At 35.0% G+C, this 115,343-nt stretch carries 132 protein-coding genes and 1 other RNA gene (1 of these 133 running past the window's edge); 14 read left to right on the plus strand and 119 right to left on the minus strand.

The features are described from left to right. Nucleotides 1-445: 445 nt before the first annotated feature. Both BMY57_RS01230 and BMY57_RS01235 read left to right on the plus strand, forming a co-directional pair. Nucleotides 446-1,363 carry a superoxide dismutase gene (locus tag BMY57_RS01230; protein ID WP_256205214.1) on the plus strand — a complete coding sequence of 306 codons (918 nt, stop codon included), beginning with the start codon at nucleotides 446-448 and terminating at the stop codon, nucleotides 1,361-1,363. Nucleotides 1,364-1,496: 133 nt separating this feature from the next. Further along, nucleotides 1,497-2,423 (plus strand): glycerophosphodiester phosphodiesterase family protein, encoded by a 927-nt coding sequence (locus BMY57_RS01235; protein ID WP_256205215.1) that lies wholly within the window; start codon nucleotides 1,497-1,499, stop codon nucleotides 2,421-2,423. Between the two features lie 76 nt (nucleotides 2,424-2,499). On the opposite strand, the gene BMY57_RS01240 is transcribed toward BMY57_RS01235, so the two are convergent. The 5 genes from BMY57_RS01240 to BMY57_RS01255 form a co-directional block, all read right to left on the minus strand. Continuing rightward, nucleotides 2,500-3,459, minus strand: a complete 960-nt coding sequence (locus tag BMY57_RS01240; RefSeq protein WP_091772201.1) for a M23 family metallopeptidase — start codon at nucleotides 3,457-3,459, stop codon at nucleotides 2,500-2,502. 67 nt (nucleotides 3,460-3,526) lie between these two features. Then, nucleotides 3,527-4,315 carry a hypothetical protein gene (locus tag BMY57_RS16225; RefSeq protein ID WP_256205216.1) on the minus strand — a complete coding sequence of 263 codons (789 nt, stop codon included), beginning with the start codon at nucleotides 4,313-4,315 and terminating at the stop codon, nucleotides 3,527-3,529. 60 nt (nucleotides 4,316-4,375) lie between these two features. Further along, a complete protein-coding gene (locus BMY57_RS16230; RefSeq protein ID WP_256205217.1) occupies nucleotides 4,376-4,972 on the minus strand; it encodes an alkaline phosphatase family protein in 597 nt (198 codons plus the stop codon). Nucleotides 4,973-5,096: 124 nt separating this feature from the next. Further along, a complete protein-coding gene (locus BMY57_RS01250) occupies nucleotides 5,097-7,139 on the minus strand; it encodes a penicillin-binding transpeptidase domain-containing protein (RefSeq protein ID WP_177176305.1) in 2,043 nt (680 codons plus the stop codon). Between the two features lie 33 nt (nucleotides 7,140-7,172). Beyond that, complete coding sequence (locus BMY57_RS01255; RefSeq protein ID WP_143063771.1) at nucleotides 7,173-7,499, minus strand: SCP2 sterol-binding domain-containing protein; 327 nt, start codon at nucleotides 7,497-7,499, stop codon at nucleotides 7,173-7,175. Nucleotides 7,500-7,605: 106 nt separating this feature from the next. On the opposite strand from BMY57_RS01255, the gene BMY57_RS15820 reads away from it, so the two are divergent. Then, on the plus strand, nucleotides 7,606-7,752 hold the full coding sequence (locus BMY57_RS15820; RefSeq protein ID WP_143063772.1) for a lmo0937 family membrane protein: 147 nt from the start codon (nucleotides 7,606-7,608) through the stop codon (nucleotides 7,750-7,752). A gap of 98 nt (nucleotides 7,753-7,850) precedes the next feature. Continuing rightward, nucleotides 7,851-8,378, plus strand: coding sequence for a peptide-methionine (S)-S-oxide reductase MsrA (gene msrA / locus BMY57_RS01260; RefSeq protein WP_091772203.1), 528 nt, complete (start codon nucleotides 7,851-7,853; stop codon nucleotides 8,376-8,378). Between the two features lie 196 nt (nucleotides 8,379-8,574). Here msrA (BMY57_RS01260) and BMY57_RS01265 read toward each other — a convergent pair whose 3' ends face one another. The 4 genes from BMY57_RS01265 to BMY57_RS01280 form a co-directional block, all read right to left on the minus strand. After that, nucleotides 8,575-10,548, minus strand: a complete 1,974-nt coding sequence (locus tag BMY57_RS01265) for a S9 family peptidase (RefSeq protein WP_091772204.1) — start codon at nucleotides 10,546-10,548, stop codon at nucleotides 8,575-8,577. A gap of 78 nt (nucleotides 10,549-10,626) precedes the next feature. Then, the gene (locus BMY57_RS01270) at nucleotides 10,627-14,175 is read right to left on the minus strand and encodes a dynamin family protein (protein WP_091772205.1); all 3,549 of its coding nucleotides are present in this window, start codon (nucleotides 14,173-14,175) and stop codon (nucleotides 10,627-10,629) included. Next, complete coding sequence (locus BMY57_RS01275) at nucleotides 14,172-15,242, minus strand: GGDEF domain-containing protein (protein WP_177176306.1); 1,071 nt, start codon at nucleotides 15,240-15,242, stop codon at nucleotides 14,172-14,174. Before BMY57_RS01275 ends, BMY57_RS01270 begins: the two co-directional genes overlap by 4 nt. 149 nt (nucleotides 15,243-15,391) lie before the next feature. After that, nucleotides 15,392-15,628, minus strand: a complete 237-nt coding sequence (locus tag BMY57_RS01280; protein WP_054754620.1) for a ferredoxin family protein — start codon at nucleotides 15,626-15,628, stop codon at nucleotides 15,392-15,394. A gap of 159 nt (nucleotides 15,629-15,787) precedes the next feature. Between BMY57_RS01280 and BMY57_RS01285 the strand changes: the two genes are divergently transcribed. Continuing rightward, nucleotides 15,788-16,975, plus strand: coding sequence for a M14 family metallopeptidase (locus BMY57_RS01285; RefSeq protein WP_091772207.1), 1,188 nt, complete (start codon nucleotides 15,788-15,790; stop codon nucleotides 16,973-16,975). A 38-nt stretch (nucleotides 16,976-17,013) separates the two neighbouring features. Here BMY57_RS01285 and BMY57_RS01290 read toward each other — a convergent pair whose 3' ends face one another. The 6 genes from BMY57_RS01290 to BMY57_RS01315 form a co-directional block, all read right to left on the minus strand. Beyond that, entirely contained in the window at nucleotides 17,014-17,610 is a 597-nt protein-coding gene (locus BMY57_RS01290) for an alpha/beta hydrolase (protein ID WP_091772208.1), read from the minus strand. Between the two features lie 117 nt (nucleotides 17,611-17,727). Next, nucleotides 17,728-17,931 carry a DUF6501 family protein gene (locus tag BMY57_RS01295; protein WP_091772209.1) on the minus strand — a complete coding sequence of 68 codons (204 nt, stop codon included), beginning with the start codon at nucleotides 17,929-17,931 and terminating at the stop codon, nucleotides 17,728-17,730. Between the two features lie 11 nt (nucleotides 17,932-17,942). Next, nucleotides 17,943-18,896 carry a peptide-methionine (S)-S-oxide reductase MsrA gene (gene msrA / locus BMY57_RS01300; RefSeq protein WP_091772210.1) on the minus strand — a complete coding sequence of 318 codons (954 nt, stop codon included), beginning with the start codon at nucleotides 18,894-18,896 and terminating at the stop codon, nucleotides 17,943-17,945. Nucleotides 18,897-18,907: 11 nt separating this feature from the next. After that, complete coding sequence (gene vrrA / locus BMY57_RS01305; RefSeq protein ID WP_091772211.1) at nucleotides 18,908-19,444, minus strand: VrrA/YqfQ family protein; 537 nt, start codon at nucleotides 19,442-19,444, stop codon at nucleotides 18,908-18,910. A 75-nt stretch (nucleotides 19,445-19,519) separates the two neighbouring features. After that, the gene (ung, locus tag BMY57_RS01310; RefSeq protein WP_091772212.1) at nucleotides 19,520-20,182 is read right to left on the minus strand and encodes a uracil-DNA glycosylase; all 663 of its coding nucleotides are present in this window, start codon (nucleotides 20,180-20,182) and stop codon (nucleotides 19,520-19,522) included. 67 nt (nucleotides 20,183-20,249) lie between these two features. Further along, entirely contained in the window at nucleotides 20,250-20,498 is a 249-nt protein-coding gene (locus BMY57_RS01315; protein WP_091772213.1) for a DUF2584 family protein, read from the minus strand. A gap of 175 nt (nucleotides 20,499-20,673) precedes the next feature. Here BMY57_RS01315 and BMY57_RS01320 point away from each other — a divergent pair, with 175 nt between their 5' ends. Next, entirely contained in the window at nucleotides 20,674-20,754 is an 81-nt protein-coding gene (locus BMY57_RS01320) for a YjcZ family sporulation protein (protein ID WP_091772214.1), read from the plus strand. Between the two features lie 91 nt (nucleotides 20,755-20,845). On the opposite strand, the gene BMY57_RS01325 is transcribed toward BMY57_RS01320, so the two are convergent. From BMY57_RS01325 to BMY57_RS01350, 6 genes are all read right to left on the minus strand, one after another. Continuing rightward, nucleotides 20,846-21,064, minus strand: a complete 219-nt coding sequence (locus BMY57_RS01325) for a YozE family protein (protein WP_091772215.1) — start codon at nucleotides 21,062-21,064, stop codon at nucleotides 20,846-20,848. A gap of 13 nt (nucleotides 21,065-21,077) precedes the next feature. After that, nucleotides 21,078-21,833, minus strand: a complete 756-nt coding sequence (gene tatC, locus BMY57_RS01330) for a twin-arginine translocase subunit TatC (protein WP_091772216.1) — start codon at nucleotides 21,831-21,833, stop codon at nucleotides 21,078-21,080. Between the two features lie 51 nt (nucleotides 21,834-21,884). Next, nucleotides 21,885-22,106, minus strand: a complete 222-nt coding sequence (gene tatA / locus BMY57_RS01335) for a twin-arginine translocase TatA/TatE family subunit (RefSeq protein ID WP_091772217.1) — start codon at nucleotides 22,104-22,106, stop codon at nucleotides 21,885-21,887. A gap of 21 nt (nucleotides 22,107-22,127) precedes the next feature. After that, nucleotides 22,128-22,307, minus strand: coding sequence for a twin-arginine translocase TatA/TatE family subunit (gene tatA, locus BMY57_RS01340; protein WP_091772218.1), 180 nt, complete (start codon nucleotides 22,305-22,307; stop codon nucleotides 22,128-22,130). Between the two features lie 104 nt (nucleotides 22,308-22,411). Continuing rightward, complete coding sequence (locus BMY57_RS01345) at nucleotides 22,412-22,894, minus strand: dihydrofolate reductase (RefSeq protein WP_091772219.1); 483 nt, start codon at nucleotides 22,892-22,894, stop codon at nucleotides 22,412-22,414. Between the two features lie 11 nt (nucleotides 22,895-22,905). Then, nucleotides 22,906-23,865 carry a thymidylate synthase gene (locus BMY57_RS01350; RefSeq protein ID WP_091772220.1) on the minus strand — a complete coding sequence of 320 codons (960 nt, stop codon included), beginning with the start codon at nucleotides 23,863-23,865 and terminating at the stop codon, nucleotides 22,906-22,908. 112 nt (nucleotides 23,866-23,977) lie between these two features. Here BMY57_RS01350 and BMY57_RS01355 point away from each other — a divergent pair, with 112 nt between their 5' ends. Beyond that, nucleotides 23,978-24,970, plus strand: coding sequence for a C40 family peptidase (locus BMY57_RS01355; protein WP_091772221.1), 993 nt, complete (start codon nucleotides 23,978-23,980; stop codon nucleotides 24,968-24,970). Here the strand turns inward: BMY57_RS01355 and BMY57_RS01360 are convergent. After that, nucleotides 24,967-25,812: a DUF72 domain-containing protein gene (locus BMY57_RS01360; RefSeq protein WP_091772222.1), complete on the minus strand. Its 846-nt coding sequence runs from the start codon at nucleotides 25,810-25,812 to the stop codon at nucleotides 24,967-24,969. The two genes, BMY57_RS01355 and BMY57_RS01360, sit on opposite strands and share 4 nt — an antisense overlap. A gap of 249 nt (nucleotides 25,813-26,061) precedes the next feature. On the opposite strand from BMY57_RS01360, the gene BMY57_RS01365 reads away from it, so the two are divergent. Together BMY57_RS01365 and BMY57_RS01370 are read left to right on the plus strand one after the other, a co-directional pair. Beyond that, nucleotides 26,062-26,262 (plus strand): cold-shock protein, encoded by a 201-nt coding sequence (locus BMY57_RS01365; protein ID WP_091772223.1) that lies wholly within the window; start codon nucleotides 26,062-26,064, stop codon nucleotides 26,260-26,262. Nucleotides 26,263-26,417: 155 nt separating this feature from the next. After that, a complete protein-coding gene (locus BMY57_RS01370) occupies nucleotides 26,418-27,095 on the plus strand; it encodes a queuosine precursor transporter (protein ID WP_091772224.1) in 678 nt (225 codons plus the stop codon). 44 nt (nucleotides 27,096-27,139) lie between these two features. Here the strand turns inward: BMY57_RS01370 and BMY57_RS01375 are convergent, their stop codons facing one another. The 13 genes from BMY57_RS01375 to BMY57_RS01430 form a co-directional block, all read right to left on the minus strand. Beyond that, nucleotides 27,140-27,964, minus strand: a complete 825-nt coding sequence (locus BMY57_RS01375; RefSeq protein ID WP_091772225.1) for a sulfurtransferase — start codon at nucleotides 27,962-27,964, stop codon at nucleotides 27,140-27,142. Nucleotides 27,965-27,976: 12 nt separating this feature from the next. Next, nucleotides 27,977-28,486, minus strand: coding sequence for an isoprenylcysteine carboxyl methyltransferase family protein (locus tag BMY57_RS01380; RefSeq protein WP_091772226.1), 510 nt, complete (start codon nucleotides 28,484-28,486; stop codon nucleotides 27,977-27,979). Nucleotide 28,487: 1 nt separating this feature from the next. Further along, the gene (locus BMY57_RS01385) at nucleotides 28,488-29,549 is read right to left on the minus strand and encodes a type III polyketide synthase (protein WP_091772227.1); all 1,062 of its coding nucleotides are present in this window, start codon (nucleotides 29,547-29,549) and stop codon (nucleotides 28,488-28,490) included. A gap of 76 nt (nucleotides 29,550-29,625) precedes the next feature. Beyond that, nucleotides 29,626-30,405 carry an SDR family oxidoreductase gene (locus BMY57_RS01390; RefSeq protein WP_091772228.1) on the minus strand — a complete coding sequence of 260 codons (780 nt, stop codon included), beginning with the start codon at nucleotides 30,403-30,405 and terminating at the stop codon, nucleotides 29,626-29,628. 59 nt (nucleotides 30,406-30,464) lie between these two features. Continuing rightward, nucleotides 30,465-31,967 carry a carboxypeptidase M32 gene (locus BMY57_RS01395; protein ID WP_091772229.1) on the minus strand — a complete coding sequence of 501 codons (1,503 nt, stop codon included), beginning with the start codon at nucleotides 31,965-31,967 and terminating at the stop codon, nucleotides 30,465-30,467. A gap of 20 nt (nucleotides 31,968-31,987) precedes the next feature. Continuing rightward, nucleotides 31,988-33,118, minus strand: coding sequence for a THUMP domain-containing class I SAM-dependent RNA methyltransferase (locus tag BMY57_RS01400; protein ID WP_256205218.1), 1,131 nt, complete (start codon nucleotides 33,116-33,118; stop codon nucleotides 31,988-31,990). Nucleotides 33,119-33,194: 76 nt separating this feature from the next. Further along, nucleotides 33,195-33,576: RNase P RNA component class B (gene rnpB, locus BMY57_RS01405), an RNA gene on the minus strand. A 79-nt stretch (nucleotides 33,577-33,655) separates the two neighbouring features. After that, nucleotides 33,656-33,955, minus strand: a complete 300-nt coding sequence (gpsB, locus tag BMY57_RS01410; protein WP_091772230.1) for a cell division regulator GpsB — start codon at nucleotides 33,953-33,955, stop codon at nucleotides 33,656-33,658. Between the two features lie 21 nt (nucleotides 33,956-33,976). Beyond that, the gene (locus tag BMY57_RS01415) at nucleotides 33,977-34,540 is read right to left on the minus strand and encodes an SLOG family protein (protein WP_091772231.1); all 564 of its coding nucleotides are present in this window, start codon (nucleotides 34,538-34,540) and stop codon (nucleotides 33,977-33,979) included. 58 nt (nucleotides 34,541-34,598) lie between these two features. Continuing rightward, nucleotides 34,599-35,009 (minus strand): cytidine deaminase, encoded by a 411-nt coding sequence (cdd, locus tag BMY57_RS01420; RefSeq protein ID WP_091772232.1) that lies wholly within the window; start codon nucleotides 35,007-35,009, stop codon nucleotides 34,599-34,601. 21 nt (nucleotides 35,010-35,030) lie between these two features. Beyond that, entirely contained in the window at nucleotides 35,031-35,360 is a 330-nt protein-coding gene (locus BMY57_RS01425) for a DUF1798 family protein (protein WP_091772233.1), read from the minus strand. Between the two features lie 35 nt (nucleotides 35,361-35,395). Further along, the gene (locus tag BMY57_RS15990) at nucleotides 35,396-35,542 is read right to left on the minus strand and encodes a hypothetical protein (protein ID WP_175614728.1); all 147 of its coding nucleotides are present in this window, start codon (nucleotides 35,540-35,542) and stop codon (nucleotides 35,396-35,398) included. 96 nt (nucleotides 35,543-35,638) lie between these two features. Further along, nucleotides 35,639-36,601, minus strand: a complete 963-nt coding sequence (locus BMY57_RS01430; RefSeq protein ID WP_091772234.1) for a DUF2515 family protein — start codon at nucleotides 36,599-36,601, stop codon at nucleotides 35,639-35,641. A 92-nt stretch (nucleotides 36,602-36,693) separates the two neighbouring features. On the opposite strand from BMY57_RS01430, the gene recU reads away from it, so the two are divergent. Then, a complete protein-coding gene (gene recU, locus BMY57_RS01435) occupies nucleotides 36,694-37,326 on the plus strand; it encodes a Holliday junction resolvase RecU (protein ID WP_091772235.1) in 633 nt (210 codons plus the stop codon). Next, nucleotides 37,301-39,907 (plus strand): penicillin-binding protein 1A, encoded by a 2,607-nt coding sequence (locus BMY57_RS01440; protein ID WP_091772236.1) that lies wholly within the window; start codon nucleotides 37,301-37,303, stop codon nucleotides 39,905-39,907. Before recU ends, BMY57_RS01440 begins: the two co-directional genes overlap by 26 nt. 25 nt (nucleotides 39,908-39,932) lie before the next feature. On the opposite strand, the gene nth is transcribed toward BMY57_RS01440, so the two are convergent. From nth to BMY57_RS01520, 16 genes are all read right to left on the minus strand, one after another. Next, the gene (gene nth / locus BMY57_RS01445) at nucleotides 39,933-40,583 is read right to left on the minus strand and encodes an endonuclease III (protein ID WP_091772237.1); all 651 of its coding nucleotides are present in this window, start codon (nucleotides 40,581-40,583) and stop codon (nucleotides 39,933-39,935) included. Nucleotides 40,584-40,593: 10 nt separating this feature from the next. After that, nucleotides 40,594-41,268 (minus strand): DnaD domain-containing protein, encoded by a 675-nt coding sequence (locus BMY57_RS01450; RefSeq protein WP_256205219.1) that lies wholly within the window; start codon nucleotides 41,266-41,268, stop codon nucleotides 40,594-40,596. A 67-nt stretch (nucleotides 41,269-41,335) separates the two neighbouring features. Further along, nucleotides 41,336-42,628 (minus strand): asparagine--tRNA ligase, encoded by a 1,293-nt coding sequence (gene asnS / locus BMY57_RS01455; RefSeq protein ID WP_091772239.1) that lies wholly within the window; start codon nucleotides 42,626-42,628, stop codon nucleotides 41,336-41,338. A gap of 18 nt (nucleotides 42,629-42,646) precedes the next feature. Next, on the minus strand, nucleotides 42,647-43,831 hold the full coding sequence (locus BMY57_RS01460; RefSeq protein ID WP_091772240.1) for a pyridoxal phosphate-dependent aminotransferase: 1,185 nt from the start codon (nucleotides 43,829-43,831) through the stop codon (nucleotides 42,647-42,649). A 30-nt stretch (nucleotides 43,832-43,861) separates the two neighbouring features. Beyond that, nucleotides 43,862-44,359, minus strand: a complete 498-nt coding sequence (locus tag BMY57_RS01465; protein ID WP_246247206.1) for a cell wall elongation regulator TseB-like domain-containing protein — start codon at nucleotides 44,357-44,359, stop codon at nucleotides 43,862-43,864. Between the two features lie 90 nt (nucleotides 44,360-44,449). Then, complete coding sequence (locus tag BMY57_RS01470) at nucleotides 44,450-45,199, minus strand: hypothetical protein (protein WP_091772242.1); 750 nt, start codon at nucleotides 45,197-45,199, stop codon at nucleotides 44,450-44,452. A 34-nt stretch (nucleotides 45,200-45,233) separates the two neighbouring features. Beyond that, a complete protein-coding gene (locus BMY57_RS01475; protein ID WP_175614733.1) occupies nucleotides 45,234-47,921 on the minus strand; it encodes a helicase C-terminal domain-containing protein in 2,688 nt (895 codons plus the stop codon). 49 nt (nucleotides 47,922-47,970) lie between these two features. Continuing rightward, nucleotides 47,971-48,354 (minus strand): aspartate 1-decarboxylase, encoded by a 384-nt coding sequence (gene panD, locus BMY57_RS01480; protein WP_091772244.1) that lies wholly within the window; start codon nucleotides 48,352-48,354, stop codon nucleotides 47,971-47,973. Between the two features lies 1 nt (nucleotide 48,355). Beyond that, complete coding sequence (panC, locus tag BMY57_RS01485) at nucleotides 48,356-49,231, minus strand: pantoate--beta-alanine ligase (protein ID WP_091772245.1); 876 nt, start codon at nucleotides 49,229-49,231, stop codon at nucleotides 48,356-48,358. Next, entirely contained in the window at nucleotides 49,228-50,064 is an 837-nt protein-coding gene (gene panB / locus BMY57_RS01490; RefSeq protein ID WP_091772246.1) for a 3-methyl-2-oxobutanoate hydroxymethyltransferase, read from the minus strand. Before panB ends, panC begins: the two co-directional genes overlap by 4 nt. 10 nt (nucleotides 50,065-50,074) lie before the next feature. Next, nucleotides 50,075-51,046: a biotin--[acetyl-CoA-carboxylase] ligase gene (locus BMY57_RS01495; protein ID WP_091772247.1), complete on the minus strand. Its 972-nt coding sequence runs from the start codon at nucleotides 51,044-51,046 to the stop codon at nucleotides 50,075-50,077. Further along, nucleotides 51,022-52,227: a CCA tRNA nucleotidyltransferase gene (locus BMY57_RS01500; protein ID WP_091772248.1), complete on the minus strand. Its 1,206-nt coding sequence runs from the start codon at nucleotides 52,225-52,227 to the stop codon at nucleotides 51,022-51,024. The genes BMY57_RS01495 and BMY57_RS01500 overlap by 25 nt, the downstream gene beginning before the upstream one ends. Nucleotides 52,228-52,248: 21 nt before the next feature. Next, nucleotides 52,249-53,379: an N-acetyl-alpha-D-glucosaminyl L-malate synthase BshA gene (gene bshA, locus BMY57_RS01505; protein ID WP_091772403.1), complete on the minus strand. Its 1,131-nt coding sequence runs from the start codon at nucleotides 53,377-53,379 to the stop codon at nucleotides 52,249-52,251. Further along, nucleotides 53,372-53,788 (minus strand): methylglyoxal synthase, encoded by a 417-nt coding sequence (gene mgsA, locus BMY57_RS01510; protein ID WP_091772249.1) that lies wholly within the window; start codon nucleotides 53,786-53,788, stop codon nucleotides 53,372-53,374. The genes bshA and mgsA overlap by 8 nt, the downstream gene beginning before the upstream one ends. A gap of 12 nt (nucleotides 53,789-53,800) precedes the next feature. Then, on the minus strand, nucleotides 53,801-54,604 hold the full coding sequence (gene dapB, locus BMY57_RS01515) for a 4-hydroxy-tetrahydrodipicolinate reductase (protein ID WP_091772250.1): 804 nt from the start codon (nucleotides 54,602-54,604) through the stop codon (nucleotides 53,801-53,803). Beyond that, the gene (locus BMY57_RS01520) at nucleotides 54,601-54,942 is read right to left on the minus strand and encodes a nucleotide pyrophosphohydrolase (RefSeq protein ID WP_091772251.1); all 342 of its coding nucleotides are present in this window, start codon (nucleotides 54,940-54,942) and stop codon (nucleotides 54,601-54,603) included. The genes dapB and BMY57_RS01520 overlap by 4 nt, the downstream gene beginning before the upstream one ends. Before the next feature lie 137 nt (nucleotides 54,943-55,079). Here BMY57_RS01520 and BMY57_RS01525 point away from each other — a divergent pair, with 137 nt between their 5' ends. After that, complete coding sequence (locus tag BMY57_RS01525) at nucleotides 55,080-55,949, plus strand: YitT family protein (protein WP_091772252.1); 870 nt, start codon at nucleotides 55,080-55,082, stop codon at nucleotides 55,947-55,949. 91 nt (nucleotides 55,950-56,040) lie between these two features. On the opposite strand, the gene BMY57_RS01530 is transcribed toward BMY57_RS01525, so the two are convergent. The 38 genes from BMY57_RS01530 to BMY57_RS01720 all read right to left on the minus strand — a co-directional run bounded on the left by BMY57_RS01530 (nucleotide 56,041) and on the right by BMY57_RS01720 (nucleotide 90,129). Beyond that, the gene (locus tag BMY57_RS01530) at nucleotides 56,041-56,721 is read right to left on the minus strand and encodes a zinc metallopeptidase (RefSeq protein WP_439895778.1); all 681 of its coding nucleotides are present in this window, start codon (nucleotides 56,719-56,721) and stop codon (nucleotides 56,041-56,043) included. Between the two features lie 39 nt (nucleotides 56,722-56,760). Further along, the gene (locus BMY57_RS01535) at nucleotides 56,761-56,940 is read right to left on the minus strand and encodes a hypothetical protein (RefSeq protein ID WP_091772253.1); all 180 of its coding nucleotides are present in this window, start codon (nucleotides 56,938-56,940) and stop codon (nucleotides 56,761-56,763) included. 28 nt (nucleotides 56,941-56,968) lie between these two features. Next, nucleotides 56,969-57,562, minus strand: coding sequence for a lipoprotein heptaprenylglyceryl N-acetyltransferase LhaT (lhaT, locus tag BMY57_RS01540; protein WP_091772254.1), 594 nt, complete (start codon nucleotides 57,560-57,562; stop codon nucleotides 56,969-56,971). A gap of 65 nt (nucleotides 57,563-57,627) precedes the next feature. Then, complete coding sequence (locus BMY57_RS01545; RefSeq protein ID WP_091772255.1) at nucleotides 57,628-58,440, minus strand: menaquinol-cytochrome c reductase cytochrome b/c subunit; 813 nt, start codon at nucleotides 58,438-58,440, stop codon at nucleotides 57,628-57,630. Nucleotides 58,441-58,475: 35 nt separating this feature from the next. Continuing rightward, entirely contained in the window at nucleotides 58,476-59,150 is a 675-nt protein-coding gene (gene qcrB, locus BMY57_RS01550) for a menaquinol-cytochrome c reductase cytochrome b subunit (RefSeq protein WP_091772256.1), read from the minus strand. Nucleotides 59,151-59,153: 3 nt separating this feature from the next. Further along, nucleotides 59,154-59,663 carry a QcrA and Rieske domain-containing protein gene (locus BMY57_RS01555; RefSeq protein ID WP_091772257.1) on the minus strand — a complete coding sequence of 170 codons (510 nt, stop codon included), beginning with the start codon at nucleotides 59,661-59,663 and terminating at the stop codon, nucleotides 59,154-59,156. 136 nt (nucleotides 59,664-59,799) lie between these two features. Then, nucleotides 59,800-60,267: a DUF2487 family protein gene (locus tag BMY57_RS01560; protein ID WP_091772258.1), complete on the minus strand. Its 468-nt coding sequence runs from the start codon at nucleotides 60,265-60,267 to the stop codon at nucleotides 59,800-59,802. A gap of 10 nt (nucleotides 60,268-60,277) precedes the next feature. Next, the gene (locus BMY57_RS01565; protein WP_091772259.1) at nucleotides 60,278-60,832 is read right to left on the minus strand and encodes a ReoY family proteolytic degradation factor; all 555 of its coding nucleotides are present in this window, start codon (nucleotides 60,830-60,832) and stop codon (nucleotides 60,278-60,280) included. A 14-nt stretch (nucleotides 60,833-60,846) separates the two neighbouring features. Beyond that, nucleotides 60,847-62,103, minus strand: a complete 1,257-nt coding sequence (locus BMY57_RS01570) for a tetratricopeptide repeat protein (protein ID WP_091772260.1) — start codon at nucleotides 62,101-62,103, stop codon at nucleotides 60,847-60,849. Between the two features lie 52 nt (nucleotides 62,104-62,155). Further along, entirely contained in the window at nucleotides 62,156-63,436 is a 1,281-nt protein-coding gene (gene aroA, locus BMY57_RS01575) for a 3-phosphoshikimate 1-carboxyvinyltransferase (RefSeq protein ID WP_256205220.1), read from the minus strand. Between the two features lies 1 nt (nucleotide 63,437). After that, on the minus strand, nucleotides 63,438-64,532 hold the full coding sequence (aroB, locus tag BMY57_RS01580; RefSeq protein ID WP_091772262.1) for a 3-dehydroquinate synthase: 1,095 nt from the start codon (nucleotides 64,530-64,532) through the stop codon (nucleotides 63,438-63,440). Next, complete coding sequence (aroC, locus tag BMY57_RS01585; RefSeq protein ID WP_091772263.1) at nucleotides 64,532-65,698, minus strand: chorismate synthase; 1,167 nt, start codon at nucleotides 65,696-65,698, stop codon at nucleotides 64,532-64,534. Before aroC ends, aroB begins: the two co-directional genes overlap by 1 nt. A gap of 10 nt (nucleotides 65,699-65,708) precedes the next feature. Then, nucleotides 65,709-66,485, minus strand: a complete 777-nt coding sequence (locus tag BMY57_RS01590) for a CheR family methyltransferase (RefSeq protein WP_091772264.1) — start codon at nucleotides 66,483-66,485, stop codon at nucleotides 65,709-65,711. 181 nt (nucleotides 66,486-66,666) lie between these two features. Continuing rightward, complete coding sequence (gene ndk, locus BMY57_RS01595) at nucleotides 66,667-67,113, minus strand: nucleoside-diphosphate kinase (RefSeq protein WP_091772265.1); 447 nt, start codon at nucleotides 67,111-67,113, stop codon at nucleotides 66,667-66,669. Between the two features lie 81 nt (nucleotides 67,114-67,194). Further along, a complete protein-coding gene (locus BMY57_RS01600; RefSeq protein WP_091772266.1) occupies nucleotides 67,195-68,163 on the minus strand; it encodes a polyprenyl synthetase family protein in 969 nt (322 codons plus the stop codon). A gap of 21 nt (nucleotides 68,164-68,184) precedes the next feature. Continuing rightward, the gene (locus BMY57_RS01605) at nucleotides 68,185-68,895 is read right to left on the minus strand and encodes a demethylmenaquinone methyltransferase (protein ID WP_091772405.1); all 711 of its coding nucleotides are present in this window, start codon (nucleotides 68,893-68,895) and stop codon (nucleotides 68,185-68,187) included. Between the two features lie 6 nt (nucleotides 68,896-68,901). Then, a complete protein-coding gene (locus BMY57_RS01610) occupies nucleotides 68,902-69,561 on the minus strand; it encodes a heptaprenyl diphosphate synthase component 1 (protein WP_175615084.1) in 660 nt (219 codons plus the stop codon). A 170-nt stretch (nucleotides 69,562-69,731) separates the two neighbouring features. After that, a complete protein-coding gene (gene hbs, locus BMY57_RS01615) occupies nucleotides 69,732-70,004 on the minus strand; it encodes a non-specific DNA-binding protein Hbs (protein WP_091772268.1) in 273 nt (90 codons plus the stop codon). Between the two features lie 316 nt (nucleotides 70,005-70,320). Then, nucleotides 70,321-71,799, minus strand: a complete 1,479-nt coding sequence (gene spoIVA / locus BMY57_RS01620) for a stage IV sporulation protein A (protein WP_091772269.1) — start codon at nucleotides 71,797-71,799, stop codon at nucleotides 70,321-70,323. A gap of 142 nt (nucleotides 71,800-71,941) precedes the next feature. After that, nucleotides 71,942-72,670 (minus strand): YphF family lipoprotein, encoded by a 729-nt coding sequence (locus BMY57_RS01625; protein WP_091772270.1) that lies wholly within the window; start codon nucleotides 72,668-72,670, stop codon nucleotides 71,942-71,944. A gap of 12 nt (nucleotides 72,671-72,682) precedes the next feature. Continuing rightward, the gene (locus BMY57_RS01630; protein WP_091772406.1) at nucleotides 72,683-72,880 is read right to left on the minus strand and encodes a DUF2768 domain-containing protein; all 198 of its coding nucleotides are present in this window, start codon (nucleotides 72,878-72,880) and stop codon (nucleotides 72,683-72,685) included. Between the two features lie 256 nt (nucleotides 72,881-73,136). Beyond that, nucleotides 73,137-73,400 carry a stage VI sporulation protein F gene (locus BMY57_RS01635; protein ID WP_091772271.1) on the minus strand — a complete coding sequence of 88 codons (264 nt, stop codon included), beginning with the start codon at nucleotides 73,398-73,400 and terminating at the stop codon, nucleotides 73,137-73,139. 80 nt (nucleotides 73,401-73,480) lie between these two features. After that, on the minus strand, nucleotides 73,481-74,503 hold the full coding sequence (locus BMY57_RS01640) for an NAD(P)H-dependent glycerol-3-phosphate dehydrogenase (RefSeq protein ID WP_091772272.1): 1,023 nt from the start codon (nucleotides 74,501-74,503) through the stop codon (nucleotides 73,481-73,483). 16 nt (nucleotides 74,504-74,519) lie between these two features. Continuing rightward, a complete protein-coding gene (gene der, locus BMY57_RS01645) occupies nucleotides 74,520-75,830 on the minus strand; it encodes a ribosome biogenesis GTPase Der (RefSeq protein ID WP_091772273.1) in 1,311 nt (436 codons plus the stop codon). Nucleotides 75,831-76,037: 207 nt separating this feature from the next. Beyond that, a complete protein-coding gene (rpsA, locus tag BMY57_RS01650) occupies nucleotides 76,038-77,177 on the minus strand; it encodes a 30S ribosomal protein S1 (protein ID WP_091772274.1) in 1,140 nt (379 codons plus the stop codon). 85 nt (nucleotides 77,178-77,262) lie between these two features. After that, the gene (locus BMY57_RS01655) at nucleotides 77,263-77,841 is read right to left on the minus strand and encodes a lysophospholipid acyltransferase family protein (protein ID WP_091772275.1); all 579 of its coding nucleotides are present in this window, start codon (nucleotides 77,839-77,841) and stop codon (nucleotides 77,263-77,265) included. Nucleotides 77,842-77,853: 12 nt separating this feature from the next. Continuing rightward, the gene (gene cmk, locus BMY57_RS01660; RefSeq protein WP_091772276.1) at nucleotides 77,854-78,513 is read right to left on the minus strand and encodes a (d)CMP kinase; all 660 of its coding nucleotides are present in this window, start codon (nucleotides 78,511-78,513) and stop codon (nucleotides 77,854-77,856) included. 27 nt (nucleotides 78,514-78,540) lie between these two features. Continuing rightward, nucleotides 78,541-79,200, minus strand: coding sequence for a flagellar brake protein (locus tag BMY57_RS01665; protein ID WP_091772277.1), 660 nt, complete (start codon nucleotides 79,198-79,200; stop codon nucleotides 78,541-78,543). An 88-nt stretch (nucleotides 79,201-79,288) separates the two neighbouring features. Next, nucleotides 79,289-80,629, minus strand: coding sequence for a germination protein YpeB (gene ypeB / locus BMY57_RS01670; RefSeq protein ID WP_338157640.1), 1,341 nt, complete (start codon nucleotides 80,627-80,629; stop codon nucleotides 79,289-79,291). An 18-nt stretch (nucleotides 80,630-80,647) separates the two neighbouring features. Continuing rightward, nucleotides 80,648-81,490 carry a spore cortex-lytic enzyme gene (gene sleB, locus BMY57_RS01675; RefSeq protein WP_256205225.1) on the minus strand — a complete coding sequence of 281 codons (843 nt, stop codon included), beginning with the start codon at nucleotides 81,488-81,490 and terminating at the stop codon, nucleotides 80,648-80,650. Nucleotides 81,491-81,632: 142 nt separating this feature from the next. Further along, a complete protein-coding gene (locus BMY57_RS01680; protein ID WP_091772280.1) occupies nucleotides 81,633-82,595 on the minus strand; it encodes an asparaginase in 963 nt (320 codons plus the stop codon). Then, nucleotides 82,595-83,581 (minus strand): YpdA family putative bacillithiol disulfide reductase, encoded by a 987-nt coding sequence (locus BMY57_RS01685; protein WP_091772281.1) that lies wholly within the window; start codon nucleotides 83,579-83,581, stop codon nucleotides 82,595-82,597. The genes BMY57_RS01680 and BMY57_RS01685 overlap by 1 nt, the downstream gene beginning before the upstream one ends. Before the next feature lie 81 nt (nucleotides 83,582-83,662). Then, the gene (locus BMY57_RS01690; protein WP_091772282.1) at nucleotides 83,663-84,931 is read right to left on the minus strand and encodes a Glu/Leu/Phe/Val family dehydrogenase; all 1,269 of its coding nucleotides are present in this window, start codon (nucleotides 84,929-84,931) and stop codon (nucleotides 83,663-83,665) included. A gap of 162 nt (nucleotides 84,932-85,093) precedes the next feature. Next, nucleotides 85,094-86,023, minus strand: a complete 930-nt coding sequence (locus BMY57_RS01695) for a D-alanine--D-alanine ligase (protein WP_091772283.1) — start codon at nucleotides 86,021-86,023, stop codon at nucleotides 85,094-85,096. A gap of 16 nt (nucleotides 86,024-86,039) precedes the next feature. Next, complete coding sequence (locus BMY57_RS01700) at nucleotides 86,040-86,618, minus strand: genetic competence negative regulator (protein ID WP_091772284.1); 579 nt, start codon at nucleotides 86,616-86,618, stop codon at nucleotides 86,040-86,042. Between the two features lie 426 nt (nucleotides 86,619-87,044). Further along, nucleotides 87,045-87,617 (minus strand): CPBP family intramembrane glutamic endopeptidase, encoded by a 573-nt coding sequence (locus BMY57_RS01710; protein WP_091772286.1) that lies wholly within the window; start codon nucleotides 87,615-87,617, stop codon nucleotides 87,045-87,047. A 9-nt stretch (nucleotides 87,618-87,626) separates the two neighbouring features. Beyond that, entirely contained in the window at nucleotides 87,627-89,078 is a 1,452-nt protein-coding gene (locus BMY57_RS01715) for a RecQ family ATP-dependent DNA helicase (RefSeq protein ID WP_091772287.1), read from the minus strand. Beyond that, on the minus strand, nucleotides 89,047-90,129 hold the full coding sequence (locus BMY57_RS01720; RefSeq protein WP_091772288.1) for a YpbB family protein: 1,083 nt from the start codon (nucleotides 90,127-90,129) through the stop codon (nucleotides 89,047-89,049). Before BMY57_RS01720 ends, BMY57_RS01715 begins: the two co-directional genes overlap by 32 nt. Before the next feature lie 36 nt (nucleotides 90,130-90,165). On the opposite strand from BMY57_RS01720, the gene BMY57_RS01725 reads away from it, so the two are divergent. Further along, nucleotides 90,166-90,420: a ferredoxin gene (locus tag BMY57_RS01725; RefSeq protein WP_246247334.1), complete on the plus strand. Its 255-nt coding sequence runs from the start codon at nucleotides 90,166-90,168 to the stop codon at nucleotides 90,418-90,420. On the opposite strand, the gene BMY57_RS01730 is transcribed toward BMY57_RS01725, so the two are convergent. Continuing rightward, nucleotides 90,421-90,888 (minus strand): helix-turn-helix transcriptional regulator, encoded by a 468-nt coding sequence (locus BMY57_RS01730; protein ID WP_091772289.1) that lies wholly within the window; start codon nucleotides 90,886-90,888, stop codon nucleotides 90,421-90,423. Nucleotides 90,889-90,998: 110 nt separating this feature from the next. Between BMY57_RS01730 and BMY57_RS01735 the strand changes: the two genes are divergently transcribed. Further along, nucleotides 90,999-91,496, plus strand: a complete 498-nt coding sequence (locus tag BMY57_RS01735) for an inorganic diphosphatase (protein WP_091772290.1) — start codon at nucleotides 90,999-91,001, stop codon at nucleotides 91,494-91,496. Between the two features lie 144 nt (nucleotides 91,497-91,640). On the opposite strand, the gene BMY57_RS01740 is transcribed toward BMY57_RS01735, so the two are convergent. From BMY57_RS01740 to BMY57_RS01880, 29 genes are all read right to left on the minus strand, one after another. Beyond that, on the minus strand, nucleotides 91,641-92,882 hold the full coding sequence (locus tag BMY57_RS01740; RefSeq protein ID WP_091772291.1) for a hypothetical protein: 1,242 nt from the start codon (nucleotides 92,880-92,882) through the stop codon (nucleotides 91,641-91,643). Beyond that, a complete protein-coding gene (locus tag BMY57_RS01745; RefSeq protein ID WP_091772292.1) occupies nucleotides 92,879-93,409 on the minus strand; it encodes an RNA polymerase sigma factor SigX in 531 nt (176 codons plus the stop codon). Before BMY57_RS01745 ends, BMY57_RS01740 begins: the two co-directional genes overlap by 4 nt. Nucleotides 93,410-93,566: 157 nt before the next feature. Further along, on the minus strand, nucleotides 93,567-95,315 hold the full coding sequence (locus tag BMY57_RS01750; protein ID WP_281356882.1) for an ATP-binding protein: 1,749 nt from the start codon (nucleotides 95,313-95,315) through the stop codon (nucleotides 93,567-93,569). After that, on the minus strand, nucleotides 95,315-96,031 hold the full coding sequence (locus tag BMY57_RS01755) for a response regulator transcription factor (RefSeq protein WP_091772294.1): 717 nt from the start codon (nucleotides 96,029-96,031) through the stop codon (nucleotides 95,315-95,317). Before BMY57_RS01755 ends, BMY57_RS01750 begins: the two co-directional genes overlap by 1 nt. Before the next feature lie 24 nt (nucleotides 96,032-96,055). After that, entirely contained in the window at nucleotides 96,056-97,240 is a 1,185-nt protein-coding gene (gene ccsB, locus BMY57_RS01760; RefSeq protein ID WP_091772295.1) for a c-type cytochrome biogenesis protein CcsB, read from the minus strand. 17 nt (nucleotides 97,241-97,257) lie between these two features. Next, on the minus strand, nucleotides 97,258-98,877 hold the full coding sequence (gene resB, locus BMY57_RS01765) for a cytochrome c biogenesis protein ResB (protein ID WP_091772296.1): 1,620 nt from the start codon (nucleotides 98,875-98,877) through the stop codon (nucleotides 97,258-97,260). Between the two features lie 23 nt (nucleotides 98,878-98,900). Then, nucleotides 98,901-99,449, minus strand: coding sequence for a thiol-disulfide oxidoreductase ResA (resA, locus tag BMY57_RS01770; protein WP_246247329.1), 549 nt, complete (start codon nucleotides 99,447-99,449; stop codon nucleotides 98,901-98,903). A 65-nt stretch (nucleotides 99,450-99,514) separates the two neighbouring features. After that, on the minus strand, nucleotides 99,515-100,255 hold the full coding sequence (locus BMY57_RS01775) for a pseudouridine synthase (RefSeq protein ID WP_091772297.1): 741 nt from the start codon (nucleotides 100,253-100,255) through the stop codon (nucleotides 99,515-99,517). Between the two features lie 68 nt (nucleotides 100,256-100,323). Next, a complete protein-coding gene (locus BMY57_RS01780; protein ID WP_091772298.1) occupies nucleotides 100,324-100,854 on the minus strand; it encodes a spore maturation protein in 531 nt (176 codons plus the stop codon). After that, a complete protein-coding gene (locus BMY57_RS01785) occupies nucleotides 100,829-101,437 on the minus strand; it encodes a nucleoside recognition domain-containing protein (RefSeq protein WP_091772299.1) in 609 nt (202 codons plus the stop codon). The genes BMY57_RS01780 and BMY57_RS01785 overlap by 26 nt, the downstream gene beginning before the upstream one ends. Then, nucleotides 101,425-102,333, minus strand: a complete 909-nt coding sequence (locus tag BMY57_RS01790; protein WP_256205221.1) for a D-alanyl-D-alanine carboxypeptidase family protein — start codon at nucleotides 102,331-102,333, stop codon at nucleotides 101,425-101,427. The genes BMY57_RS01785 and BMY57_RS01790 overlap by 13 nt, the downstream gene beginning before the upstream one ends. A 102-nt stretch (nucleotides 102,334-102,435) precedes the next feature. Further along, the gene (locus BMY57_RS01795) at nucleotides 102,436-102,894 is read right to left on the minus strand and encodes a DUF3907 family protein (RefSeq protein WP_091772300.1); all 459 of its coding nucleotides are present in this window, start codon (nucleotides 102,892-102,894) and stop codon (nucleotides 102,436-102,438) included. A gap of 34 nt (nucleotides 102,895-102,928) precedes the next feature. Further along, nucleotides 102,929-103,507: an SMC-Scp complex subunit ScpB gene (gene scpB / locus BMY57_RS01800; protein ID WP_091772301.1), complete on the minus strand. Its 579-nt coding sequence runs from the start codon at nucleotides 103,505-103,507 to the stop codon at nucleotides 102,929-102,931. 1 nt (nucleotide 103,508) lies between these two features. Then, nucleotides 103,509-104,249, minus strand: a complete 741-nt coding sequence (locus tag BMY57_RS01805; protein ID WP_091772302.1) for a segregation/condensation protein A — start codon at nucleotides 104,247-104,249, stop codon at nucleotides 103,509-103,511. Between the two features lie 300 nt (nucleotides 104,250-104,549). Next, nucleotides 104,550-104,909, minus strand: a complete 360-nt coding sequence (locus tag BMY57_RS01810) for a YybH family protein (protein ID WP_091772303.1) — start codon at nucleotides 104,907-104,909, stop codon at nucleotides 104,550-104,552. Nucleotides 104,910-105,061: 152 nt separating this feature from the next. After that, entirely contained in the window at nucleotides 105,062-105,409 is a 348-nt protein-coding gene (locus tag BMY57_RS01815) for a GNAT family N-acetyltransferase (protein WP_091772304.1), read from the minus strand. Nucleotides 105,410-105,556: 147 nt separating this feature from the next. Further along, nucleotides 105,557-105,991: a peptidylprolyl isomerase gene (locus tag BMY57_RS01820; protein ID WP_217703277.1), complete on the minus strand. Its 435-nt coding sequence runs from the start codon at nucleotides 105,989-105,991 to the stop codon at nucleotides 105,557-105,559. 19 nt (nucleotides 105,992-106,010) lie between these two features. Then, complete coding sequence (lysA, locus tag BMY57_RS01825; RefSeq protein WP_091772306.1) at nucleotides 106,011-107,288, minus strand: diaminopimelate decarboxylase; 1,278 nt, start codon at nucleotides 107,286-107,288, stop codon at nucleotides 106,011-106,013. Nucleotides 107,289-107,429: 141 nt separating this feature from the next. Next, a complete protein-coding gene (locus BMY57_RS01830; protein WP_175615462.1) occupies nucleotides 107,430-108,893 on the minus strand; it encodes a spore germination protein in 1,464 nt (487 codons plus the stop codon). A gap of 5 nt (nucleotides 108,894-108,898) precedes the next feature. Next, entirely contained in the window at nucleotides 108,899-109,249 is a 351-nt protein-coding gene (gene spoVAE, locus BMY57_RS01835; RefSeq protein WP_091772410.1) for a stage V sporulation protein AE, read from the minus strand. 7 nt (nucleotides 109,250-109,256) lie between these two features. After that, the gene (gene spoVAD / locus BMY57_RS01840) at nucleotides 109,257-110,264 is read right to left on the minus strand and encodes a stage V sporulation protein AD (protein ID WP_091772308.1); all 1,008 of its coding nucleotides are present in this window, start codon (nucleotides 110,262-110,264) and stop codon (nucleotides 109,257-109,259) included. Between the two features lie 11 nt (nucleotides 110,265-110,275). Continuing rightward, the gene (spoVAC, locus tag BMY57_RS01845) at nucleotides 110,276-110,722 is read right to left on the minus strand and encodes a stage V sporulation protein AC (RefSeq protein ID WP_091772309.1); all 447 of its coding nucleotides are present in this window, start codon (nucleotides 110,720-110,722) and stop codon (nucleotides 110,276-110,278) included. A 13-nt stretch (nucleotides 110,723-110,735) separates the two neighbouring features. Beyond that, entirely contained in the window at nucleotides 110,736-111,155 is a 420-nt protein-coding gene (locus BMY57_RS01850) for a stage V sporulation protein AB (protein WP_175615463.1), read from the minus strand. After that, complete coding sequence (locus BMY57_RS01855; RefSeq protein ID WP_091772310.1) at nucleotides 111,145-111,765, minus strand: stage V sporulation protein AA; 621 nt, start codon at nucleotides 111,763-111,765, stop codon at nucleotides 111,145-111,147. The genes BMY57_RS01850 and BMY57_RS01855 overlap by 11 nt, the downstream gene beginning before the upstream one ends. Nucleotides 111,766-111,893: 128 nt before the next feature. Further along, the gene (gene sigF / locus BMY57_RS01860; RefSeq protein WP_091772311.1) at nucleotides 111,894-112,649 is read right to left on the minus strand and encodes an RNA polymerase sporulation sigma factor SigF; all 756 of its coding nucleotides are present in this window, start codon (nucleotides 112,647-112,649) and stop codon (nucleotides 111,894-111,896) included. Nucleotides 112,650-112,653: 4 nt separating this feature from the next. After that, nucleotides 112,654-113,097, minus strand: coding sequence for an anti-sigma F factor (spoIIAB, locus tag BMY57_RS01865; RefSeq protein WP_091772312.1), 444 nt, complete (start codon nucleotides 113,095-113,097; stop codon nucleotides 112,654-112,656). After that, nucleotides 113,094-113,447, minus strand: coding sequence for an anti-sigma F factor antagonist (gene spoIIAA, locus BMY57_RS01870; protein ID WP_091772313.1), 354 nt, complete (start codon nucleotides 113,445-113,447; stop codon nucleotides 113,094-113,096). Before spoIIAA ends, spoIIAB begins: the two co-directional genes overlap by 4 nt. A gap of 98 nt (nucleotides 113,448-113,545) precedes the next feature. Further along, nucleotides 113,546-114,703, minus strand: coding sequence for a D-alanyl-D-alanine carboxypeptidase family protein (locus BMY57_RS01875; protein WP_091772314.1), 1,158 nt, complete (start codon nucleotides 114,701-114,703; stop codon nucleotides 113,546-113,548). Nucleotides 114,704-114,856: 153 nt separating this feature from the next. Beyond that, nucleotides 114,857-115,343, minus strand: the 3' portion of a protein-coding gene (locus BMY57_RS01880; RefSeq protein WP_091772315.1) for a pyrimidine-nucleoside phosphorylase. Its footprint extends 818 nt past the window's final position; 487 of the gene's 1,305 nt are visible here — the last part of the coding sequence; the start codon falls outside the window, past its right edge; its stop codon occupies nucleotides 114,857-114,859.

The raw sequence follows: 115,343 nt of genomic DNA on the forward strand, positions 1-115,343 counted from the left end.
AAATTATTTGGAAGCGATGGAAAAAGGTTAAAACAAGATATAAAAGTCTTGTTCAGCTTAAAATACCAAAACAAAAAGCTTGGGAATGGGCTAATACAAGGAAGGGATATTGGTGCATAGCATGTAGCCATATACTTCACAGAGCTATTAACAATAAAATTCTCGAGAAAGCTGGTCTAAAAGACTTGAACCAACTTCTCGAGAAAGCACACTCAAACTATTGAACCGCCGTATACGGAACCGTACGTACGGTGGTGTGAGAGGTCGGAGGTTAATCACCTCCTCCTACTCGATTATTGCTATTTTAATGACGGAGCTGCTATGGCTCAAGGGGTTACATTAACTCTCGATTCTTATAATCATTATTCAAATATGAAACCTTAAATTCCCAATTTACTGTGACATTCATACAATGACTATGACAAATGTTATAGGAGGTATTTGTATGAGTAAAGGTTCATTAGATACATTTTTGAATGAGATTCATCATTGGACGACTCGCTTTAAAGAACATTGGAACCAATCAACACATATAAAAGAGAATTTAGAAAATCTCGAAGTTGAACAATTTGAGAATAACTTGAATCATCATATGGAAAGAATCTCTTATTTTCTAGATCATAAGGATGAATTCAATAAAGATGTCGCAAACGAATTAAAATTACAAGCACATAATCTAGCGGATCAGTGGCAACAACTAGATACTAACAATCCACAACGCCAGGTCAATGACAATGTTGTTGGTATCGGTCAGCACCAACTCCCTCCCCTTCCCTACGCGTACAATGCTCTAGAACCATATATTGATGAAAGAATTATGCGACTACATCATGATAAACATCATAGAAGCTATGTTAATGGGCTTAATAAAGCAGAACGTGAATTGGAAAAAGCTCGTCGACAAAATAACTTTGATCTTGTTAAACATTGGGAACGGGAATTAGCTTTTAATGGTGCAGGTCATTATTTGCATACGATTTTCTGGTACATTATGAGTCCAGAGGGTGGTGGAAAGCCACGAGGGAATATATTAAGAGCGATTAATCAATCCTTTGGTAGCTTTGATCAATTTAAAAAGCAATTTTCTGAAGCTGCGAAAAATGTAGAAGGTGTTGGTTGGGCTATTCTTGTTTATTCTCCTCGTTCTCATCGATTAGAAATTTTACAAGCCGAAAAGCATCAAAATTTAAGCCAATGGGATGTCATTCCATTACTTGTTCTTGACGTTTGGGAACATGCGTATTATTTGCAGTATGAGAATGATCGAGATCAATATGTGGATCAATGGTGGAATATCGTCGATTGGGATGAAGTTGGCAGACGTTATAATGAGGCTAGAAAGGTGAAATGGAAAGCTTATTAGAAGGCGGTGTTAGCTTTTATAAGCTAACACCTTAATTTAATTTACATAAGATATTTACAGTAAACTTTTAGTTATAGGTTGTTCAATCTCTCTCTGTTATAATAGTTTAAGAGATATTTGGGGGGATATAAATTTGGGAAAGAAGAAAAAATTAACTAGAGAACAGTTGATTAAACGAGGTTCAATGACATTAGGAATAATAGGCGCTATTTATGTCATTTTAAACTTAATACCACTTCATTCAATTGAGGTGCAACCATTTTATGACCAGGACAAGCCATTAGTCATCGCACACCAAGGCGGAGAACATCTTGCTCCATCTAGTACGATGCCTGCATTTCAAAATGCAGTCGATTTAGGGGTTGATGTATTAGAGACTGATATTCACATCTCTAAAGATGGACATTTAATTGCCATTCATGATCCTACAGTCGATCGAACAACAGATGGAACTGGGGCAGTCAATGACTTAGAATTGATTGACTTAAAAGCTTTGGATGCAGGTTACTACTGGGAAGATGAAGATGGTGAACATCCATACAGGGGAAAAAGAATTGAACTTATAACGGTGGAAGAATTGTTTAAAACCTTTCCGGATCAACGTTTTATGATAGAAATTAAAGATACGAACCCCTATGAAAGAATGGATGAGATCTCAGAAAGGTTATCTGGTCTAATAAATGAGTATGGATTAGAGGATCAAGTGTCTGTGGCTTCATTTGATCATGAAATCATTGAGACTTTTCAAAAACATGATGATCATGTTGCAGTATCAGCCGGAGAACAAGAAGTTAGAAAGTTTGTTATAACGCATAAATTTTATATAAAAAACCTTTATAAACCTTCTGTCAATTCTATGCAATTACCTTTGGAAGCAAGCGGTTATGATTTAACCACCCCTGATATACTAGACAGTGCTGAAAACATGGGATTACACATACACTACTGGACAATAAATGATCAAGATACAATGAGATTATTAATTGAACGGGGCGCCGATGGCATTATAACAGATCGGCCTGATTTATTATTAGAGGTCCTAGATGAACTCGAGTATTAATTTTACATAAATTCTAATATAACAAGTAGTAATTTTGCCAATAAAAAAAGGACTTGATTTTCCAAGTCCTTTTCCTTTATTCAAAACCATTCACCGTTTCCCCGCGTATCGGATCTTTTCCATTTTCTAGCTTTATTCTAATCGATGTAGCTTCCTCCCATTCTGGACCATCAACGACATGAAAATGAATATGAGGTTCTGAAGAATTTCCAGAGTTTCCGACAAACCCTAATAAATCACCAGCACGTACTTGATCACCTTCATTCACTTTTAAAGAACCTTGTTGTAAATGAGCAATCACACTATATTCATGATGATCATGTTCCAAAATAACGTGATTTCCTAGTGGTTCTTTGGCGTTTGTTTCTACGGTAGGTGTATTATCCTTTATATCATTTTCAACTGAGACGACAGTTCCATCAGCTGGTGCTAAGACATCCTCTCCAAAAGCATAGTAGCTTTCATTATTTTTATGGTCGCCTTCAAACGTTGAACCATCTTTTTCAATGACTAAATCATACGCATATCTCTGATTTTCTGTTGCGTAATGGTAATTAACCAATTCATTTGTTCCACCCCAAAAGGTGAACCATTCACCTTTCATGGGCATCTGATAAGTTACTTCAGTATAAATATTATCGCTTTCTAGATTAGAAATAACTGGAGTAAGCCTCAATCCTTCTATTGTAAAGTCATCTGCAAAATGACCTTGTATTCCCTTATCTCCTTCTACACTGATCCATTGATACTCTGTTACATTTTGAAAAGGCATTGTTGAAGCAAGAACAAATTCATTCAGACCTTGATTAAAATCTTTACCAAGTTCTTCAAACTCTTCAAACGATACCATATCCTGAAATGACTCACTAGTTTGGTTATAAATCGTTTCAAAATTACCTTCTAAAAACTCATTAGGTAACTCCTCAGGAGAAAATTTTTCATCAGGCATAGAATCATCCTTTTCTGGTTTCGAACCACCGCATGCTACTAATATGAAGCATAATAAAATAGCCAAAATAGTAATATAAAATTTCATCGTGACCTCTCCTTCGATCATTCATATTATTAAGACGGTCATGAACAGGTAAAGTTTCATATTGAGATCAACTATTTAATAATGTGAAAATATACCCTTTCATATCAACTAATCGATTGAATTTAGGGAGTTCCTTAGTCCCTGCCACGATCAATGGGGTAATCGAATCTTCCTTATGCAACGACCCATGACATGCTCCCCCAATATGTACGGGGGTCTTTTTAGCTAAAAATTCACACCCTGGCTTTGCATTTACGACCAAAAAGCGTCCTTGATGAGAATTTAAAGCTCCATATAACCTTGCTAGAGCATCAGGAAAATCTCTATATTCTATAATGTCTTGTTTGATCTTTAAGTCTAATATTTCAGGATTTCCACTAATTGTCCAATATTGATAATATTCATCTCGTACCTCTCCGCCTCTAGAAAATTTAAGTTCATCCGAATGGAGACCAGAGACAACTTTTATGTGTTCATCCTCTTTCCATGCCATTACGTCAATTCTAGAATCTTGTCTTAGGGTGTAAGCCAATCTATCTATACTTAATCGATCATTTAATAAATAAATATAAGCCATTCGTTGATTGACTGCTATTACAAGCTCATCATCATCTTGCACAGGCTTATTAATTGAATGAATTTTGTAATCAGATAATAAATGATTTAAGTTTATTTCTACATCTTTAAAGCTCCAAGTAGTAATCGATTGACCATTATCCCCCATGACAATCCAAATATTCTTCTTAACTGCTTCTTCCCAACTATTATACAAATTTAATGTTTTTTGAATTTCCTTATCAATCTGTTTAATCCCTCGTACATCATAAGGTCCAAGATTATGTACACGTAGGTCCATATCTTGGAAAATGCAAAACGTAAAATCAGGTAGTAATTCATTCTTAATGAGATATCTTAATTAACGACCAGCATATTTGCGGTTTCCGCCAATCAATACAGGAGCAAAACTTCTTTTTCTTATACTTTTAAAAGCTCCAAGGGATAAATAATTAGGTGCATTCGTTGTGATGGGAGAACCAATATTAGTTAACCAACGTAACAATAATGGAACCCTTAAAATCTTCTTGCTATGTCCACGATAAATAAAAGAATTAATCGCGGCACTCTTCTTCCCTTCACTATTTAAATCTTCGAATAACGTTGTCAAATTTGGATTTAAATCTATATTGTTTAAACGATTAAACATGTTTAAAACAGATCGACTAAATCCCACACTTATTGTCTCTCTTAAACCAGTACCATAATTAACGATTTGTTTATTTTTGACATCATACCAATTCAATGCTGGTATATGATGCTGATCTGGATAGGTACCTGTTAATAGTGTACTATCAATGGTTACTGACATAGTTGGAAAAGCGCTGACCATATCTGGAATGAAAGTACCATGATTCATTAAAAATTCTATTGCAGGAGCTTTACCTTTTTTTATCGAGTACTGAAGTGGTTCCGTCATTAAACTATCAATATTGAGTAAGATCATAGGCTTAGACATTTTCATAACCTCATTTATTGTATTGTTACCTACCTCTACTCTTTCCTAAATTTAAGATTTTTATATAATAAAAAAAAGCGCTACCTTAGTAGCGCCAAAACAAGTTTACATAATATTATTATCGTCACCTATTATCATATATTTGTTTAGCTAATTCAACGACATGTCCGCTTCCACCTTCATCTTCGACTCCTTCAACCATTAAGGCTAATAGAAAATCAGGTTTTTTCTGATCGTACGACACAAATACACCGTTCTCAACGCCTTCTTCATCTCGACTTGATTTAAGCTCTGCCGTCCCAGTTTTACCTGCAATTTCATGATCTGGGAGATCTATATCTTGTGCCGTTCCTTCAGAAACAACCTTTCTTAATAAATCTTGAATTAACTGGGCATCATCTGGATTCACGGCTTGATCAATCCATACAGATGATTCTTCACTCTGAGTTAACAATGGTTTCATAACTGTTCCATCATTCACAATTCCACTATAAAGTGAGGCTAAGTGAACTATATTCATAAGGACTTGACCTTGCCCATATGCACTGTCTGCTAACTGTACTTCACTCTCAAAATCTCCACTGTTAGATATTTGAGAATCGACTAACGGGTATTCGAATGGTAGTTCCTCACTAAATCCTAGTTGTGTTAAACCTTCCTTGAAACTGTCTGCCCCCATTTCAGTTGCTAGCATCGCAAAGTAAATATTGTCTGAATTCTTGATCGCACTTTCTAAATCCACTTGAGTGTCTTGATCATAAACACGTGTGACAGAATAATTACCCCAAGAATCATCCTTTTGCCATTGTTTACCGTTGATTTCTTTTGTTTCATTTGGATCTAACTCACCTTGACTTAATCCTACCAATGCACTAATGGGTTTGATCGTCGAACCTGGTGAGTAGGCTGAAGCAAAACGATTTAAGGTCGGTTCAAGTTCGTTTTCTGATAGTGCCTCATAATCAGATTGCTTAAACCCAAGGACGTAATGGTTCGGATCAAAAGCAGGAAAACTAATCATGCTTGTCACTTCACCAGTTTCAGGATTCATGGTGACTGCTGTCCCAGCTTCATCCTTCAAGGTTTCATAGAGTTCTGTTTGTATATTCATATCAATCGTTAACTCAATTGTTTCACCGTTGACAGGGTCTTTTTTCGCTACTGTTCGTGTGGACCCATCTGATTTTTGAATATACAATTCTACTCCATCTTCACCTCTTAACTCTTCCTCATATAATTCTTCAAGACCTCGTTTACCAATTATGTCTTGAGATGAATACCCTTGTTCCTCATACTCCTCGAGTTCCTCTCTGGTTATCGCCCCAACATAACCTGTTAAATGAGCTGCCGCTTCTCCATAAGGGTACACTCGTTCAACAGTATAATCAGAACCTACGCCATCAATTGCGATTGCACGTGACATTAAGTCCTCATCATCTAAGCTAAGTTTCTTTATTGGAACTAATAAATGAGATTCTACCCAATCTTGATTAAGTTTATCTGTAATATAATCTTCGGAAACATCTAAAATATTAGCTAGTTTTGATAAATCTCCATCGTTGAAATTTTCAGGGACGATACCTATTTCATAGACTTCTCCTTGAGTTGCTAATAGTTCACCATTACGATCGACTATGTCTCCTCTTGTAGCTGGTACTGTCGAATATCGAACTTCATCCCCTTTTTCCATTTCAGGAAGTATAAATGAAGGATCCCATTCAACTTGCCAAGGACTTTCAGGGTTTAAATCAACATCACTTTCTCCGGCATATTCTTCATCTACTAACTTTTCAAGATGAAGGTCTTTCTCGTATTCAACTTTACCAGCAATCGTATCAAATGAAATGTTAATTGGAACATTAGTTGATTGTAATGTCTCAAGATCTTCTTCAGTTAACTCTTGCTCTTCTAGAACTTCAATAGAAAGGTTATTAATTTCTAACGTTTCATAAAGATTTTGATATCTTTCTACATAATCTTCATGTTTATATTCTGCTTTTGTTCGTTGTAATAGTAGATCCTCATATATAGTTTCAAAATCCTGCTTTTGCCAAAGGTCGATATATTGATTAACCGTGTCATAAGGATTTGTGTATTCAGGCTGATCATCTTTTGAACATGCGGCTATGAATATTAGACCAATGATGACAAATAAAACTTTCTTCACACCGTACACCCCTTTTCCAAATTAACCAAAATATTATTGATAATATGTAAGAATTTTTTGAAGCTTTAGTGCTTCTGATAAATCTCCTTTAGCTTTTATTTTCCCCATCATAAAAGCCGTTGTTGCGTTCAATTTCCCCTCTAATAACTTCTCAAAATGACTTTGATCCATTTTAAGTAAACAAGTTGGTTCATCTAATAACTCATTTATTAAATGAACTTGATTCTTATTAATTTCCACACTCCAGGTATCCTCTACATCGGTTATTACAAATGAAAAGGTGGATGTCATGCCCTCAATGTGGCTTGGATTGGCATTCATCTTATCTTTTAATTGATTAAGCCTATTTTCTAACGACAAATCTTATCTCCCCCTTTTCTTTGATTATACCAAAAATTTGTAAGTTTCGTTTATCTTTTAAAAGCTTGGGGAATATAATTTATAACACAAGTTAAGGAGTGATGACATGCTCTGGACTATCATTTGGATTATTTTAGGAATATGGTTAATTGGCCTATTACTGGATATTGCGGGTGGGTTAATCCATATCCTCCTGATTATTGCAGGTATTATTTTCATTTATCAATTAGTCACCGGAAAGCGTAAATTATGATCATATAGGGCTTTAGAGACAAACTCTCTAGAGCTCTTTTCTTTTCTAAGTGTAGGGTGGACTGATATAATACTATTTATCAAAAGTGAGGTGTTAATATGACAAACCAATATGAAAAGGCGACTTTTGCTGGTGGTTGTTTTTGGTGCATGGTTAAACCGTTTGACCAATGGGATGGTGTTCATTCAGTTATTTCTGGTTATACTGGTGGCCATGTTAATCATCCAACCTATGAACAAGTTAAGACTGGTGAAACCGGGCATTATGAAGCTGTACAAATTACATATGATCCATCTAAAATTTCTTATCAAACGATTTTAGATTTATATTGGCCTCAGATCGATCCGACAGACCCTGATGGACAGTTTCACGACAGAGGTCCTCAATATAGAACAGCTATTTTTTATCATAATGAAGAACAGAAACAATTAGCCACACAATCAAAAGATGATCTAGAAAACAGTAGAAAATTTTCGAAGCCAATTGCTACTAAAATACTTAAAGCAGATACCTTTTACCCTGCAGAAGATTATCATCAAGATTTTTATAAAAAAAATCCTGACTATTACCAAGAAGATCGAGCTAAATCTGGTCGTGATGATTTTATTGAGGAAAATTGGAATTAAATTAAAGATCTTTTCTAGAAATCCACTAAATTGTAAGGTTGAGTGCCTGCATAAAATACACTGCGATAGACGAGCAAAGTGTGTATGAACAGACGTTGTGCTTGTGCCCTGTGGGTAAAAATAATTTCACTTCTAATTTCGATCAAATTAAAAAGAGAGACCTTAAAGTCATTCTTGACGACTTTAAGGTCTTTTTTTACTTAAGATAATGATCAAACCAACTTGAAATATGGTTTAATCGCTCGATTCTTAGATTTGGTTTTCCAGTTCGAGATAAGTTGTGATCTGACTCAGGAAATCTCACAAATTCTGTTTCAATCCCTTGGTGTTTTAATGCAATATAAAGTTGTTCTGCTTGTTCCATTGGACAGCGGAAGTCTCGCTCATTATGAATTATTTTTAAGGGGGTCTTCATATTCTCAACGTAAGCAATCGGGGAGTGCTTCCACAGTTTCTCCACTTCCCCAAGATCAGCTTGAATTTGCCATTCATTAAAATAATATCCGATATCACTTACGCCCCTGAAACTAATCCAGTTAGAAATACTTCTCTGAGTAACAGCAGCTTTAAATCGATTCGTATGACCCACAATCCAATTCGTCATAAAACCACCATAACTACCACCTGTTACGCCTAGACGATTTTCATCTATCCAATCGTATTTAGCTAACACGTAGTCAACACCATTCATAATATCTTGGTAATCTCCATTTCCATAATCACCACGAACTGAATTAACAAACGTTTGACCATAACTATGGCTTCCGCGTGGGTTTACGTATAGAACCGCATAGCCCTTAGCCGCTAAATATTGCATCTCATGGAAAAACGTATTCGCATAAAAAGCATGCGGACCTCCGTGAATATTAACAATCATAGGATATGTTTCATTCTCTTTATATTTAGCGGGTTTCATAAACCATCCATGAACCGTCCAATCATCTTTACTTGTATAAGAAATTGGCTCTGGCTTAACAATTTCAACTTCGTTTAAAAACGCTTCGTTAAATGACGTTAACTGTTTCAGATCCCCAGTCGGAATGTCTAATGAATACACTTCACTAGGGTTTGTTGTTGTACTAATTGTTAGAATGGCTTTTTGTTGTTCAGCTTGAAGATCAAAACCGAACACATGTAAATCTTTATTTAATGCCGGATAAAGCTCCCCATCTACATTACCGTAGTATAGAGATACATTACCATGATCTGATACAGGGAAATAAAAGTCCCGATCTGACGCCCATATAACGTCTTGTAAGATAGTTTGTTGTTGAGTATCAGCTGCTACAAAGTCACCAACTGGTGCGTCTAGTTCTGTTGTGAGTGGTGTTACGATTCCAGTATTTAAATCATAATGAAGAATCTCAGTGTGAGTGGCATTGTAATATTCTCTTCCCATATGAACAAACAGCACTTGATCTCTATTAGGCGAAACTGAGAAGCTTGAAACATACCCTTCCTCTGTTGGGATTTCCTGATCTTCTTCTGTATCTACATGATGTATATATACATTATGATTAAAATTAAAGTCTTGATTTATATCTTCATCTGTTGAATAAATAAAAGCTGATTCGTTTAGCCACCCTTGAAAAATATAATTCTGTTTACCTTCTTTAATTGTTTTAGTCTCTTCATTCTCTAAATCTACGAGTTTGATTTGCTGATATTTTTCTTTTAAAACACCTGCACCATCAGCCTTGTATTTCATACGAGTGATGACAGTCGGTTTAGGTAGCTCCTTCTCGTCATCTTTTTGATCATCTGATTCACGATCAACTGATTCAGCAACTTGATAGATGACTTTATTACCGTCTAGTGAAAATTCAGCACTTGTGACACCATCTTTTTCATTTGTCACTTGCTTGGCTTCTCCACCGTTTGTTGATAAAACAAATACTTGGTTTTTTTCGTCTCGGTTAGATAAAAATAGAATTTTCTCACCATCACGAGACCATCTAGGATGTGACACACGGTCTTTACCGAAAGTCCACTGTGTGACATCATTTGATTTTAAATCAAGATGAAATAAATTAGATATATATTTATTATCTTTTTCATCCATATGTGTTTTAACAAAAATGGCTTCATTTTTAGTCGGCGAAACTCTTGGATCTGATACTGAATCTATTTGGTATAAATCTTCTGCTTTTATTAATCTTTTACTCGACATATGATCCCCCTCTAAAGTTAATGCAATAATTAATTGCATTATAGCGAAATAAGTCATTTTTGTCGAATATTCAAACTATTATATCTCATCTAACAACTTATTGAATCTAGTTAAATAATCTGAATTTTGATAAATAAGTCGTTTGTTTTTAATTAATTCGAGTTGATCTTTTTGATAGTTATGAATTAATTGTTCTTTGACGTTCTTAAATTCTTGATCGTAATGTTCACAAAGGAATTTATTTAATAAGTCAACACTTTGCTTTACCGAGTCTTGAGTATATTTCTTAACCTCTTCAAATAACTCATTGACCTTTTGCTGTTCGAAAAATTCTTTCTTGTTTTTATATAGAGATAATAGATTTTCAATCTGAGATTCAGATAATAATGACTCAATGTTAAAGGTTTCTAAATCTGAATAGGAACCATTATATTTATATAGTTTAGATAATTGAGTATGTTGATTAATATACTGATTAACGTTTTTAGCCCAATGATCGATTGTAACGGACAATTGTCGATCTAAAATAATATTTGTCGTACTAATTTCTTTCGACCATTGCTCTGTAATATAGGATTGCAATTTCTTAAGGGCTACTTTTAATTGTTCCTTCCCTTTCTTTCCATTTGCATTAATTGTTGCAGGGTTAATCGATTCTTTCATAAGATCATTCATTTGAATCATTAATCGTTGTCGAAGATAATGTGTTAATTCATCAATCTCTTGTACAAGCTCATTAGTCCACTGAGTATCTTCTTGCTTTGAAACCCAATGGGAAATCTCGTTAACTTCTTTTGTAAGTTCGTGTAAATTTTGTTCCTGCTCTTCAGTGCCATAAGACGCCTCTTGAATAGTAGAAGCTAAGAATTGTTTCAACCTTTTAAACTCTAATTCTAGTTGATTTGCTATAAGCTCTTTGGCTTCATGTTCGATAAATTCGTCGAAGCGTTTGAAGAATGGTTGATCGTTAATAGCCTCATCCCCTTCTAGTAAGGCTTTACTAGATATGGCATAGATTGAAGGCTGTTGAATACCATACTGCTTTAGTTGATCATTCAAGTAATTAGTAACTAACAATAACTCCTCATCATTCTTAGCTAAATCTGCTGCATTAAGAATAAAGAACATTTTATCAAGAGCAAATGTTTCTTTGACTCGACCTAATTGCAATAAGAATTCACGGTCCGCCCTAGAGAAGGCGTGGTTATAATAGTTGACATAAATAATCGCATCAGAGTGTTTCACGTAATGGAATGATGTATTTGTGTGTCGAGCGTGTATCGAATCAGCCCCAGGTGTATCAACTAACGTAATTCCTTTACGAGTTAATTCACAATCATAATAAACGGTCATTTCCTCTACAAAACAAGAAATAGACTCAACCGTTACATATGAAGAAAATTCATCCAAGTCAATTGTGAACGTTTTTCCTAAATTTTCTCTTGAATGTTTATATCCTTTTAAAAATGCATTAAGGAAAGACGCTTCCGTTTTGTTAAGCTGTTGATTAAATTGTGATTGATTTTTATTTAGAAACTTTACTAAATCCGATAAATCATTAAATGTCTGACTGGTATAAGGCTCAATCATTAAAAATAACTGCTTTAACATTTGATCTGTTGTTTTAAATCTGACTTGAACATCACCATGTGGATGCTCTTCCGATACAGGAGCAATTTTATTAATCGCTGCTGTTGTCGGATTTGGAGAAGCTGGTAAGACTGATTCACCTAGCCACGCATTAGCAAATGATGATTTACCAGCACTAAATGCCCCAAATAACGCAATAGTTAAATTGGCATTTTCTAATTGATTTAATTGATGATTAATGGAATCATAAAAAGGTTTTAAAGGCTCTAAATCACTCATGTTATTAAGTAACTGATGCGATTTTTCTTGAATAGCATGGATATCAAGTGTTGTTGGATTTGTGATATTTTGGCTTTGTATTTCTCCTTCAACATCAATCCGTTCAGTGAATTGTACCAATTCATTGATATCAATGTACTCAACATTTAAGAATTCTTGATAGGCTTGTTCAATATGTTCATTAGATGAGTAGCTATGAGTAAAAGTCTGGTCTTTTATTTCATTAGAAAGCTGTATTTGTTGATGTTCAAGATTTTCTAACTCATTAAACTGTTCTAATTCACCTTCTATTAAATGGACCTTTTCATTAATACCATTTACTTTTTCCTGCAGATTATCTGTTACGAGTTCCTCCAATTCACTCATAATGGGAGCAGCCTTTTGTTTAACTAACTGAGATAAATCTTTGTGTAATTGATTCGTATAAATTAAAACGGAATTCGAATTCACTTCAGCAGAAGGATTGACTGACTTTTTCAAATCACCTTCTGTTACATTAACATTAAAGTCTTGTATGGTCTGAGTTAATGCTGAATCTTCAATTTGATAATCATTTAATCGATTAATTAATAAACGTCGAACATGCCAAACCATCTCCGTCTTGACACGCTCTTGAATATCGTTTAGGAATATTTCCAGTCGTTTTTCCCGTTCCTCCTTCGTTTTTTTCTTCGCAAATAACTTACCTACTTTAAATTTGGGCTGGATTGATTCTAAGTATCCCTTAGCTAATTCACGTGTTTCAAATGTCATAATATAGGCATTTTGGAAGATCTCGTTTAAATCTTGATTGAGGTTCATTCTTAATTGTTCAGTTTCATTTAAAATTGTGTTTCTTTCTTCAATCAAACGTTTGATTGAATCTCTTTTTTCCGCTACCATATCAAAATTATATTGATCAAGTTGTAGCTTGTGATAAGTCCACTCATCAATTATTCTTGATAATTCAAACGTCAATTTTTCTTTAATTAATTCATCTTTTTCATCTATGAGTCCTTTTAAAAATGCTTGTAATTCAAGAAATTGATTTAATGGATGATTAGTTTGTAGTAATGATGTATAATAAATACTTTTCGGGTGAATCCCCCACGATTGACAACTTTCTTTAAGAGATTGTTTAAACGAATCAAATAAAAGTTCCGATTCATTATGTTTATCTACCTGATTAACCACCATAATGTAAGGAACTCCATTCTCTTCAAGTTCTTTAAGAAACTTGAAGTTAACCTCTGATTGAACATGATTGTAATCCATCACATAAACAAAAAAGTCAATTAAATAAGTATTAGATAACGTTCTTTTGAACTCTTCATCATCAGAAGAATCAATACCTGGAGTATCCATTAAAGTCACTTGGTTTTCTAATAATGGTAACGGTTTTTTTATAGATAGTGACTGAACGGTATCACCATTTCTCGCTAACTGATTAACATGATTTGAGTTAATCTCATTTTCTTTAGCATATTGTTCATTAGGTAAATGATAAATAATCTCGTCTTCTCCGTACTGAACTTCCACTATATTTGCACTTGTTGGAATAGGACTTGACGGTAAAATATTCTCTTCTAATAAGGCATTAATTAATGTGGATTTACCGGCTGAAAAGTGGCCGGTAAACCCAATTGTCATTCTTTGTTCTTGCCATTTATCATACAATTTTAATAATTTCTTATCTAAGTTTTGATATGGTTCACTTTTCAATTCGTTCCAAATTAAATCAAAATGAAACGAAGTTGAAACGGATTCTGTTGTAATCATCGTGACTCCCCTATACGTTCAAATGATTCTTGAAACATGATTTGGTCTTTCCCGTTAGATTTAGCTAAATACAAATGTTCTTCAGCTCGATTTAACACATCTTCTTTATAATCCTCAGGTTGTGCAAAAGCAACCCCATAACTAATCGTAATATTCATGTCTTTTAATTCTGGAATTAACTGAATTCCATGCTGAAATAATATATTCCATTCTTTAACTTGTTGTTCAATAAAGCGTTTATGACGATCAAATAGTATAATCGCAAACTCTTCTCCACCATATCTAAACGAATAACTTTCCGCTTTATCTAATTGGTGTTGCAATGTATTACCAAAAGCTGATAAAACTTGATCCCCTAATGTATGTCCAACTCGATCATTTATTTGTTTAAAGTTGTCAATATCCGCTAGAATCAATGTAAATTCTTTATCACTTTGTGTAAGTTTTGTTAAAGTGTTTTGGAAAGAGCGATGGTTGTATAACCCTGTAATGTAGTCTTTAACAAATTGATCCTGAAAAGTTACATGTTCCTTTTGATATTCCCGTTCTCTTCGTGTCAGCGTGTTTGCAAACAAACCAATGATTATGAAAAAGACGACATTAAAAATATATGTCCACAATACGTTAGAGGTTAGTTCATTAACTTGATAAAAACTAACGGCCGTATACCCTAATATGGTAAATATGACGGCAAATATAGTTCCTTTTGCTCTCCAGTAAATTGTACCGTGTATAAGGAATAAATACACGACTGGGACAAACCAACTATTAATACCACCAGTAAGTGCTATCAACCAAAAAATAACCAAAAAGTCCATTAATATAGCAGCTTTTATAATAAATCGCGTTAATTTCTTTTGTTTGTTTACAAAAAATAAAGTAAGCTGAGTGATTAACATATAAGAAATAGCAACAATCATTAAGTAATCAACTGTTTCTAACGATAACTGTAACTCTTGACGTAGCGGTTCATAATAAAACAAAAAACCACATACAATTAAGAAAAACCATCTTATAACGGAAAATAGTTGCTCAATTTGAATATCAGTTAAGTATAATCGTTTCATATCCTTGGCACCTCGTAAGAATTTATTCATTAATAAAACTCGCCAAATGGCGAGCCCCTTTTGGTAGAATAGGAAGAAATCATGCGCTTAAAAACATGATTAAAGTGAAAAAAGGCTGAATATCATATCCAGCCTTTTGACCATATAAATTATTCCTGGAAAAACTTTCGGTTGATCTCGATATATTCGCGTTCTTCTTCAGGAAGCTCGTCTTCATGGTAAATTGCTTCTACAGGGCAAACCGCCTCGCATGCTCCACAATCAATACAAATATCTGGATCTATATAGAACATGTCTTTACCTTCTTCGATACAATCAACCGGGCAGACTTCAACACATTCTGCAGCTTTTTCATCCTTACAAGGTGATGTAATAATAAATGCCAAAGTAACCACTCCTTTATTTTTCTCTAAAACTATCTTAACACATTTTATATAAGAAACCATGCTAGTGCAATGCATTCTAATAAAATTATAAGCACTTTTTTGTGAATGTGCAAATATACATGTAATAGTGTCCCATCTTATGCTTAAGGAGGATTTTACATGAACTTAGTCATTCAACCAGGAATGACCTATTACCGAATTTCAAATTTATTTAATATTCCTCTACAACAACTGATCAACGCCAATCCATATACAGATCCAAATATGTTAAGAATTGGTCAAGTGGTCAACATTCCTCACTATGACGTTCAAGAGTATCAAATTCAACAGGGAGATACCCTTTGGATTATAAGTCAACGATTTCAAATTCCGATCGAAAGGATTTTGGCAGCCAATCCTGTTGACCCGTATCAGTTAAGGGTTGGAGATGGAATCTTATTACCAATTAGAATTGATGAAGCCGTATTAAGTTTTGATCAACCTTACACTTTTTCCAAACTTGAGGAAGACTTATTTTTATTAGTGAACACTTTTCCACTTATAACGTTAAGAGAAATAGGTCGATCTGTTATGAACAAACCCATTTATGAAGTGTCCATTGGAGAAGGTGATAAACACGTTCACATCAATGGGTCATTTCATGCGAATGAATCCATAACGACTTCGGTAATCATGCGTTTCCTACATGATTACTTAGTATCCCTCTCCTCAAATGAACCTATTCGAGGAGTAGATATGAATACTTTTTACAATGAAGTTACATTATCATTAGTCCCGATGGTTAATCCAGACGGGGTAGATTTGTTAAATGAAGGATTACCTGAAGAAGAAGAATTTCGTGACCTAGTTTTAACTATTAATAATCAAAGTACAAATTTCAATAACTGGAAGGCTAATATAAGAGGTGTTGACCTTAATAATCAATATCCAGCTAATTGGGAAATTGAAAGTAATCGAAAGCGTCAACAACCTGCCCCACGAGATTACCCGGGTCCTAGCCCTTTATCAGAGCCAGAAGCTATTGCCATGGCTAATTTAGTAGAAGAAAAAGATTTTGACCGCGTACTAGCATTTCACACTCAAGGCGAAGTCATATATTGGGGTTATGAAGGTCTAGAACCACCAGAGGCACAAACAATTGTAGAAGAATATAGCCGTGTGAGCGGCTATGTACCAATTCGATATGTAGATAGTCATGCCGGGTTTAAAGATTGGTTTATTCAGGAATATCGAAGACCTGGTTATACAGTTGAACTAGGTCGAGGAACAAATCCGTTACCTTTTAGCCAATTCAACGAAATTTATGAAGAATCGTTAGGAATCTTTTTATCCAATCTAACTGTATAAAAAAGAACGAGCAAGCATATTAAACTTGCTCGTTCTTTTTAAAGATTTAAGTACCAGTCTTTAGCAGCCTCAACTTCATCACGTGTTAGTTGATGCCCCATGTTAGTCCAATGCAAGTCTACACTTATACCGGACTTTTCTAAACTTGTTTTTAGTTCTTCAGCTTCTGATGCTGGACAAATAGGATCATTTTTACCTGCACCAATGAAAACGTTAAGATTTGAATGGTTTGGTAAATGAATTCCACGACGCGGAACCATCGGATGAAACAGCATGGCGCCTTTTAGAGTATCTTGATAGTGATACAACAGGCTTCCAGCAATATTAGCACCGTTGGAATAACCAACAGCATATACTTGATCACGATCAAATCCGTATTCTTGACTCTTTTCATCCAAAAAGTCATTTAACTCTTTCGTTCTCTTTATAAGGTCTTCTTCATCAAAAACGCCTTCTGCAACCCTTCTAAAGAATCGATTCATTCCATTTTCATTTACATTTCCCCTAACACTTAATATATTAGCTTCAGGGTCAATCATATCTGCAAGAGGTAATAAATCCTCTTCGTTTCCACCAGTACCGTGTAATAACAACAATGTCTTCTCATTTTGTCCTTCACGAAAGATATGCTTCATGAAAACCCTCCTAATTTATCTTGAATTCAAAATAAATTATACTTAATTATTCATCTTCAGTCAAAGAAAGCAGTTTCCAACTTATAGCTGAAAACTGCTTGCCTTCCATGTTGATGATCACTGTTCGTCAAAATAATCCTTTAAAAATCCACCCATTTTTCCGGAATCATCGACAATAAAATAAAATTCTTCAGTCTCATTTTTGACATCATAAACTTTACCTTGAGTTAAAACATTCTCAACCGTAAATTTCTTAGCATTCGTATTCGTGCACTTAATTTGCTTAATTGTCTCATTATTATACCAAGTTTTATGAATCATATGATCACCTCTTATTTATCTTCAAATAATACTTTATATTTACCGTAACCTTTTTCTTCTAATTCTTCGACGGGGATAAATTTTAAAGCAGCTGAGTTAATACAGTATCTCATACCGCCTTCTGCCACAGGCCCATCATCAAAGACATGTCCTAAATGAGAGTCCGCATATGAACTTCTAACTTCAATACGTCTCATTCCATGCGATGTATCTAAATTCTCTTCTAATTGAGCAATTGGTCGTGTAAAGCTTGGCCAACCACACCCCGCATCATATTTATCTCTTGAAGAAAAGAGTGGTTCACCGCTAACGACATCAACATAAATTCCATCGCCTTCGTGATCCCAATATTCATTTTGAAACGGTACTTCAGTGGCATCTTCCTGAGTGACTTTATATTGAATATCTGTTAGTTGTTCACGCAACTTCTCTTTGTCTTTTTTCTTCCAATTTTCTTCTATAAACGCTTTACGCCCTGACCCTTTTTTATACATATTATAATGAAGAGAGTTTTTCTTATAATAATCTTGATGATAATCTTCTGCAGGATAAAATTTCTTTGCTTCTCGAATTTCTACAACAATTGGTTGATTGAATTTTCCGCTTTCAATCAACTTTTGCTTAGATTGTTCTGCAAGTGCCTTTTGCTTTTCGTTATGATAGAAAATGACTGGCTTATATGATTCTCCGCGATCATTAAACTGACCTTCGTAATCCGTTGGATCAATTTGTTGCCAATAAACTTCTAATAATTGCTCATAAGGGAATATATCTGGGTTAAATGTTATTTGTACAGCTTCAACATGACCTGTTGTCTCAGAACATACCTCTTCATATGTTGGATCTTCAGTATGACCACCTGTATAGCCAGATATAATTTCTTCAATACCTGGCCGACGATCAAATGGTTCTACCATACACCAAAAACAGCCACCTGCAAATGTTGCTTTTTCAAATTGTGCCATTTCAATCACCTCTAAATATATAATTTAGGTCTTGGAAATTCACTTTCACCTTTAATGTTTTTAGACTTTCTCTTGTTTTGTGTTGGTGTCTTTGAACGATGTGTTTCAGACTTCTCTTCACGTTCAGTTTCCTTTACCTTATCAATCTGATCTTCATCCTCTGTAACTGGTTGGAAGTCCTCAGTTTCTACTTTTTCCTCTCCCTCTTCCTCATCATTTTCCATCATTATTTTAACCATATCAATAAACATGGGGAAGTTCTTAACAAAAGGCCCATATTGTTTAATATAAGGAGATACTTGTTGTATAATACCTAACCCTTTTTGAACATGATTTAATGTTTCATATAATTGAGCATATTTCGAAGCCATTCCTGGGGCCCCAAAAGATGTTTGTGAAAAAGGGCCCACCTGATTCTTTCCTAATAAATTATGAAAAATTCTATTCAACCCCTTTTTTTGTGGCATTGGTTGAAAAAAGGGTTGATGATAATGAGGATATTGATGCCACTGGTGATCCATTGGTGATTGAAAGTCAAACGGATTCATCGTCTATTCCTCCTTCGTAATCATAATATATACTACGAAATAGACGAGTATCTTGTTTAGGCAAATGACATATTTTTAAAAACACCAATCAATCTTTGATTTCCCATGTTCTGATAGATATGTATTTGTTTTAGAAAAAGGCTGACTGCCAAAAAAACCACGATGTGCAGAAAGCGGACTAGGGTGTGGTGCGGTCAATATTAGATGGCGACTCTCATCAATATTTACACCTTTTTTCTGTGCATGCTTACCCCAAAGGATAAATACAACATGATCTTTATGATTATTTAATACTTCTATGACGCGATCGGTAAGTCGCTCCCAACCCAATTGTTTATGTGAATGAGCTTTTGCTTCCTCAACTGTTAAAACAGTGTTTAAAAGCAGTACCCCTTGTTCTGCCCAATGAGATAAATCACCATGTGGAGGATGCGCACAGCCTAAATCATTTATTAATTCCTTATAAATATTTTTTAGTGAAGGAGGAAGTGCAAGTCCTTTATTTACTGAAAAACTCAAACCATTAGCCTGTCCTTGCCCATGATATGGATCTTGTCCTAATATCACAACCTTCGTTTTTTGAAAAGATGTTAAATTTAACGCTTTAAAAATTTGATCCTTTGGGGGATAAATTTTCTTGGTCTCATACAGCGTTTCCACCTTAGTCATCATTCGATTAAAAAAAGGTTGTTGCAATTCTTCATCTAAATACTGTTTCCAATCACTTTGTATATTCAATCAGACCCCTCCCTATTAAATTTCCTGGGAAAGCGCATTATAACTGTAATTTCGACATATTACGTTTTTAATTGACAGAACGTAACGAGATTAACTGATAATGACAAATCGTTTGTTGATTTTCAAAAACTAATTTCACAACTTTGGCGACACCTTTTTTATCATATCCAGGCTTCCGCACGACTTCAACCGTCTCATCTATTGGGAATAACTTATAACCATCAAACGTAATTTCAAAAATATCATGATCTTCTTTGATTCGTTTTTCGTCACCGTTTGTGACAATTCTCCATTCCATAGTTAAAGGTGTTGGCATCTAACTCACCTCTCATCAATCAATTTAAATTAGTTATATTATATCATGAGACGTAGACTTAATGGGATTTACAGCTTTAATTTATAAAGGTTCACCCACGCTGTTTTGAGATTGCCCATACATTTTCCTATGTGAATGCATAATTTACAAGTGAAACGAAAGGGAGGAATGAAACATGGGCCATAAATATGGTGGTGGATTCACTTTAATCGTTGTATTGTTCATTCTTTTAATCATTGTAGGAAGCTCTTATTAGTAAGGTTCCTCAGAACTTTATTGATAATAAAAATGCTTTAAAAAAGCGAAGACCTACAGAAAAAATTAACCAGGTGACAAGAATCACCTGGTTAATTTATTTGAATATATTCTTCCCACACTTGATCAAAAGTCGTTAAAGCCTCAGAAAAAGGTGTGTGATATTCTAAGTACTGACTAATTTCTAAATAATCTGAGGAATGTTTCGGAAAATCATGATCATGAAACATCCAATCAGCTAAAGCCTTTCTTGAATCATTCTTTTCTTGTATTCCCCGATACATCATCATAAAATGGTAAAAAGATTTCACTTAAACACCATCCTTAATCCTCTTCTAGTTTCTCCAAATGTTTCATACGACGTTTGTGTACGATTGCTGACATAAGAATAGCAATTTCATAAAGTATAATTAACGGTGCTGCCACAAGGATCTGCAATATAAAGTCAGGTGGTGATAACATTGTTCCTAAAATAACTAAAATAAGATATGCGTACTTTCTTGTCTTTCTCATAAAAGAAGGTTCAATAATACCTAAGCTTGTTAAAAACATAGCAATTAATGGGACCTCAAAGAATATAGCAAAAGGAAGCGTAATTTGCATGACAAATTTAAAATAGTTTACTGCCGTAAACATTTCATTTACTAGACCCTCACCTAAGTCTAATAAAAACTGTAAAATGAGGTCTTTAATAACGAAATATCCAAATACTAATCCTAATAAAAATAAAATAAACAGAGCCGGAATATACATTAAACTGACTTTTCGCTCATGTGAAGTCAATCCAGGTCTTATAAACAACCATAATTGAAATGCAAAAAACGGCAATGTCACAATAATTCCAGTAACAGTTGCTATTATGATATATATCCAAATGATTTCAAAAGGACTTAAAACATTTAAGGTAAAATCAACATCTCGCTCCATAAAGCGGTAGATCTCTTCTACATAAATAAAACCCGCTCCAAAAGATAGTATAAAGACGATTAACGTCCATATTAGACGTTTTCGTAATTCTCCTAAATGTTCTGTCCAGTCCATAACCTCTTGTTCTTGATTAGCTTGTTGTTGTTCTTCCATTGGATTCATCCTTTATTACTTCATAAAATAAGATGTAAGGGAAATTCCCCCTTACACCTTATCATTCTTTGAATCATTAGAATCTGAAATTTTGTCTTGTTTCTTTTGTTGGCTTTGGTCGTCAGACATTAAATCGCTAGTGGCCTTTTTAAATTCCTTTAAAGACGAACCAAAAGCTTTACCGATTTCAGGTAATTTAGACGGCCCAAAAACAATTAAAAGTACAATGACGATTAAAACTAATCCCGGAATACCTATATTTGCAGGATTCATACGATCACCTCGTTAGGCAAGTTATTGATGATCAATCGTTTTCTTCGAAGACTGTTCATCATCTGTTAACTCTTTAGTTGATTTTTTAAATTCTTTTAGTGTTTTACCTAAAGCTTCTCCTAGTTCAGGTAACTTCTTCGGTCCGAATATGATTAATAGAATTAATACAATTAAGATTAATCCTGGTAAACCTATAGACATTATAACACCTTCCGCTGATTATTTAACAACTCTATTGTCGCTGATTTGTCCACTATTTGCAAATTATATATGACTCTGTAATAAAACGTTCAATAATTCTCATCTTAACGTTTGCGTTCATAGACATAATAAGTATGTTCGTAAGGGTTTCTTTCATCCGTTTCCCCTTTAAGTTCTTCAACAACTTTCCATTCAGAGAAATCTATAGAAGGAAAATAAGTATCACCATCAAATGTATCATGAATTCGCGTTATATACAGTCGATCAGCAATTGGCAAAGCCATCTTAAACAATTCTGCACCACCGATTAGAAACACCTCATCATCGTTTAAATAAGGCTTTAATTCATCAATCGAATGTATAACGGTGCAACCTTCTGCATTATATGATAAATCGCGAGTTAAAACGATATTTTGGCGGTTCGGCAACGGACGGCCAATTGATTCATATGTTTTTCGACCCATAGCAATTGTGTGCCCAGTTGTGACCTTCTTAAAATATTTTAAATCATTAGGTAAATACCATGGTAAGTCATTATCTTTTCCAATAACATTGTTTTCATCCATGGCTAATATAAACGATAGCATATGTTCAACTCCTATACGGCAATTGGTGCTTTAATGGCTGGGTGTGGATTGTAATTTTCCACTTTAATATCTTCCACATCAAAATCAAAGACAGATTCTAGATCATCGTTTAAGACGAGAGTTGGCAAAGGTTTAGGGTCTCTCGATAGCTGTTCTTTAACTTGATCAAAATGATTATGATAAATATGTGCGTCACCTATGGTATGAATAAATTCTCCGACTTCTAAGCCACATTCTTTAGCAATTAGATGAGTGAGTAACGAATAGCTTGCAATGTTAAATGGAATTCCTAAGAAAATGTCTCCACTTCTTTGATACAGTTGACAAGATAGCTTTCCATCTTGTACATAAAATTGAAATAACGTATGGCAAGGTGGTAACGCCATGGATGGGACATCTTCAGGGTTCCATGCTGATACAATCAGACGCCTTGACTGAGGAGATTTCTTAATATTTTCAATCACCTGTGCAATTTGATCAATGGTTTCATTCGTCGAACTCTTCCAGTGACGCCATTGTTTTCCATAAACATCTCCTAAGTGACCAAATTTTTCAGCAAACTCATCATCTTCAAGAACTGCTTTTTTAAATCGTTTCATTTGCTCTTCATATTGTTTATTAAAATCTGGGTCTTGCTGAGAACGAAGTCCGAAGTCCGTCATATCTGGTCCATCATATTCGTCACTTTCAACCCAATTTTTAAATGCCCATTCATTCCAAATGTTATTGTTATGAGAAAGTAAATAACGGATATTTGTATCACCTTTTAAAAACCATAACAACTCACTGACAATTAACCTGAATGGTACGCGCTTAGTCGTTAATAAAGGAAAGCCTTCCTCTAAATCAAACCTCATTTGATATCCAAATACTGAACGAGTTCCAGTACCAGTACGATCTCCTCGATCAGAACCATTTTTTAATACGTGTCTACATAAATCCAAATATTGTTGTTCATTCCTATGTACCATGGTTATCCTCCCACCTTATTTTACTATATTGTAACAAATAAAGTTGTCCTGTCATAGATTCTAGATGCCCTCATATAATACCAACATCATAAATAGAAAAGGTGATGGTTAGATGGTTAAAAAGAAAAACAGGCACCCAATCATTATGAGCACTATGGCTGGTAGTATTGCGTTCAGCTCCCCTCTTGCCTTCACTTTACCTGTAGAAGCAATCTCCAAAGAACAATTCGAAGAACTACAAAAACTGTCCTACGGAGAGCACCATGAAGCTGTGGTACATTTGCAACGCAAACTTAAAACATTAAAATACTATCAAGGTACATATTCTCCTGAATACGATGCCTTAACCGAACATGCATTAAAAATGTTTCAAGAGGAAAACGAGCTAAATGCTACTGGTAAAGCGGATGAAACAACGTATTTAAAAATTGAAGAAGAACTCAATTCCCACCATAAAGAAGTAATTGAAAAGTATGCAACAAAAATCCAACACGGAGAACAATCTAATCGTGTCAAGCAAGTTCAAATGGCATTAGAGCATTTTGGTTTTTATCAAGATGAAATAGATTCAATAGCTGGTCCAGCCACTAAAACAGCATTGGAACGAATGAACAAGGCACATCAATTGGAGCTAGATTTATCCGATTATAACCAAATTGTTCATGTTTCAGAGCGTGAGTCTCAAGAAAACAATGTCCAGCAAGCTGTTCAAACAAAGTCTCAGGCAGAGGTTCAACCATCTGCTCAATCAGATTCAGTAACATCAACCGCCAAAAACTATATGGGTTCTCCATATGTGTGGGGTGGTACTTCCCCTTCAGGTTTTGATTGTAGTGGCTTTTTACAGTATGTTTTTGAACAACACGGAATTTCATTGCCAAGAACAGTAGATAGTATTTATTACTCCACAAAACCAGTCGATCAACCAAGTGTTGGAGACCTTGTATTCTTCGAAACATATAAACCAGGTCCATCCCATGCTGGAATTTATTTAGGAGATGGTAACTTTATTCACGCCGGTTTAAGTAGTGGTGTCACCATTAGTAACATGAATAATTCTTATTGGAGTTCTCGATATATAGGTCCTAGAAGGGTCGCTAACTAAAACAAATTCATCTGACTTGGATTTAAATTCTCATATTGAATGTTTAACAATCGTTGGAGTTGCTTTGCGTTATGATAAGCATCTCCACCAGAGTTGTTATTAAAGAGAACAGTAATTTGGTTGCTGTTCTCTTTTAATGTCAAAATCTGATCACGCCACTCTTCCAGTTCTTCATCATTATAATGATATAAAAAACGTACTTTACGCCAGTTCTCATTTCCATTTTGGTTCCACCCCATTACATTACGGCCATGAAACCTAATTAAAGTATTTTTAACATTTGTAACCTCTGGAACAGTCGGAATAGATCCTTCACCGGCTTGTGGTTCATCACATATAGCATGGACCCATTTTTCTTCCCTCATAAACTTTAGAGTTGATTCTCGTACAGGATCTTCAAACCACGTCCGATTTCTAAACTCTAATGCGAGATCATATTGATCAAATTGTTCCCTAATAAACCTAAGTCGATTAACATTTTCCTTAGACAACTTAAACCAAGGTGGGAACTGAAATAAAATACAGTTTAATTTATTTGCATCTAATAATGGTTGTATACCTGATTGATAATCCTTAAACATCGACTTAATATCTTTTCGAGTATATTGCTTTCGATCATGACCAGTGAAAGCTTGAAAGGCTTTAACGACAAATGAAAAATTTTCTGGTGTTTGTTTCTCCCATTTTTGATATTGTTCTTCATTCAAAATACTGTAAAATGCTGCATCCAATTCAACCACAGGAAAATGTGCAGCATACGCCGCTAATTTATTCCTATACATATGTTCTTGTTCATGTATGTCTGGGTGGTCGCCCCAACCAGTCAAACCAATATGTATCAATATTCTCCCTCTCTTGATAAGAATTCTTACATTTAGTATATCCAACATCGCTTGACGTTGTCTATATCCATCAGTTATACTTATAAGTACAATAAAGATGTAAGGTATCATGAATTGGGTAACTTCTATAGAAGTGAATGATTGATTTATGATCCTTCATTTCTATAGGAGTTGCCCTATTTTTATATCTGCATACTTATTGTGAAATTAAGCACCACTTAGGTGAAAGTTTTAGGAGGATTTTGTATCATGCAAAACGGTGTAGTAAAATGGTTTAACGCTGAAAAAGGTTATGGTTTCATTCAAGTTGAAGGTGGAGACGATGTATTCGTACACTACTCTGCAATTCAAGAAGAAGGTTTCAAAACTTTAGACGAAGGTCAAGAAGTTAATTTTGAAATTGTTGAAGGCGATCGTGGACCTCAGGCTTCTAACGTTGTAAAAAAATAAATAAAATATATTTTAAGTCGGTAACTACTGAGTAGTTGCCGGCTTTTTTCTTGTTGTATCACTTGATAATTATGGTCACCTATAATATTATTAATTCTATTGTGCAGACGCAGTTCGAAAAATCCTGCGATATCAAAACTAAGGAGATGATATGAATGACAAATGAGTTATTATGGATTGTTTTTGCACTCGTCAACTTTTTATTACTCATACTGATTTATCGTATTTTCGGTAAGAATGGTTTACTTGTTTGGATTGGGATGTCTACAGTTGTAGCTAATCTCCAAGTTTTAAAAATGGTGGAACTGTTTGGAGTAACCGCAACGTTAGGAAATATTGTTTATGGTTCCATTTTTCTGGCGACTGATATTCTAAATGAGAAGTATGGGAAAGATGAAGCTAAAAAAGCAGTGTGGTTAGGGTTCTTTACGCTAATTACCATGGCCATTGTTATGCAAATAGCTTTACGTTTTGAACCAGCTGCATCTGACCAAGTAAATGATGCGTTACAGACATTATTTGATTTAGTTCCACAGGTTGCTTTAGGTAGTTTGTTGGCATATATTGTCAGTCAAAATGCAGATGTGTATATTTTTTCAAAGCTAAAAAGTAAATTTAAATCAGATCGATACCTTTGGGTTCGAAATAACGTCAGTTCTATGCTAAGTCAGCTTTTAGATACAGCAATATTTACAATTATTGCATTTTGGGGACTGCTTACAACTGAACTAGATGTTTGGTTCCAAATTTTCTTATCCACTTATTTTATTAAGTTCATGGTAGCAGCGATTGACACACCATTTATGTATTTAGCCAAGAAATTTCATAAATAGTAAAAGGGTGTTCCCTTCTTGACTTTTTGGGGACACCCTTTTACTTATAATGTTTCTATTTCGTTCTCTTCATAGCTAATCCAATCACTAAAGCTTCCTACGTATAATCGTACATTTCGAAAACCAGCTCTCCATAAGGCTACAACGTTTGGTGCAGCTGTGACTCCAGAACCACAATAAACAATAATTTCATTAGCATCTTGATAATTCATAAAGTATTCTTTTAAATTATCTTTGGCTTTAAATAATTGGTTCTCATCCAATATCTTAGTCCAATCAGAGTTTACAGCTCCTGGAATGTGTCCTGCTTTATGATCGATTGGTTCATGCTTTCCTAAATAACGCTCATAACTTCTAGAATCAATTAAAACAACTCTCTCCTCTTCTTTATGTTGTTTAACATAAGGCATATCCGCTACCAAGTGTTCTTGAATTTGATAATCACCATATTGAGATTTGGATTGAATAGGATTTGATTTCGTCACTGAATAACCCGTTTCCATCCAATCTTGGATTCCTCCATTCATTAAATAAACATTTGGATGCCCAATAAACTTTAATAACCAATACATTCTTGATGAAAAAGCTCTGTTTTGACAGTACACTACAACTGTTGTATCACGATTAATTCCCCGTTCTGCAAGTCGAGCTGTAAAAGTATCAAGTGAAGGTAAAGGATGGCGGCCTCCTGTACTTTTTACTTCTCCACTTAAATCCTTTTCGAGGTCAAAATAAACGGCATTTGGAATATGCCTGTGTTGATACTGCTCCATTCCCCATTGAGAGTCTTGTAAATTAAAGCGACAATCAGCAAAAATAACATCTTCTTCTGTATAAAGTTTATAAGCTTCTTCAACAGAAATAATCATTATATTCTCTCCTTATTTAGATAAATATTGTTGCAAAGCTTGATTTTCAAGTGGGATCCGCTTATTCATCAACCATAGATGTGCTCCGAGAAATACGATTGCCGTTAAATAGGCATGGAACATGAGGGGTATGATGAAAAATTCTAACCCAACCACCCAATAGTTTGGATGTTTACACCATTTATAAGGTCCTTTTTTCACTAATCGAGAATTAGGTAATACAATGATCTTCGTATTCCAAAACCTTCCTAACGCCCCTAGACACCAAAACCTAAAGGCTTGTAATAATAAAAATGCTATAAAAATGACAAGTGATATCTCCTTATTCCACTGATGAGCGGCGTAACTTTCTATCAGTAATGATATAAAAAATAAAGAATGGGTGATAACAATGTATCGATAATACGGATCCTCAACCTCAATCGCACCTTTTCCTTTTTGATATTTTTCATTTGATTTAGCAATGAGTATTTCCGCTAACCTCAAGCTTATTAAATAGATGGTGATCATGATATAAACCATGTTATTGCCACTCCATCAATAATATTTCTGAGGTGAACCCAGGACCTAAAGCTGTTACTAGGTGGTAAGGTAAATTGAATTCACCATATTGCAACGCTTCTTTAATGACAAATAAAACTGTTGGCGAAGACATGTTTCCATACTTTTTTAGTATGTTTTTAGAGAATTGAAGGTCTTGATGATTGTCCATAATTGCCTCAACTTCTTCTAATACCTTACGTCCACCTGGATGCGCTAAAATATGTTCAATATATGAAGATGAAACGTTTTGCTGAGACAAAAACGATGTTAAGTGATTATTCCAAAAAGTTTTAACTAAATTGGGAATTTCAGTCGCAAAAATGACGTAAAATCCATCATCTCTGACATCCCAACCCATTACATCCATACTATCGTTTAACAATTTAGAACTCGTTTCTTTAATATGTAATTTAGGTGTTTTTAGCTGTTTTACAAGTGGATGTTCTCTCCCTAATAACAGGGCACAGCCTGCTCCATCCCCGAATAATGCAGCTCCCACAATATTCTGTTTGTCTAATCTATCATGATGAAAGGCTACACTAGCTAATTCACAAGTGATAATCAATACAGAATCATCTGGATTAGCCTTGAGATAGTCATGTGCTCGTGATAAAGCTATTCCCCCTCCAGCACAGCCTAAGCCAAATAGCGGATACCTTTTAACATTATCACGAAATGGTAATCTATTTAATAAATGTACATCCAAAGGTGGGGTCAATACTCCTGTGCTTGTGACGGATATGATCGCATCGATATCCTTTATATGTAACTCTTGATCTTTAAGACAATTTAATATGGCTTTTTCAGCTAAATGAACCCCTTGTTTTATAAACAATTCATTGCGTTCTTTCACCCCATGCGGTTCCTGAAACCAAATCGGGTCAACAACAAAATAACGTTGTTCAATATTAGCAGTATCAAATACAGATAAATACTTTGAAAGCCTGCGATCTTCTAATAGTTTAGAAATAAAACCTTTTGCTTGATTCTGCTTTAATTCATAATTCGGTAGAGCAGTTCCAATGTTGTATAATACCGACATAAAGGAAACAACCTCTTTCTTTTTAATCTATCCCCTACTATTACATTTTCCAATCAATGGTATTTTATACTAATAATTAGAACCCATAAATCGTCATGCCACCATCCACCATTAACGTTTGTCCTGTCATATAGTTACTCGCTTCCGATGCTAAAAATACTGCTGGACCTGCAATCTCTTCTAACCGACCAATTCTTTTTAAAGGTGTTCGGTTAACAATATCTTGAACATACTGATCATCTTGTAAAAGCTTTTCCGTTAAAGATGTCGGAAAATACCATGGACCTATAGCATTGATGTTAATCCCATATTTCCCCCACTCTATTGATAAAGTTTTGGTCATTTGTATGAGGGCTGCTTTTGTCATGGCATAAACAACACCTGTTCTAAGAGCGGTCTGCCCAGCAACAGATGAAATAGATATAATCTTGCCTTTAATTTTATGTTTAATCATGTTTTGAGCCGCATATTGTGAAAGAAAGAATGCACTCTTCATGTTCGTGTCAATGATTTGTTGATATTCTCCTTCGGTTACTTTTATTGCTTCACTTCTGATATTCATCCCAGCGTTATTAACCAAAATATCGATCCCTTTATTTTGAGTTAGCTCATCCAGTTTTTGAGTAATTTCACTTAATTCTGTCACAGAAGAAGTAATATAATTGGCTTTTACATTGAATTGTTCTTCCAACTGTATCGTTGTTTTCTGTAGATCATTTTCATTCCTTGCAACTAAAATGACATCTGCTCCAGATTCAGCATATGCAAAAGCGATCGCTCTTCCAATTCCCTTTGTTGCACCCGTAATAACGGCGAGTTTTCCTTTTAAATTGAAGTTAGGTAAATAAGATTCCATTTGTTCCGCCTCCCTTAAAGTTAAATAAGGCTATTCCGGTTAAAGAATAGCCTTTTAATTTACCAATTGTAAATTTGTCCATACTTATCTGTTAAGTACTGGATCAAATGATCAGGATTTAACCCTTCTCCCGTTACTTCTTTTAATAGATCTAATGGTTCCTTCATACTTCCTTTTTGGTGAATATTTTGATTCAACCAATGCTTAACTGGAGATAAATCATCATTTCGAATGGCTTCGTCAATATCAATAGATTGATTTAGTGCTGTTTTAAGTTGTGCACCATACATGTATCCTAAAGCGTAAGACGGAAAATACCCAAAGCTTCCATCAGACCAATGTACATCTTGTAACACACCATCCGCATCTTTTTCAGGTCGAATCCCTAAATATTCTTCCATTTTATCATTCCAAAGTTGCGGTAAATCTTTTACCTCTATTTCTTCATTTATTAAGCCTTTTTCTAATTCATAACGGATCATAATGTGTAGCGGATAGGTCATTTCATCCGCTTCGATTCGTATAAAAGTTGGTTTTACCTCATTAATAGCTCGATAAAATTCATGCTTAGGAATATCTTTGAAGGATTCTGGTGCGTAATCTAAGAATAACTCATAGTATTGATCCCAGAAGGTTTCATTACGACCCACAAAGTTCTCCCAGAATAAAGACTGAGACTCATGGATTCCCATAGAAACCGCGTCGCATACAGGAGTATCGTATAAGTCTTTATTTAAACCTTGTTCATATAATGCATGGCCACCTTCATGAACGGTTCCAAATACAGCCATACGGAAATCATTCTCATCATAACGCGTCGTCACACGTACATCATCATGATTAATATTAATGGCAAATGGATGAACCGTTTCATCTAAACGACCTGCTTTAAAATCATAACCCATTTTTTCTAAAACTTTTAAGGCAAACGCCTCCTGTTTTTCTTTAGGAAAATGAGTCAAAATGGCATCCGTGTTAGGTTTATCAGTTGAAGTGTTTACTTTTTCAATCAATATCCCTAGATCATCTCTTAATTTAGGAAATACTTGATCTAGAGTTTTTACCGTCACACCTGGTTCATAATTATCTAACAACGCATCATAACGGTTCTCTTTGTAACCCCAATATTCAGCAAACTTAATGTTAAAAGCTACAATCTTCTCTAAATAAGGTCTAAACATCTCAAAATCGGATTTTTCTCTTGCTTCCGTCCACACCGATTCCGCTTGTGATGTTAATTCAACAAATTCTTTATACTCTTCAACAGGAATTTTTCTCGATTGATTATATTCTTTTTCTACTAATTCAACAGAACGTTTAATAACAGGGTCGCTTGAGTTTTTCAACTGATCAATATAAGACTTCATTTGATCGGATGTTTTAAGCTCATGTACCTTTTGAGATAAAAATGACAATGTTTCTGAACGTCGCTGAACGCCCTTTTTCGGTGCCTTTGTTCTTAAATCCCACGCCATTAACTTAATAGCTTCTCCATAAGATTCTATTTGTTTATAATATTCCAAAAATTCTTTTTCTACTGAGGTATAGGTTGCTGTCCCCATATAATCCTCTCCCGTCTAAATTATTTTTTACCAAAGTATTGGTAATAATTAGTTTGGATAAATCCATTAAACAATTTTCGTTTTTTAGTGGCGCTTTGTCCATAACATTTTTCGAATTCTTTATAGGACGTCATGATGTAAACACTCCACTTAGGGTAAGAAGACATAATGCTTCCAAGCGCTTTATAAATTTCTTCTACAGTGTCCTTTTCTCCTAAACGTTCACCATATGGAGGATTACCAATTAAATAACCTTTCTCCGTTTTTGGAACAAAATCCTGCACACGCATTTGTTTCCAATTAATTAAATCGACTAATCCTGCTTCCATTGCATTTTGTTGAGCAATTTCAACCGCTTGATGACTTATATCTGATCCAGTAATATCTAGTGGTTGATCATAATTAGCTAAATCTTCTGCTTCCTCTAATGCACGTTCCCACACTGATGAAGGAATCACATCCCATTCTTCAGCAGAAAACTCACGGTTAAAACCCGGAGCAATGTTCTGACCTATTAAGGCTGCTTCAATTGGAATTGTTCCTGATCCCGTAAATGGATCAACTAATGGATCATTAGGTGTCCAATTCGTTAATTGAATCAAGGCAGCTGCTAACGTCTCTTTTAAAGGAGCTTCACCTTGTCCAACTCGGTATCCACGTTTATGTAATCCAGAACCAGATGTATCTATAGATAGCGTAACTTGATCTTTTAATATAGCAACTTCGATCTTATACCTTGCACCAGTTTCCTCTAACCTGGAAGAGATACTATAAGCTTCTTGCAATCTTGAAACAATGGCTTTCTTAACAATCGATTGACAATCTGGTACAGAATATAACTTTGACTTATGAGATTTGCCCACGACATGAATAAAACCTTCTTTAGAAATCCACTCTTCCCAAGGTAAGGCTTTTGTTTGTTCAAATAGTTCTTCAAAAGAATACGCGTAAAACTCTCCCATTAGTAGTTTTACCCGATCTGCGGTACGTAGCCACAAATTACTTCTGGCTATACCTAAAATATTTGATTCGTACATCACGCGGCCATTATCTGTTTGTATATTCTCATATCCAAGTTGTTTAACTTCGTTTTTTACGATTGATTCTAATCCCATAGCTGCTGTTGCAATTAATGTTATTGGCTGTGACAACGTTTCCATTCCTTTCAAAGAACAACAATTGCTCTAGATAATATGTAAGGCATAAATAAGATGCGACCAGTAAGTGTCTCGTAAGCCATGTTCTGTACCTTCGTACTACAATCGGCGGTCAACCTCGTACTCCAGTCGTAACCATCTATCTGCAAGCTTATAACTTGCCTCTCTGCTAGGTTGAATTCCCTGCAGAAAGTGCCCCTACCATTTTTTGGGTTGCTCACTCGTGGGGTTTACCTCGTTCCACTTTGATTGTTTCCAATCAAAATCGTCACTGTGGCACTTTAAAGGTAATCCAATCATATCCATAGACTTAGATTGTTTCCCTGCCGTTAGCTAACCTTTAGTTAACTACCTTGACTTATGGTTTCGTCAAGCACGAACACTACAAGCGTCTCAGCCTGTGTGAGCATGGACTTTCCTCTCTGCGAATCACAGAGCGGTTACATCAACACTTACAACCATCAAATTTATGCCTGAACTATAAAGTTTAACATAAAAGTCCTATCATCGCATTAGTAATATCTAACAGTTTTATTCTGTGTATTTCTTTCCAAATACGGCTTTCTCTAAATTAGACAAACGTTGTAATACATCGTAATTTATTTGACCTCTTTGTCTAGTCTGATTCGTAGCCGTTGTAGATCCATTTGGCTTACTGGTTGTTTTTAATCTTCTGTTTTCCTCTTTTAGAGATTCAATCTCTTTTTGAAATGCTTCATAATCTTGAATAACTAAATCTAAAAATTCATCAACCTCATCTTGATTATAACCTCTTATTGTTGTTTTAAACTCTTTGTCCAAAATTTCTTGACTCGTTAAATTTGTTTTCATCAAAAAACCTCCTACCATACTTTAAAATTCATTTTGATTCCATTCCTGCATTTCTCGAGCTAAATCATCTAAATCAAAAGAATTTATAATCGTTACATTATATTCATGTTGTTCTTGATATTTCAAAATTAGATCATAAAAAAATTTTGGTGATCCGCCAAATTCCTCTTCATATAACAAAATACACCCATCCGTCTTCTCAATAAACCATTTATTTTTTATAAAGTATTGTTTAGGACCTTCATAAGATTTTTGGCTTAATGGCTGATAAAAGTCTGCTTTTTCTAGCATCCTCTGATAAATGGTTTGTTTATCTTCTTTCCATATTTTCTCCTGATCAACAAAAGGGGGTATAAGAGCTACTTTCACCGAATAATCTTGTTTCAAATCTTGAAGGACATCAAAGGCCCATGTCTCAACCCCTTGTTGACCAGATAGTAACACCCATTCAAGACCATTATCAAGGTAATCCACTAACCTTCTTTTAATAGCCTCTTTAATAATTTGTACTTTGTCGTCTTGGTCACTAAAGATATTCAGTTCGTGTGGCTTATATCCTGTAATTGTAATTGATTTTAAATCCATATTGATAGTATATCAAAAAAAGGGCTAGTTTGTACTAGCCCTTGTGGTTATTTTTTCATTATTTTTCCTGTCCTGCATGAAGGTCGTCTTGGTTAAATGAAAATGGAAGTAAATCTTTGACTTGAACCTCTTTAATTTCTTGATCTTTATTACTAATATATACAGGCATTTCAGGATCAAAAAATTCGCTCATCACTTGTCTACAAGAACCACATGGTGGTACAGGTCTTGTTGTATTGGCTATTACCGCCATAGACTTAAATTGACGTTCCCCTTCTGACACTGCTTTAAAAATCGCAACCCTTTCTGCACAACATGTAACAGGGTAAGCCGCATTTTCGATATTAAACCCTTTATAAACTTTCCCATCAGTTGTTAATAATGCCGCTCCAACAGGAAATGTTGAATACGGAACGTAAGCTTGACTTAACATACTTTTTGCTTCCTCAACTAGTTGCTCACGATTCATGTCGTTCTCCCCTATTCTACCTTATTGATCCAATATTAAATTCAAATTGTATTGAACTGATTGATATAATTCAACAAAGCGTTTTTTTCTAACATCATTAAAATAACTGTGCAAGATCATAATTTCTATATTATCTTTCGTGTTTTTTATTTGATTTGGAAAGATCGGTAATTTGTGTACATGAGTATTAGCTTCTTCTTCCCATTTTTCAATTTTTTCAAAGACGGGCGTTGCTTCCTGTTTCATTAAGTTAAAGTCATCATAATTTTTTCGGTCAAACTTACGTTCATAAAAATACCTATGATGCATCTCTTCTAAATCTCGATTTTTTATTTCTTCTGTTAGTCGCAAAAATTCCTCCACGTCAATCACCTTGCCTTCAAGTCTTACTTTACCATGAATTTTTGCGACACGCTATCATTTCTTTTCATATCTGGATTCACCATCTGCATACGTTTTTTTAAATGTTCCAATTCAATTTCCAAACGTTGTAGAGACTCTAATAAATATTCCTTATTATTAGGATACTTCATCGACATCTCCTCCTTTGCCTAACTAATTAGTCATTAGATTTTGAATTCCTTTACGTCCGACAAACAAAGAAGGAAAGTTACAAAGGTTCTTATGCTTTAGCTTTTTTCGACAGATTCATGTTTAATAGAACCTTTCATCGTTCCTAAATGTTTGATCCATTGACGTTTTTTATAGAATGAATGATTAATCGGTTTTATGTTTTTAAGAGGCTCCTCTTTAAACCACCGTCTTTTAATTTTGGTATAAGCTGACCAATCAACGCGATAATCGTTAATTTGGTGTTGCGTATCGCGATAAAAATCTGTTAAATTATGACTCTGTGTTAATGGTGTCTCCATAAATTGTTCGTATTCCATTCGATCTCCTGTAACGTCTACATGATCAGCGAAAGATTTAAATAATGGGTATAAGTGGGGGTAAAACAAAATATTTGCGATTCTCTTACCGATCGCGATACGTTTGTTGACACTTAAAAAATTAGAAACAAAATCACCATACAATTTACCTTGTTCGGTAGGAAGTAATACCGCATTAAAATGAACCATGTTTTGCCCTTGAAAAGGAATGGTTCGAAAAACTTTCCTTTTATAAGGTTGTTTCTCCATGATTGGCTGCTCGATTAAATTTTGTTCATTTATAATTTGTGCGTAAAGTAATCGTTCTTCATCATGTTCCCTAAAATATCGATACCATTCCTCTTCGACAAAATTAGAAACTTGAAAATGCTTTAATAGGAAAAACAGTGGTGTTTCTTTTTCGACTGATAATTGATATATCAATAATTGAGGATATGCATCTTGAAAAATATACCAATTAATGCTTTCATAGGTTAAATAAAGTGACTTACGTTGATCTTCACTTAAGAACTGTACATAAGGTTCGCTTTGCAAATCTGTCATATTCCACCCAGCATTCCTGGATACAAAACTTGCTAAAAAAGACCATTTAATTTCAGGAAACCGTTCATAAAAATTTAAATACGCTTTCGTTCTTGTTACATTATTTTGATTATGTATTTTCGTCTGTTCTTTAATATAGTTAACGATTAATGGAATCATGTTGTCAGCCTTTCTTAACTATTTTGTAATAGTATATCCAAATCTATTAGGATTAAAATTTGATATAATAATTGTATTGAGGAGGTATTAGATTGAAGTATCCAAAGGGAAGTCGTCATCATAAAAGTTCTACAAAACAACCAAACTATAAACAGCCGACTCAATTTGGAAATCGAGGAATGACCCTCGAAAAAGAATTGAATGAAACGAATAAATTTTATTTAGAAACCAATCAAGCTGTTATTCATAAAAAACCGACACCCATACAAGTGGTTCAGGTTGATTATCCAAAGCGTAGTGCAGCTGTCATAAAAGAAGCGTATTATCAACAACCATCTACCACAGATTATAATGGGATCTATAAAGGTAAATATATTGACTTTGAAGCAAAACAAACTAATAATAAAACTTCCCTACCGTTCTCAAACATACACGAACACCAAGTCCAACACATGAGAAAAGTTGAGGAACATGGGGGAATTAGTTTCTTTATCATTCGTTTTAAAGCTTTGAGTGAAACTTTTTTTCTTCCCATACGTCAGTTTATAAAGGTTTGGGATCAGCAATTTGAGGGTAATAGAAAATCGTTACCCTACCAATTCATCAAAGAAAATGGTCATATCATCCCATTTACCTTACAAAAGAAAGTCGATTATTTAACAATCATTGACCGTGTGTACTTCAATGGAGGAGATAAAGATGAGTCAAGAAGTCAAAAGCCGTAAGGCAAAGAAACAAACAAAAAAGAAAAACAAAAAAATAAATTGGAAGAAAGTATTTATATCATTAGCTATTATTGGTGTCTTATGTATGTTCGTCGTAGCAGGTGTCATCTTTTCATATGTTAAAGATGCACCTCCATTAAATGCAGAAGAATTACAAGTACCATTATCGACTACTATTTTAGACCGAGATGGTGAGGTCATTGCTGAATTGGGCGCTCAAAAACGTAAAGCCATCGATTATGATGAAATACCACAAGTGCTTGAAGAGGCTGTTTTAGCAACAGAAGACGTGCGCTTCTACCAGCATAATGGAATTGATTTAAAACGTATTGGTGGTGCAGTCATAGCTAATATTAAACAAGGTTTTGGGGCGGAAGGTGCAAGTACCATTACCCAACAGGTTGTAAAAAACGCATTTTTAACAACTGAAAAAAATGTTAAACGTAAAATTCAAGAACAGTATCTAGCTTTTAAACTAGAGCAAGAATATAGTAAAGAAGAAATTTTAGCTATGTATCTTAATATTATCGCTTATGGTAAAGATATTTATGGGGTTCAAAAAGCTTCTGAAGCCTTTTTCGGTAAAAGTAATTTAGAAGACTTAACGTTAGCTGAAGCTGCTCTATTAGCGGGGATCCCGCAACGACCAAACGCTTATAACCCATTTATCGATCCAGAATTAGCTGAACAACGTCGTAACACTGTTCTTAACCTAATGGTTAAGCACGGGAAAATATCTGAAGCTGAAGCAGAAGAAGCTAAGGCGATTAAGGTTACTGACATGATTCAAGACAGTTATGAATCTGATATTCCTTACGAAGCATTTATTGAGCAAGTCTTAATTGAAACTGGCCAACACCTAGATGATGAAGTAGATGTTTATTCAGCCGGTTTAACCATTCACACAACATTAGATCAGGACGCACAGAAACATGTAGAACATTTATTAAGTAGTGAAGACAGTCCGGTTTACTTTGAAGATGATGAAGTTCAAGCCGGTGTTTCTGCTATTGACACGCAAACAGGTGAAATTCTCGCTATAGGTGGCGGACGTAATAAAGAAGGTATTTGGGGCGGTATGAACTATGCTATTAACTCAAATGGTCGCCAACCTGGTTCAACTATAAAACCAATTGTTGATTATGGTCCTGCTATAGAATTCGAAAAATGGTCCACTTATCATCAATTCTTAGACGAAGAAGTGGATAACTATGGTGATAGTGATGATCAACTTAATAACTTTGATCAACGTTTCCGCGGCTGGATGACGATGCGTGAGGCATTATACCAATCCATCAACGTTCCAGCTTTCAAAGCATTTGATGAGGTCAGAAATAATCATTCAGATGAAAAGATTAAAGACTTTGCGCGTGGTTTAGGATTACCGTATGATGAGCCACTGTACCCTTCTGACTCTATTGGGGGACACCATCAATTCAACCCATTACAACTAGCGGGTGCTTATGCTGCTTTTGGTAATGGTGGAATTTATAATAAACCACATGCTGTAACGAAGATTGTGTATCCTGAAGGTGAGAAAGAAATTGATCTTAAACCTGAATCCAATATTGCAATGGAAGACTATACAGCTTACATGATTACTGACATGTTAAAAGATGTTATAACACGAGGAACTGCTTCTGATGTCAATGTGGGCAACTTACCTGTTGCAGCTAAAACTGGTACAACAAATGACTCAAAAGATTCGTGGTTAGTTGGTTATACGACGAACTATACGATATCAGTATGGGCAGGTTACCCTTCTGAGAAAACATTATCGACTGATGGTAAGAATATACCAAAAAACGTTTTTGGTAATTTAATGACTCACATGTCACAAGGTGTTGAGACTGCAGATTTTGAAAGACCAGATTCAGTAGTTGAAGTTGGAATTGAAAAAGGCTCAAGACCTGCTAAATTACCGAGTGATTACACACCAAGCGATCAAATTGTGACTGAACTGTTTGTTAAAGGAACAGAACCAACAGATGTATCTGAAGAGTTTGACCAACTTGACCCTGTCAACAATTTATCAGCTGAGTTCGATGAAGAACGTGGTGTTATTGAAATTTCTTGGGACCATCCACAAGACGATGATGATATTAACTATAGAGTTCGAGTATCAGTAGATGGAAGTGAGATGCAAGATGTTACCACACTAGACGAAACATTGATTGTATTTGATGAAATCTCACCTGATACGTCATACACGTTTGAAGTAACGGCTGTTTCCGATGATAACGAATCAGAACCAGCTCAAACTTCCATCGAGACTCCTAAAGAAGAGGACGAAGAGGAATCCGATCCCTTAGACGATTTCCTTGATGAAGACGAAGATGAACAAGAAGACAACCAAGGCAACCCTGGTAATGGAAATGGTAATGGAAATGGTAATGGAAATGATGATGGAAATCAGGATAATGAAGAAGGCAACCAAGATGAAGAAGAAAACGAAGAAGGCGAAGAAGACCAAAATGAAGAAGATGAAGAAAGTGACAGTGACGACAATGACAACGGAGATGGCGAGGAAAACGAAGAAGAAGGCTCTACTCTAAACGATGTTATTAACCAAGAAGACTAAATAATAAAAACGAGGCTGATCATTTTCAGCCTCGTTTTTTCATGCGCTTTTGCCCTTCTCGGCAAATATCTAATAATGGACATTCAGGACAATTAGGATTTTTAGCTTTACAATGATAACGTCCAAAGAAAATCATTCGGTGATGAGTAACACTCCACTCTTCCCTAGGTACTTTATTCATTAATGTTTTTTCAACTTCTAACACTGAGTCTTTCCAACGACAAATACCTAATCGTTTAGAAACTCGTTCGACGTGTGTATCAACAGCGATGGCAGGTTCGCCAAATGCCACGGACATAACGACATTAGCCGTTTTCCTCCCCACCCCTGCTAAGTTAATTAACTCTTGATAGTTAGAAGGTACCTGACCATTATGTTTTTCGATTAAATCAGCACTTAATTTTCTTATGTTTTTAGCTTTATTTCGATATAGACCAATTCGTTTAATATCATTTTGTAACTCTTCTAAAGATACAGCTAAATAATCCTCTGGTGTTTTATATTTTTTAAACAAATCTGGTGTCACTTTATTAACTAAAGCATCTGTTGCTTGAGCAGATAAAACAACAGCGACTAATAATTCAAATTCATTTGAGTGTGTTAATTCACACTCTGCATCTGGAAACATTTCTTCAAGTGCATCTAAAACTTGTCTAACCCCTTTTTTATTTAACATTGTCTCCCCCCTACTCTTCTAGCCAATTGTAATATACAGAAGTATCTCTTTTAGGCTTTTGTGTCTGTTGATTTGACTGAGCACGATGAGTTTGATTGGATTGTTTAGTTTCGTTTACACTTTTTATTCCTTTTTTCTTCCACTCATTTAAGATTCGATCGATATATCTGAAATTCAATTTTCCCATTAAAACTGCTTCGCGTAATGCCGCTTTAATTAAAGCAGGTTTAAAACGATCATCATCCAACCAGTAACTAATCGTTTCAATCTCAATCGGAGATAATGCCCGTCCAAATTCTTGTTCAATTAGATTAAACAATTTCCCCTCTTCATCTTTCGATTGAGTTACTTCTTGGTCTACTTCATACAGTTTTTCAATTAAAGGAGTGATTGAATACCACTCATGCACCACTTGTTGGTCATCTTCAAATTGATCGATTGTTAAAAGACCTTGATTACGCAGTTTTTTTAACACATTTGAAACGTCATTAGAGTTAATTGTCATGTGATTGGCTATTTGGTCAAATGAAGGTAATAAATCGCCTTCTTTCTGCCATCTAATAATTTGTAAAATAACCATGAGATCCACTTCGGTTAATCCTAAAGAGTGATAACCTTTAATAAGGAGAGATGGAATATTAATTTGGTCAACTAAAATCTTTTGATATGAAAATGGTAAGTTCAATGACATACCCACCTTTGAATATTCTAATAGAAAGAGATGACTCAACACGGAGTCATCCCTCTGTAACTTATGGATATAAACGATTTAGTAATCTAGGGAATGGAATTGTTTCACGAATATGTTCGGTTCCAGTGATCCAAGCCACTGTTCGTTCAAGACCTAACCCAAAACCTGAGTGAGGTACACTTCCGTATTTTCTTAATTGTAAATACCATTCATATGCAGGTCCGTTCAATTGATGTTCATCATAACGTTGTTTCATTAACTCTAAATCATCAATACGTTCTGACCCTCCAATAATCTCACCATAACCTTCTGGTGCGATTAAATCTGCACATAACGCAACTTTTGAATTATTTGGATCAGGTTTCATATAGAAAGCCTTAATTTCAATAGGGAAATGAGTAATAAAAACAGGTTTGTCATATGCTTCCGCAATGGCTGTTTCATGTGGGGCCCCAAAATCATCTCCCCAGTCAATATCGTCAAAACCTTTATCTTTTAAGAATTGAATAGCATCATCATACGTAATTCTTGGGAATGGAGCCTTAATGTTTTCTAACTTCGATGTATCACGCTCAAGAGTTTGTAATTCAATCTTACAGTTCTCTAAAACGGATTGTACAACGTGAGAAACATAATTCTCTTGTATTTTTAGGCTTTCTTCATGATCTATAAACGCCATTTCTGGCTCAATCATCCAAAACTCAATTAAGTGACGTCTCGTTTTAGATTTTTCAGCTCTAAACGTCGGACCAAATGAGAACACTCTTCCCAATGCCATTGCCGCTGCTTCCATATAAAGCTGACCACTTTGTGATAAGTACGCATCTTCATCAAAATATTTAGTATGGAAGAGTTCCGTTGTTCCTTCAGCAGAAGCTCCAGTAAGAATTGGAGGATCTACTTTGACGAATCCTTCTTGATTAAAGAACTCATATGTCGAGCGAATTATTTCGTTTCGTACTTTCATAATGGCATGCTGTCTTTTAGAGCGTAACCATAAGTGTCGATGGTCCATTAAAAATTCCGTACCATGTTCTTTTGGCGTAATAGGATAATCTTCCGCTTCATGAATCACCTCAAGGTCCGAAACCTGTAGCTCATATCCTAAAGGACTCCTGTTGTCTTCTACCACCTTACCTGTTACGTATAAAGAGGTTTCTTGTGTTAAAGATTTAGCCATTTCAAAAACTTCTTCTGATACAGCGGACTTAACGACGACCCCTTGTATAAACCCTGTTCCATCTCTTAATTGTAGAAAGGCAATCTTACCGCTTGAACGTTTATTATGTAACCAAGCGCCAATGGTCACTGTTTCTTCTAAATGATTTTTAACCGTAGCTATAGTCGCTTTCAACGTCATATCCTCCTTGCTTTATAATGAGTATTTTTCTACGAATCGTTTAATGCGTTTAGCAGCTTCTTCTAACTGATCCAATGATGTTGCATATGATAAACGAACATTGTCTTCTGATCCAAATCCTGACCCTGGAACGATGGCCACTTTCTCTTCTTCTAACAATTGGGCAACCCATTCATCAGTCGTATTAAATGGAGAAGCCTTTACGACTTCTTTTACATTCGGAAATAAATAGAATGCTCCATCTGGTTTCACACATGTAACATGAGGAATTTCAATAATCCAATTGTATAACTTATTTAAGCGCTCTTCAAAAGCTTTCTTCATCTTGTCAACTTCTTCTTCAGAATGCTCATATGCCGCAATGGCAGCATATTGTGCAATTGATGTCGGGTTTGAAGTAGCGTGGGATACTAGATTGGACATTGCTTTAATGACCTTCTCGTCCCCTGTAGCATATCCTATTCTCCAACCAGTCATGGAATGAGATTTACTTACACCATTAATAATAATGGTTTTTTCTTTTAGTTCCGGTGAAACAGAAGCAATGGAAACGTGATTCTCATTACCGTAAATCAATTTTTCATAAATTTCATCCGACACAATCCATAAATCATGTTTAAGAGCGATTTCTCCCAATGCTTTAAGCTCTTCTACACTATATAACACACCTGTCGGGTTACTTGGTGAATTAAGGATGATTGCTTTAGTTTTAGGTGTGATCGCTTCTTCAAGCTGCTCAGGTGTTAATTTAAAATTATTCTTCTCTTGCGCTTTAACAAAAACAGGCTTCCCTTCCGAAAGCTTAATTTGTTCTGGGTAACTGACCCAATATGGAATTGGAACAATGACCTCATCGTCTTTATTAAGCAGCACTTGAAAAAGGGTATATAATGCGTGCTTTGCACCCGTGGTAACAATGATTTGATTACGAGTATAATCAAGCTCATTATCTCTTTTAAACTTATTAATGATGGCATCTTTTAATTCAACTAAACCGCCAGCTGGTGTATACTTTGTCTTTCCTTCATCCATTGCTTTTTTAGCAGCATTCAGAATATAATCTGGAGTGTTAAAATCTGGTTCTCCTGCTCCTAAACCAATCACATCATGTCCTTCTGCTTTTAATGCTTTAGCTTTAGATGTTATTGCTAATGTACTTGATGGTGTAAGAGCTTGGACTCTTTCTGCTAGTTTCATATGTAAACATCTCCTCCTATTAATTCCTGTTTAAAAAGAAATAGAGTCATACAGTTCGCCATTGTCGAATCGAAAAGTTTGAAAATATAACCTACCTTGACGTTCATAAATAATTTCCCAAACATAACGATTATTTAAAACCCCTAATTGGATGGAATCTAAATCACATTCTTCACAATTTGATTCCCACTGTTCAAGCATTTCGTTCTCCGTCAGGCCTTCATCAGATTGAACATATTTAATTTCGGCATCTTCCTCTTCTTCACTATTGATCTGAGGGACAAACACATAAAGAGTATTTCCTTCCTCGTCTTCCCCTGTTATTACTACATAAGATTGTCTTCCGTTAAATAATGAAGATGAAGTGACGGAGTTAATAGGTGTCTCAGCGAATGCTTGTTCAATGGCTTCATCATAAACGGCGTTTTTATCATTTTGAACACCATTATAAATGACTGATAGTACCACAATAAATATAATAACTCCTACTCCTAATAACAGCCCTGTTGTTAGTAGAACTTTACGCATTTTCAATGTATTCATCCTTTTATTTAATCACTGCTATTATTATAACAATTCAAAGCATTATTTTGTTAATCAAAAGTCAACTTCCACAATTTATTCTCTTTTTAAGTAAAGTTCATAATCATCCTGCATAATCGTAATATGCGCTGAAACTCCACGCCTTAAGGCATAAATATCCACCCATTGCTTTTGAAATAATTCAATAAGTGATTCTAATTTATTATGTTGATTAATGATCGCGACTTCAGGATCAAGTTTAACTAAGTCCTCCTCAGACAATTGTTCAGCCTTTACATTATCAGGGAGAAATATAACCTGTGTATGCTTGTTCCATAAATCGTGATTAATTGCACCTTCATACCAAAAACAAATAAAATCTCCATTCGAAATGGCCACATGACTACTTTCTTTTTCTGTATCATACACATGGTCAATATAATACTTTGAACTAATAGCAATTCGTTCGTTTCTTTCTAAAAGATAAGTTTGGTTACTAAAATCTTCTGGTATGGTACACACTTTTTCTTCACTTTTAGGAAGATAAACATTATCAACTGAAAAATGCTTAAGAATCATGGATAGATTACCACAATTCTCATGATTGACACGAGTGATTAATATTCCTTTAATGTGCTTATCTTCTAAAGCCTTAATATATTCTAATACCTCACTTCGACTCTTCAAACTTCCAGTGTTAATGATAAAGACTTCATCTTCATTTAAATGCATAATAGCAAGGTTTCCAGACGACAGAGGTTCGAATACAATCTCTTCATCAGCTGTTACCGTTATATTAGAAATTAAACAAATGCTTAATAAAATTAACAATACTCGACCTTTCAATACCTTCACCCGCTTTTAATATAACTAACTATTATCATTCGTCTTTATCAGCGTTATATGACAACCAGTTTTTTGCATCTGTTAGTAATTGATGTCTTCGATCGTGTAACAAAGGTACTTCAGGTATGGCTTTTAAAAATTGTTTCCCATAATGTTTTGTCATTATTCGTTGATCTAATACAATAAATAAGCCTCGATCCTCTTCCGAGCGAATAAGTCTGCCAAAAGCTTGTCTAAATCGTAAAACGGCCTGTGGTAACATCCAATGATAAAAAGCATTTTTATTTTCTTCTTCTAACTGTTTGGATTTTGCTTGAAACATCGGATGATTAGGTGTATCGAATGGTAAACGTACCATAATAACTATTTTAACGGATTGACTATGGATATCAATTCCTTCCCAAAAGGAACTCGTTCCTAATAATATGGCTTTATCCGTTTTTTCAAACAACTTCTTTAATTTTTCACGACTTCCTGTTTGAACTCCCTGTGCCAAAATCGGTATTTTTTGTTGTCGGTCCATCACCTTTAACATTTTGTAAACCGATTTAAGCATTTCATATGACGTAAAAAGAACAATCGCTTTTTCTTCTAACTCTTCAATTAAAGTCATAACGAATGAAGCGACTTCTTCCTCGTACTCTAAGGTTGAAATCTGCTTAATATCTGGAAAATCATTAGGTACATATAATCGAACTTGATGGTGATAATCATATGGAGATGGGAGATACAAACAATTAGTATTCTCGCTTAATCCTATCTCTTCCAAAAACGATTCAAAAGAATGATTCGTCCTTATGGTAGCACTCATCAATACAGTTGGTGCCTCATTATTAATGACATTTTGTTGAATAAACTCTTGTACATTAATCGGTTCTATATTTAATTGGACAGCATTTTTGGCTCCATCCTGATCAATATCAATCCACCGGGCATCTGTTTCACTGTATTTAAAAAATGATTTTAATGTAGTTTTGACATCTTCTAAATCATCTAATATTTTTTGTTTTGTTACCTTTTTCCAGTTATTGTAGTACGTGTTTTGTTTAACAATGGCTGTTACTTGTTCTAAATCTAATAGCACATCGTTTAATTGTTGTTTTAAATGTCCGGATAAAATGATATCCAAATGGTACTGATCTAAAGGTAATTGCACCTTACCAGTATCTGATAAAGCATCTTTCTCTGAATGTAAAAATAATACTGCTTGATATATTGAACGAAAAAACTGATCAATAGAGTGTTTTAAACGTTCGACCGATGTGTGGTGCGTTAAGCTTTCAATGTTATTTAATACATGTGCAATTGATACATAATCAATTTGACGTCCTAATTGTTTTTGAACAACGTCTTGTAAACGATGAGCTTCATCAATAATTAAATAATCATATTCTGGTATTCGATTAGATCGATACACATGCTCTGTAATTAAAAATGCATGATTAACAATAATCACTGAAGCATTCCTAGCTTTAACCAAAGCGCGTTTAAAGTAAGAACTTTGCTCCTCATCTTCATTTGACATAACGCCTGAAATGTATGGCCAAATATCTTCACCTTTAGACGGTAATTGTATTTCATCTTTATCTCCTGTTTGAGTTTCAGTTAACCAAACTAAAATAATGGCTAAGCTTAATGCTGTATCATAATTATAATCATCAATTTCTTCTAAATAAAAACGTAATTTATTCAAATGTATATAATGCATAGGACTTTTTAATACAGCAATCGATTGATTGGTATTGAGTAATGTTTCGACCTTCATCCAATCTCTACTTAATATTTGATGTTGTAATTGAATGGTACTTGTACTAATTAACGTCTTCTTTTGGTGAGACTGTGCTTGGTACAATGCTACTAATAAATAACTAAGTGTCTTTCCAATTCCAGTTTCAGCCTCTATAACGGCATGTCTTTTTTCTAAAAAAGATTGATTGATTTGATGAGACATTTTTATTTGGCTTTCTCTTAGCTTCAGCTGATCATCAGACCAATTTCCTAAAAATTCATTCAAACTCAAGGAAGTTAATCCAGGTATAGGGGTAACCGACTTATTCATTGAAGTTCTCACAGCAAATCCATTTTCAAATGTGATGCTGTAAGGGTCTCGTTTGTATCTTTTGTATTGAATGAGATCTTCAATGATTTGTTCAATGTCACCATTAAATACACGAGTTAAAGGTTGTAATTGATTTAAAGTTTCAAAAGGTAAATTTTCTAATTTATTAACGAGCTTGATGAATAATAAGCCTGTCACATAAGCATCTGATAAAGCCCTGTGAGGTGAATAATGTTCAATATTTAAATAACTTGTTATATCTTCTAATTTGAAACTATCTGCTCTTGGATATAATACTCTAGATAACTCAACCGTATCAATAATCGGTAATTGCAATGGGTCATATCGATGTTGCTCAAAAGCTTCATTTAAAAAATTGTAATCAAACTGAACTTGGTGAGCAACAAAATACACATCTTCAAAAAAAGGTAATATTTCCGGTATAATCTCTTCAAATGTTGGAGCGTTTGACACATCCTCATCGGTAATTCCTGTTAACCTCGTGATAAAAGGCGGGATATCTTGTTTTGGCTTAACTTTGGTGGAATATTCTTGGATAATCTTTTGATTTTCAATGACAACTAATCCAATTTCTATGATTTCATCACCTTTTTTTACCGAATGCCCAGTTGTTTCTAAATCCACTACTACGTATCGATTCAATTTTTTCCACCTCTTTTCATCACCAAAAATAAAACTCCCAAGCTGGGAGTTAAATCATTGTTATTGGAGCTTCTTCAGTCAGCAATTGTTCAATTTGATTCAATTCATTTAATATGGCGATTCTAGGTCGATGGTTTAAGGCTTCTTCTTTAGTCATCATAGCATATGACATAATAATAACGACATCACCTTTTTGAACACGTCTGGCAGCTGCACCGTTTAAACAAATAACTCCACTTCTTCTCTCACCAGCGATCACATATGTTTCAAATCGTTCCCCATTATTGTTATTAACGATTTGGACTTTTTCGTGTGGTAAAATACCAACTTGGTCTAGTATATCTTGATCAATCGTAACACTACCAACATAGTTTAAATTGGCTTCTGTAACTGTGGCACGATGAATTTTCGCATTCATTAATGTACGAAACATTCTATTCACTCCCATACTTAATTAAACCGGTTGAATCCATTATTAAATTGTCGATTAGACGTGCTTTTTTATAATAAATCGCAACCGCAATTATTATATCATGATTTGGGTCAATGTTTTCATTTAAATTAGGGAATGATAAGCAATCTACATAATCGATCTTACCTGTAGTGTGTTCATTTAAATATTTTTTAATAATATCAATGACGACTGATCGTTCCCAGCTTTGATTGCTTTTTATGTAATCTTGTCCTTTTAATAATGACTTAAAAAGATGGTGGGCTTCTTCCCGTTCAAAAGACTCCAAATTAACATTCCTTGAACTTAAGGCTAATCCATCAGCTTCTCTAACAGTGGAAACAGGGTTCAATTGTATGTCAAAATTTAGATCTTGTATTAATGCATCTACAACTGCCACTTGTTGAGCATCTTTAGAACCAAAATAAACTTGATTAGGTTGAATGATATTAAACAATTTTGATAAGACCGTCACTACCCCTTCAAAATGACCCGGTCTTGACTTACCACATAATACATCAGTCCGTCTTACCACATTTAATTCGATCGATTGATCTTCAGGATACATCTCATCTACATCTGGATAAAAAACAGCCTCAACACCATCTTGCTTTAAAATGTTAGCATCACGTTCGAAATCTCTAGGATAACTCTCTAAATCTGAGGATTGGTTAAATTGTAATGGGTTCACAAACACACTTACAATGACAACATCATTATGTTGTTTAGCTTGTTTAATTAAAGCTCGATGTCCAGCATGTAGATACCCCATCGTCGGAACAAAACCAATTGTATCTCCATTACGTTGTCTCTCTTTAACATAATTTCTCATTTCGGTAATTTTTGTGATGGTTTTCATGATGTACCCCCATATAACCCTTTCAATACTTCTTCATCTATCGAGTATGTATGCTCTTTTGATGGAAATTTCTCTGTTTTAACATCTTCAATATAGTGATTTAATGCCCTAGTAGCCTGTTCATTAAAGTCAGCATATGGTTTAACAAATTTCGCTAGCCGTTCAACCCCATATTGTAATAAATCATGATAGACTAATACTTGTCCATCACATTGTTTTCCGGCTCCAATACCGATTGTTGGAATGGTTAATTCTTCTGTTATAACAGAAGCGAGCTTCTCTGGAACACACTCCAATACTATAGCAATTGCACCAGCTTGTTCTAAAGCCTTTGCTTCTTCTATTAAACGTTTTGCATCTTCATTTGTTTTACCCTGTACTCGATAACCACCCATCACGTTGACTGTTTGGGGTGTCAATCCGATGTGAGCAACAATCGGAATGCCTGCTTTCGTTAAAGCTCTCACTGACTCTAATATTTCATGTCCACCCTCAATTTTTAACGCATGAGCACCCGTTTTTTGAAAAATAATTTTAGCATTTTCCATAGTTGTTTCAAGAGATACATTAAAAGACATAAACGGCATATCAATAACAGTAAATGTATTTGGAGCTCCTCTTCTAACAGCTTTTCCATGGTGAATCATATCGTCGACTGTAACTGGAATCGTTGAATCATATCCTAATACGACCATCCCTAAACTATCTCCCACTAAAATCATATCCACGCCTGCTTGTTCACTCGTTTTCGCTGATGGATAATCATATGCCGTCATCATGACAATTTTTTCAGAATCACTTTTCATTTTTTGAAATGTACGATGTGTTTTCATCTTTAACACCTCACCATAGAATTTCAGCGGAATATAAATGGTGGATTTTATCATTTTCATCCATAACCATTAACGCGCCGTCCTCATCAATACCAAATACTTTTGCATCCCATTCTTCTTGTGTACGAACGGTTACCCATTCACCTAATTTATAGGCGTAACTCTCCCATTGTTGTTTTATTTTTGAAAAACCTTCATCAATAAACAAATCAAACTTAGCCTCAAGCTCAACTAATAAATCTTTTAAAACTTGATTTAGATTAAACATTTGGCCAGATTCAAGGTGCAAAGAAGTAGATTTATTTCGATCAGATTCGAATAAATCTTGATTTTGGTGATTCATATTAATTCCTATTCCTAAGATAATGTACTGAACTGCATCTTGCTCTGCTTGCATTTCAGTTAAAATACCTGCTAGTTTCTTTCCGTTTATAAATAAATCATTCGGCCATTTGATTTTAATATCAATATTGTTCTTTGCAAAATAATCCGCTATAGCTACAGCAGCGACTAAGGTTAATTGAGAAGCTCGTTTTGGTTCAACACCACTAGGTCGTAAAATCGAACTAAACCATAATCCAAGTCCATCTTTGGATTCCCAGTATCGTCTCATACGTCCACGACCTTTAGTTTGTTCTCTTGCAACGACCACGGTTCCATGTGAAGCGCCTTCTCTAGCCAAATCATGAGCAACAATTTGAGTCGAAGCCACTTGTTCTTGATAGATGAGCTGTTGACCAAGCCAATCGGTTTTCAAATCCCACCGTAGTGCTGTTTCTGAAAGTTCATGAGGTGTGGTTACAATGCGATAACCTTTGTTCGTCACTCCCTCAATCTGGTAACCTTCTTTTTTCAAGGCATTCATATGTTTCCAAACCGCAGAACGCGAAATCTGCAATTTATCGGAAAGCTCTTGTCCAGATATGTAGGGTTGGTGGTGATTCGATAATAAATCAATTAATCGTTTTCTTGTCTCTTCCATTCCCTCACCTTACTTTCAATCTCTTCTCGACTGTTCTGTAATTCACCTTTTATAACTGCTTCTTCAATTCTATTTAAGTATTTCCCAATCCATTGACCTCTCTTTTCATGTGGAAACCACTGAAGTAAATTTTGACCTGTTACGATCAATTCACTTCGGTCTTTAATGGGCAATGATTGATATTGGCTTTGTAATTCCTTAATATTGTAGCTTTTAAGATTAAACAGTTTAATAATTTGAAGTAGATCAGGAAGCTGTTTCCCCACATTGTATAACACAACGTTACTCATGCCCTGATCCTGATAACTTTTATAACTATCGATTAAATGTATAGCTTTCCGCTTGATGTTATTAGAAACCTTATAAGTTTTAGTCCATGTATGTAGAGAAATATTAGGATCTATTAAATGAAAAATAGCAAACATAACACCTGCATGATTAAGAGGTTGATTAAAAACCATTTTATTTAACCGTGAAAATATATGATGACGATCCTTAAATATCGGTAATGACTGATCCATTCCTGTTTGTCTAATAATTTTCAAAGCAGAATTTATATTAGCATGTTTAAATAATTTGACCAGTTCATCTGTGATTCTTTCGACTGAGATTTTATTTAGTAAATGATGTTGCTCACTAATGGCTGTCAAAGTAGCTTCATCCAAATTAAAATTTAACTGGCTGACAAACCGAACACCTCTAAGCATTCTTAGTGGATCTTCTGTAAACCGATCATGAGGATTGCCCACAGTCCGAATAACTCTTTCATTTAAATCCTTTTTACCATCAAATGGATCTAGTAAATTTCCCTCTAAATCCATCGCAATAGCATTGATAGTAAAATCTCTACGACTTAAATCTAGCTTTACATCTTTTACGAAAGAAACTTCACTTGGATGTCGATAATCTTTGTACTCACCTTCTGTACGATAAGTCGTCACTTCAAACGACTCTCCATTATGAATAACTAATACCGTTCCGTGTTCAATACCGACTGGTACTGTTTTAGGAAAAATTCTTTGCATATCATTAGGTGTTGCATTTGTTGCAATATCAATATCACCAATATGACGACTAATTAAGCAGTCTCTGACAGCACCACCGACAAAAAAGCATTCATAACCATTATCTTCTAATGTTTCCATGACTGGTTTTGCTTTAATAAAGGGTTGATCTAACATATATTTTCACCTAGTTCTGTTCTAATTACGATCTAAAACCTCATTGTATATAGTTTCGTATTGTCTAACGATGAGATTTGAATTAAAGTTTTCATATGCGTAAGTCTTGGCGTATTTGGAAAATTGGTTCCATAACGAATCATCAGACAGTAAATGAATGGCTTTTCTACTTATTTGTTCAATATTTCCTACTTCACATATAAATCCATTCTTACCATCCGCAATAACTTCTGGAATACCGCCAATATCAGTTCCAATACAAGGCACACCACTAATCATCGCCTCTAATAATACTAACCCAAAGCTCTCCTTTTCAGAAAGTAATAATTTCAAATCACTTATATTTAATAAATCATGAATATTATCTTGTCGTCCAAGGAATAAGACTTGATCATTTAAATCAAGTTCATTAACTAAGTCGCGAATTTTAGTATGTTCTGGCCCATCACCTACTAAAAGGAGTTTAGCATCTACCTGTTTCGTAACTTGATCAAAGACCCGAATGACATCCTCCACTCGTTTAACTTGTCGAAAGTTTGAAATATGAATTAATACTTTTTCATGGTCTTTGATTTCAAACTTATCTTTTAAATCTTCTTGCGTTAATGCTGTATCCTTCACTGGTTCAATAAAATTATAAACAACTTTAATAGGCTTTTGAATATGAAAAGATTCTTCCGTTTGTTTTCTTAAACTATTTGAAACAGCTGTCACTTGATCAGACTGGTCAATGGCATAACAAATCATGTGTTTTAGGTTGTCATCAATGCCTAAAATTGTAATATCTGTACCGTGTAAGGTAGTAACAATTTTTACATCTCTTTTAGCCATTTGTTTAGCAAATATTGAACAAATCGCATGAGGAACGGCATAATGGGCATGAATAATATCTAACTCTTCTCGATCGATGACCTCCGCGATTTTACTTGCCAGCGCTAAATCGTATGGTGGATTTTTAAAAACTGGGTAATTAGATACTTCAACCTCATGAAAATATATATTTGGGTAAAGCCTTTTTAAACGAAATGGCATCGTTGTTGAAATAAAATGAACTTCGTATTGTTGTTCTGCTAGTTGAATTCCCAATTCAGTCGCAACGACTCCTGAACCACCCACTGTAGGATAGCAAACGATACCGATTTTTTTACCCATCATATCTGACTCGCTTCTCTTTAATTGTTCTCCAATCTAACCATCCACTTTCAAGACCCCTGATTAATATTTCTGCAGAAGCTTCGTTTGTAGCCAACGGAATTTTATAGACGTCGCATAAACGTAGTAATGCTGTAACATCTGGTTCATGCGGTTGAGCGGTTAATGGGTCTCTAAAAAAGATAATCATATCCATTTCATCATTAGCAATTCTTGCACCTATTTGTTGATCCCCACCTAGCGGCCCACTTTGAAAGCGTTCAATGGTTAAGCCGGTATCATTCGTAATTAACTTACCTGTTGTACCAGTTGCAAATAAATTATGTTCTGAAAAGATTTCTTTATATGCCGTTACAAAGTCGATCAAATCTTGCTTTTTCTTATCGTGCGCTATAAGTGCGATATTCAAATTAAACACCTGCTATTCCATTAAATTTTCTAATCCGTAAACAAAGTGGTCAATTTTCATAACTTCTTCTACAGCGAATTTGACCCCACTCATAAACGATTTACGGTCCGTAGAATTATGTTGGATCGTAAGTGTTTGTCCACTTTGTCCAAAAATAACTTCCTGTTGGGCAATAAATCCTGGTAAACGAACACTGTGAACATGCATACCGTCAATATCTGCCCCCCGTGCTCCTGCAATTGTTTCATGTTCGTCAGGATGCCCCTGCTTCATGGAATCTCTCACTTCTTTAATTAGTTGAGCTGTTTTAACTGCGGTACCAGAAGGAGCATCTAGTTTTTCGTCATGGTGCTTTTCTATAATTTCGACATTTGGAAAGTATTTAGCCGCCATTTGAGAAAAACGCATCATCAACACAGCACCAATAGCAAAGTTGGGTGCAATGACAACTCCAGTTTGTTGATTGTGACTGAGTTTCTTTAATTCATCTAACTGTCCATCTGAAAAACCAGAAGTACCAATAACAGGTCTAATGTGATTATGTAATGCTAATTTTGTATGCTTGAATCCTGTTTCTGGATTCGTTAAATCAATAAAAACATCTGCATTTAAGCGTTCAAAAGCTTCTTCAGCATCTGTATATATAGGTGCATTAAGATTTGGGAGTCCATCAACCTCACTTACTAATTGACCATTATGTTTTCGATCGATACAACCAACCAACTGAAAGTTATTTGTTTCATCAATCATCTTCAAGGCTTCTGTTCCCATTTTTCCTCTAGGTCCCGCTAGCATTACGTTAATTGTTTCACTCATACTTCATTCTCCTTTTTCGTCCATCGGTTTTGATCTCTATCTTCAATTTTAGACATACTTATATCAAATGCTTCAGATAAATCAATATCTAACGAGTTAGCAAATGTTATGAGGACAAAAAATAAATCCCCTAATTCCTCTTCGATTAACTTGTCTTTTTCAGTACTCTTTTTAGGCTTTTCACCGTAATGATGGTTCACCTCGCGAGCTAGCTCCCCTAATTCTTCAGATAATCGAGCCATCATAGCTAAGGGTGAAAAATAACCTTCTTCAAATTGACTAATAAAATCATCGACTCTTTTTTGCATGATTTGAATATCTTGTTTCGAGTTCGTCATCATAATCACCTTTCTAATTGCCTAACCTAATGGTAGCTAAATCCAACAATTTTGACAAATCTTTTTGTTTATATATTGAACCAAAAATATCCATTGACTATAATATGGTGTGATGTGTTGTAAAAAGGAGGGAGCAAATGAAATATAATATCAAATTTAAAAATATATTCTTTATTCTATTAGGATCTGCTATATTTTCATTTGGAATTGTTAATTTTAACATGGAAAATAACTTAGCAGAAGGTGGATTTACAGGCATTACCCTTTTATTATACTTTATGTTTTCTTTAGATCCTGGGCTTATGAACTTAGTATTGAACATTCCCGTTTTCTTTATTGGTTGGAGATTATTAGGTGCAACGACATTTATATATACAGTACTAGGAACGGTGGCTGTTTCAATATTTTTATGGATATTTCAAATTTTCCCTTTAGAATTTTCATTAAGAAATGATATGACTTTAGCAGCGTTGTTCGCAGGAACCTTTATTGGTGTTGGGCTAGGTATCATTTTCCGATATGGCGGGACGACAGGCGGAGTCGATATTATCGCAAGACTTGTTCATAAATATGTTGGATGGAGTATGGGACGAACGATGTTTTTATTTGATGCAATCGTCATCATTTCATCGATTGTCTTATATTTAAAGCCCATTCAGGGGATGTACACACTTGTTGCAGTCTTCATCGCTGCAAGAGTGATTGATTTTATCCAAGAAGGTGCTTATACTGCGCGTGGCGCCATGATTATTTCAAATCAAAGTCAAGCCATAGCAAAGCACATCCTTAAACATATGGACCGGGGTGTTACAGTTTTAAATGGTAGTGGCAGCTTTACTGGTGAGGAACGAAATGTCTTATACTGTGTTGTTGGCAGAAATGAGATCGTCAAACTAAAGGAAATTATCAATGAGATTGATCCCCATGCATTCGTAGCCGTCACTTCTGTGCATGATGTATTAGGGGAAGGATTTACATTAGACGAAAATAAAAAGCCACTCACATGACTTTATACACTCGTAGAAACTATAAATCACCAGTAATGATTTTAAAATCATTACTGGTGATTCTTTATAATATTACTATTAAACGTTTTACTTATTCATTCATGTGTAAAAACATTAACACAAATCGAACGAGCTCCATTAAGGCGACAACGGCAGCTGCTACATATGTTAGAGCTGCAGCATTTAATACCTTTTTAGTCTCAGGGTGTTCTGAACTCGTTATGACACCAGATGATACAAGTTGATCCATAGCTCGATTTGAAGCATTAAATTCAACTGGTAATGTTACAAGCTGGAAAAGGACAGCAAAAGCCATAAATACAATACCAATACCGACTAAGCCAGTTGCCCCTAATATAATACCAGCTAAAATTAAAAAGAATGACATGTTTGATCCTAAACTTGCAACAGGGACTAATGCGTGTCTAAAACGTAAAAATGCGTATTCTTCAGCGTCTTGAATAGCGTGTCCGACCTCATGAGCTGCAATCGCTGCTGCAGCCTTTGAATGTTGATGATAGTTATGGGATGATAGTCGAACAACCTTCTTACGCGGATCATAATGGTCACTTAAAAATCCTTTTGTTTCTTCGACACGGACATCGTATATACCATTTTCCTGTAATATTCTTCTTGCGACATCCGCCCCTGACATACCTGAAGAGTTAGGAACTTTCATATATTTTTTGTAAGTATTTTTTACTTTACTTTGGGCCCACAAAGGCAAGATCAAAAGGATCGCAAAGTAAATGAGAAAAGATCCCATCCCCATTTTGGCATTCCTCCATTTCTTTTTCTCTATTTAATAATTTTAATCTTCAGGTTCATTTTTATCAACAAAATTGCTCTCTTCTGTCACGTGGTTGTAACGTTTCCATGCAACATATGTTAAAGTGAGTAATACACTTCCAAATACAATTAATATGGTAAGAAACATTCCACTTGCGGAAGAGTGCGTCATGATCAGAGAGTGTTCAAAGGTGTTAAACATAGATGACCCTCCACGAACTTTTTCTATATTATATTGCTCGTGGGGTTGTATTCGAACGTTGTCCCATTCCATATTTATAGACTAACCAAATAGAGAGTAAACTTAACCAAAATGTGAAATAACCAATATGTGACATATACTGATTAAGTGAACCGTATATAGGCATCATTCCATATACATAATCAATAACATCGTTATGTAAAGTCCAAACTCCAGCAATTACTAAATGAATTAATTCAATTGTGTAAAAAGATGCATATAACAAGCCTTGTATGGCCATGGCACCATGAGAGGCAATTAACATTAAGCCAGCAGGTGTTGTGTGACCGACCTCAATAAACGTTAATATGTTCATGACAACAGCCCATACCCCATATTTAAATAAAGTAAGCATGGCTAATGCCTCAAACAATTTAAAATTTTTCCCCATAAGGAATCCAATCAATACAATTACAAAAAACAAGGAGGCTGTCGGACTATCTGGTACAAAAGGTATAAAATGTAGTGGAGTTTGTACTAGCTGATATTCATACCAAATGTAACCATAAATCGTACCCAATATATTAATTATGAGTAGAAGGATTAGAAAAGTACGATCCATTAATAAAAATTTGATCTTCATGAGCATATTATCACCTTAATTATATTAAAAAGCTGACTTGCTTATGACACAAGTCAGCTTTTATCTTAGTGTGAATCTTCTTCAGAGTCTTCACCCTCACCTGCTGCCTGTTCATTTGTAGATACAATGAATTCAGCAAGTTGGTTTAATTCTTCATCAGTACCATCGAACTGATCAGATGGCATCTCACCGATACCATTTTGTGCTATATCTTTAATCTGATCTTCGTTATAAGGAATTCCAACTAATGACGGTCCTAAACCTGGGTTACCTTGTAAGGAATCACCATGACAAGAGAGACAGTTATTCGCAAATACTTCGTAACCTGGATGTTCCTCATCAATTTCAACATCCGGTACAGCTTCGACGGAATAATCTGCTCTTTCATCCCAATTTACGTGAGCAGCTGATTTGTATGTTAACCAAATAGTCGCCGCAACACCTAGAATCATAAGTCCTGTCGCAATAGGACGCTTAGATGGTTTACGATCCGGTCCAACATCTAAGAACGGTGCTAATAGTAATGCACCAAATCCTAACCCCGGAATAATGACCGTACCGATTACAACATATTCAGCTGCTGCGTACTCATATTTCAGTAATTCATAAAGGAATAAGAAATACCAGTCCGGTAATGGTATATAAGATGAGTTATTTGGATCAGCTTGTTGTTCTAATGGAGAAGGTGCAGCTGCTACTAAACATAAAAATCCAATTAAGAAAACAGCACCTACTAACCATTCTTTCAATAAGAAGTTTGGCCAAAAAGCTTCCGTTCTACCAGGATATTCTGAATAGTCTTTTGGAATTTTATTTCGACTTTCTTTATCAGGAACACGGGAGTCCCCGACGAACTTCATTCCTTTACCTCTTTGCACTGTGTTCCCTCCTTTTCATGACATGGAATTAAATCTTATAGTGGTCCAGAAATACCTTGACGTCTAATCATAATAAAGTGCGCACCCATTAAAGCGAACAGGGCTGCTGGCAGGAAGAAAACATGTATCGCAAAGAACCTTGCTAATGTCTTTGCACCTACAATTTCTGGATCACCAGCTAGTAGTGTCTTCAAGTCTCCACCAATATATGGAACACTTTCAGCAATCTCAAGTCCTACTTGAGTTGCGAAAAACGCTTTGTTGTCCCAAGGCAATAGATAACCTGTAAAACCTAACCCTAGCATTACGAAAAATAATAGAACACCTACGATCCAGTTTAGTTCACGTGGTTTCTTATAAGCACCTTGGAAGAATACACGTAATGTATGTAAGAAAATCATTACGATAACAACACTCGCTCCCCAGTGGTGCATCCCTCTTACAATTTGTCCATGAGCGACTTGAGTTTGTAAGTATTTAACCGATTCCCATGCATTAACGATATCTGGAACATAGTACATCGTTAAGAACATACCAGATAAAACCTGAATTACAGTTACGAAAAACGTCAGTCCACCAAAGCAATAAACAAATGCCGAGAAATGGTGAGCTGGGTTTACGTGCTCTGGCACTTCGTGGTCAGCGATATCTCGCCAAATAGGCGTAATATCTAATCGCTCATCAATCCAGTCGTACAATTTATGCAGCATCTATTACGCCCCCTTTCTTGATTTCGCTTTACCTAGTAATAATTTTCCATCTTCAATTCTATACTCATACGCATGTAATGGTTCCGTCGGTGGTGTATTTGGTAAGTTTTCACCGAGCTTGTTATATCGACCATCATGACATGGGCAGTAGAATTGGTCAGGATATTCTTCATTAGAATTCCAGTCAACCACACACCCTAAGTGAGTACATACTGGTGATAACGCGAGGATTTCATCTTCCTCAGTTCTAAAAATCCAAGCTGTATGTTCTGCTTGAGATTCATACCAACCATCTACTTGGTCAGTGGAGAACGTTTTACGTTGAGGTTCATTCGTGATTTCGTCTACATCCATAACATAAACAAAATCAGTTTCTTTTTCACCTTTAAGTAACGGATCAACCGCAAAACCTACCATTGGGGCAATCATAGCTGCACCCATGAATCCTCCGACACCAGTTAATGTGTAGTTCAAAAATTGTCGACGCGATACTTGGTTTTTCTTATCAGTCATGTCTTTCCCCCCTCTATTCATCAATTACAACGAACAGGGTATTGATGATACACATATTTATTAGGACAATACAATGATAGCGTAATCCTCAAAAGTGGTCAATAAAAACCACATTTTAGATGAAAAAATGTCATAATTAATCCTCCCAACTATCTTTTATTAATGATTGTATTTCCTTAACTTGTGATTGAACTAATTGTTGCGTTTCCTGTTGGTTTAAATCAGTATCAGACATAGCAGGAATCCAAATTAGCTCAGCTTCCATATCTTTGGTTATTTTTCTCCACTTATTATCTGAAGTTATAAGAAAAATATATTTAAAAGGTTGATGTTCCAAATGTACTAAAAGGTTTTGTAAACGACCTTTTTCGTCTTCTTGTATTTTGTCTGATTTCAAGTAGTTATATTCAGGTAAGACAAAAACACGTCCCTTTAACTCATTTTCTATTTGACTTACGTATAATTGAATTAAGTCTTTTTGAACAGATAATTGTAATAAGTCTTGATCTGATTTAAATGTGTAAGGGATTAATGGAAGGATAGCTGTATCAATATACTCTTTCGCTTGTGTATATTGTTTTATATCTGAACTAATATATTTCATATAAAAACTCCTAGGATTTATATTTCTTGCTTTCCATTAAATCTTTAAGTTCTTTACTCCATTTATTGAAGGATTGAACATCTCCAATATCCAAAGCGTAATCAATTTTATTCTTAAGAATGTTGATTTTAGAATGATGAGAAGATTCTTCTAAAATGTTCTCTAAAAGAATGTAATCTTCATTTTCTAAATAGTAATCATCAGGTAAATATGGGTTGTCTTCCAATACTTCAGCATATTCAACAGATTGTCTATTCCCATCAAATATAATTTCAACATACATTGTTTCATCTGGGTTAAGCCTGATATCGTGAAATGCTTTATCAACGTCTGTGGTCACAACATGATCTTTATAGTATCTGAAGGGTCTTTTTACTTCGTCATCAGTAGAAATAATGATACTTCGAGGACATAAATGTGCCTCAAATACAAAATGAATATTCTGTAGAATGTGTTCACGTTTTAAAATATACTCAAGTAACCATACCATTTCACGACGCTCTGTTTTGTAATTGTCTAAATACCATTTAATAAAGACTCTCTTTTGATTGGTTGATACACCCATAGCCTTCACCCTCTTTATAGTCCACCCTGTAATCGATGTACAAAATCTTTTGTATCAGCGTCCTCAGGGTTTTGATTTAGATATTCTTTCAACATACTAATCGCTTTTTCCATCTGTCCTTCTTCTATTAAGAAGTAACCATATTCTTTTAAGAAATCCGTATCATTATGATAAGTTAAGTAAGCTTTTTCAAAAGATTTTCTTGCTTTATCAAATTTTTCTAGTTCATTGTATACTTGTCCTGCCCTCCAATCTAAAATTTCTGGATAAGGCTCGAACTTCATTAATTCTTCCACTAATTTTTTAGCATCATTCCACTCATCACGTGATTCGTAAATATTGATTAACTCTTCAATTGCTTTTTCGTGACCAGGATCTAGTGATATAGCCTCTTTTAGGTAGCTTTTAGCTTCTTCAATATTATTTTGCTTTAACTCATTGCGTGCAATGGTAATATATAAGTCAATGTTATATTCATCTTTCTTAAGTCCTTTTTTCAGAATATCATTTGCAGCATCCATCACGCCTTCTTCTTCATAAGCTTTAGCTAAATAAGGATAAACACTCGTGTAATCTGGATCTAAATCAATTAAGTCATTCCAAGCTTTAATCGAGATATCATAGCGTTCTAATTGAAAAGCCGTATAACCATATTTAAATAGTTGATCTGGTTCCTTTAACTCTAATTCCTGATAGAACGTTAAAGCATTCTCCCATTTTCCGACTGAAGCATAACATTCAGCTAGGCGTTCATGTATGCTTACAAGTGGAAATTCACCTTCGTGGGATTGTATTTTTTCATAGTGATCAAGTGCTTTATGAAATTCTCCATTATGAAAAGCCAGTTCTGCTATACCAAAGTCTATTAAATAGTTATCGGGTTGTAATTCTTTTGCCTGTAACAGCTTTTGTTCTGCCACTTCATTTAAACCTTGAGACTGATAAATATCTGCTAAAATCATTAATGCATTGATATAGTCAGGGTCATCGGGCTCTATACTTTCTATTAAGTCCAAGGCTTCAGTGTCCATTTCTAAATCTATATATATATCAGCTAGCTGAAACTTAATTTGGTGATCATCCGGATACGTGCGGTGTAGCTCTTCAAATAAACGTCTAGCTTCATCTAAAAAGCCCCACTGTTGAAGTAATTCTGCAACCGAAAATTGATCTTGCTCACTGATCTCGTTTGCATTCTCCATTAAGTGATTGACCGCTTCATTGACATTGCCTGCATCATAAAGCTCAAGTGCTTCAGTTATTGGATCCATTTATTTCCCTCCAACAATATAACCATTATTTGTCATAATCATTATACAATAGTTATTTTAAAATTTGATTCAATTCGTCAAAAAATCCTGGATACGAAATACTTATACAGTCAGGATTATTTAAGCGAACCGGAGAACTCGTTATTAATGAAGCTATTGACGCCATCATAGCTATTCTGTGATCTCCATATGTATCAATTTCAGAACCAAATAGCTCATTTCCACCATTGATCACCATTCCTTGGGGTGTTTCTTCGATTTGGGCACCTAATTTCTTTAAAGTTTCAACGGTGGACTTAATTCTATTTGATTCTTTATATTTCAGTTCTTCAATATGATTAATTTCCATACTTCCATTAACTTGAGTAGCAATTAATGCGAGTAACGGGACTTCATCAACTAAAGTAGCTACTTCATCTGCCTTTAATTCAGTCGCTTTTAGATTAGGAGAATAGCGTATCTGTAAATCACCCACAGGCTCATCACCTTCATACCTCCTAATCGTTGAATTAATCATAGCGCCCATTCTTTTAAGAACTTGGATCAAACCAGTTCTTGTTGGATTTAAACCTACATTTTCAATAATCAAATCACTATTAGGAACTATAACAGCCCCAGCAATCCAAAATGCCGCTGAGGATATATCACCTGGAACATGTACGGTTGCCCCGTGCAATGTTTGTTGGCCATTAATAGTGATGCTTTGATCATCCCTATAAACTGTTCCTCCAAAAAGTGGCAGCATGCGTTCTGTATGATCCCTTGTTATATTGGGCTCAATTACAGTGGTCTTACCGTTAGTTAACAATCCAGCTAGTAAAACTGCAGATTTAACCTGAGCACTATCAACTGGTAACGTATATTGGATTGGTTGTAAACCTCCACCATGGATAATCATAGGTAAAGTGTTTTGTTGAGATACGATGTTAGCCCCCATTTTATGAAGTGGTTCAATAACTCGGCCCATTGGTCTCTTACTTAAAGAATCATCACCTATTAGGTTGGTCTTCATAGGTAAAGCTGATAATATTCCGCATATTAACCTTACCGTCGTACCAGAGTTTCCCATATTAAGAGGTGCATCGGGTTGCTTCAATCCATTGATTCCATGACCATTAACCTTAACATTTGTCCCGTTTTTTTGGATCTTGACTCCTAATTTTTCAAAAGCGTTAATCGTTCTTAAGCTATCTTCTGATTCTAGAAAATTATGAACTATAGTCTCACCTTTAGCCAATGAGCCTAACATGATTGAGCGATGTGAGATGGATTTGTCACCTGGCACTTCGATTGTGCCAACTAAACGTTTCCCCTCGTTATAAAGTGTTTTCATATTATCCATTCCTTTTATACATCTTTTCCATAAAATCATATAAATATTGTTTGATCTTTGGTGTAGGCATTGATTGAATATAAGGCTTTCCAATTTCCTTCAGTAATATGAAGTGAATATTTTGGTTGATCGTTTTTTTATCGTTTAACATTTTTTCTATTAATACGTCGACATCATTGTCTGATATTAAGGACAATGGATAATCTAGTTGTCTTAACCAATCGATTAAAGAATCAGTTAATAACCGATTTTCTGTACCATTAATTTGTTCAGATAGAAATAGGTTAAAAAGTATTCCATACATAACACTTTCCCCATGTGTGTATGGTTTAATCGCTTCAATTGCATGTCCAAGTGTATGACCAAAGTTAAGATGTTTCCTTATTCCTGACTCTGATTCATCCTTTTCAACGATTTCTTGTTTAATTCTAATCGACCTTAGTAATAACTCATCAAATCCATCGATTATCGGATTAATAGAAAAAGCCATCATTTGTTTTAATTGTTCTAATAGCTTAGCATCTGCAATGAACCCATGCTTTACCATTTCAGCAAAGCCAGACCTAAGTTCTTGTTTGTTTAATGTGTAAAGTGTTTCAGTATCATAAAGGACCATATCAGGGGGATAAAAACTGCCGATTATATTTTTAGTGTTTACTAAATTAATTGCAACTTTACCACCTATGCTACTATCGTGTGCTAATAAAGTGGTAGGCATTTGGATGAAAGGCACACCTCTCATATAAGTTGCTGCTACAAAACCTGCTAAATCACCGACTACCCCGCCACCTAAAGCCAATATTGCAGAGTTTCGGTCAACATGTTGAGATAATAAATAACGTTGGATATCTTCATAAACGGTGAATGATTTTGACTGTTCACCTGGTTTAATAATGTAATAATGAACGTTTAAAGAAGTTTTATATAAACTAGCTAATACTTCTTCTAAGTAATGATGAGCAACTTGTTCATCTGTGATAATAACGACTTGACTATACTGTTGATCTTTTAATATAACGTCCAGATGATGTCGCAATCCTTTATCAAGCAGAATTGAATATGTTTTATGGCTGGCTTTAACGGTTAAAGTCTTCATTAAAACTGTTGGATCCTTTCTCTATACCTCTTGATTTCCTCTTTAAGTTGTCCGATTGTATCAGATGTGAATTGTTCTAATAAAGCATTAGCTACTTCCCAAGCAACAATATGTTCCATAACAACAGATGCTGCTGGAACAGCACAGGAATCAGAACGTTCGATGCTCGCCTGAAACGTTTCTTTTGTATCAATATCAACACTGTTTAATGGCTTATACAACGTAGGAATTGGTTTCATAACACCTTTTACAATAATAGGCATACCAGTCGTCATCCCACCTTCAAAACCACCTAAATTGTTTGTCTTGCGGTAGTATCCTCGTTCAGAATCATAGGCAATCTCATCATGAGTTTCGCTACCGCGACGGTTTGCTGCATCAAACCCTACACCGAATTCTACACCTTTAAAGGCATTAATACTCATAACACTTCCAGCAATTCGACCATCTAACTTTCGATCATAATGAACATGTGAACCTAAACCAGCTGGAACACCTTCAACATGTACTTCAACGATACCTCCAATTGAATCTCCATCTTTTTTTGCCTGATCAATCGCGTCCATCATGTCTTGCTCCTTACTCTCATCTAAAGCTCGGACAGTTGACTCATTTGATTTCAATTTCTTATCTTCTATAGTAAGGTGATGTTGATCAGTAGCTTTAACATTATAAATTTGTTTTACATAACCAATGATATCAATACCAACTTCTTTTAAAATAACTTTAGCAACAGCGCCTGCTGCGACTCGGGCAGCTGTTTCTCTTGCAGAAGATCTTTCCAATACATTTCTCATATCACGGTGACCATACTTTAAGGCTCCATTTAAGTCAGCATGGCCAGGACGAGGTTTCGTTATTTGTCGCTTTACTTCAACGTCATCATCAATTGGATCTTCCCCCATGATATGCGTCCAATGTTTAAAATCATCATTTTTAATGACTAAACTTATGGGTGAGCCTAACGTAAATCCATGCCTAACCCCGCTTGTAATCTCAACTAAATCTTTTTCAATTTTCATTCGGCGTCCTCTGCCATAGCCACCTTGACGACGTATTAACGACTCATTAATATCTTCTTTTAAAAGATTAAGTTGTGATGGAACACCTTCAATAATCGTCGTTAATTGTTTTCCATGTGATTCTCCTGCCGTTAAATATCGCATGACAACACTCCTAATGACCCATTTTCTTGTAAAAGAATGTGTGAACAGGTTCATAATTATTTTCTTGTGGTCTAAAAAGCTGTTCCGTACTGCCAACGAACAGTATACCTTGTGGTGTTAATGCTTCATTAAATTTTTGATAAACTTTTCTCTTAGCATCTTCCGTAAAATAGATTAATACATTACGACACACAATTAAATCATACGGTCCACCGTAGTCATCCGCTAATAAGTTATGTTTTTTAAATGTCACAGTCTTTTTAATCTCGTCAGACATTATATATGTAGAACCTTCTTTAGTAAAAAAACGTTCTATTTTATTCTGTGGTACTTCAGAAAGAGACTTTTCAGAGTATACTCCTACCTTAGCTTGTTCTATTGCGCCATCATCTATATCTGTTGCTAGTATTGAGATTTGATCTAAATCATAAAAATCACTAAGTAACATGGCCATTGTATAAGGCTCTTCACCTGTTGAGCAGGCTGCACTCCAAACTTTCACTTGAGCCTTTGATTTCAAAAGATCCGGAAGTATATCATTTTTTAAAATGTCCCACCTTTTATAGTTACGATAAAATTGTGAAACGTTAATCGTGATCCGACTTAGGAACTCTTGTCGAAGGGCATCATCATTATTTAATGCATCATAATAATCTTTAAAATTATTAAATCCTCTTCGATCTCTTAATGAAGTTAAACGTCTTTTCATTTGTTTTTCTTTATATAAATTTAAATCGACACCTATATCTTTGTAAATCCATTTAATAAACGACTGATATTCACTCATTTTAAAAAGCTCTCCCAATTTTGTATATACCTTCTCTTATTATAAAAAATGTCGAAAGTTAGTGCTATGATTTTGTTAATTATTTTGGTTAAAAAGTATAGTGACGCCATTTGATTTTAACGTTTAGATATCTAGAGTAAAAGAAAAAGGCCTTGAAAAATCTAAGGCCCTTGTCAGTTGATTAGTAAATCCACTGATTTTGATCTTTGTTATAAGCTAATAAATCCTCTTCATTAAAGAATAAACCAATTTCACGCTCTGCTGATTCAGGTGAGTCAGAACCGTGAATAACGTTTTTACCTACTGTTAAACCAAAGTCTCCACGAACTGTACCGATATCTGATTCTGCTGGATTAGTTGCACCCATCATTTTACGAGCTGTTGCAATAACATTTTCGCCTTCCCAAACCATTGCGAAAACTGGTCCAGAAGTAATAAATCCAGTTAATTCACCAAAGAAAGGCTTGTCTTTGTGCTCACCATAATGTTCTTCTGCTAAATCAGGTGAGATTTGCATTAATTTTGCAGCTACTAGTTTAAAACCTTTTTTCTCAAAGCGTTGTACAATGTCTCCAATTAAATTACGTTGTACACCGTCTGGTTTGACCATAATGAAAGTTTTTTCCATGATTTTCACCTCTATAAATATTTTGTAAGCCGCCAAAGATTTTATCAAAGTTTTGAGAAAAACACAATTATTTTTGTCAGTTTAAAAACGTCTTTTGCTTAAATATTGTGCTATATCATCTAAATATTTTTTGGGTTCATTATTTGGCAATTGTTCTAATGTTTGATTAGCCTTTTCTAAATAACGCTGACTTATATTATAGGATTTTTCAATTGCATGGGAGTGCTTAATTCGATGAATAACGTCTTCTATAGTAAGATGATATTCCTGTTCATTGAAATAAGCCTGTACCCCACCCAAAACTTCTTGATCATCTTTCATGGCATATAAAGTTGGTAAAGTAATATGACCATTTAGTAAATCGCTTCCAACTGGCTTTCCTAATTCTTTTTCAGTGGAAGTAAAATCTAAAATATCATCCATGATTTGATAGGACATTCCTATATTATAACCATAGTCTTTCAGCAAATATTCAACCGAACGATCAGTCTCTGACGCAATGGCTCCCATTTGAGTACTAGATTCTATAAGTAGTGCTGTTTTTCTTTTAATTCTTTTAAAATATGTAAAATGATTCTGTTTTAATTGAAATTTATCTCGTATTTGTTCAATCTCACCAACACATAATTGGTGTATGGTATTGGATAACACCGTGTGTAAACGATGGTTTTTAAATGGTTTTAACAATTCTAAAGTTCTAGCAAAAATGTAATCCCCTGTATAGATTGCTGTCCCATTATCCCACTGCTTATTAACAGTCGGTTTTCCCCGCCGGACCATAGAGTGGTCAATCACATCATCATGTACGAGGGAAGCCATATGTATAAGTTCTAAAGCTACAGCAACATCAATGATTCTTTCTTGGTTCTGTTGGCCAAAACGAGACGCTAGCAATACAAATATTGGTCGAATACGTTTGCCACCCGCCGTTAAAAGGTGATTCGATGCAGACTGAATCATAGAACTCTCAGCTTTTGTGACGTTTTTGATCTTTTTTTCAACTCGTTGTATATCTTTATTCACATACTTCAATGCAGTAGCTAACTTCATGTTTATTTCACCTTTATGGATTTATTTTGGCTTAATGCCTAAATGCATGGCAGCAGCACCTAATGCATAACTCTTAACTTTAACAGGTTTAAAGCCAACCTCCCTAAACATCTTGGCTAACTTATCTTTTCCTGGAAAGTTTTTTGTTGATTCATATAACCATACGTATTCATCATAACTTTTGGCAAAAAATTTACCGAATAAAGGCATGATATGTTCAAAATAAAAAAAGTAAAGTTGCTTATATACTGGCAAAGTAGGTTGTGATGTATCAAGACAAACAACTTTCCCACCTGGCTTAACAACACGGTACATTTCTTTCAATACTTGAAAATAATCTGGAGTGTTTCTTAAACCGAAACCAATCGTAACGTAATCAAACTGCCCATCTTCGTAAGGTAAATTCATAGCATCACCATGTTGTAACGTAATATTTTTTATATTTTCTCTTTCAATTTTCTCTTGACCGACAGATAACATATTTTGACTAAAATCTAACCCATAAACTGACCCTTCTTCTCCAACGGCTTCAGATAAGGCAATCGTCCAATCCCCAGTACCACAGCAAACATCTAAACATTTGCCCCCTTTTTCAACGTCCATATGTTTCATAACATTCTTTCTCCAAGCTTTATGTCGTTGAAAAGAGATAATAGAATTCATTCGATCGTAACGCTTATATATTTTTTCAAAAACGGAATGTACTTTCTCAGATTTTGATTGTTGATCCATCATAAATTATCTCCTGTTAGTTATAATAATTTCGTTCAAATAATTAATTTTAGCATCGATAGCTTGTTCAATTGCTGGTTCCCTCGATTTAAGTAAAGACAACCAATAACTATCAATATGATAAACAAGCTCCTTAATAAGCTCAAACTCTACATCGTTTTTATATTTATTCATTTGGCAAAAATCTAAAAGTGAATAATATAATCCACAATGCACTGTTTCAACTTGATTTAACAGCTTGTTAAAATCCTTTATTTTGATTTCGTCCTGATGAAGAAGGGACATTTTTATTTCATTGATTGATTTAATAGATTGAATAAAATGATATAGTTCATCCAATAAATTGTGCTCTGATAATAATCGGTAAAAGTAAGAACTGTGAAAATCCCCAACTAAAACTTGAAGTTGATTGGTTTGATTACGGTTTTCCTCTATCGAATCAAACTCAAGATCAACTAAATCATGTATATCTAACGAAATTTGCATATGTATAAGAGCCTTAAATAAATCATTTTTTTGTTTATAATCACTTTCAAGCAATAGTTTTTGAAAGAAATAGACCTGCTTTACTGTTAAAACGGGATCATAAAATGATTCTTTAATAGATGGGTGCTTATATTCCTTAATGAAATCTTTCCTAATTTGTTCTGCTTGTTTATTAATCACTATTATCACCTATCATCATTATGTAAAAACGGCAAATATCCTTAAACACAGTAATATTGTAGCATGTAATCGCTACATAATCTAACAAGAGTGTTGTTTCTTTAACAAAAAAATATAAGCACAAAAAAGAGGAGGGAATTAAATCCCTCCTCTTTGCCCTATGTATTGCTTTATTTTACAGCATCTTTAAGGGCTTTACCTGGTTTAAATGCAGGTACTTTGCTAGCTGGAATATCAATTTCTTTTCCAGTTTGTGGGTTACGACCTTTACGAGCAGAACGCTCACGTACTTCAAAGTTACCGAACCCGATTAGTTGTACCTTTTCAGAATTCTTTAAAGAGCCTGTAATAGATTCTAAAACAGCATCAACAGCTTTAGCTGCATCCTTTTTAGATAAGTCCGCTTGTTCAGCTACAGAGTTTACTAAGTCTGTCTTATTCATGTGTTTCACCTCCTCTCAAATTTTCAATTATCAGATAATACCATTCTAACCACATTTTAAACAAAAATACACTGAGAATGCAATAACTTCCTGCATTTTACCCCAGTATAACCGGTTTTTTAAGTTTAGCATATTTTTCTAGCCGGTTATTTGCATATTACCATAGAAATAGATAGGATAGCAAGGAAAAATCGCGCCAAATAAGCATTTTAAAAGGGTTTTTTACTATTTTTCTCTTAAAATCATACCTTTCTACTATTACACAACCAATTTATAGAGATTTAAACAAAATAAAAAAGCGACTAATTTGTCGCTTTTATAAAATGATGGCGATTAATCCACCGTTTCCTTCGTTTATTATTCTTTCTAATGTTTCTTTCAATTTATATCGTGCATGTTCAGGCATTAACGTTAATTTAGCATGAATTCCTTCTCTAACGATTGAACTTAGTGAACGGCCGAATATGTCAGATTTCCAAATAGAAAGTGGATCTTCTTCAAAGTCTTGCATCAAGTACCTAACTAGTTCTTCACTTTGTTTTTCTGTACCGATAATTGGTGCAAATTCGGACTCAACATCTACTTGAATCATATGGATGGATGGTGCAACTGCCTTTAACCTAACTCCAAATCTAGAGCCTTGTCGGATGATTTCAGGTTCTTCTAATCGCATGTCTTCTAATGCTGGTGTCGCTATTCCGTAACCAGTTTGTTTAACCATTTGTAGTGCATCAGATACTTGATCATATTCACGTTTCGCATCAGCATAATCTTGAAGCAGTTCCAGTAAGTGATCTTTACCTCTAATTTCAACACCTACGATTTCTTTCAGAACTTGATCGTAAAGATCATCTGATGCATGTAAGTCGATTTCTGCAACACCTTCACCCATTTCCATACCCGAAAGGTGTGCATCTGTGATAAATTCATAGTCATAAAAATCGCCCACGACTCGATCAACATCGCGTAAACGTTTTATGTTCTGGACTGTCTCCTGAATGGCACCTTGGAATTGTTTGCGTAACCAATGATTTTCTTTTAAAGCCATTACCCAGCTCGGGAGATTTACATTTACCTCAAGAACCGGGAACTCATATAAAGCTTCTCGTAATACATTGTAGATATCTTCTTCTCTTAAATTCTCAACTGATACTGGTAAAACCGGAATATCATACTCTTCTGCCAACTCATTTCTTAATTCCATTGTTTCTAATTCATGAGGTCGACTAGAGTTTAATACCATAATGAATGGTTTTCCAACTTCTTTAAGTTCTTCTACAACTTTTCGTTCAGCTTCAACATAATCTTCTCGTGGGATTTCACCAAATGAACCATCCGTTGTGACGACAATACCTACAGTTGAGTGTTCTTGAATGACTTTTCTAGTTCCAATCTCAGCTGCATCGTGGAATGGAATAGCTTCTTCATACCAAGGTGTATGAATCATTCTTGGTCCATTCTCATCTTCAAATCCTTTAGCACTTTCGACTGTGTAACCCACACAGTCTACCATACGTACTTTAACGTCTAAACCTTCTTCAACAGAAATTTCTACTGCTGAATTTGGAACAAATTTAGGTTCAGTCGTCATAATCGTACGACCAGCAGCACTTTGTGGTAATTCATCTTTAGCTCTTTCTCGTTCATCTTCACTCGAGATGTTAGGAATTACAACTAAATCCATAAACTTCTTAATAAATGTTGACTTACCTGTTCGGACAGCACCTACAACACCAAGGTAGATATCACCGTTCGTCCGTTTCGATATGTCATGAAACACGTTGAATTTTTCCATTATATCCCTCCGACCCTGTACAATATCGTACACCTATTATTCGATGCAATATTAATTTATGATGTTGTCCTATTCAAATATGACTTAATTACAAAAAAAATAGAGATTCTTATAAAAATAAATAGAATCTCTATTACTAAACTTATTCATTTGTTTCGGTTTCATGCTCTTTAAAGATAATCTCTCCATCTTCTAACACCATTGGAGGAGAATAGGATGGTACCATAGGATACTCCTCAACTAACAAGTCACGCAAATCCCCATCATATTCACTTATTCCCTGCTCTTCTAATAATTTATAGACATCCGGGCGATAATCTACTAATGGTTGTCCATCTACATTGATAATGACATCCAACTCATCTCTAGTATAAGGACTTTTCACCTTTAATGGCTCTTTTTCTTCTAGGGAATCATGGTCAAGTTCAAAATAATTTTTAAAGATCATATCTCCATAAGGAGGGTATAAATTCTTATTACGATATAAGTTAATGTCATAATTAATTGAACGTAACTGTTGATTCACTCGAACATCTGAGACCTTCACTGCAGCCTCACCTTCAGGGTCTACAATAACATAAGAATAGGCTCCACCTCGTTCATAAGAATTCGCGGGTGGCTGTCCCATAATATTAGCTTCTTTTAACGTATTAAAATCAATTGGGTATTTAATATAAACCGGGGTATCTTGGTCCCGATTTTTAATAGGTAATAAACCGTTGTTCTGTTCTTTATATTGGTGGACAGCTTGCTGTACTTCCTCTAATTGCTCATCATTTGTCGGTTGATGATCGACCTTTTGATCATCAGGGTATAGACATGCAGTTAACATCAGCGTTAAGAATAAAATTCCTATTACCTTTAATTTCATCATATATCCCACCTAATCTGTCGGCCCACTAAATACAATAATAAATATAATAATTCCACCTATAATCAACAGTAGGTAAGCTAAAATACTTACAACAATTCTAAAAAACCCTTTTAATTTATGTCTAGCAAATAAAATGAGTACAGCAGACAACACAAGTGCACCCATACCACCAAATGATATGTACATTCTAAGCATTCCTTCTGACATATCTATCAAGCCCTTTCTCTTTTCTCTAGGTCGTATTATAGCATATCTATTAGAGTTATATTGAATAAAAAGTTGTAGATAATGTTAAATATCTAAAATATACTCTAAGCCCCCCTATTTCAAATAAAAAAGAGGTGCTGGGGCTCTGCACCTCTTTATCATTGACTAAATCCTCATATAAGTAGCTCATATTGACTGTTGCATATTATAGTATGATTCGTAGATTGTTGCGAATCTTCGCTTGCCCATACTTACCCTAATTTTTGAAAAATTGTTGTAGCGTTTGTTGATCTAATTGATCGCCTTTTTCCGTTATCATTTTAACAATGCGATCTTCTTTTTGCTGACTCAATGGTTTATTAGCCATTGCAGCCAAATGTCTAACTAAATCTCTGACGGTTTTTTCATCAGAAAAGTTAGCATTTTGCATTGCTTTAGCCACATTCATTACCTCATTAGGGTTAATATTTGCTTTCTTTTTTAAATGATTAAAAATATTTTGTTGGAAATCTTGAGACATAATTGGCTCCTCCCTGAGTTTGCATTCGTAATACTATATGCAAGAGAGGGAGGGCTGTTGTGTGTGTATATCGTCTAAATTTATAAAAAAGATGATAAATCTTCTAATTCTTTAGTTTTCCCTCGGTTCATTAAGTCATCCACCACATGTTTTGGATCTTTTTCATCGAAGAGTAGTTCATATAATCCTTCTGTAATTGGCATTGGTATATTTAGCTTCTGGGATAGTTGATAAGCTGCTTTAGTTGTTCGGACGCCTTCCACAACCATTCCCATTTGATCAAGTACATCTTGTAATACATATCCTCTTCCTAACATATTCCCAGCACGCCAGTTTCGACTATGTTGGCTCGTGCAAGTGACGATTAAATCACCTACACCTGTTAAGCCAGCAAAAGTTAGCGGATTCGCATTAAGCTGAGTACCTAGTCTTGCTATTTCAGCAAGTCCTCGTGTTATTAAGGCAGCCTTCGCATTATCGCCATACCCTAAACCGTCAGATATTCCAGCTCCTAACGCAATAATGTTTTTCAAAGCTCCGCCGATTTCAACCCCAACAACATCCTCATTAGTGTAAACTCTAAAATGTTCATTCATAAATAAATCTTGAGCAATTTCCGCAGACTTTAGATGATAAGAAGAGACAGTGACAGTTGTTGGTTGTTTTAAAGCGACTTCTTCAGCATGACTCGGGCCAGATAATACCACAAGCTGATCATGAACACCTTCCCCCAGCTCATCTTCAATCATTTCAGAAATTCTTTTGTGGGTTTCTGGTTCTATACCTTTTGAAGCATGAATTAGCGTTTGATTTGTATTTATAAAAGGACGTAATTTTCTACACACTTCACGAATCGCCTTTGTCGGTACAACCAATAAAATTGCTTTGGCATTCTCCACTGCTTCTTGTATATCAGCATTTGCAACTAAATTAGACGGTAATTTAACATCAGGTAAATATTTTGAGTTGGTGTGATGATGATTGATTTCATTTACTTGATCTTCTCTATGCGACCATACATTTACATTATGTTGATTATTAGCAAGAACCATAGCAAGGGCAGTACCCCAACTCCCGGCACCAATGACTGCGACTTGTTCCATCATTTCACCTCAACAATTATTTTCTTTGTCTAGCATAAATTTTGATCGGGGTTCCGACAAACCCAAATGCTTCTCTAATACGGTTTTCTAAAAAGCGTTCATACGTAAAGTGCATGAGTTCTGGATCGTTTACAAACACAACAAAAGTTGGTGGTTTTGTAGCCACTTGTGTCGTGTAAAGAATTTTTAATTTTTGTCCCTTAATAGAAGGGGTAGGATTCATAGCAAGAGCGTCTTCTATAACTTCATTCAATACGTTTGTTTTTACACGTTTAGCATGGTTTTCACTTACTTCAACAACCATAGGTAAAAGCGTGTGGATTCGCTTTGTCGTTAAGGCTGATAAAAATACAATCGGTGCATAGGACAAAAATTGAAATTGTTGACGAATATCATCTTCGAATTTCTTCATCGTATCTTGTTCTTTATCAACCGCATCCCACTTATTTACGACAATAACAATTCCTTTTCCTGCTTCATGAGCATAGCCAGCAATTCTCTTATCTTGTTCAAGAATTCCCGTATCAGCGTCAATGACAACTAAAACGACATCACTACGTTCAATTGCCTTTAATGCTCTTAAAACGCTATATTTCTCAGTTGATTCATATACTTTTCCTCGTTTACGCATCCCAGCTGTATCAATAATTTTAAAATCTCTTCCATCTTTTGAGAACCCCGTGTCTATTGCATCTTTTGTCGTACCAGCAATGTTACTCACAATAACCCGTTCTTCACCTAATAATGCATTGACGAGTGAAGACTTACCAACATTTGGTCGCCCTATTAAAGAGAAATTAATCCGATCGTCGTCTTCTTCAACTTCCTCACGGTCTGGAAAGTGTTTAATGACTTCATCTAATAAATCTCCCAAACCTAAGCCATGTGTTCCTGAAATAGGGAAAGGTTGTCCAAATCCTAAAGCATAAAATTCATATAACAGATCTTGCATTTCAAAATTATCAATTTTATTAACCCCTAGAACGACTGGTTTATTGGATTTATATAATATTTTAGCTACTTCTTCGTCAGCGGCCGTGATCCCTTCGCGTCCATTAACTAAAAAGATAATCACATCTGCCTCTTCAATCGCAATCTGAGCTTGTTCTCGAACTTGAACAATAAGCGGTTCATCACTAATGTCAATTCCACCTGTATCAATCACATTAAACGTAGAATGTAACCACTCTGCCTCTGAGTATATACGATCTCTAGTAACACCTGGTATATCTTCAACAATTGAGATTCGTTCTCCAACTAACCGATTAAATATAGTTGATTTTCCAACATTAGGTCTCCCTACAATGGCTACAACTGATTTCTTCATTTATCTTCATCCTTTATGTAAACTGCTCTTCTTCAATAATACCAAATAAAAAAGTGGCATTGCGCCACTTTTTTAAGAACGGAACTGAGCGGCTCAACTTTCATACTTAGGTAAACATTTTGATTTAAGCTGTTCCGTATACCAGATTAAGTTTAGCTTAATTAACTAAAAGTAGGTGCTTGATTCCGCTTGGCAAAATGAATTAGGTTATTTTTTTAAATCTTTTAAGCGGTCACCGATTAAGTCACCTAATTGAAACCCTTGATCTTCATCATCTTTTTGATATTTTTTAAGCTCAACATTATCTTGTTCCTCTTGAGCTTCCTTTATGCTTAAAGAGACCCTTTTATTTTCTTCACTAATATCTAAGACTTTTACTTTGATTCTCTGTCCTTCTTTTAATACCTCAGATGGATTTCCAATGTGCTCTTTTGAAATTTGTGAAATGTGCACAAGGCCTTCGACACCTGGTTTAATTTCAACAAAAACACCGAAGTTAACTAAACGTTTTACTTCACCTTCGATAACATCACCCGCTTTTATCTCATTTTCAATACCATCCCAAGGTCCAGGTAAAGTATCTTTAAGTGAAAGAGCTATGCGTTCATTGTCGAGATCTACAGATAAAACTTTAACTTTAACCTTTTCGCCTTCTTTAACAATATCTTCAGCCTTTTCAACATGATCATGAGAAAGTTGTGAAATATGAATTAAGCCATCTACTCCACCTAGGTCAACAAAAGCTCCAAAGTTAGTTAAACGCTGTACCACACCTTCAACGATTTTACCTGCTTCTAGCTGACTTAAAGTTGCTTTTTTCTTTTCTTTTTGTTCTTCCTCAACGACCGCACGATGAGATAAAATCACTCGATGTTTAGATTCATCCATCTCAATTACTTTTACTTGTAGTGTTTGTCCTTTATAAGGTTCAAAGTCCTCTACATAGTAAGCTTCAACTTGTGAAGCAGGCATGAAAGCTCTTAAGCCCGCATCCATAACTAAACCACCATTAACGACATCAATTACAGTAGCTTCAAATATTTTACCTGAATCATAATATTCTTTTAAGTTTTCCCAAGCCTGTTTTTGACTTAATTGCTTACGAGAAAGAATAATGGCTTCGTCTTCAAGCTTAGTTACTAATAGTTGTACTTCTTCTCCTTCAGATAATACTTCATTTGTATGCTCCACATGTAAATGGGACAATTCTGAAATTGGAATAATTCCATCATATTTTGCACCAAGATCAACAATTACTTGTTTATCTTCTAATTTGATTACTTTACCTGTTACTTCACTTCCTACTTCTAAAGTTTGTTCCATTTGGTTTTCGTGGTTTTCGCTCATATCTCTTCCTCCTTAAGCTTTCAAAACTACAATCAATGCTAATGCTAACTTAATATCATTGTTAATATTTTCATCTTAACATGAATTAACGATTTTCATCTAATAGACGCTTTATATGGTCCATAATTTCATCCGTCACTTCTTGTGCACTTGGTTTCTCTTTTTTTAATGAATCAAATTGTATTGGTGGTCCATAAACTACCTTTAATTTAGAAAACTTTTCATATGTCCCAATTATAGCACAAGGAATAACGGTTGCATTAGATCGCATCGCAAAAAATCCTGCTCCCGCTAATCCTTTTTTAACTTCGCCATTTTTACTCCGAGTTCCTTCGGGAAATAGTCCTAGTGTATGACCTTCCTCTAGTCGTTTCAAACCATTCCTTAACGCATTACGATCTCTCATCCCCCGCTTAACAGGAAAAGCATTTAAATGCGATAATAAAGTTTTTAACCAACCTTTTTCAAAAAGCTCTTCTTTAGCCATAAAATGAATATCTCTCGGACTAGTGATTCCTACTAATGGCGGATCGAAATTCGATATATGATTAGAACATATAATAACGGGACCTTTTTTTGGGACGTTCTCCTTACCTTCTACTTTAATTCTAAATAGAATATGAAAAATAAGACTTACTACATTTTTTGCAAATTTATAAATCATTGTTTTACCCCTTTAATTTTTTGATTGTACAAGTGAAAGAATAGAATTAGCGACTTCTTCGATACTTTTACTCGTTGTATCAATTTCAACGGCATCTTCTGCTTTGATTAAAGGAGCTACATCCCTTTCAGAGTCTATTTTATCTCGCCTTCTAATTTCTTCTTTTAATTGTTCAAGATCTGATTCGAAACCTTTATCAAGGTTTTCTCTATGTCTTCTTTCTGCTCTTTCTCCTACAGATGCTACTAAGAAGACTTTAATTTCTGCATTAGGCAGGACAAAAGTACCAATGTCTCTACCATCCATAACCACATTTCCTTCTTTAGCTAAATCACGCTGCATTTCTACCAACTTTTCACGTACTTTTGCGTGTTGAGCCACATAAGACACGTTATTAGTAACTTCGTGATTTCTGATTTCTTTTGTAACATTTTGTTCATTCACAAGTACTTCTTGTCCACTATATGTATTTTCAAACGAAATGTTTATCTGATCAGCTAATGCTCCTAAAGAGTTTTCATCGTGAACATCCGTATTAGTTTCAAGAGCCTTCCAAGTTAACGCACGATACATGGCTCCTGTATCGATGTATACATAATTAAGCTTTTTTGCGATCATTTTAGCAACAGTACTTTTCCCGGCTGCTGCAGGTCCGTCAATTGCAATTCTCATGTCTTACTCCTCCGTTGCTTAAGTTCGTTATTTTATTTTTCTACGTTCTTCTAACTGTTTTTCAAAGCAATACTTTATAATTTTATCACGTTGTTTATCATTCATATTAATAAATTGATATGTAATTTTAGCAGGATTCTGATCCCACCCGTCTATAAAACGGATTAATTCAGCCTTGGCCATAAAGTAACTATAATGGTTAGAAGCAAATGGAAGAACGACTGTAATGTCCATAACATCACCTGGCTTGTAACCTCTAGCTGTTCCGTCATCCACAACCGCGAGGCCTCCACCACTTATATCAACCGTTCTCGTAATTAAAGGTTGTTGATCTGATTGTGGATGGATCGCTACATCTAATGAAACGTCCACTCTAACATATTCTCTACGTTGTATTTTTTGAATTTCGTTTTTTAGCGGTATTAAAATCAGTAACACTGGAATTTTTAACTTTTTTCTTCCTTTAACCTCTGAAGAAAATTGATAAACATTGCCGTCTTCTCCAACAAAAGAAATGGTGAATTCTGATCCATCTAGTAATAAAGACGTCCGACCAGTTGATTCATCGATTGGATAATCAATACAAAGATAATTTTGAGTAATGTCTACTATACGGCACTGAAAACGACTTTCTACTTCACCATTTTTAAAGGTTTCAATTGTCAACTTCATTCCAATTTTAAACATGATTAGTCCCCTCCGTTTTCAGCTACTCTTATTATGTCAAAAAAAATGAAAAAGGAAAAGACTTAAATTGTCCTTTCCCTTCTCATCGCTAATTAATTCCGTATAATTGTTCGGATTGCTTTAATTTCTCAACTTTTTCTTCAAAGCCATCATCGGCATTAATATAAACGCGATAGGTTTGATCATTTAGAACTCCTACTAACTCATAACAGAGAACGTTTTCACCTAGATCATTCTCTATTACTGCTTTTCTTGATTCCATTATTTCGATATTCGGATTCACCAAATCTCGTGCTTCTTCATCAGTAATATTCTCTGAAAAATCTACTTCTCCTCGAGTGGTCGTATTTACGATATAATCTCTTGCCGTCAGTCCCATAATATCACCATTATCTAATGCGACTTTTACTTGTAGACTATCTGGATAGTAATAGACATCATCCTCCACTCTTACAAAACGGAAGACACCTACTTTTTCATACTGTGAGCTTTCGACCATTTCTATGTTATCATATCCGAGACCATTTAATAATTCTTCAGCTTGAATCATAGCCTCATTCAAACTAATTTGTGCCTCGCCAACTTCTCGGGTTAACATATAGGAAATCATATTAGCACCTTGTTGAGATAACTCCGCATACCCATGTAAGTCTCCTGTATCAAAAGAGACATTATACATCGGTATATCTGCACCATCACCCGTACCAGTAATGTTCATATCAACATTACCATCTAATTCAAACTGTTCGGTGATAAATTCTTGTACTTCCTCTTCGTTATAAGTTTTCCCTTCGAATTTAATTTCTTCACTTTTCGATTCACTGTTTAATGTAAAAACACCTTCATTATCTGTACTATTAAATTCTTCTGAGTTATCTTCAATGGTTTTTAACCCATCGATTATGGTATTATCTCCTGGTTCGTTTGTTGCTAGTGCGACTTCAACATCCATCCAGCGTAACCCTTTGTCGAGTACCTCGTGTTGAACAGTTCTTAGCTCTTTTCGAATATTATTAGAACTTTCGTGTAGCTGACTTAGAAGATCCATTTCTTCTTCAGTCAACGGCTCTTCGTCAAGTCCTCTAATGGCCACACGGTAAGAAAATTCACCTATGTTGGATAAGAACTCCTCTGTTTTATTAAAAGGCATCAATGTTAAAGGAAGTTGACCAACATCGGCCTGTGCTTCAGAGGAGATCTTCCATATCTCAGTTAACTCTGGAGACAGATTTTCTGGCGTATTCATCGCTAAAACCGTACTAATTTTATCATTCAATAAGTCAATTCGATAAGTTAAATCGTGAAATGCCCGTTGATAGTTGTTTTCTGCTTGAATTAAAATCGCATTCTTTTCCTGGTGCTCTTGATATCCATACACAATCGCACTAATTAGCCCCACAATTAATACAATGTATAACACCCAACGCATGATTGGAAAACCTCCTTTCTACCTACAGAATACATGTTTACCAATTCGTTTGATTTGTGGCCGTTGCCAAATCCAATCAGATGTTGCAGTATCAGGATTAAAATAATAAGTAGCACCCCCAGAGGGATCCCATCCATTAATCGCATCCATCACCGCTTCCCTGGCTTGTTCATCAGGTTCCATATAGAATTGCCCATCTGCTACGGCTGTAAAAGCTAAAGGTTCAAATACAATCCCTGATATTGAATCTGGAAATGTTGAATCATCTAATCGATTTAAAATAACAGCTGCGATTGCAACTTGTCCTGAATAAGGCTCACCTCTTGCTTCAGAGTAAACAGCCTGAGCCATTAATTGAATATCATTTTGTGAAAATCCTTTGGGTACATTTGTTGCTGTAGGCTCATCTGGTTGCTCCTGAGCTTGTTCTTGAGGTTGATCTTGACCTTGATCTTGTTGTTGTTCTTGCTGACCTTGGCCTTGCCCTCCTTGTTGCTGCGCTTCTGACCAAGGCCGTTTTTGTCCACCATAGTGTGTAAACTCTTTACCTTCTTCGATTTGTTGTTGAACCCAATCTTGGTCATATTCTGAAGCTTTAACCAACATATCTTTCGTTTTCTGCCCTACAAAACCATCCACTTCTAAACCAAACTCATTTTGAAAATTACGAACTGCCCAGTAGGTTCCCCAACCAAACACTCCATCAATTTTCCCATTATAAAAACCTATATACTGTAGTCTTGATTGTAGCTCGATGACATCTTCTCCTACAGCCCCTTGTTGTATGACTTGTTCTGTAAACGCTTGTGATGGTGGAGCATGATTAGATAACCCTATTGAAAAAACAACCGCTATTCCTATTGCTGTAATTAACTTTAGCCTACCCAATGTTGTAATTCCTCCTCATGACAAACAATCTATGCCCTATTATCTTTTGTGATTTTATAGTTAATATTCTTATAAAATAAAAAAAGCCGACAGAAATACTGTCGACTTAACCTCTTTAAAAATGAAATTTTTTTACTCCTGAAGCTAGCATAACCGCTAATTTAACTCTTGCTTTCTTACTGTCGTAATCACTACCTAATATAACACCATGATTTATAAGATCATAAGCACTTCCCTCATAGTCATATGTAGGATAAACGGCTCCTTCTTCTGAAGCAGTCGTGACGACGATCACAATTCCATCATTAAGACATTCTTTAATAGCAGGCATCATTTTAGGTGGAACTTGGCCTCTGCCTACACCTTCAATAATAATACCTTCAGTATTCGTTTGTCTTAAAGCTTCTAATAGAGAACCATCAGCGTCTGAATAGCATTTAATAATATCTACTTTCGGTAATGATGAATGAACGGCATAATAATCTCGCTTAATCGGTCTTTGGAAGACTTGAACTTCGTCGTTATCAATTATTCCTAGATAACCGAAGCCAAAAGCATTAAAACCTTGGATATTGCTAGCATGCTCTTTTTTTACATACTTAGCAGCAAAAATTCGTTCGTTAAAAACAACAACAGTTCCGCAATGATAAAGTTCTTCGCTACAAGCAGCATAAATCGCATGCCTTAAGTTAATATAAACATCACTGCCTAGGTCTGATATAGATCGCTGAGAACCTGTAACTACCACTGGGCGATGATCATTAACCGTTAAATCTAAAAAGTAAGCCGTTTCTTCAAGTGTATCAGTTCCATGGGTAATGACTATACCATCTACTTCGGGGTCTTGAAAATAATAATCTGCTTTTTCCTTTAATAATAACCAATCATCAGCATTTAAATGAACACTAGGTTTCTGAAAGGCAGAATCTATTTGAACTTGTATATCATTAGGTAAAGCGCATAACGAGGCTAACTCTTCGCCTGTCATCGCTCCAGAAGTTAATTTACCACTATTTTCATTCGGTTTACTTGCAATCGTTCCTCCAGTTGTGATTAAAACCACTTTTTTCATAATCATCACCGTGACCCTTTTTTATTTCGGATACTCTCAGCTATTAATTCGCCGTGATGTCTTCCGTTTTCAATAAATATTTCATTATTGTTATAACCTGCAGCAATAACTCCAGCTACATAAATATTTTCTACATTTGTTTCCATAGTATGTCGATCGAAATGAGGTCGACCTGTTTCTTCATCTATATCGATCCCCATATACTTTAAAAATGAATGATCTGGATGGTAGCCTGTCATGGCAAATACAAAATCAGCATCAATGATTTGTTCCTTATTATCTATTATGGCGACAACATGTTTTTCCTTTATTTCTTTAATGTGTGCATTAAAATGCATATTAATCTTTTTATGATTTACAAGTGATTCAAATAAAGGTAAAATCCAAGGTTTAACACTTGGTGAATAATCAACGCCACGGTAAAGAACCGTCACATGTGCTCCAGCTTTTTCTAACTCTAATGTTGCATCTACAGCAGAATTTTTACCGCCAATGACCACTATATTTTTATTGTAATATGGGTGAGCTTCTTTAAAGTAATGCGATACGTGCGGCAGTTCCTCACCCGGTATATTTAACTTATTAGGATGATCATAATAACCTGTTGCAATAATTACAAAGTTTGCTTGGTAATAGTATTCCTCATCTTTTGAGGTTTTTGTTTTGATTTGATAATAACGACCATCTCTTTCAATCTTCTCAACTTGTTCATAATTGTTGATTCTAAGCTGATTTCGTTGAGCAACCGTTCTATAGTATGTTAATGCTTCGTTACGGACAGGCTTTTGTCGTTCTGAGATAAAAGGCATATGACCGATTTCTAATTTTTCACTTGAGCTAAAAAATGTTTGATGAGTTGGATAGTGATATATTGAATTAGCTACATTTCCTTTTTCGATTAAAAGTGGCTCAATCCCTCTGCTTTTCAACTCTAAAGCAGCAGATAATCCACAGGGACCAGCCCCAACGATGATGACTTCTTCTGTTTGCATTTTAACTCCACTCCTAAGCATAGAAAATCTCCTACCAAAACTATGATAGGAGATTGTTATTAAATAATCAAATTGTTAAACTTAAATCCATCCGCGGAAACGAGCAGCTTCTGTCATTTTACGAACGCCTACCATATATGCGGCTAAACGCATGTCAATTTGACGGTTTTGACTCGTTGTATAAACATTGTTAAATGCTTTAACTAAAACTTCACGTAACTTCTCTTGTACTTCCTCTTCTTTCCAGTAAAAACCTTGATTATTTTGAACCCACTCAAAATAAGAAACCGTTACTCCACCTGAGGAAGCTAAAACATCAGGAACAATTAATACATCACGTTCAGTTAAAATTTTCGTTGCCTCTAATGTTGTCGGCCCATTAGCTGCTTCAACGATAATACTTGCTTTAATATTATGAGCATTATCTTTCGTAATTTGATTTTCAATTGCGGCTGGTACTAAGATATCTGTCTCAAGTTCCAGCATCTCTTCATTTGATATCGTATCTTCAAATAAATTTGTCACTGTACCGAAACTATCACGACGGTCTAATAAATAATCAATATCTAATCCGTCTGGATCATAAAGAGCTCCTTCTGCATCAGAAATCGCAATGACTTTTGCACCCATATCGTACATAAATTTAGCTAAGAAACTACCCGCATTACCGAAACCTTGTACAATTACGCGAGCTCCTTTTATGTCGATTCCCCGCTTTTTACAAGCTTCTTCAATACAGATTGTTACACCTTTTGCTGTAGCAGATTCTCTACCATGAGATCCTCCCAACACAATAGGTTTACCTGTAATAAATCCAGGATTATTAAATTCATCAATACGGCTATATTCATCCATCATCCAAGCCATGATTTGTGAATTGGTAAATACATCCGGTGCCGGAATATCTTTTGTTGGACCTACAATTTGTGATATAGCTCTAACATATCCACGGCTTAAAGCTTCCAGTTCCCTAAAGGACATCTTTCTTGGATCGCATATAATACCGCCTTTACCACCACCGTAAGGTAAATCAACAATACCTGCTTTAAGGCTCATCCAAATAGATAATGCACGAACTTCATTTTCTGTCACATTAGGGTGGAAACGAACTCCACCTTTAGTTGGTCCAACAGCATCATTGTGCTGAGCACGATAACCTGTAAAAATTTTAATTTTACCATCGTCCATGCGAACTGGAATTCTTACGATCATCATACGGACAGGCTCTTTCATCAATTCATAAGCTTCTTCTGGATAACCTAACTTATTTAAGGCATTTTTAATAACTTCTTGAGTTGAAACTAGAATATCATTGGATTCATGAGAATCTGCTTGCTTATCGGCTACCATGTGTTTACCTCCTATATTAAAAACAAGAAAAAATGATGATTATTGCTTTCAATGACTAGTATACATTTTCGCACCGAATATGCAACATAAATCATCCATATTTTTTTCTGCTTTTTTTCTAATTTAGAAGCTTATTCAATGGCTTCATTTCCGCTAATAATATTATTCCTCTAATGTTAAAGAAATAAACTTTTTGAGCATGTCTTCATAACTCATATCAATAGCTTTGGCAGCATCAGGATACAAACTTGTAGGAGTCATACCTGGTAATGTATTGACCTCAAGTATAATCGGTTCATTGGATTCATTTAAAATAAAATCTACTCTAGAATATGTTTCACAACCTAATACTCTGTGGGCTTGAACCGCATAAGTTTGAATACGTTCAGTCAGATCTTCATCTATATGTGCAGGACAAATATGTTCACTTCCACCTTCCGAATATTTTGATTCATAATCGTAATATTCACTCTTAGGAATAATTTCAATAATCGGCAAGGATTGCTCCTCGCCTTTTTTACCTAACACAGCACATGTTAATTCCCGTCCTTTAACGAACTCTTCAACTAGCACTTCGAAGTCATGAGTAAAAGCCAAATCAATCGCTTCTTTGATCTGGCTCTTCTCATTTACAATCGTTAATCCTAATGTTGAACCTTCTTGATTTGGCTTAATAACAATAGGTAATTGGAACTCTCGAATAATATCCTGTTCTACATCATCTACATCCTGATGTTCCCCATATGTTTTTCCTTTTGCAACTGGTATTTCATTCATTTCAAAGATTTGTTTAGCTTTTGATTTATCCATTGCTAATGATGAAGCTAAAACACCTGAGCCGATATATGGAATACCCATTAAGTCTAATAATCCTTGTACGGTTCCGTCTTCGCCTTGCTTACCGTGTAATCCAATGAACACTAAATCACAATCTATAACTTTACCCATGATTTCTTTTAAATGCTTCGGATTAAAATCAATCGCTACCACATCGTGACCAATTTGTTCTAAGGCGTTAATAATACCTTTACCTGATGATAAAGATACTTCTCTCTCTTTTGACGTACCACCATATAAAACTGCTACTTTCATTATGTTCACCTCTAAGTTATTCGAAATACTTTACAAAAATTTGCAGTGCGTTATCTTTTGCAATTTGATTACCATGTTCTTTAAGAATGTAAGAAGTTACGGTGCTCGGTGATGCATATTCAGATAATACCGATATTAAATCTTGACGAATCTTTTCAGTTAATGAAGTTTCATTAATATGAAGGTAATACAACCCATCATATGAATATAAACTACTTGTTAAATCATACTTGTGTTGAACCCTTTTCGCTGCCTGAATCACATCTTCTAAATCATTAAATACAAATATCATTTCTTTACTCTCATCCATTGTCACTTTTAATTCAATATACTCATCATTTTCATTTTCATCGTACTCATTTTGAGTGACGATAATAATCATGCCTTGTGCCTGTAACATGTGAACTTTAACAATCAACATTCCATCTAAATCCATATTCAATTCTTCACAAGCTTCGTAAAGCATATCTTGAAACAACTGATTTGCTTTGGGTAAGTTGTTCCATAAATCTTCTTTTGAATAGCCACGTTCACTGAGGTCATCGTATGTTAAGAAGATCTTAAACTGGTTAACGCTTAAACGTTCTAATCGCACGTAACCACCTCCAACGTCTCACTAATATCTTATGTTCTAGTCTAGTGTAAAATTGCATGTATTACTTAAAAATAATTCTAAATATATAGGATAATACTCAATTCTATCGAATTAGTCCTTTTTCCTCCCTTTTAAAAAGGGTAAAACATAAAAAAGAGTGGTTAAAGAACCACTAATTGTTCTAACTTGATACAAAAAACCATCTAATCTCATTGTAACCAATAAACAGCTGCAATGGGAATAAAAATAATTAAGATTATAAACAAAATTAGAAGGGCTTTTAATATTATTTGACTAACTTTTACGGAGTTAAACTCTTTTTTCCTCTTCGGACCCTGTTTTTTTCGGTGAATTTTCCTTCTAGGAGGTAAATTTAAAACATCAACTTGTTCATCATTTTTCGTTAATTGCTCTTCCAATATGATGTCACTCCCGATATAAACGATAGTAAATTCCTAATAAGAAATCAATTGTAAAATGCGCGACAACTGGTACTAATAAATTTTGAGTTATTTCATACATATATCCGATCAAAAATGATAGTAATAGTACGGAAACTAGTAATACTACTTTATTTAAATATCTAAAATGGACTAATGCGAAAATAATACTCGCAATCATCCACCCAAAACTTGTTTGAATGACACCTCTAAATAATAATTCCTCCGATAAACTAACTACTAACGCAAGTAAGAAGATGTGTGGAATGTTTAAGGAAGTAAAAATTCTATGATTAATTCCGCCGTCATCATAATAATGCTCAGGTAGAAATTTCATCAAGATGATGTCAATAAAAACGACAAACAAACCCGGTAGAAGTCCATATAAAACAATTTCATTAACATCCCAGTCAAATAGATTTAATAAATCTAAAAAATCTTCAAATAGGAAAATTGACAGAATAAACGCAATCACGATAAAAATAAGTTGTGAAAAATATAGATTCAATAATAATTCTCTATTCGATAACTCTTTGACAATATCAGCTTGTTTTTTCAATTATGTCACCTACTTTGTGGGTAACAACTCATCTAGAATTGTCTTCCAATTCACAGAATGTTTTTCGGTTATATCTTGTTTTATGGCCCATTCTTTAAGTTTAAAATCACATACATCACAACAAGCAAATTTAGCAGGCCGAGTGTTGGATTGATATGACTCAAATAATGCTTGTCGCTTACACTGTTCAGTATGAATCCACTTTAATAGTTCAAACACACTGTTCGACTTAACCATCCTCCGTTGATCTCTAACTTTTATTATTTTTTCAACAGATTGATGAAAAGTGAATGATTCTTTCTCGGCTAGGTCCTTTTGGAATTTTAAAAATCGTTGTTTGATTTCTGGAAGTTCGTCATCGATTTCATTATTTATATAACGCTTTATTTCTTTATCATCTGGTAACTCAGATTCGATCATATGAAATGGAATGGCTTCATCCCCTTTATTGTATAAAAGAACACTAACACTATGTTCACCATCACGTCCAGCTCTACCTGTTTCTTGGATAAATGACTCAATATTATTAGGTAAGTGATAATGTATAATGAGTCGAATATCACTTTTATTAATTCCCATCCCGAATGCACTCGTGCAACAAATGATATCTAATTGTCCTAACATAAACTGTTGTTGAATGAGCAACCGATCTTGTTGTTCCATTCCTCCATGATAATACGCGATCGAACGATCTGGAAACTCTCGCTGTAACTGTGCACATATTTGCTCTGTCACTTGTCTGCTAGAAAAGTAGATCATAGTAGGAGCCTTAACACGTTCAATAACACTTAAAAGGTGCTCATGTTTTTCAACGACATTGTCTGACTTTATAACATTATAAGTGATATTGACGCGATCCATAGGATAAATAATTTTATTCATATCCAAGTCTAGAAATTCTATAATATCGTCTTGAATTTGAGGGGTTGCTGTCGCACTGAGTGCTAGCACGGTTGGTTCTCCTATTAATTGAATCACATCCTTCAACCTTAAGTAATCTGGCCTAAATTCGTATCCCCATTGAGATATGCAATGAGCCTCATCAATGACAAATAAAGAAACATTCACTTGTTTTAAGCGTTCAATGACTCTAGGCTGTTGAAGCATCTCCGGTGAACAGTAAATCAATTGATACTCACTTAAATGATTTAAAATCTGAGATTTTTGCTGGTAGTTTAATAGACTGTTTAATGCCGTAATTCGTTTAAAACCTTGTGATTTAAGTAATTTAACTTGATCAATCATTAAAGAAATTAATGGAGAGACCACAATCGTTATTCCATCCATTAACTTCGAGGGTAATTGATAACAAATAGATTTTCCACTACCAGTTGGTAAGGTAGCAAGCGTATGGCTTTGATTAAGAACTGATTCAATAATTTCTCTTTGCCCTTCTCTAAAGGACGAAAATCCAAAAAACTTTTGTAGGTCAGCTTCTAGATGGTCGTGTAATTGGTTCATATGAATAGTCACTCGCTTTATAATCCTGATATTTTGCTAAAACCAGCCGTAGCTGAAAGTATGATATGGAATGATTTAAATGCTGCATAAGAGTTTTCAGTCTTCTTGTTTGTGTTTGGTCAATCACTTGTACGACTTGTTTAATAGTAGATTCATCAACGAATGCTGTAATATCAAACTTCTCTATTTGAGTGGCAATTTCAACAACATGATCTTGAATAGTACTCGTCTTTAAATGGCGGATTCGTTCTATTTTATCAAGGTCGAATCCTTTCTCCAACAATTCATATGTCTTTTTAGCAGTACTAGTTAAAGATGTATGGTTTTCCTCAAGAATCAACTGCTTTAATAGTTGATACTGCTGAGGGTTGTTTTGAATATCGTTCAGAAATTGATGTACGATGCTCATGGTTATTAGCTGAACATCTTCTTCGTGTAAATGAAACATTTCCGCTACTTGCCTTTTGCTTAACCCTACTCGATTATGCCCGGTCAATTGAACCACAAATAAACGAGCATCAGCTTCATTTAATTTTAATAATAGCTGAGTCAATTCTTGTTTAAGCTGTATAGTCAATTTTTCTTTGCTTTGCATCTTTAAAAGCTTTTTAACTTGATATTGTACAACAGGATCATCTTGCACTGGTATAAATCTATTATTTGAGTAAGATAAATTAGATAAAGTTTGAGTTAACAATTGTAGAGATGCTAACCATTTTTCATCAATCCTGTGGAACTTAAATCCATTAAGCTTAGAAAATATATTGATCTCTATTTGTTCTACTACATTTAATCCTTTTGTTGTTAATCTAAATGACTCATTGGTCTTTTCAATGATCCCTTGATCTACAAAAAAATTAATCCATATGTCATACGTTTCTTTTTTTAGTTTAGGATATGTACTGAAACCAAATTTTAATTGAAATAAATGGATATCCTGTATCGTTTGTGACGACTTCTTTCCCCGTAATATATGATAAGCAGCTGAGGTCGTGCGTTGTTCACTTAAACGTGATAACATAAATAATAAGGTTGTTTTAAATTCGATCATATAGATTTCACCCTTTGAATGTTTGGAGGATTCATTATGTCATCAAAATACAGTTATGTCATACAAGATACTTGCATAGCTTGTGGTGCATGTGGTGCTACAGCTCCTGATATCTTCGATTATGACGAGACAGGTGTAGCTTTTAATTTAATAGATCAAAACAGTGGTTCTGTCAAAATACCAAAAGAATTATTAGATGACTTGGAAGATGCATTTGAGGGCTGTCCAACTGGTTCTATTCAATTATCAGACAAACCGTGCGTTAGTGAAAAGACAACAGAAAGAGCTTAATTAATCTTCTAGGTCTTGTTTAACCATTTCATTAAAGTGTCTCACGGCGCTTTTTTTATAAAAACTACTAAAAAGCCGCTGTCCTAACTGATTAATAATCCGATAATAGTGAGTTATAACATGACGTTGAAGAATATAACCATTACGCTCATCAATAACTTTCCAAAGCGATTGGTTCATCCACTTTTGTTTATCTTTTAAATCGATATTTTTTCTTGCCACAGTTTGTAAAAAGTAAACGATATCTTCTTCCCCTAATTCTCGTTGAATAATCGTACTATCCCGAAATAAACTGGCAAAAGTCACAATGATGGTCCAACTTGCCAGCTGTCTTTCTTTCTCAATCTGTACAATCGTTTTTTTAGATACACCAAGTATATTAGCCATCTCATCTTGATTATAATTAAATTCGGAACGTACTAACTTAATCTTGGATGAAAGGATTTCAATTAATTCCTTTTCATTCATAGAATACCTCTCATAAATTGTCATTTTATATCATTTTACCATGAATCTTGCTTTTCTTACTATATAAAGATTGGTATAATTAGTAGGCGAAAATAGCTAAAGGAGGACTTATTGTGGCAGATAACAAAATTGTAGATGTGTTTGTAGAGATTCCAACAGGTAGCCAAAACAAATATGAGTTTGATAAAGAAAAAGGTGTCTTTAAATTAGACCGAGTATTATTCTCACCTCAGTTTTATCCAGCAGAATATGGGTATTTAGATGAAACTTTAGCATTAGACGATGATCCACTTGATGCGCTTGTTTTAGTCACAAACCCTACATTCCCAGGTTGTGTCATTGAATCACGTGTTATCGGTTTCTTAAACATGATTGACAGTGGTGAAGAAGATCAAAAGCTACTAGCTGTACCAGTTGAAGACCCACGTTTTAAAGATGTACATTCCCTAGAAGATATTCCTCAACATAAATTAGATGAAATTTCTCATTTCTTCCAAACATATAAAGATCTTCAGGGTAAGAAAACTGAAATTGGTGAGTGGGAAGGTGCAGAAGCTGCTGGCAAACTTATTGATGAATGTATTAAACGTTATCACAACCAAAAATAGTTTAAAGCTAGTCTTCCAATATGATGATTCCGACTATTCGGGGTCATCTTTTTGTTTAAAAATATTCAACACGCAAATATTTTAGATAGCTTATATTTCACCCCAGTTAAGAACTTTTTAAAAAGTCTCTAACTGGGGCTTTGTTTATCTAACATTAATATATTTTGGTACTTCGATAGGGTTTGTAAGATCATAAGGTCCTACAGAATCCATTTCTATATTTAAAAATTGTACTTCTCTAAAACCAAATGTTTTAGCTGTTAAAAGAATGGATTCAATCATTCGTTGTGTGCTAAGATTATTACCTAATTCAAGTTCAGATTCTAATATTACTTCTAATAATTCACCTTGCTCAATAATTTCGAAATTAATGTCACCAGGAATAGGTGGCTCAATGGGACCAAATTCTTCCTCATTCTTTAATTCATTTAAGGCATCTATAATCGTAGTATTCTGCTCTAAATACTTTTTCCCCCAGTAACTATCTCCTGTATTGGATTGATACAGTTTATACAAGGCTTTTTGCTCTTTAAATGTATATTCTTCTATTGAGCCAGCATGAGGAAGATCTAACGATTCACCTTCTTGATCCTGTAATTCTACAGATTCATAACCTAATGTTTCAAAAAACCTTAACGCCTCAAATAGGTACATTTCCGTTGCTGCACCTTGAAAATTATCTTCCTCCACTTGGATAACAGGTTCCGATTCATGATTCATTCCAACAAACGTCATATTTTGGTAAAACTGTTGATTAAACTCATCAATTTGACCAACAAATTGTTCAGATTCATTGAAAAAAACATGAGGATCTTCTTCACTCGGTAACATATAAGTCAATGGAATAAAAAATTGTGATTCAGGTTCGCTTTCGGTATACGTAATATAATTAGTATCTTGTTCATTGGCTTGATCTTCAGTTAACACTCTTGTATCTAATGAATTCATAGTATTAGCTTCATCTTGTTCCGATTCCTTTTCTACTTCAACCTCTTCTTCTACTTCACTTTCTTCTATATTAGGTGAAGATTCTTCATCTCCATCATCTATATGATTACTTTCAGCCATTTCCATATCCTCGTCACCCTGATCAGTTGGTTTATCCTCTGTCTCATTCTCGTTATCTTCAGAAAGTTGAAATACGCCATCTGTCGTTTCATCCGAATTAATAAATTGCAATCCAATGATGACAAACAGGAATAGTGCAGCTGCTGACGTTAAAATTGGTAACAACCAGCCTTTTTTCTTTTTCGTTTGAATAGAATTTTTATTAATTTCTTTTGATATTTGTTCATAGTATTCTTCAAATGATCGATCATCTTTTATTTGGGGCATTTCAGATAACAGTTTTTTAATTGAATCATCATCATTATGGTGCTTACTCATTCTGTATGCCCTCCTTTATATTGAAGCATTTGTTCTTTGAGAGACAGTATAGCTCGGTGTTGAGTTGTTTTGACCTTACTTGTTGTCCAGCTGAGTATGTCAGCCGTTTCCTTGATAGACATTTGTTGAATGTACCGAAGAATTATAACTGCTCGTTGATCCTCTGTACAATGATCTAAACATTGATACATTAATTGAATTTCTTCACTTTTTTCTGCTATTTCATAAGGCGTTGGACTTTGATCTTTTAATAAATTCACATGCTCATCAAAATCAAAACGCTGTGCCGTTTGTTTATTACGCCTTCCTTGTTTTCTGAAAAAGTCAATCGTAACATGTCTTGCGATTGAGAACAGCCATGTTTTACGACTACTCTGTCCTTTGAATGTATCAAACGATTTAAGAACTCTAATATAAACTTCTTGTACTAAATCTTCTGTGGTTGGTTTGTCTTTTACCATGTAAAATATGAACGAAAATAAGTCATGATGGTATTCTTCATACAGCTCTTGAAAGGATTCTTTCATCATAGAGCCTCCGTTCTCATATAAAATAGTCGATATAAGAAGATACAAAGTTACAACTTCATACATTTTATCATAAAAATTTAAGTCAAAAATCACTTTATTCATAGAAAAAGCAGCACAATAGATTCATAACAATTGTGCTGCTTAATTTCATAATTTATGAACGAGGAATTGTAAATGTAAAAGTCGTTCCTTCGTCTATTTGACTTTTTGCATAAATGGTCCCACCGTGTGCCTCAACAATGTGTTTCGCTATCGATAACCCTAAACCAGTACCTTTTTTCTGTCCATTGCGTGTACGGGCTTTGTCACTTTTATAAAAACGTTCAAAAATAAATGGTAAATCTTCTTCAGGAATTCCAGATCCATTATCTTTAATGTGAAACATTAGCTCTCGATTGACTTCTTCAACAGTTACCTCAATTTCTCCATCTTGAGGTGTATGACGCATCGCATTATCTATTAAATTAGTCATGACTTGTTCTATTCGATCAGGATCAAAAGGATATTGAAGATTAATCGGAACTTGCTCAGTTAGTTGTATATTTTGTTCTTCAGCAATTGAATGGAATTTCTTCACGATACGGTCAACAAACGGTTTGACACTGACATATTCTTTACTAATCTGAATATGACCTGCCTCCATTCTAGCTAAATCTAATAATTCGTTAACCAAGCGTCCCATTCTCAATGATTCATCATAAATAATCTGAGCTAATTCTTGTTTTTCTTCTTTAGTTTCAGCTATATCATCTACGATCGCTTCTGAATAACCTTGCATCATAGAAATAGGCGTTCTCAGTTCATGAGAGACATTAGCTAAGAAATCTTTCCTTAACTTATCTAATTGACGTTCCTCTGTCATATCACGAATAATGGCCACAGCACCTCTTGCTTCTTCACCTATATATAATGGTGTCATAACCAATACGAAATTACGTCCTTGAGCAACAACTTCTCTCGCATATTCGTTTTCATCTTCAATAACACTTTGTAAAGCCTGTCTTAATTCTTGTGGTAGAGTATAGTCCTCTTCCTGCTTTTTAAAATTAATTTGAGATAAAAATTGCTCGGCAGGTGGATTGATTAACATAACCCCTAATTGTTTATTGACGGTTATAACTCCATCTGCCATCGACTTTAATATACTCGAAAGCTGTGATTTTTCTTGATTCAGTGCCGAGATATGATAGTTTAATTGCCGTCTCATTCTATTAAATGAAATGGCCAGTTCCCCAATTTCGTCATGAGTCAATACAGGAACTTTCGTATTAAATTCACCTCTTGATAACTCACCAGCCACTTTCCTCATTTTTATAAGAGGCGCGGTTATTCGGGTTGATAAAAAGAAAGCAAAAATCGTTGTTAAAACGATTGCTATAGTTGCCGCTAATAAAATAAGTTTGGTAGCCTTGGTTGTAGTCTCTTCTACTACCTCTAGCGATTGATAAACATAGATGGCGCCTTGTCCATCAACAGTTGGCATCCCTACTATAATGATTTCGGCATTACTATTAGGCAAGGTCGTAATTTTCCTCATAGACTCATTAGAGTTAAATACACCGCTGATTTCTTCATTACTTACAAACCAACTAGGTTCAATGGCTGGAAGATGAGTATCAAAATCATTTTGCCAATAATCATGCTCATTAAAAAATACCGTGACTCTCATTTGAGGAGCGAGAAGCTGGTCGATTGTATCCATCGTCAATGGTGTTTCTTCATCCTCATGTTGATGAAGAACAGTGGCTACATTTTCAGCCTGATTCATTAAATTCTCTTCTGCATCCTGCACATAAAAATCTTCAAAGAATTCAAGTAAAAAAACAGTAAGGATTAGTAAAACAAAGGCAACTAATAAAATGATAGTTAACCAAAGCTTAAAAACTACACTTCTCCAGAACATTATGATTCAATTACCTCGAATTTATAACCTATACCCCAGACCGTCACGATCATCTTAGCAGCATCTTCAGAAACCTTGCTAAGTTTTTCTCTTAATCGTTTAACGTGAGTATCGACCGTTCTTAAATCTCCAAAAAACTCATATTCCCAAACTTCTTTTAATAATTCTTCACGATCAAATACTTTGTCAGGTGTTTTAGCCAAGTAATAAAGCAGTTCGTATTCTTTAGGCGTCAAATTCACTTGCACGCCATCAGCGATAACACGGTGGGCATCTTTATCAATAGTAAGATGTGGATATACAATCACATCGTGTGAATCTGTGTCTGTTTTTAAGTACTTGGTCGATGAAGAACGACGTAATAATGCTTTAACACGTAATACAACTTCGCGTGGGCTAAACGGTTTGACGATATAATCATCTGCTCCTACTTCAAATCCTTGAACACGATTTGATTCCTCTCCCTTTGCGGTTAACATAATTACAGGTGTTGCCTTACGTTCACGGAGTTTAGTACATACTTCAATCCCATCCATTTCTGGAAGCATTAAATCTAGAAGAATTAAGTCAAAGTCAGTTTCTAATGCCTTTTGTAAGGCTTCTTCACCATTTTCCGCTTCTTCAATTTCAAACTCTTCTCTTTCCAAGTAAAGTTTTAATAATCGACGGATGCGTTCTTCATCGTCAACGACCAATATTTTCGCTTGTTCTGACATGTAAGACAACTCCTTTATTTAATATTAAGCATATGAATGTAAACCAGCAATGACAAGATTTACAAAGATGAGGTTCGTCATGATAATGACAAATCCAATTACGGCTAACCACGCAGACTTTTCACCGTGCCAACCTGCGCCTAAACGAAGGTGTAAAAATGCTGCATAGAAGAACCAGGTAACAAGCGCCCATACTTCTTTAGGGTCCCATCCCCAGAAACGTCCCCAAGCTTCTTGTGCCCAAATAGCAGCAAAAATGAGAGCACCTAACGTAAAGACCGGAAATCCAATTGCGACAGAACGGTATATAATTTCATCTACTTTATCCGTGTTTACGCGTGAGAGCCTTGGCTGAATCGCAGCCGCCACACGTTTTCTGAGAATTAATCGAGTTATTCCATATAGGATCAGCCCACCTAGTAAAGACCAAATGAGTGTATTAAATTTAGATCCAGCGTCTGCCCCATGCATCCATGCAGGAGTTTCGATCCCAGTTGTAAAATGATCCGACACTAATTCTGAGTTATTGGGTTCTACTAATGGTGGTAAATGATACTCAACACTTTGTTCAGTACCATTAATTTCTTGAACAAATTCTGCTTCATATCCAGTAGCATCGAATGATGACGTAATTATGATAAACGCCATGGTTGCAAAAACGCAGAATAAGACAATTTCAAGCCATGTTGTTTGTTTAGATCTAACGGTTTGATCTACTTTTACAATTAAATAAATTAAACCAGCTACAAAACTTATGGCTAATATCGCTTCTCCTAAGGCTGCTGTTGTTACGTGAATGTAGAGCCAATGTGATTGTAATGATGGAATCAAAGGAGATATTTCTCTTGGAAACATGCTCCCGTAGCCTATGACCAAAATAGCTGTTGGTAAAGCGAACAACCCTAAAATGGTTTCGCGATAAATAAAATAAATAATGATAAACCCTAGCACTAACATCATGCCAAAGAATGCAATAAATTCAAACATATTGCTTACAGGTGCGTGCCCGGCTGCGGACCAACGTACAAAGAAATAGACAAGCTGTGATAAGAAACCTAAAATCGTTATTGTAATAGCAATTTTTGAAGCTTTTGATTTTGTATTAGCTTCACGCTTGTTTCCAATAGTTGCACCAAAAAATATAGTGGCTACAAGATATAGTATAAATGAAACATATAAGAAATTACTACTTACCGTATATAAGTCCATATGATACCCTCCTTTTATTAAAGCTTCTCTTGTTGGTCTTCAACCATTTTTATTGACGTACCATCAATAGACGATTCAATTTCATTCTTTAGACCAAACCAATTTTTATTTGTATGGCCTGCCACTAATAGGCTTCCATCTTTCGGGTGGATCCAAACTCTCCTATGATGCCAATATAGCCCTTGAGCTACTCCAATCATAAAAATAACAGCACCAATTAAGAAAAACGGTAGCGAGAAATCTTTCTTTATGATTAATCCTGATGCCGTAATGAGCTCAGTATCTTCTAATGTTACATTTGTAACCGGGTCATCAATTAATGGGACGACATCTTCATTTAAATAAAAGTAACGTTCCCCTTCTAATTCCGGCCCGGAAACCTCAAAGATAATTCCTGGGTTTCTCGGGTATTTGGAGAAAGAAGAAGGCCCTTCCTCTGTTACTTCAAATTGTGGATAATAATCTTGTATTTCTATTTGATAACCATTTGATAATTTATAGTAACGTTGGTCTTCATTCGTTTTAAAATCGAAGCTTCCAAGTTCTTCTCCTTCGCCATTTTCAACTTTAAATGAAATAGAGTTATACTCACTACGAAGTTGAGTACCTGACTGATAAGCACTATACCCATCAAATGTTAACGGTTCATTAAGTCTTATTTCCCCTCTTGTTACTTCTTCCAACTCAGGCTCTTGCCCAGGTATTACTTCATCTTTTACTTTATAAATGATCGCATTTGTTTGGAAATTACTTGGAACATCTAATTCTTCATTTTTTAAAGCTTCTTGAAATCGTTCATCCTCACGGCTATAAGTCTCATAGACGAACTGTTCATTTTTAATATAATACTGTTGTTCAGTCGTAGGGACAACCTTAGTTTCACCTTCTCGAACCCATACATAACCTTCCGTATGCATAAAATCAAACATACGTAATATACCAGCTATTAAAATGATAATTAAACCAATGTGGTTAACATATGGTCCCCAACGTGAAAATCGGTTTTTCTCAGCTAGAATATGTCCATCTTCTTCGGAAATTTTATAACGTCGTTTTTTCAAGTTGTTTATTAAGGTTTTTCGATCATCATCTGATACATTTTCTGATTCACTAAAGAAGCGTTGTCTGCGAACAAATACCTCATGTCTTTTAGCATTTTGGTTCTTTAAAGCTCTATAAAGTGGAACAAAGCGGTCAATCGAGCAAATAACTAATGAAATACCAATTAAAGCTATAAGGGCAATATACCACCATGAACTATAGAGGTTATGAAATCCTAATTGATAGAAAATCTTACCCGACAAACCATATTGTTGTTCATAGAACTGACTTGATGGCAATACAGAGTTCTTAAACTCTTCTTGAGGATAAATCGTACCAATGGCTGAAGCTAATAAAGCTAGTACAATTAACCAAACCCCTACTTTCACAGATGAGAAAAAAGCCCATGTTTTATCTACAAATGTTCGTTTATATGTCTTAGAACGGCGTGCACTACCTTCATATCGCATCTCTAATACATTATTTTCGTCATTGCCATCAATATGTTGGTTCCCCTCTATAGGTTTACCACAGGCTTCACAAAGGACCGTTCCTTCGTGGTTAATATGTCCGCATTCACATTTGATTTTCTTCATATTAATCCCTCACGGTTGATCAGTTATGCTTGATTGTTTTCTGGTAAAATTTCATTAAAGTAAGTTTCTAAACGATCTAAAGTCAATGGCCCTTTTACAATCCGTTCTATCGTTCCATCAGGATTAATAAAATAGGAAGTTGGTAAAGGCTGAACTTGATACAATTCCATGATCGTACTGTTTTTATCATGTACTAAAGGAAAGGATAAGTCATAGCGATTGTAAAAGTTATCGATCACCATTTTGTTTTTATCAACACTAACTGCAATGATTTCAATTCCTTCATCTTGATATTTTTGATATAGCTCTTCCATGTAAGGCATTTCCTTTTTACATGGTTCACAATATGTAGCCCAAAAATTGATCATAACACCTTTGCCTTCTAATTCAGATAATTGGATATCCTCCCCGTTATCTAAACGTTCTAGCATAAAGTCACGTGCTTGATCTCCTTCAGCAAGGACGGGATCGTCTTGTAATGAATTTATATAAAGAACTAATATGGTTGTAATGACTAAAGCTGCCAAGACAACAGTTCTAAAAATCAGTCGCATTTTTTTGTTTTTAAACACAGGTCTCCCTCCTTTAACCCCATTATAACACTGACGTTTTTAGTCACCTTTTGCATGTTTGAACATTATTTAACATTTTTTTCTGCAAGATCTAGTAATTGTTTGACTTCATGAGGTGTTAACTCTCTGTATTCGCCTGGGTTAAGATTACCAAGTGTTAAGGGGCCAAATCGCTCGCGTTTCAATTTTTCAACTTGATAACCTAATGCTTCTAGCATGCGACGAACTTGTCTATTCTTACCCTCTTGTAATGTTAGTTCTAAAATACTTTTCTTTTTGGCTGGGTCTGTTTTTAATATCCTGCTGTTTACACATCTTAAGTATTCACCTTCATGATGGACTCCCTTTTTTAAAGTTTTCAGATCTTCTTTAGTAGGTATTCCTTTAACTTTAGCAATATAAACTTTATTGATTTTATATTTAGGGTGAATAAGCTTTTGTGAGAATTCACCATCATTCGTTAATATAATTAACCCTGAGGTATCGTAATCTAAACGTCCTACTGGAAATAACCTTTCTTCTATCTCATCACTAATTAAATCACCAACGACTTTTCTTCCTCGGTCATCACTCACACTGGAGATGACACCGCGAGGTTTATATAACAATATGTAAATAGGTTCTTCTTTCTCAAGCGGGATCCCATCCACTTCAACAACATCATTGGGGCCAACTTTTGTTCCTAGTTCGGTTACCTTTTTGTGGTTAACTTTAACCCTACCTTCTGTAATTAAATTTTCTGCCTTACGTCTAGAAGTGTAACCACTTTTGGCTATCACTTTTTGTAAACGTTCTTTTTGATCCATTCATATCACCTTTCTATACAAAGATAAGAGCGTTAACATATGTTAACGCTCCCCCTTTTCATCTCTATTTATCCAAATAATAAGTAGCATATGACTAACGATGCTATTATACCAATAAAATCAGCAAGCAGTCCAACCTTAAGTGCATCTCCCATTTTTTTAATCCCAACTGCCCCAAAATAAACGGTTAATACATATAACGTCGTATCAGTACTTCCTTGCATAGTAGAAGCTAATTTTCCTAAATATGAATCTGGTCCCTCCGTTTTAATAATATCAGTTGCCACCCCTAAAGAAGCAGTCCCAGATATTGGTCGTGTTAAAGCTAAGGGCACTATGTCCGGTGGAACATGTAAGAACGTAAGCACAGGAGCTATTAATGAAACAAATGCATCCATCGCTCCTGAAGCTCTAAAAATACTTATAGAAACAATCATTCCTAATAAAAAAGGAAGCAAGGAAATGGCGAGCGATACTCCTTCCTTACCTCCTTCAACAAATTTCTCATAGGTTGGGACTTTTTTATAGGTTCCATAAAGTAATACGAAGAGGATCATTAACGGAATGATATAATTACTTAATAGAATGATCATAATCAAGTCTCCCCTGTCTACGATAATAAAAATATCGGTCGATCAATATGGCTCCTATCGTAGAAATGAATGTAGCGAAAATCGTTGAAATAACAATCTCTGTCGGAGCTATTGAATCGTATTGCATTCGAATCGCAATTATGGTCGTAGGAATCAGAGTCACACTAGAGGTATTTAAAGCTAGAAATGTAATCATAGATCTAGACGCTTCATCCTTATCTCCGTTTAGTTTTTTCATTTCTTTCATCGCTTTAATTCCTAATGGTGTCGCTGCATTACCTAGACCAAAAATATTCGCTGAAAAATTGGACAAAATATAGCCCATTGCCGGATGATCGTGTGGAATATCTGGAAATAACCGAGTGAATAACGGCTTAAATAACTGAGCTAACTTCGTTAACAACCCAGCTTCCTCTGCAATTCTCATCATTCCTAACCAAAATACGAGTATACTGACTAAGCTAATGATTAAATAAACGGCCTCATTAGCACTTTCAAATATAACCTCATTCACTTCTTCAATCGTTCCATTAAACATGGCATATACGATCCCTACAGCCGCTAATCCAACCCAAATTATATGGACCATTCTTTAACCCCATGCATTCGATTTAATACATCGAAATATGATTCAATAAACGATGGGAAATTGAGCATTTCTTCAGAAAAACCTTCTGATTCCTCATCTATTTGCTTAAAAGCATAATCATATAACACACGATGATCGTTCCAATCATTAGAGGCGTTCAATGTTACCACTACGATGCGCTTTCCTTCATGTTCGGCTGTAGTGACCAACGTTCGACCTGCACTTTTAGTAAACCCTGTTTTTCCACCCGTACAATAGTCATTACTCATTAAAAGCTTGTTTTTATTAAACCAATAATAATCTATATTTTTAGAAAGATACTTCTTTGTTCCAAAAATCTTTTTAAATTCATCATTTTTCATCGCATAGCTTGTTAAAAGTGCCATATCATAAGCAGTTGAAAAGTGCTCTTCTTCATCTAATCCATGAGGATTTTGAAAAGAGCTATTTTGCATTCCAATCCAAGATGCTTTTTCATTCATTAAAAAAGCAAACCCTTTTTCACTACCTGCCACGTGTTCGGCTATAGCAGTGGCGGCATCATTGCCTGATCTCAACATTAGTCCATATACCAAATCTTCTAAAGAGTAAATATCCCCTGCTTTAGTGTAAATGGACGATCCTTCTTTTTTGGCAGCATTAGAACTAATTAATACTTTCTCGTCCAAATCATTTTGTTCAATGGCAACAATCGCGGTCATAATTTTAGTTATACTTGCGATTTCACGACTTTCATTGGCTTTTTTTTCATAAATAACTTCATTCGTATCCATATTTAGAACAACTGCGTTACTAGCAGAGACACCTGGAGCGGACTCTGCATTAATGACATTAAAGCTTGTACTAAACATGGCAAATAATAGAACGACGATACTTATTAAATAGGTATTTTTCATTGAAGAACCCCTCGCTTGAAGAACTTGAACTACTCATAACCAATATATGAACTTGTCAGGGTTGTATGAATAAAAAATGAGCCGGGTATCAACCCGGCTCACTTATAGTTCTAAATAATCAAGATGTTCTCTTAATTGTAAAAATGAAGGTTCTACTTTTTTTATGGTTTCGGTTATGAAACTCCCTGGATGTTGCTGAAAATCAATTGAACATTTGTTCTGATAAGAAGCTCGACTGTCTTCAAACCAAACTTCATCCTTAGGCGAGAAGTATTCTAATACACATTTATAGTAAACCCCTTTATAAACACGATCGAGAAACTCTTCTTCAATTTGACTCGTTTTCATCAGTTTTTCAATTGCTTTGCGACCTTCGCCACAATAAACGGCCAAATACCTAAACTCTTTAAAAATCCTTTGAATATATTCTATTTCCAATTCTCGATTGGTTTCTAATACTTTATCGACACTTGTAAAATCCAGAAAATCATGCAACTCATTCTCTATAAAAGTTAAGTGTTCGTTAATTGATTCCGCTTGAGATAGAAGGTGCGTATCCATTAGGTTTCTGTGATCCTCCTTAGATAATTGAACCCTAGTTTACGTTTTCTTGTTGGTTATTAAAGAATAAATCAGCTTCTTGAACCGCTTCATTGACCTCATCATCAGGTAACGGTGGTAATTCTTCTAATGATGTTAAACCAAAGAAGGTTAAAAACTCTTTAGTGGTTTGATAAAGAATAGGACGTCCGCTTGTTTCTTTTCGACCACACTCCTCAATCAGGAATCGTGATATTAAGGTTTGAACAGGACCGTCACTTTTCACACCCCTAATTTCTTCAATTTCAACCTTTGTGATCGGTTGCTGATAAGCAATAATCGCAAGCGTTTCTAATGCCGCTTGAGATAATCGTGATGAAATAGTTGTTTCTTTCATTTTTTCATAATATAGTGCATGTTCTGATTTAGTTGTTAAAAAATAAACATCCTTTTGTTCTAATATAGATAAACCTCTTTGATTATGTTCGTAATCATACTTCAACTCGTCTAATAAAACTTGTACGGTTTCTTGGTCTATCGATAATACTTCTTTAATTTGTTTGGATGATAAACCTTCATCACCTGATACAAATAGAAGACCTTCTAGAACACCTTTTAATTGTTTTAACTCCATTTTAAACCTCCGTTAATTCCACCATGATTTCTCCAAAGTTGTTTGTTTGAAAACACGAAACTTTAACAGCTTTCATCAATTCCAATAAAGCTAAGAAGGTCGCAACAATTTCAAATTTCTCTTTATAATGGAATAGTTCCTCAAAGTTCTTCTTTCCATTCGCATTTTTGAGTTGGTCAACCACCTCATCCATTCGCTTTTCAATCGAGATTTCTTGCCTTTGGACTGTAGTTTCCATTGGTTCTAATAACTGCTTTCTTCTTAAAACTTTTTGAAAAGCCTGTGCCAAGTCTATAATAGAGATTTCATCGCTCTTTGTTACTTTGACCTTCTTTTCTAAATTTGATAAGTCAGCAGGAGGTCGAGTAAAAGTTTGATTCGCATCATGTTCTCGTTCCTTAAGAATTTGAGATGCCTCTTTATACTTTCTATATTCTATGAGTCGTTGAATTAATTCATCTCTAGGATCTTCTTCATATTCATCTTCAAATTCTAACTCTTGTTTCGGAAGTAACATATCACTCTTTATTGCCAACAGAGTAGCTGCCATAACTAAATATTCACTCGCTACATCTAAATGTAATTCTTGGAGAGTATGAATATAATCTAAGTATTGGTCAGCGATTTCACGCATTGGTACTTCATAGATATCAATTTCATATTGATTCACTAAATGCAATAATAAATCGAGTGGTCCTTCAAATGTATCTAATTTAACCTGATATTTTGACTGCTGTTCCATTAATTTCACTCATTTCACGTACATATGAACATACCCATACAAATCTTATCAAATAATAAATTAAAAAGAAATATAATGTTAATAGAAACTTGTAGCTAGACCACTTGGAGATTATACTTCCTTTCACTTATAAAATCGTTTAGTTGAACTTTTTATATCATTAGTATATGAATTTAGAGTTTATGTAGAAGCTGTAATAAAGGGGAAATGTGAATTTAGAAGGAAGTAGAACATTAAATCTATAAATGAGGGGCGAAATGTGTACAAAAGAGGAACCACTAGGATTCCTCTTCATATTAACTATTCCGGTAAAGGACTTAAATGCTCATGAATTAATAACCATTGATCAGATTCTTTAACAAATACATTGGTCGCTCTTCCTCTGCCGCTTGTATATTGGTTATTGACATAACCTTCATAAAAATATGTATAGGTACAAGTTAAGGATTTATCAGAAATAAATAACCATTGTACGTCATGAGCTTCATAATTCTCATTCTTAACTACCTCCCAAGCATTTTCAAAATAACTTTGAATTTCACTATGGGTTTTGCAAGTTTTGTCAGTAAAAAAGTATACAGCATTTGGATGTAGTAATTTTTTGATCTCTTCAAAATTGTGAGAATTAGTTGCCTTAATATATTCTTTTAATACATCCATTTAATTTCACTCCTTACAAATTTTTAATTTAATTTTACCATTTTCCCATGTAATTGTAGACATGAATGAAATACGATTAGTCAGCCACTCTATAAAGTCTCTCAAAATAAAAGAAGCCTAACTAGTTCATTAACTAGTAGAGGCTCTTTTTTTTATTCGTCGCAATGACTGACGAAGTTTTCAGTTTTTTCATTTGCACAGATTAAATATTCATCAGCAAACTGATCTTTAAGTGCTTTCACCATTTTCTTACCAATACCTTGATTGCGGTGAGATGGCGTTACGCTGATATGTTGGACAATCATTTTTTGACCATCATCAATTCGCACGCCTATAGCACCCAGAACGTCTTCTTCTTTCCATAGAAACAAACGCCATTGATCGTTAGTTTCGTATTCTTTAATCGTTGATTGCAATTTTTTTACTTCTTTTTCATCTGGCATAAAGGACAGCAGTCCCATTGCAATCTTTTCAAAACTCTTTTTATATTTAATCAGCATAAAAACCCCTCTTAAAATCTTACTCATCGTAGTTTAATATAGTTATAGATAACTAAAGTGAAATATATACATTATATACTTTAATTGTTTTATGATATTTGTCAAATGTGGATATTAGCTACTATAACTTATATATGCTGCAAGGTTTTATTTGATCGTGACTTTATCCATGACATCTCCTGGACGAACTCGATCCACAACATCAAGTCCTTCTGTAACTTTTCCAAATACTGTATGATTACCATCCAAATGTGGCTGAGCAGAATGGCAAATAAAGAATTGGCTTCCACCTGTATCTTTTCCAGCATGAGCCATTGATAGGCTACCACGTTCATGTTTATTAGGATTCCCCTCTGTTTCACATTTAATCGTGTAACCAGGTCCTCCTGTGCCATCACCTGTAGGGCATCCACCTTGAATGACAAAGTTAGGAATGACTCTGTGAAAAGTTAAACCATCATAAAACCCTTTCTCTGCTAGCTTAACAAAATTTTGTACAGTATTAGGTGCATCTTCTTCAAATAATTCGATGTTAATTTGTTCACCGTTTTCAAAATGAATAGTCGCTTGTTTCAATTGCATCTTCTCCTTTGTTAATTAATCATTCAAAAGAAAGATCATTTTGAACGATATCTCGATATGTTTCCCGTTTCACAACTAAATGATCTTGCCCATCTTCAATAAATACGACAGCTGGTTTTGTGAATCGATTATAATGATTGGCCATTGAATAACCGTATGCTCCAGTTGAACGGACAGCCAAAACATCTCCACTTTCAATTTTTGGTACCTCTAAATCCCAAATTAACATATCACCAGATTCACAACACTTCCCAGCTATGGATACTTGTTCAACCAATGGTTCATTTACTTTATTGGCTACAACCGCATCATATTTAGCTTGGTATAAAGCTGGGCGAATGTTATCAGTCATCCCTCCATCTACAGAGACATATTTACGAACACCTGGTAAGTTCTTAATCGAGCCCACAGTATATAAAGTCGTCCCTGCTTCTCCAACAATAGAGCGTCCGGGTTCAATCCAAATTTCTGGCAAATTCAGTTGACGTGTTTTACATTCAGACTGTACCGTTTTGACTAACTTAACCACATACTCATTTAATGGTAATGGCTCATCTTCATTAGTATACCTTATACCAAATCCTCCGCCAAGATTAATAACAACGGATTCATAATCATAGCGATTTTTCCAGTGATCTAAGGTTTCATAAATTTTTCTAATTGCCATGATAAAACCGTGCGTTTCAAAAATTTGGGAACCGATGTGACAATGAACTCCTAACACTTCAAAACGTTCACGATTTAATAACGTTTCCAGTGCCTGATCAGCTTGCCCGCTAGATAAATCAAAACCAAATTTTGAATCTTCTTGACCAGTCAATATATAATCATGAGTATGAGCTTCTATTCCTGGTGTGACACGTAATAGAACTTTCATTTTTGTTTGATGCTTTTCTAACAATTCGTTCAGTCTCTCAATTTCGTAAAAATTATCAACGACGATACATCCTATTTCATTTTCAATCGCCATCTCTAATTCTTCCAGGCTTTTATTATTACCGTGCATATGTATTTTATCTACAGGATAATGAGCTTTTAATGCAGTATAAAGTTCTCCTTGCGACACGACATCTAGACTTAAACCCTCTTGCTTTGCTACTTGTAACATTGCAATGGATGAGAAAGCCTTACTCGCATACGCCACTTGATAATTGACACCTAATGATTCAAAAGTACGTGTAAACGATCTCGCATTTTCTCTAATATGATTGACATCATAAACGAATAGTGGTGTTCCGTATTTATGAACTAAATCAGAAGCACTTATTCCCCCAATATATAGATGATTAGCTGGCACTAAAGATCACCCTTTTACTCAGTGTATTTAAAACAGAAAACGATACTTGCCATAATTTTTGTACGACAAGTATCGACTCACTTTTAGAATTATCCCTTAAACTTTACCATATGAAGGGATGAGTATCAATTAATTATTCAGTTATCGGCGTCTTTCATCCTGAGGATGGACAATGCTAGGGCGAACTTTATGAAGTGGAATCGGAACTCTGAAAAGAATATGATACAATGCTTTTGCGTTAAACGGGATTACTGGCCAAAAATAAGGTGTATTAAGAGAGATCGTTTTAGTTAGGTATAAAATGTAAAGTGTAAACCCAATGACCAAACCTTTAACACCCAGTATTGCAGTAATGATCACTAATATAAGGCGTGCCAATTTATTTGCAACACTTAATTCATAACTCGGAGTTGCATAAGCCCCCATAGCACTTATAGCAACGTATAATATAATCTCTGGAGAAAATAGACCCACCTCAATCGCAATTTCACCAATTAAGATGGCTGCGACTAAACCCATTGCTGTAGATACGGCAGTTGGTGTGTGAATAGCTGCAATCCGTAAAAATTCCACCCCAATATCAGCTAATATTAATTGAACTAATATCGGAATATTTCCTTCTTCATTAGGCCCAATATAAGACATCTCTGGGGGTAATAACTCAGGATGCAAAACAAATAATAGCCATAACGGTAATAAAAATATGGAAAATAAGATGGCAAAAAAGCGTACCCATCGTACAAAAGATCCTACTATCGGTGATTGCCTAAATTCCTCTGCGTGTTGTACATGATGAAAGAATGTTGTTGGCGTTATGATGACACTTGGTGAAGTGTCGACCATAATCAAAACATGGCCTTCAAATAAATGGGCTGAAGCCACATCAGGCCTCTCAGTAAACCTAACGAGCGGAAAAGGGTTTCCTTTCTGATTAACTACAAATTCTTCAAGACTTTTCTCTGCCATTGATAAGCCATCTACATCAATTTTCTTTAAGTTTTCCCTAACTTCACCAACTAACCCAGGGTCGACCACATCTTTTAAATACGCTATAGCTACGTCGGTTCTAGATCGCTCACCTACTCTTAACATTTCAAATCGAAGATTATCATCTCGAACCCTTCTTCGAGTTAAACCTGTATTAACGATAATGTTTTCAGTATAACCATCTCTTGAACCTCTCACTACTTTTTCAGTATCAGGCTCAGTGGGTGTACGACCAGGATAATTACGAGTATCAACAGCAAAAGCTTCCTGATACCCATCTACAATTACTATAATTAATCCAGATAGAATTTCAGTAATCGCATCATACGTTACGTCAACCTTTTCAACCTGATTATTGACTAATCGGTTTTCTATTAGTTCATGGACGTTTTTGGTTCTTGGTTCAAAATCGTTTAACTCTAAGAGTTCCTTCATAACAATATTGATATGGTCTTTATCATTTAAACCATTAACGAAATAAATATCAACTTCCGTATCTAAAATCCTTAAAGTTCGAACATCTGCGTCAAAGGAAACTCCAATACCAAGTAACTCTTTTATAAATTCTCGGTTATCTACTAACGACTTGCTTAATTTTCTCTCTTTATCAGGTTTCATTGGAATCATCCTTTAGGTTTAAAGATTAAGGCGACGATAAATCCAAATAAAATAGCCGAAGCGATCCCAGCAGAGGTCAACTGAAAAATACCAACGGCTACACCAATAAAACCGTGTTCCTCTGCTTGAGTCATTGCTCCATGTAATAACGAATGTCCAAAACTTGTGATCGGGACGGTGGCACCCGCCCCAGCAAATTCAATGAGTTTATCATATACATTGAAACCATCAAGGACTGCTCCCGCTACAACAAATGATGACATAACATGTGCGGGAGTTAGTTTAAATACATCTAATAATATTTGTCCAATTACACAAATCGCTCCACCTACGACAAATGCCCAGAAGAAATCCATAAACACTTTATACATCCGTCCTTTGCAAGACAACTCCATGTGCAATACAAGGAATTGTTTCTTTTTGTTGAACTAAAGTTGGACTAAGTAAAGCACCCGTGGCAACTATCAAAACTTTTTTCAAGTTGTTTTCTTTTAATTGCTGCAGGATATACCCATAAGATACAACTGCAGAACAAGCACAGCCGCTACCACCTGCGAAAACCTGTTGATTTGTATGATAAACCATTAATCCACAATCACGATGAATCCCTTCCATGTCATAACCGGATTGCTCTGTCATTTTTTTGACAATTGGGGAACCGACACTTGATAAATCACCTGTTAAAATCAAGTCATAATCTTCTGGCTTTCGACCGAAATCTTTCATATGCTGAACAATTGTATCCGCAGCTGCAGGAGCCATCGCTGATCCTAAATCTAAAGGATCCGTCACACCATAATCGATAACTTTTCCAATTGTAGCTCCTTCAACTTGAATATCTGATGGTTCATTATTAAGAAGCAAAGTACCAGCTCCCGTTACCGTCGCGGTTGCTGTATCCGGTTTTTGGCCTCCATATTCAGTCGGATAGCGGAATTGTCTTTCTGCTGTTGAATAATGACTGCTTGTACTTGCGATGACATTTTTACAGTTACCACTATCAATTAATGAAGAACCTATAGCGACTGTCTCCATCGATGTTGAACAAGCTCCAAACACACATAAAAAAGGTGATGGAATATCCCTCGCTACATAATTTGATGAGACGTTTTGATTTAACAAGTCTCCACTAATGAATAAATCAATGGCATCTTGCCGGATATTTGTTTTCCCTAAACAGATATCAATTGATTTCTGCAAAAGTGCTCGTTCTGCACTTTCCCAGTTCTTTTCATTACAATGTAATTCATCAAATGAATAGTCATAGAACTCTCCTAATGGACCTTGTTTCTCCCTAGGTCCTGTTACCGTTCCAGCAGCTTGAACATAAACACCTTGATTAAATTGCCATGATTGTTTGCCTATTTTCATATTCGTCACCCTCACAAAAACTGTTCAATTAAGTATCTAATCATACCGACGATATAAGCTGATACTGTCCCAAACACTATGACACTTCCTGCAAGCTTGAACATGTTTGAGGCCACACCCAATACAAGCCCCTCACTCTTATGTTCAAGCGCTGCACTCGTAATAGAGTTTGCAAAACCTGTCACTGGAACAGCCGAGCCTGCTCCTGCAAACTGTCCAATTTTATCGTAAACGCCAAAGCCTGTTAACAATGCAGACAATAATATTAAAGTCGTGACCACAGGGTTACCCGCAGCTTTTTCACTAAAACCAAAAACTTCTGTATAAAACACTGTTAACCCTTGCCCGATTAAACAAATTAAACCGCCAACTACAAATGCTTTGATGCAGTTTTTAAGTAGCTTTGGTTTTGGTTGATAATTTTTGATATCATTTTTATAATTTTCTTTTGTGATCATGCTAACTCACCTTTCACCTTACATAGATAACCCATTGAAATAACGAGCCTATAATTTTTCCAAAAACGATGGCTAACACTAGCAATTCAATTTTTTGATCTAATCTCATTCTTTTAGCTAAAATCGGAAAGACATTTAGTACTTCTGTCAGTGCTGCAGCTAACATTCCGATAAAAATACCATGCAACAATCCCCAAATCATCTCGATAAAAATTGGAGCTTGCACAGATATGTGTGAAAAAGATATAAATATTCCAAATAAAGCTCCTAAGATGACTGCCCATTCGTATAGCTGAAGAAATTCTTTCGATTTGCTCAGTTGCACCAGTCTTGGAATAATTCCTAAAACTGTAATAAAAGCAACAAACCCTGAGCCTACAGCCAGCCCTCCTGCTAACCCTACGAATACCTCAATGACATAACTAATCATCATCGTTTTTATTCAACTCATTCTCATTAAATGAAACATAATGATGTAAGTCTTGATCATAATTAAACATCTCAACTTCTAAGGGGCTAGGCTCTTCATTAAAACGTTTTTTGAAAAAGTGATTAAAGAACAAAATCATGCCTAAACCTAATCCGATTGAATATGGAACTTGTAACCATAGAACGCTTCGACCTTCTTCATCAGCCGAGATCATTCTATGTAGGGTAGATTGAACTTCTTCCATACTCACATCGAAATGAAAATTCATAATGGCCATCGCTGCACCTACAAATAATAGTGCCCAAATAAAAAACACATATATCGGATACACTTTAGGTTTTGGTTGATAAATGACCAAGATTGCTTGAGATGCACCGACCGACTCAATCTCGTATTCTGGGTAAAGTATGTGAATTCGTTCTATGATATTAAATAAATCAAAAACTTTATAGGTCTGGTCATCTTTTGTAACAGTGTGCAGATACAGAGTAGAGAGCTTTTGTTTTACTTCATCATTATTGGTGCTAATCCAAGCGATATCTTTTAAATAAATCTGTTGCCCCAGTTTCACGACTTGCTTGGGTTTTAATCTAAGGTAAATGACTTGTGCCATGTTGAATCAGCTCCATGATGTATTAATTCATAAATGGTGCCGCCATCTATATAGTTATTATGTACATTACATGCTTTAACATGTATTAGAAAAAATAGAAAAGCTCTTACCGGAGTGGTAAGAGCTTGTTATTGCTTATTTAATAAATGTCCCATATGTTCTAATATATTTTTCTCCAAGCGAGACACTTGGACCTGAGATATGTTTAACCGTTTCGCTACTTCAGACTGGGTCTGATCTTTAAAATATCTCAAGTAAATAATTAATCGTTCCCTTGAGTCTAGTTGTCGTATAGCTTCTTTTAATGCGATATGATCAAACCAGCTTGAATCTTTTTCAGCTATTTGATCCATTAACGTTATCGGATCTCCCTCATTCTCAAAAACGGTTTCATGGATCGAATGTGGACTCTGATTAGCTTCTAAAGCCATGATAATATCCTCTTTAGGGATATCTAAAGCATCACTAAGCTCAACAATTGAAGGTGATCGTCCATGATCTTTTGAGAATTCTTCCATTTTAGATCTGATTTTATGATTGAGCTCTTTTAGAGACCGACTAACTTTTATTGAACCATCATCACGTATAAAACGTTGAATCTCACCAATTATCATTGGAACTGCATATGTTGAAAACTTAACATCATACGATAGATCAAACTTATCAATGGATTTTATCAGGCCAATACAGCCGATTTGAAATAAATCATCAGCTTCATAGCCTCGATTTAAAAAGCGTTGGACAACCGACCACACAAGACGAGTATTTTTTTGAACTAGTTCATCTCGAGCTGCCTCATCTCCCGCCTGACTACGTTCAATCAATTCTCTAACTTGTTCTGGTGCTAACGTTTGTTCATCTTTGATTTTGCCGTTTCCGCTCATAGCATCACCTATGAGAAGCGGCTTCGTTTTGATTGAACTTTTTTCTCATTGTGACCGTTGTACCATAACCCATTTGTGAATCTACCGTGATATCATCCATAAAGTTTTCCATAATCGTAAAACCCATCCCTGAACGTTCAAGTTCAGGTTTTGAAGTGTACATAGGTTGAGTTGCTTCATCTACATCTTCAATGCCTCGACCGTCGTCTATAATCTTTAATTCGACATCACTATTTCGAATGTTGCATTCTAAAGTTACGAGTCCTTCTTCATCTTCTTCATAACCATGGATAATGGCATTCGTCACTGCCTCTGAGACCACCGTTTTAATTTCAGTTAACTCATCCATTGTAGGATCTAATTGCGCTATAAATGAAGCGACAGCGACACGAGCAAAAGATTCATTTTCACTTTTAGCAGCGAATTCAACTTTCATATAATTATTCATGATGCCACCCCCAAGTTTTCTAGGGCAGCCTCTTCATTATCAGCTGTTCGAACTAACTTAAATAAACCAGAAAGTTCAAACAGACGTTTAATGGATTGATTATATGAACAAATAACCATCTCTCCATCTAACTGCTTTACCTCTTTATAACGTCCTAAGAACACTCCTAATCCAGACGAATCCATGAACGCTAATTTTTCTAAATTAACAACTACATGTTTAATACTCGTATCACCTAATTGCTCTTTCCATTTTTCCTTTAACTGTTCTGCCTCATGGTGATCAAGTTCACCAATGAGTCTTACTAGTAGTACGTCTTCTTTTTTTTCAAAATGTGAAATAAGACTCAACGCTTTTTCCTCCTTCAATGAAAAATTAAGCTATTGAGTCTTTCTTTCTGAATGATTTATTTTCCTGCTAGATGACAAAAGAAGTGTCAATTCGACTATTATTTACCCGAATGAATGGATTTTAAAGCCCGTTTCCAAAGTGTCCATATGTTTGCATCTTTCACATCATGGTTAATAACTAATGGGTACTCTCCTACTTTTTGATTATCTTTTAACACTCTAATCTTACCTACTTCATCGCCTTTTTCGACTGGCCACTGATTTGTATTTTCTTTTACGATTTCTGTCTGATAATCATCTAATGACTCACCTTTTTTCAGTAAAAGTGAAACATTTGTTTTAGGAGATGCGACAAGTTTTTTATCAGACTTTAACGGTTCCCATTCGTAAACAGAATCTCCTTTTTCATAAAGTTTTTTTACTTCATAGTTGCCAAAAGCATAATCTAACATATTAGATATATCTTTATTACGATCTTTTGCCGTGTCAGCTCCCATTGCAACCGCAATAACACGCATATCATCTCGTTTAGCCGTGGCCGTTAGACAAAATTTTGCTTTTGACGTATATCCTGTTTTAAGACCGTCAACGCCTTGATAAAAGCGAACAAGTTTGTTTGTATTAACTAGCCAAAATTCATCTTCAGTTCCTTTTCGAAGATAATCCTCATAAATCTTTGTATAATCTGTAATTTCTTCATACTCCAATAAAGCCTTCGCCATGACTGCCATATCGTGCGCTGTTGAGTAATGATTGTCGGATGGTAAGCCTGTAGCGTTCTCAAAATTTGTATCCTTTAAGCCTAACTCTTTCGCTTTTTGATTCATTTTCTCAACAAAAGCTTCTTCTGTAACAGCAATACGTTCAGCTAAAGCTACAGAAGCGTCATTCGCCGAAGCTACAGCAATTCCTTTTAATAAATCTTCTACTGTCATTTCTTCGAAAGGCTCTAAATATATCTGAGTTCCACCCATGGAAGCTGCATGTTCACTAATACGAACTTTTTCATCTAATTTAATTGTTCCATTATGAATCGCTTCCATAATTAATAACATGGTCATAATTTTAGTCATACTAGCCGGCGGTAGACGTTTGGATTCATTTTCTTTAAAAATAATTTCTCCAGTATCTGCTTCCATCAATAAAGCTGATTTTGATGATTCAATTAAATTAGCGACTTCAACTTCCTCCGCTAACAGACTATAACTTGGCAATATTAAAGAAAATATTAGTAATAAAGATATTATTTTTCGCATGATGCTCCCTCCATTTCATGTTTCATATTTTTTCCAAGGTCTTATTTTTTATTACAAAATTATTAATAAAATTTGACGGAAAAATTCTGTATTAATACCACATAAAAAAACCTAGCTGAGATTAAATAATCCCAGCTAGGTTAGAGAGTTTTATTATTCACTAATCATCTGATAGACCAATTCGGGTGCTTGAACGGATGATGAGCTTATCGATATATTGTTATAAAGTTTTTCTTTGATTTCATCCAAATTTGTTGTATTGGAGTGGATCGTTAGTAACGATTCACCTTTCTCAACACGATCGCCAACTTTTTTATTTAAAACAATCCCAACAGATAAATCAATTTCGGATTCTTTTGTTTGGCGTCCGGCACCAAGCATCATAGCAGCATGACCGATCTCATCTGCAACGATTCCTTTAATGTAGCCTGAATCTTTAGCTTCCAACTCTATAATGTGAGATGCTTTTGGTAATTGATCAGGTTGATCAACAACTGATGCATCTCCACCTTGAGCAGTTAAAAATTCTTTAAACTTTTCAATTGCTTTACCGTTTTGAATATTTTCCTCTAACATTTTTCTAGCTTCAGTTAATGTTTCAGCTTTGCCACCTAGTACAACCATTTGACTTCCTAAAGTT

This window comes from Piscibacillus halophilus (assembly GCF_900110685.1).
GTDB classification, from domain to species: domain Bacteria; phylum Bacillota; class Bacilli; order Bacillales; family Alkalibacillaceae; genus Piscibacillus; species Piscibacillus halophilus.

Excerpts from the sequence above, each read along its gene's own strand:
- BMY57_RS01415 (WP_091772231.1), bottom strand. The coding sequence starts at position 34,540 with ATGGATTTAAAATCAATTACAATTACAGGATATAAGCCACACGAACTG.
- BMY57_RS01555 (WP_091772257.1), bottom strand. The coding sequence starts at position 59,663 with ATGACTGATAAGAAAAACCAAGTATCGCGTCGACAATTTTTGAACTAC.
- BMY57_RS01830 (WP_175615462.1), bottom strand. The coding sequence starts at position 108,893 with ATGAAACCTGATAAAGAGAGAAAATTAAGCAAGTCGTTAGTAGATAAC.
- BMY57_RS15990 (WP_175614728.1), bottom strand. The coding sequence starts at position 35,542 with ATGAAGTATCCTAATAATAAGGAATATTTATTAGAGTCTCTACAACGT.
- BMY57_RS16225 (WP_256205216.1), bottom strand. The coding sequence starts at position 4,315 with ATGGACCTACGTGTACATAATCTTGGACCTTATGATGTACGAGGGATT.
- BMY57_RS01535 (WP_091772253.1), bottom strand. The coding sequence starts at position 56,940 with ATGTTTAACACCTTTGAACACTCTCTGATCATGACGCACTCTTCCGCA.
- BMY57_RS01370 (WP_091772224.1), top strand. The coding sequence starts at position 26,418 with ATGACAAATGAGTTATTATGGATTGTTTTTGCACTCGTCAACTTTTTA.
- BMY57_RS01565 (WP_091772259.1), bottom strand. The coding sequence starts at position 60,832 with ATGGGTGTATCAACCAATCAAAAGAGAGTCTTTATTAAATGGTATTTA.
- BMY57_RS01530 (WP_439895778.1), bottom strand. The coding sequence starts at position 56,721 with ATGGGGATGGGATCTTTTCTCATTTACTTTGCGATCCTTTTGATCTTG.
- resB (WP_091772296.1), bottom strand. The coding sequence starts at position 98,877 with ATGAAGAAAATCAAATGTGAATGCGGACATATTAACCACGAAGGAACG.
- tatA (WP_091772217.1), bottom strand. The coding sequence starts at position 22,106 with ATGAATCCTGCAAATATAGGTATTCCGGGATTAGTTTTAATCGTCATT.
- BMY57_RS01380 (WP_091772226.1), bottom strand. The coding sequence starts at position 28,486 with ATGGTTTATATCATGATCACCATCTATTTAATAAGCTTGAGGTTAGCG.
- BMY57_RS01230 (WP_256205214.1), top strand. The coding sequence starts at position 446 with ATGAGTAAAGGTTCATTAGATACATTTTTGAATGAGATTCATCATTGG.
- BMY57_RS01635 (WP_091772271.1), bottom strand. The coding sequence starts at position 73,400 with ATGTCTCAAGATTTCCAACAAAATATTTTTAATCATTTAAAAAAGAAA.
- BMY57_RS01630 (WP_091772406.1), bottom strand. The coding sequence starts at position 72,880 with ATGTCAGAAGGAATGCTTAGAATGTACATATCATTTGGTGGTATGGGT.
- BMY57_RS01375 (WP_091772225.1), bottom strand. The coding sequence starts at position 27,964 with ATGATTATTTCTGTTGAAGAAGCTTATAAACTTTATACAGAAGAAGAT.
- msrA (WP_091772203.1), top strand. The coding sequence starts at position 7,851 with ATGACAAACCAATATGAAAAGGCGACTTTTGCTGGTGGTTGTTTTTGG.
- msrA (WP_091772210.1), bottom strand. The coding sequence starts at position 18,896 with ATGGCACAATTTGAAAAAGCAACATTTGCAGGTGGCTGTTTTTGGTGT.
- BMY57_RS01570 (WP_091772260.1), bottom strand. The coding sequence starts at position 62,103 with ATGGATCCAATAACTGAAGCACTTGAGCTTTATGATGCAGGCAATGTC.
- cdd (WP_091772232.1), bottom strand. The coding sequence starts at position 35,009 with ATGAATCGTGAGCAACTAGTTGAGGAAGCAAAAAGTATGTTAAGTCAA.
- BMY57_RS01745 (WP_091772292.1), bottom strand. The coding sequence starts at position 93,409 with ATGAAAGAATCCTTTCAAGAGCTGTATGAAGAATACCATCATGACTTA.
- BMY57_RS01640 (WP_091772272.1), bottom strand. The coding sequence starts at position 74,503 with ATGGAACAAGTCGCAGTCATTGGTGCCGGGAGTTGGGGTACTGCCCTT.
- spoVAC (WP_091772309.1), bottom strand. The coding sequence starts at position 110,722 with ATGATCACAAAAGAAAATTATAAAAATGATATCAAAAATTATCAACCA.
- vrrA (WP_091772211.1), bottom strand. The coding sequence starts at position 19,444 with ATGAATCCGTTTGACTTTCAATCACCAATGGATCACCAGTGGCATCAA.
- BMY57_RS01500 (WP_091772248.1), bottom strand. The coding sequence starts at position 52,227 with ATGTTAGATCAACCCTTTATTAAAGCAAAACCAGTCATGGAAACATTA.
- BMY57_RS01665 (WP_091772277.1), bottom strand. The coding sequence starts at position 79,200 with ATGTTTAAAATTGGAATGAAGTTGACAATTGAAACCTTTAAAAATGGT.
- panB (WP_091772246.1), bottom strand. The coding sequence starts at position 50,064 with ATGAAAACACATCGTACATTTCAAAAAATGAAAAGTGATTCTGAAAAA.
- BMY57_RS01590 (WP_091772264.1), bottom strand. The coding sequence starts at position 66,485 with ATGAGTGAATATCAGTCGTTTATTAAATGGATTTACAAAGATATAGGT.
- ndk (WP_091772265.1), bottom strand. The coding sequence starts at position 67,113 with ATGGAAAAAACTTTCATTATGGTCAAACCAGACGGTGTACAACGTAAT.
- BMY57_RS01775 (WP_091772297.1), bottom strand. The coding sequence starts at position 100,255 with ATGGATCAAAAAGAACGTTTACAAAAAGTGATAGCCAAAAGTGGTTAC.
- ccsB (WP_091772295.1), bottom strand. The coding sequence starts at position 97,240 with ATGGACTTATATACGGTAAGTAGTAATTTCTTATATGTTTCATTTATA.
- BMY57_RS01520 (WP_091772251.1), bottom strand. The coding sequence starts at position 54,942 with ATGACGAACTCGAAACAAGATATTCAAATCATGCAAAAAAGAGTCGAT.
- spoIVA (WP_091772269.1), bottom strand. The coding sequence starts at position 71,799 with ATGGAAAAATTCAACGTGTTTCATGACATATCGAAACGGACGAACGGT.
- der (WP_091772273.1), bottom strand. The coding sequence starts at position 75,830 with ATGAAGAAATCAGTTGTAGCCATTGTAGGGAGACCTAATGTTGGAAAA.
- tatA (WP_091772218.1), bottom strand. The coding sequence starts at position 22,307 with ATGTCTATAGGTTTACCAGGATTAATCTTAATTGTATTAATTCTATTA.
- BMY57_RS01385 (WP_091772227.1), bottom strand. The coding sequence starts at position 29,549 with ATGTCGGTATTATACAACATTGGAACTGCTCTACCGAATTATGAATTA.
- lhaT (WP_091772254.1), bottom strand. The coding sequence starts at position 57,562 with ATGAAGATCAAATTTTTATTAATGGATCGTACTTTTCTAATCCTTCTA.
- nth (WP_091772237.1), bottom strand. The coding sequence starts at position 40,583 with ATGTTAAATAAAAAAGGGGTTAGACAAGTTTTAGATGCACTTGAAGAA.
- aroC (WP_091772263.1), bottom strand. The coding sequence starts at position 65,698 with ATGCGATATTTAACGGCAGGAGAATCACATGGAAAACAATTAACGACG.
- BMY57_RS01715 (WP_091772287.1), bottom strand. The coding sequence starts at position 89,078 with ATGAACCAATTACACGACCATCTAGAAGCTGACCTACAAAAGTTTTTT.
- BMY57_RS01265 (WP_091772204.1), bottom strand. The coding sequence starts at position 10,548 with ATGTCGAGTAAAAGATTAATAAAAGCAGAAGATTTATACCAAATAGAT.
- BMY57_RS01270 (WP_091772205.1), bottom strand. The coding sequence starts at position 14,175 with ATGATTACAACAGAATCCGTTTCAACTTCGTTTCATTTTGATTTAATT.
- gpsB (WP_091772230.1), bottom strand. The coding sequence starts at position 33,955 with ATGAAAACAAATTTAACGAGTCAAGAAATTTTGGACAAAGAGTTTAAA.
- BMY57_RS01440 (WP_091772236.1), top strand. The coding sequence starts at position 37,301 with ATGAGTCAAGAAGTCAAAAGCCGTAAGGCAAAGAAACAAACAAAAAAG.
- BMY57_RS01465 (WP_246247206.1), bottom strand. The coding sequence starts at position 44,359 with ATGCGTAAAGTTCTACTAACAACAGGGCTGTTATTAGGAGTAGGAGTT.
- BMY57_RS01740 (WP_091772291.1), bottom strand. The coding sequence starts at position 92,882 with ATGAGTAAGCACCATAATGATGATGATTCAATTAAAAAACTGTTATCT.
- BMY57_RS01295 (WP_091772209.1), bottom strand. The coding sequence starts at position 17,931 with ATGATTCATAAAACTTGGTATAATAATGAGACAATTAAGCAAATTAAG.
- BMY57_RS01680 (WP_091772280.1), bottom strand. The coding sequence starts at position 82,595 with ATGATTATGAAAAAAGTGGTTTTAATCACAACTGGAGGAACGATTGCA.
- BMY57_RS01695 (WP_091772283.1), bottom strand. The coding sequence starts at position 86,023 with ATGAAAGTAGCAGTTTTATATGGTGGTACGTCAAAAGAGAGAGAAGTA.
- BMY57_RS01785 (WP_091772299.1), bottom strand. The coding sequence starts at position 101,437 with ATGGTCCATATAATTTGGGTTGGATTAGCGGCTGTAGGGATCGTATAT.
- BMY57_RS01345 (WP_091772219.1), bottom strand. The coding sequence starts at position 22,894 with ATGCTATCGTTTATATTAGCCATGGATGAAAACAATGTTATTGGAAAA.
- BMY57_RS01350 (WP_091772220.1), bottom strand. The coding sequence starts at position 23,865 with ATGGTACATAGGAATGAACAACAATATTTGGATTTATGTAGACACGTA.
- BMY57_RS01365 (WP_091772223.1), top strand. The coding sequence starts at position 26,062 with ATGCAAAACGGTGTAGTAAAATGGTTTAACGCTGAAAAAGGTTATGGT.
- BMY57_RS01600 (WP_091772266.1), bottom strand. The coding sequence starts at position 68,163 with ATGAAGTTAGCTACTGCATTGAAGTATGTGAATAAAGATATACAACGA.
- BMY57_RS01395 (WP_091772229.1), bottom strand. The coding sequence starts at position 31,967 with ATGGGGACAGCAACCTATACCTCAGTAGAAAAAGAATTTTTGGAATAT.
- BMY57_RS15820 (WP_143063772.1), top strand. The coding sequence starts at position 7,606 with ATGCTCTGGACTATCATTTGGATTATTTTAGGAATATGGTTAATTGGC.
- BMY57_RS01795 (WP_091772300.1), bottom strand. The coding sequence starts at position 102,894 with ATGGATACGCACCTTCTATCTCAAGCGGAATCAATTAACGAACACTTA.
- panD (WP_091772244.1), bottom strand. The coding sequence starts at position 48,354 with ATGTTTCGTACATTAATGAATGCGAAAATTCATCGTGCCACAGTTACA.
- rpsA (WP_091772274.1), bottom strand. The coding sequence starts at position 77,177 with ATGAGCGAAAACCACGAAAACCAAATGGAACAAACTTTAGAAGTAGGA.
- BMY57_RS01390 (WP_091772228.1), bottom strand. The coding sequence starts at position 30,405 with ATGGAATCTTATTTACCTAACTTCAATTTAAAAGGAAAACTCGCCGTT.
- BMY57_RS01320 (WP_091772214.1), top strand. The coding sequence starts at position 20,674 with ATGGGCCATAAATATGGTGGTGGATTCACTTTAATCGTTGTATTGTTC.
- BMY57_RS01460 (WP_091772240.1), bottom strand. The coding sequence starts at position 43,831 with ATGAAACTAGCAGAAAGAGTCCAAGCTCTTACACCATCAAGTACATTA.
- bshA (WP_091772403.1), bottom strand. The coding sequence starts at position 53,379 with ATGGGTAAAAAAATCGGTATCGTTTGCTATCCTACAGTGGGTGGTTCA.
- BMY57_RS01285 (WP_091772207.1), top strand. The coding sequence starts at position 15,788 with ATGAACTTAGTCATTCAACCAGGAATGACCTATTACCGAATTTCAAAT.
- BMY57_RS01605 (WP_091772405.1), bottom strand. The coding sequence starts at position 68,895 with ATGGATCAACAATCAAAATCTGAGAAAGTACATTCCGTTTTTGAAAAA.
- BMY57_RS01430 (WP_091772234.1), bottom strand. The coding sequence starts at position 36,601 with ATGATTCCATTAATCGTTAACTATATTAAAGAACAGACGAAAATACAT.
- ypeB (WP_338157640.1), bottom strand. The coding sequence starts at position 80,629 with ATGCGTTGGGTGTTATACATTGTATTAATTGTGGGGCTAATTAGTGCG.
- BMY57_RS01290 (WP_091772208.1), bottom strand. The coding sequence starts at position 17,610 with ATGAAGCATATCTTTCGTGAAGGACAAAATGAGAAGACATTGTTGTTA.
- BMY57_RS01875 (WP_091772314.1), bottom strand. The coding sequence starts at position 114,703 with ATGCGAAAAATAATATCTTTATTACTAATATTTTCTTTAATATTGCCA.
- spoIIAB (WP_091772312.1), bottom strand. The coding sequence starts at position 113,097 with ATGAATAATTATATGAAAGTTGAATTCGCTGCTAAAAGTGAAAATGAA.
- BMY57_RS01750 (WP_281356882.1), bottom strand. The coding sequence starts at position 95,315 with ATGTTCTGGAGAAGTGTAGTTTTTAAGCTTTGGTTAACTATCATTTTA.
- BMY57_RS01240 (WP_091772201.1), bottom strand. The coding sequence starts at position 3,459 with ATGAAATTTTATATTACTATTTTGGCTATTTTATTATGCTTCATATTA.
- aroA (WP_256205220.1), bottom strand. The coding sequence starts at position 63,436 with ATGAAAACACTTTATAACGAGGGGAAACGTTTAGTTGGCACAATCGAA.
- BMY57_RS01525 (WP_091772252.1), top strand. The coding sequence starts at position 55,080 with ATGAAATATAATATCAAATTTAAAAATATATTCTTTATTCTATTAGGA.
- BMY57_RS01855 (WP_091772310.1), bottom strand. The coding sequence starts at position 111,765 with ATGGCACAAGTCATTTACCTTAGATTAAAACCCAAGCAAGTCGTGAAA.
- aroB (WP_091772262.1), bottom strand. The coding sequence starts at position 64,532 with ATGAAGACTTTAACCGTTAAAGCCAGCCATAAAACATATTCAATTCTG.
- BMY57_RS01790 (WP_256205221.1), bottom strand. The coding sequence starts at position 102,333 with ATGAAAAATACCTATTTAATAAGTATCGTCGTTCTATTATTTGCCATG.
- BMY57_RS01560 (WP_091772258.1), bottom strand. The coding sequence starts at position 60,267 with ATGAAATATATTAGTTCAGATATAAAACAATATACACAAGCGAAAGAG.
- BMY57_RS01755 (WP_091772294.1), bottom strand. The coding sequence starts at position 96,031 with ATGTCAGAACAAGCGAAAATATTGGTCGTTGACGATGAAGAACGCATC.
- BMY57_RS01810 (WP_091772303.1), bottom strand. The coding sequence starts at position 104,909 with ATGGATGTATTAAAAGAATATATTAAGGCAACTAATTCTCACAATTTT.
- BMY57_RS01655 (WP_091772275.1), bottom strand. The coding sequence starts at position 77,841 with ATGATTTATAAATTTGCAAAAAATGTAGTAAGTCTTATTTTTCATATT.
- BMY57_RS01355 (WP_091772221.1), top strand. The coding sequence starts at position 23,978 with ATGGTTAAAAAGAAAAACAGGCACCCAATCATTATGAGCACTATGGCT.
- BMY57_RS01625 (WP_091772270.1), bottom strand. The coding sequence starts at position 72,670 with ATGAAATTAAAGGTAATAGGAATTTTATTCTTAACGCTGATGTTAACT.
- qcrB (WP_091772256.1), bottom strand. The coding sequence starts at position 59,150 with ATGCTGCATAAATTGTACGACTGGATTGATGAGCGATTAGATATTACG.
- scpB (WP_091772301.1), bottom strand. The coding sequence starts at position 103,507 with ATGGAGTTAAAACAATTAAAAGGTGTTCTAGAAGGTCTTCTATTTGTA.
- tatC (WP_091772216.1), bottom strand. The coding sequence starts at position 21,833 with ATGGAAGAACAACAACAAGCTAATCAAGAACAAGAGGTTATGGACTGG.
- BMY57_RS01815 (WP_091772304.1), bottom strand. The coding sequence starts at position 105,409 with ATGCTGATTAAATATAAAAAGAGTTTTGAAAAGATTGCAATGGGACTG.
- BMY57_RS01685 (WP_091772281.1), bottom strand. The coding sequence starts at position 83,581 with ATGCAAACAGAAGAAGTCATCATCGTTGGGGCTGGTCCCTGTGGATTA.
- BMY57_RS01720 (WP_091772288.1), bottom strand. The coding sequence starts at position 90,129 with ATGATCGAATTTAAAACAACCTTATTATTTATGTTATCACGTTTAAGT.
- BMY57_RS01275 (WP_177176306.1), bottom strand. The coding sequence starts at position 15,242 with ATGAAACGATTATACTTAACTGATATTCAAATTGAGCAACTATTTTCC.
- BMY57_RS01820 (WP_217703277.1), bottom strand. The coding sequence starts at position 105,991 with ATGCAATTGAAACAAGCGACTATTCATTTTGAAAACGGTGAACAAATT.
- spoVAE (WP_091772410.1), bottom strand. The coding sequence starts at position 109,249 with ATGGATTTCTTCTGGGCATTTGTCGTAGGTGGAGCGATTTGTGTAATT.
- hbs (WP_091772268.1), bottom strand. The coding sequence starts at position 70,004 with ATGAATAAGACAGACTTAGTAAACTCTGTAGCTGAACAAGCGGACTTA.
- dapB (WP_091772250.1), bottom strand. The coding sequence starts at position 54,604 with ATGAGTGAAACAATTAACGTAATGCTAGCGGGACCTAGAGGAAAAATG.
- panC (WP_091772245.1), bottom strand. The coding sequence starts at position 49,231 with ATGAAAACCATCACAAAAATTACCGAAATGAGAAATTATGTTAAAGAG.
- spoVAD (WP_091772308.1), bottom strand. The coding sequence starts at position 110,264 with ATGAAAATAGGCAAACAATCATGGCAATTTAATCAAGGTGTTTATGTT.
- BMY57_RS01690 (WP_091772282.1), bottom strand. The coding sequence starts at position 84,931 with ATGGTAGCCGATAAGCAAGCAGATTCTCATGAATCCAATGATATTCTA.
- BMY57_RS01495 (WP_091772247.1), bottom strand. The coding sequence starts at position 51,046 with ATGGAAGAGACAAGAAAACGATTAATTGATTTATTATCGAATCACCAC.
- cmk (WP_091772276.1), bottom strand. The coding sequence starts at position 78,513 with ATGAGAATTGCAATTGACGGACCTGCAGCAGCCGGGAAAAGTACTGTT.
- sigF (WP_091772311.1), bottom strand. The coding sequence starts at position 112,649 with ATGAGCGGAAACGGCAAAATCAAAGATGAACAAACGTTAGCACCAGAA.
- BMY57_RS01315 (WP_091772213.1), bottom strand. The coding sequence starts at position 20,498 with ATGCCAACACCTTTAACTATGGAATGGAGAATTGTCACAAACGGTGAC.
- BMY57_RS01805 (WP_091772302.1), bottom strand. The coding sequence starts at position 104,249 with ATGGAACAGCAGTCAAAATATCAGGTTAAATTAGATACATTTGAAGGA.
- BMY57_RS01850 (WP_175615463.1), bottom strand. The coding sequence starts at position 111,155 with ATGATGATTAGTTATGTCATTGAGGTATTCGTAGGGTTAGCAGGAGGG.
- BMY57_RS16230 (WP_256205217.1), bottom strand. The coding sequence starts at position 4,972 with ATGTCTAAGCCTATGATCTTACTCAATATTGATAGTTTAATGACGGAA.
- BMY57_RS01730 (WP_091772289.1), bottom strand. The coding sequence starts at position 90,888 with ATGAATGAAAAGGAATTAATTGAAATCCTTTCATCCAAGATTAAGTTA.
- BMY57_RS01725 (WP_246247334.1), top strand. The coding sequence starts at position 90,166 with ATGTCATCAAAATACAGTTATGTCATACAAGATACTTGCATAGCTTGT.